Here is a 113,815-nt window from a genome sequence, read left to right as displayed (position 1 = left end):
TGATCTCCGGATCGAAGTTCGTCGCGAAATAGCGGCCATGGTCGCCGCCATTGACGTCGATGATGTCGATCGAGTCGATCTTGTCGAAATACTCGTCCTTGGCGAGGCGCGCATAGGCGTTGACCACGCCGGGGTCGAAGCCGGCGCCGAGGATGGCGGTGATGCCGGCCTTGGCGCATTCCTCGCGGCGCTTCCACTCGTAATTGCCGTACCAGGGCGGCGTCTCGCAGATCTTCAGCGGCTCCTCGTGGATCGCGGTGTCGATATAGGCGACGCCGGTCTGGATGCAGGCCGAAAGCACCGACATGTTCAGGAAGGCCGAGCCGACATTGATCACGATCCCGGCCCGGGTCTTGGCGATCAGCGCCTTGGTCGCCTCGATGTCGAGTGCGTCGAGCTGATGGGCCGCGATCTCGCCCTTGGTCTTGAGCGTGCCCTTCTGCTTGACCGAGGCGACGATCGCCTCGCATTTCGCCAGGGTGCGCGAGGCGATATGGATGTCGCCGAGCACGTCGTTGTTCTGGGCGCATTTATGGGCCACCACCTGGCCTACGCCGCCGCCGCCGATGATCAGGACATTCTTCTTCTGCATTTCGGGCCTGAGCCTCCTTTGTTCGTGTTGTCTGTGGCGTTGCGTGGCGGGCCTCAGGAGAGGCTCGCCTTGAAGTCGTCGAAGGTGAAGTCGCGAACCTTGCGGATGCTGCCGTCGAGCTCACGCACCGCGATCGCCGGCATCTGGACGCCGTTGAACCAGTTCTTCTTCACCATGGTGTAGCCGGCGGCATCCTGGATCGAGATCCGGTCGCCGGGCTTGAGCGCATGCTCGAAATGGAACTCGCCGAAAATGTCGCCGGCGAGGCAGGATTTGCCGCAGATCATGCTGCGATGCGGGCCGGCATCCGGCGCGATCTTGGCGGTCTGCCGGTAGATCAGCAGATCGAGCATATGCGCCTCGATCGAGCTGTCGACGATCGCGAGATGCTTGCCGTTGAAGAGCGTGTCGAGCACCGTGACCTCTAGGGTGGTGCTCTTGGTGACCGCCGCCTCGCCGGGCTCGAGATAGACCTGCACGCCATAGCGCTGCGAGAAGCTCTTCAGCCGGTCGCAGAAGGCGTCGAGCGCATAGCCCTCGGCGGTGAAGTGGATGCCGCCGCCCAGGCTCACCCAGTTGACCTGCTTGAGCAATCCGCCGAATTTCTCCTCGATCTGGGTCAGGATCGCGTCGAAGCGGGCGAAATCGGCATTCTCGCAGTTATTGTGGATCATGAAGCCGTCGAGCCGGCCGATGATCGCCGCGACCTTTTCGACGTCCCATTCGCCGAGGCGGCTGAACGGCCGGGCCGGGTCCGCGAGGTCGAAGCCCGAGGCGCTGATCTGCGGATTGAGCCGCAGGCCACGGCTCGTCGCGGCGGTCTTGTCGGCGAAGCGCTCGAACTGGCTGATCGAGTTGAAGATGATCTTGTCCGAGTTGGCGAGCACCTCGTCGATCTCGTGGTCGGCATAGGCGACGCTGTAGGCATGCGTCTCGCCGCCGAAGGTCTCGCGGCCGAGCCTGACCTCGTTGAGCGAGGACGAGGTGGTGCCGTCCATATATTCGCGCATCAGGTCGAACACTGACCAGGTCGCGAAGCACTTCAATGCCAGCAGCACCTTGGCGCCCGACTGCGTGCGGACGCGCTCGATCGTCCGCAGATTGCGCAGCAAGCCTGCCTTGTCGATCAGGTAGTAAGGGGTCTGGATCATCGATGCGTCGTGCCTGTCGAAAGCGGGGCGGCCGCCGGGCCGCCGTGATACGCGCCGTCGTTGCAGCGCCCGGCACGGCGCGGAGCGCCGGGGGAGATGCGATTGCGCAAAGGGTATGCGGTTCGTGGCCGCCTGCGGAAAAGGCGGCCGGGCGATAGCGGCTTCGTCTCTGCGAGCGCCGCTTCCGCGTGCTAGATCAGTGCTTTCGCGCTGTTGTTCCGGCTCTTCTTCTCGGCGTGGCGCCTTGCGGCGGCGTGCGCCGCGAGGCCGGCGCGACTACCGATACAGGTCGCCTCGGTCAGCGCCGTCAAGGCGCTTGCCGCAAAGGTTTCTTCCTTTTGGGAGGCGTTCAGTAAAACTGAGCCCATCCCCAATTGGAAGGGGGCGTCGTGAGACATTCCATCCTCTCCAACCAGCAGATGTAGCCTGCATCGGGCAAGGCACCATCTTATAGCGCCGTGTCCGGAAAAATCAACCGCGGCGCGGTTCTGGCCGTTTTCAGGCTGGCTCGCCGGGTATGCGGTCATGCCGAATGGTTCGGTATGACTGCATTCTGCCTTGTCGTTTCGTGCCGGGCGGATGTTCCTCGATAGACTTGAGGAAAGCTTGCCGGTTGCTGCTTTTCGGCCTCCGGGAGCGCTCCGGTCCCGGGAGTCCGCTTGGTTCAGCCTGCCGGTTTCGTGCCGCCGAGGCCGATGTGCGCCTGCGCCGCCAGGATGAGGGCCTTCAGCTCGGCTTCGTCGACCAGCCCGGCTGCGTCCTCGACGGAGAACCAGGAGCGCCGGCGCTGGCGCTTCTCCGGCCAACGCTGGAGTTCCGCCAGGACGTCGAGGGGGAACACATCGACCCGGCACAGCACGGATGTGCCGCGCCGCCGGCGCTTGCGGTAATGATAGGAGCCGAGGGCGGCGGCGTCGGCCTGCCCGATCAGCCCGGCTTCCTCATAAGCTTCACGCGCCGCTGCTTCGCGGGCCGTCTTGCCGCGCATCGGCCAGCCCTTTGGGAGGACCCAGCGGCCGGTATCGCGCGAGGTGATCAGCATGACATCGAGGCTTCCCGTCTGCGAGAGGCGATGGGGGAGCGCGGCATACTGGATGCGGATGGGTTCTCCGGGCCCTTGGCCGTCATTGTCGGCATAGGTCGCCTCGTGAGCGATCTTCCGTCCGAAAACGGTGCGATCGGCAATCCGCACGTCCTTGTCCTCCTGGGTTCGAAAAAATCCGCTGGTCGGTTGAATGGGGAAGCCGCCGCCGGCCGTGTCTCCGGCGGCGGGAGGTGTCAGGTGCTTACGCCGGTCCTGCTGTCAGGCGCGCGCCTTGTCGGGACCGGCGGTCTGCTCCGCCGTCAGGCGCAGGAGCTCGCTCGCTTCCTCGGGAGTGGCGACGTCGCGCAAGCCCTGAAGCAGGCGCGGCTCGCGCAGCATCTTGCAGAACTTGGAAAGCGTGCCCAGAAAGTCGTCCATCGCCTCGGCCGGCCAGATCACGGCAAGCACGAGGTCGACAGGGTCGCCATCGGCCGCGCCGAAATCGACCGATTGCTCCAGGCGCATCAGAGCGATCCTCGGCGCGGCCAGCGTGTTCGAGCGCGCATGCGGCAGCGCGACGCCGCGGCCCAGGCCGGTCGAGCCGAGCTGCTCACGCGCCAGGAGCGCCTGGAGCACCGCCTTGCGGCAAGCATCCTCGCCCGGGCAGAGCAGCTCCGATGCCGCCTCGATGGCGGCTTGCTTGTTCGCGGCGGACAGGTCGAGCGCGATGTCTTCTGCCCGGAGGAATGTTGCGATGTTCACTGCCGTTTCCATGGGGGCGACCCTCGCCCGTGAAGGGCGGACTATACGCATTCTCGCCGAAAAAGGCGCTGCGTGCTCGGATTGCTGTCGAAAAGCCTGACCGCCGGGCGAGGCCGTGATATTCGCCTCAGGGCTGGGCGCTTGCGGGACGATGTGTCGTCCCATGGATATCGTATAGCCGAAAATTGATCATGGCGCGTTATGATTAGTATGGTTGACTGGGAAGTCAAGCGTGGTGCTACATTTCGCCGAATTCGCGGATTTTCCTAAGGCCCGGGCGCACGCTGTCGGGAAGACATGAGCTTGTCGGGTGGTGGTCAGATCGGGCCACCTGAGCCGGTCCGTGATGCTTTCATCGGCAATGGAGCGTCTTCACGCAGCATTACGGATAAAGGGCGCGGTAGCGCCGGCTGCGCCGCGCTTCCGCCCGGCCGGTGCGGCGTCGTGGCCCGGACTGCGACGCCCTGTCGTGTTGGGAGAAACAATCATCTTTGATATATATTAAATGCCCTTGACGATTCCGGCCTGCCTGTGCGGCATTGTTGTCGGACCGGCGCGGATCGGGTTCGTGGACTCGATGTCGCAGATTGCATCGACATGCGTGTAGCGAGCCGAAGGACGATCGCCGATGATCTCCCAGTTGACGATTCCGGAAAGACGGCTGGCGCTCACCATACTGGTCGCGCTGGCGCTGGGCGGCCTCCTTCTCACCATTGCCGGTCAGGGCGACCCGATCGGTGTGCACGGCCTGATGTTCCTGATCGCCGGGGCCGGGGGCGCCTTCCTGGTCATAGCCGGCTATCTAGCGCCTGAACCGGGGCCCGAGCGGCTGCAGCATTATTATGACGAGCCGACCAAGTTCGGGATCATCATGGCGATGATCTGGGCCGTGATCGGCCTGTTCGTCGGCGACTGGGTCGCCTGGCTCCTGGTCTATCCCGAGCTGACCTTCGATGCCGGCTGGGCGAGCTTCGGCCGCATCCGGCCGATCCACACCACCGGCGTGATCTTCGGATTCGGCGGCAATGCGCTGATCGCGACCTCATTCTACGTGGTGCAACGGACTTCGCGGGCGCGCCTGCCTGACCAGCTAAGCCCCTGGTTCGTGCTGCTGGGCTATAATCTCTTCTGCCTGATCGCCGTCAGCGGCTACATGATGGGCATCACCCAGTCGAAGGAATATGCCGAGCCGGAATGGTATGCCGATATCTGGCTGGTGATCGTCTGGGTCACCTATTTCATCCTCTATGTCAGGACGCTCGCCCGCCGCAAGGAGCCGCATATCTACGTCTCCAACTGGTATTACATGGCGTTCATCCTGGTCGTGGCGATCCTCCATATCGTCAACAACCTCGCCATGCCGATCTCGCTCGGCCAGGCGAAGAGCTATTCCGCCTTCTCCGGCGTCCAGGATGCGATGACGCAATGGTGGTACGGCCACAACGCCGTCGCCTTCTTCCTGACGGCCGGCTTCCTCGGCATGATGTATTACTATCTGCCGAAGCGCGCCGACCGGCCGATCTACTCCTACCGGATGTCGATCATCAGCTTCTGGGGCATTACCTTCTTCTACATGTGGGCGGGTTCGCACCATCTGCACTACACAGCGCTGCCGCAATGGGTGCAGAGTCTGGGCGTGACCTTCTCGGTGATGTTGCTCGTCCCGTCCTGGGCTTCGGCGGGTAATGCGCTGCTGACCCTGAACGGCGCCTGGGACCGGGTGCGCGACGACGCGACCTTGCGTTTCATGATGGTCGCCGCCGTGTTCTACGGCCTCTCGACCTTCGAAGGCTCGTTCATGGCGATCCGCCAGGTCAACGCGCTCTCGCACTACACCGACTGGACGGTCGGCCACGTCCATGCCGGCGCGCTCGGCTGGGTCGCGATGATCACCTTCGGCGCGATCTACGCCACCGTGCCCTGGCTCTGGAAGCGCAAGGCGATGTATTCGGCCGGGCTGGTCGAGGTGCATTTCTGGCTCGCCCTCGCCGGCACCGTCATCTACGTCTTCTCGATGTGGAATTCCGGCATCATCCAGGGGTTGATGTGGCGGACCTATAATGAAAGCGGCACGCTGGCCTATTCCTTCCTCGATTCGCTCGTGGCGATGCGGCCCTATTACATCGCCCGCGCGATCGGCGGCCTGCTCTTCCTGATCGGCGCGCTCGTCGGCTGCTATAATATCTGGATGACGATCCGGGCGGCCCATCTGCATGATCCGGCCGCGGACAGTTCGGTGCCGGTTCCGGCCCCGGCCCTTCAGCCCGGGGAGTGAGGCGATGTTTGGTCTGCACTATCGTCTCGAACGCAAGACGCTCGGCTTCGTGCTGGCGGTGATCGGCGTCGCCAGCATTGGCGGCCTCGTCGAGATCGCGCCGCTCTTCACCATCAACCAGACGGTCGAGGACGCGCCCGACATGCGCGTCTACACGCCGCTGGAGGTGGCCGGCCGCAACATCTACATCCGCGAGGGCTGCTATGCCTGCCATTCGCAGATGATCCGGACCCTGCGCGACGAGGTCGAGCGCTACGGGCCCTATTCGCTCGCCGTCGAGTCCAAATACGACCATCCGATGCTCTGGGGCTCGAAGCGCACCGGACCGGACCTCGCCCGCAATGGCGGCAAGTATTCGGACGCCTGGCATGTCGCGCATCTCAACAATCCGCGCGATGTGGTCCCCGTCTCGATCATGCCGGCCTATTCATGGTTCCTGCGCACGCCGCTGCGGACCGACGATCTCGGCAAGCATCTGCGTTCGCTGCGCGCCGTCGGCGTGCCCTATACCGACGAGATGATCGCCAACGCCCCGGCCGACGCCTATGGCCAGGCCGCGCCGGACTCGCCTTTCGCCGAGGGCGTGACCAAGCGCTATGGCGAGGCGACCACGGTGCGTGCCTTCGATGGCAAGCCCAATGAGCTCACCGAGATGGACGCGATGGTCGCCTATCTCCAGATCCTCGGTCGCCTGACCGACGCAGCCCACAAGCCGGCCGTCGCGATGGAAGCCGAACCGGCAGCGGCCAAGTCGGCGGAAGCCAGGCCCTCAGGAGGCAAGCCATGAGCCTCGCCCATGAAACGACCGTCTGGTTCTCGAAATCCTACGGGTTGTTCTACCTGATCGGTCTCTCGATCGCCGTCCTGGTCTACACCTATTGGCCGTCGAACAAGCAGCATTTCGACAAGGCCGCCGATTCCATCCTGCGCGACGAGGACCGGCCATGGCGGTAGAGGAACGCGATCCTCACAGCGGCTTCATGACCACCGGTCATGAATGGAGCGGCATCAAGGAGCTGAACACGCCGGTCCCCCGGGCCGTGTACTTCTTCCTGATTGCGACCTTCGTCTTTTCGCTCGGCTATTGGCTCTTGATGCCGACCTGGCCGACCGGCGCAAGCTTCACCAAGGGCCTGCTCGGCGCCGATGATCGCAAGAGCATCGCGCGCTCGCTGGAGCAGGCCGAGCAGGCGCGCGCCTGGAGCAAGAAGATCGAGAGCGCCGACTTCGCCGCGATCCAGGCCGATCCGGCCCTGATGACGATCGTGCGCCAGAGCGGGCGCACCCTGTTCGGCGACAATTGCGCCGTCTGCCACGGCATCGACGCCAAGGGCAGCAAGGGCTTCCCCGATCTTACGGCCGCCTCGACCCTCTGGGGTGGCACGCCCGAGGCGCTGATGGAGACGATCCGGGTCGGGATCAATTCCGGTCATGGCGAGAGCCGCAGCGCCCAGATGCTCGCCTTCGGCCGCGACGGCATGATTCCGCGCGCCGATGTCGAGAACGTCACCGCCTTCGTCCAGTCGCTATCGGCGGCGCCGGGCAGCATCGACAAGGCCAGGGTCGAGGCCGGCAAGGCGATCTATGCCGTCAACTGTGCCGCCTGCCATGGCGATGAGGGCAAGGGCAATGCCGAGCTCGGCGCACCGGACCTGACCGACAAGGCCTGGATCTATGGCGGCGACACGCAGTCGATCTTCAACTCGGTCTGGCATGGCCGGCAGGGCCAGATGCCGGCCTGGGAGAACCGGCTGTCGCCGGTCGATCGCAAGATCCTGGCGCTCTACCTCGCCGACCTCAGGAAACCGAGGCCATGAGCGAGATCGCGACCAGCCAGCGGGTCCGGCGCGGCAGGCTCGCCATCGGCCTGGCGATTGGCGGCGGCCTGCTGCTGCTCGCCGGCGCCAACTGGCATCTCGTCCATGTCGCGATCTCGTCCCAGCCCGATTGCGTGCCCCATCTCCGGCAGGGCGAAGGCGAGGTCCGGCCGGGCGCCTACAGCGCCGCCCGCTCGGCCTGTCAGTCGAGGTGAGCGCAATGACGCCTGGAGCATTTTCGAGCGAAGTCGGCATCAGCCCGCAACGAGGCGAACCATGATCATCCCGGCAGTCGTCCCTCCGCTCCCGCGCGAGAACAAATGGAGCCGCGGCCTGCCGGCCTCTGCCGCCCTGGATTGGCTGCGGGCCGGCTGGCAGGACATCGTCGACAACCCGGTGCCGAGCTTGAGCTACGGGCTCCTGGTCTTCCTGGTCTCGCTCGCCGTCGTCGCCTGCTTCTTTTCCTTCGGCTGGGACTACATCCTGTTCCCGGCCCTGGCCGGGTTCATGGTCGTCGGCCCGCTCTTCGCCATCGGGCTCTATGAGAAGAGCCGCCGCCATGCGAAGGGCGAGCGCATCGGCCTCGGCCGCATGCTCTTCGTCAAGCCGGCCTCGGGCGGGCAGGTGCTGTTCACCGGTGTCCTGCTCTGCCTGCTGATGCTGCTCTGGATGCGGGCGGCGGTGCTGATCTATGCGCTGTTCTTCGGCCTGCGTCCGTTCCCCGGGCTCGACCATATCGCCGCGATGCTGTTCACGACACCGATCGGGCTCGCCATGCTGCTGGTCGGAGGCGCTGTGGGTGGCCTGTTCGCCGCCTTTTCCTTCGCGATCAGCGTCTTTTCCGTCCCGATGCAGCTCGACAAACGGGTCGACGCGCTGACGGCTATGGGCAAGAGCACCGCGCTGGTCTGGAACAATCTGCCGGTGATGCTGGCCTGGGGTGCGCTGGTGCTCGGCCTGTTCCTGCTCAGCCTGGCTACGGGCCTGCTCGGCCTGATCGTCGTGTTCCCGCTTCTGGGGCATGGCACCTGGTACGCCTATCGCGCCATCGCCACCGAGGCTGACGCGAGCTGACGGGATGGGGCGCGCCGCCTTTCGGCGGCCGGCCTGCCGTTTCGGAGTCGATGATGAGTTGCTGTGCGCCCGGCGCCGACAGCCCGACGGTGGATCACCGGCTGACCGCCGACGAGATCATGCTGGCCAGCCGCGAGGTCGGCGGCGGGGCGCGCCAGACCGATCTTTCCGTCCCCGGCATCCATTGCGGCGGCTGCATCGCCACGATCGAAAAGGCGCTTTCGGCGCTGCCGGGCGTCGAGCGGGCCAGGGTCAACCTCTCGACCAAGCGGGTCGCGATCCGCTGGCGCGGCGAGGTGCCGCCGGCCCTCGCCGAGACGCTGGCCGCCGTGGGCTATGACGCGCATCTCGCCGATTTCGCCGAGTCCGGCACGGATGCGGCGCTCTCCGAGCTGATCCGATCGCTCGCGGTCGCCGGCTTCGCCGCCAGCAACATCATGCTGCTCTCGGTCTCCGTCTGGTCCGGCGCCGAGCCGGCGACGCGCGACCTGTTCCACTGGATCTCGGCGCTGATCGCCCTGCCGGCGCTGGCCTATTCCGGCCGCGTCTTCTTCCGCTCCGCCTGGGGCGCCCTGCGCAAGGGCCGCACCAATATGGACGTGCCGATCTCGATCGGCGTCTCGCTCGCCTTCGCGCTCAGCCTCTATGAGACGGTGCATGGTGGCCCGCACGCCTATTTCGATGCCGCGATCTCGCTGCTCTTCTTCCTGCTGATCGGCCGCACGCTGGACCATGTCATGCGCGAGCGGGCTCGCACCGCGGTCAAGGGGCTCGCCCGGCTCGCGGCCCGCGGCGCCCTCGTCATCGGCGCGGACGGCAGCGGGACCTATCTGCCGGTCGCCGAGATCGAGCCCGGCATGACGATCCTGCTCGCCGCCGGCGAGCGTGTGCCGGTCGATGCCCGCGTGCTCGAAGGTGCTTCCGAACTCGACTGCTCGCTGGTTTCGGGCGAGAGCCTGCCGCAGCCCGCAAGAGTTGGACAGGCGCTGCAGGCCGGCACGCTCAATCTGACGCGCCCACTGACGATCACTGCGACCGCGGCGGCGCGCGATTCCTTCCTGGCCGAGATGATGCGAATGATGGAGGCGGCCGAGGAGGGGCGCTCGCTTTATCGGCGCATCGCCGATCGGGCGGCGCGGCTCTATGCGCCGGTGATCCATCTCACCGCCTTCCTGACCTTCCTCGGCTGGATGGCGGCGACCGGAGACGCCCATCGCGCAATCACTGTCGCCATCGCCGTGCTGATCGTCACCTGCCCCTGCGCGCTCGGCCTGGCCGTGCCGATGGTCCAGATCATGGCGGCGCGGCGGTTGTTCGAGAAAGGCATCATGGTCCGCGATGGTGCGGCTATGGAGCGCCTCGCCGAGATCGACCATGTCGTCTTCGACAAGACGGGCACGCTGACCGAGGGCAATCCGCGCCTGCTCGATGCGCAGGCCCACGACTCTAACATCCTGGCAATGGCGGCAGCGCTTGCTGCCCATTCCCGTCATCCCTATTCGCGCGCTCTGATCGCTGCAGCGGCCGGGCTCGGGCGCCCTGCCGATGGCATCGTCTTCTCCGAGGTTGCCGAGCAGCCGGGGGCTGGGCTCGAGGCGCAGGCCGGCGGCTCGCTCTATCGCCTCGGGCGGCCGGAATGGGCGCTCGGCTCCGCCGCCGCGCCGGAGGCTGTGGCGAGCGAAGCTCGCGTCGTGCTCAGCCGGGATGGAAAGGCACTGGCGAGCTTCGACTTCGACGACCGGCTCAGGGCCGATGCGCGCGAGGCGATAGCGGCGCTCTCGACCGCCGGGCTTGCGGTCGAGATCCTCTCCGGCGATCGCGAGGAGCCGGTGCGTCGGCTCGCTGCCGCCCTCGGTCTGCCGCATGGTGCAAGGGTCTCGCCCGGCGGCAAGCTGGCCCATATCGAGGCCGCCGCAGCCAGCGGGCACAAGGTGCTGATGGTCGGCGACGGGCTCAACGATGCGCCGGCGCTGGCCCGCGCCCATGCTTCGATGGCGCCGGCGACGGCGGCCGATATTGGCCGCAACGCCGCCGATTTCGTCTTCCTGCGCGAGAGCCTGCTCGCCGTGCCGCAGGCGCTCGCCGTGGCGCGCGAGGCGGGCAGGCTGGTGCGGCAGAACCTCTTCCTCGCGGTCGCCTATAATGCGATCGCGATTCCGATCGCGGTGCTCGGCTATGTCACGCCGCTGGTCGCGGCGGTGACGATGTCGCTGTCCTCGCTGCTGGTGATCGGAAACGCACTGCGCTTGGGACGGCACGCCGCCAGCGGGCTCGCCAAAGCGCCGCTGGCGCGGAAGCCGGCAGGAGCCCCCGCCATGGCCTTGCGATGATGGATTTCTTCTACCTGATCCCGATCGCCATCGCGCTCGGTGTCGTCGGGCTCGGTGCCTTCATGTGGTCGCTGCGCAGCGGTCAATACGAGGATCTGGACGGTGCGGCGGCACGGATCCTGCTCGAGGACGAGGCACTTCCACCGGCGGAAACGGTCTCCGGCGAGGGCAGCGCTGCGGATGGCGCTGCGCCGGAGACGGATTCTATCTCAGGCCCGCGCCGGCCCGAAGCGCCTCCTCGGCCTCGTTGAGGCGCAGGGCCAGCGGCATGGCCGCGGCGGCGGTGGTCGCAGGTTCGAGGGCGCGCAGGACGAGCGCGCCGACATGCTCGGAAAGTTCCGACAGGCTCGCGGCCGCGTGAAAGGGCAGGACCTCCAAGGTCGCTTCCATGAAGACCTCGCAGGCGTCCCGGACATGCTGCGGCTGCAGAGCCGGGAAGCTCTGATGCAGCGCGACGATGCCGCCGCCGTGGTCGCCGGTCTGTTCGAGCAGCGCGCCCAGGAAGTGAGCGAAATCCCGCTCGAACTCTTCCCAGCGATTGCCGATGACTATGTCGAGCCCGTTGCGAAGCCCGGCATGACGGCGCAGGCGCTCGCTCAGCGACTGGACGATCTCGTGCAGGATCTCGTCATCGACGAAGATCGACGGGTCCAGCACCAGCGCCGCCATGCCGCGTATCCTCTGCCTGCGAGTGGTCCTGACACCGCGAGTGGCAAATAAGATTTATTTATAATAGATCTTATTTGTCGTGGCTACCGCGTCTCTCGATTGGTCGGCACGGCTGCTATTCGCCTGAGGGAGCGATCCGGTTTGGTCAGGACGCGGCTTGTGCGGCCCGCCGCCGCGCCGGCTTGGCCGCCATGGGCTGCGCCGGTGCCGCGAGGCCGAAATCCTCGGGCTTCAGCACGAGGTCGGCCAGCGTATAGCGATCCAGCGTCGTGACGAAGGCGGCGAGCGCCTCGCCGAGCACGCCACGCAGCCGGCAGCGTGGCGTCACGAGACAGCGATTATCCGCGCCGAAACATTCGACCAGGGCGAAGTCCGGCTCGGTCACACGCAGCACTGCCCCTATGCCGATCTCGCCGGGTGGCCTCGCCAGCGTCAGGCCGCCGGTGCGCCCGCGGATCGATTTGAGGAAGCCGGCATGCACCAGAAGATTCGCGACCTTCATCAGATGCGCGCGGGAAATCCCATAGACGGCGGCGGTTTCCTCGATCGTCACCAGCGTCCCGTCCCGGGTCGCCGCATACATCAGGACGCGCAGGGAATAGTCGGAAAAATTTGTCAGGCGCATTGCGGCTTCCGGCGTTGTCGCGGGCGGCACTCGGATCTCGGCGGAAGATGTAGCGCTGTGGCATCTTTCGCAACCGCCTTGCGACACTCCGCCCGCTGGCCGCTGGGGCCCAACAGCGCGCGGTCAGGCTCGCCGGCCTCGCATTCTAGGCCGTCGCGGGCACGCCGGCCCGGGCTGGCAGGTGCAGCGCCTTGTCTCCGATGTTGAGCCCGATCTGCAGGCTGTCAGCGACGCGACGCGCCCGCCCGGTGAAGAGCGCGGCGGCAGGGCCGGCGCAATGCGTGTTGACGACCCTCTCGAACAGCGCGAGCCAGCGCTCGAAATGCTCCGTCCGCAATCCGAGGCCGAAATGCGCGGTGTGCGGCTTGCCGGCATAGCGCCCGCTCATCAGCGTCAGCGAGGACCAGAAATCGACCAGGGTTGCGAGATGCGCGTCCCAGCCATCACCGATGCGCTCCTCGAAGATCGGGCCGAGCATCGCGTCCTGCCTGACGAGGCCGTAGAAATCGTGCACGACCCGTTCGATCAGAGCCTCGGAGACTTGCTGCGGCAGGGGCGGGGCCAAGAAGGGGTCTCTTTTAAGATTCATTTGAGATGATGCTTATAGCTGTTTGGGGGCCGTCTGTAAATCCTATGGGCGCTTAGCCGGCCGGACCCGGCAGTTGCGACCTTGCGTCGAGGTGACAGCGGCGGCGTGCAACAATATACAGTCAATCATCCGTATTGCCTTACCCGTCATCCGAACCCGATGCGAAGCCGATGGTCGACTGGACGCCGGATCTGACGCGCAGTGACAAGCCGCGCTATCTCGCCATTGCCGAGGCGATCGCCGAGGATATCGGCAATGGCCGGCTTGCCGCCGGCGATCGCCTCCCGCCCCAGCGCCAGCTGGCGGCGCGTCTTGCGATGGATTTCACCACCGTGGCGCGTGGCTATGTCGAAGCCCAGCGCCGCGGCCTGGTGGCCTCGCGCGTCGGCCAGGGCACCTTCGTCAAGGCACCTGCCCAGGCACGCCGGGCGGTGCCGGAGCTGGTCGATCTCTCGATGAACCTGCCGCCGGAGCCCGAGGATCCGGCCCTGATCGCCCGGATGCGCGCAGCACTGGTCGAGGTCGGGGGCGATCTGGTCTCGCTGCTGCGCTATCAGGGTTTTGGCGGTTCGCGGTCCGACAAGGCGGCCGCCGCCCTCTGGCTCGCTCGGCGCGGACTCACCCCTGGGTTCGAGCGTCTGTTCGTCGTGCCGGGCGCCCATTCGGCCTTGCTCGGCATCCTCAATGTGGTGGCGCGGCCGGGCGATGTCGTGCTCACGGAAGCGCTGACCTATCCCGGAATCCGGGCGATCGCGGCCCAGCTCGGAATCCGCTTGCTCGGCCTCGCCATGGACGGCGACGGCATCGTGCCCGCCGCCTTCGCCGAAGCCTGCGAGAAATTCCGGGCGAAGGCGCTCTGTCTCAACCCTGTCCTGCACAATCCGACGACGCTGACGGTGCCGCAGGCACGCCGTGTCGAACTTGTTGCGATCGCCCGCCAGCATGGCGTCGCGATCATCGAGGACGATGCCTATGGCTTCGTTCCGGCCGCGCCGCCGCCGCCTTTCGCCGCGCTGGCGCCGGAACTGAGCTGGCATGTCGCGGGCCTGTCGAAATGCATCGGCGCGGGCTTGCGCATCGCCTATGTCGTGGCGCCCGATGCGCGCTCAGGCTGGCCCTTCGCAGCGGCCCTGCGCGCTGCCAGCGTCATGGCCTCGCCGCTGACGGCGGCGATCGCGACGCGCTGGGTCGAGGACGGTACCGCCGATGCGATCCTGCGCTTCGTCCGGACCGAAGCCAGCGCCCGCCAGCGGCTCGCCGCGCAGATCCTGGCTCCGGGCAGCTATCGGGCCGATCCGCTGAGCTTCAATCTCTGGCTTGAACTGCCCGCGCCCTGGACCCGCTCGGCCTTCGCCGGCCATATGCAGGCGACCGGGATCGGCATCGCCGCCAGCGACGTCTTCGCCGCCGACGGTCATCCGCCGGAGGCGGTGCGGATCTGTCTGGGCGGGCCGCAAAGTCGCGGCGCCATCCGCAGCGCCCTGGAATTCATGGCGCATGCCCTGGAGAAACCGCCGGAGCTGAGCACGAGTGTGTTGTGAGCGCTGAGGCATAGGGTCGCAATCCTGGCTGATGACAGGATTGAGTGCATACAATGATCGCAATGACTGCTATGAAGCGCTCATGACCGATCAGGACGACCGGAACGCCCCGGAGGCGAAGATGACATCCCGCGTTTGGCCCAAATTATCACCATACAAGACCGGCATGCGTGGGCGCTGCCCGCGCTGCGGCGAGGGCAAGCTGTTCGACGGCTTCCTGACGCTGAAGCCGCGCTGCGAGGCCTGCGGGCTGGACTACAGCTTCGCCGACCCGGCTGACGGACCGGCCTTCTTCGTCATGATGTTCGTCTGCATCCCGGCGCTGTCCTTCGCGCTCTGGCTCGAGCTCGCCTATGAGCCCCCCGGCTGGGTCCACCTGATCACGACACTGCCGATCGTCCTTTTGACCTGCATCCCGCCACTGCGGCCGCTGAAGGGCTGGCTCGTCGCCTCGCAATTCTTCTTCAAGGCCGAGGAGGGCCGGCTGGCCAAGCCGCGTCCCGCCAAGGCGCCTGCGCCCGAGACGGCACCGCACTAAAATCCGGGCGGCGCCTGCCTCATTTCCGCAGCGAGGCGATGATCTCGAGCGCGCGCTGCACGTCGTCGGCGCTGACGTCGAGATGGGTGATCATCCGGACCAGGCTCGGCCCGAAAGCGCCCGCGCCGAGCCCTTTTGTCTTGGCTGCCGTCACGAAATCGACCGCGCTGTAGCCGGCGCCGGCGACATCGAAGAAGACGATATTGGTCTCGATCCGGTCGTCGGCGAGCCGGATTCCCGGCAATTGCGCCAGCCCGGCCGCGAGCGCCCTGGCATTGGCGTGGTCCTCCGCCAGCCGTGCGACGTGATGGTCGAGGGCATGGAGCCCGGCGGCGGCGAGGAAGCCGGCTTGCCGCATCGCCCCGCCGAGCCGCTGCTTCAGGCGCCAGGCCTCCCGGATGAAGTCGCGCGGTCCGGCGAGGACGGCGCCGACCGGACCGCCGAGGCCCTTGGTCAGGTCGACCCAGGCGGAATCGAAGGTCTCGGCATAGTCGCGCGCACCGACGCCGGAGGCGACGACCGCGTTGAAGAGCCTCGCGCCGTCGAGATGGGTGGCGAGACCGCCGGTCCTCGCTGCCGCCGTGACCTGCCGCATGGTTTCGAGCGGCCAGATCGAGCCGCCGCCGAAATTCGAGGTCTGCTCGACGCAGAGCAGCCGCGGGCGCGGCCTGTAGCGGCTTTCGGGCTGGATTGCGCCGGTGACATCGGCGGCGCTGAAAATACCGCGCTTGCCGGGAAGTCCCCTGAGCATCACACCGGCCAGTGCGGCCGGGCCGCCGCCTTCCGAATTGATGATGTGGCTGGACTGGTCGCAGATCACCTCGTCGCCCGGCCGGCAATGCACGGCGAGCGCGATCTGGTTGCACATCGTGCCGGAGGGCAGCAGTACCGCATCCTCCTGCCCGAGCATGTCGGCGACGCGCTCGCAGAGCCGGGTCACAGTCGGGTCCTCACCTTTCTGTTCGTCGCCGACCTCGGCCGCCATCATCGCCGCGCGCATCGCCGGCGTCGGCCTGGTCTTGGTGTCGCTGAAGAAGTCGAGAAAGGCATCGGGCATGGCTTGGGTCTCTGTCGGGGGGCAGGGCGCACGGGCGGCGGCGGCTCGCCACGGCCGCCCGAGCCTCGATATGGCCGAAGGGATCAGCGCCGGTTCAGCAGGATCATCTTCTCCTGCGTCATGTCGCGCATGGTGTAGGGGATGCCGCCGGTGCCGTAGCCGGATTCGCGCCGTCCGGCGAAGGGCATCCAGTCGGTGCGGAAGGTGGTGGGGTCGTTGATCATCACCGCCGAGGCGTCGAGCCGCTCGGCGGCATGCAGGGCGATGTCGATGTCCTGCGCGAAGATGCTGGCCTGGAAAGCGACCGGCAGGCCGTTCGCCCGGGCGATGGCGTCGTCCAGTTTCGCATAGGGATAGATGCTGACCACCGGCCCGAAGATCTCGAGCTGCGAAACCTTCGCGTCGATGGCGGGGTCGAGCAGCACGGTCGGCTCCAGCGTCGTCTCCGACAGCCGCTTGCCGCCGGTCGCGAGCTTCGCGCCGCCCTTGACGGCTTCCTCGATCCAGGCGGCGACGCGGTCGGCCTCACGCGGCTGGATCAATGGGCCGACTTCGGTGTCCTTCAGCACGGGGTCGCCGGTGCGCAGCGCCTCGACGCGTGCGACCAGCCGCTCGCTGAAAGCATCGACGATCTCGCGATGGACGAAGATGCGCTGCGTCGACACGCAGACCTGTCCGGCATGGTAATAGCCGCCCTTCACCAGCGGCTCGATGATCTTGTCGAGATCGGCGCTGCGGTCGACGATCGCCGGCGCCGCGCCGCCATGCTCCAGCGCCGAGCGAGCGCCATGCGCCAGCTTCGCATGCAGATACCAGCCGACCTTGGCCGAGCCGATGAAGCTGAGGAAGGCGATGCGCCTGTCGGTGGCGAGCCTTTCCGCCAGCTCCGTGCTTTCCGGAATGAAGCTCTGGCACCAGGCTTCCGGCAGCCCGGCCTCGTGCACCAAAGCGACGAAGTCGCGGCAGCTGAGCGGCGTGGTTCCCGCCGGCTTGACGATCACCGGACAGCCGGTCGCGATCGCCGGGACGACCTGGTGGACGATCAGGTTGAGCGGGTGGTTGAAGGCCGAGATCGCCGCGACGATGCCGATCGGCTCCTTGGTGGTGAAGGCCCAGCGATTGGCCGCGGCAGGCGACAGCCCCATCGGGATTTCCCGGCCGGCGAAGTTGCGCAGCTCCTCGACGGCGTTGTGGATGCCGTCGATGGCGCGGGTCGTCTCGACGATGGCGTCAGTGAGCGGCTTGCCGCCTTCACGCGCGATCTGGCGGGCGAAATGCTCGCGCTTGCCCTCCAGCAGGCCGGCGAGCCGCCGCAGGATCGCCATTCGCTCATGCGGCTTCAGCCAGCCATCGCGATCTCGAAACACTTTTTCTGCAGCCTGGAGCTTGGCCTCGAGCGCCGCCGCATCGTCGGTGGCGATCTCCTCGATGGGTGCGCGATCATAGGCTTGAACAACCTGCAGCATGGCATGTCCCTTCCTTCCAACCAGGACCCTCATCCTGAGGAGCCGCGATAGCGGCGTTTCGAAGGGGAGGTCCAGAGAGCACTGGAGCATCCTTCGAGACGCCATTTCAGGTGAATTGGCTCCTCAGGATGAAGGCTGGAGATGTGGGCCTTCTCCGGTTCAAGCTAGCTCGACATCCGGCGAACGGTTGCGCAGCTCCTCGACCAGGACGCGCGTATTTTCCGAATAGTCGATCGGAACCTCGACGAGATGGACGCCGCCGCTGGCGAAGGCCGCCTCCAGTGTCGGCACGAGGTCTTCGACCGTTTCGACGCGCGAGCCCTTGGCGCCATAGGCCTGCGCATAGCGGACGAAATCCGGGTTGCCGAAGCTCATCCCATAATCCGGGAAGCCGTCGACCGCCTGCTTCCAGCGGATCATGCCATAGGCGCTGTCGTTCAGGATCACCACGACGAGGTTTAGGCCGAGCCTAACGGCAGTCTCCATCTCCTGCGAGTTCATCATGAAGCCGCCATCGCCACAGACTGCCATCACCCGGCGGCCGGGATTGAGCATCGCCGCCATCATCGCCGAGGGCAGGCCGGCGCCCATCGTCGCCAGCGCATTGTCGAGCAGCAGTGTATTCGCGACATGGGTCCGGTAGTTCCGCGCGAACCAGATCTTGTACATGCCATTGTCGAGGCAGACGATGCCGTCCTCCGGCATCACCTTGCGGACGTCGTGAACGATGCGCTGCGGCGTCGGCGGGAAACGGTCCTCCTCTGCGCGGTCGTTGATCCGTGCCAGGATCTTCTGGCGTAGCTCCAGCAGATGCGTATCGGCCTCGAGCTTGCCGCCCAGCCTGTCGGCGAGGGCGGTAACGGTCGCGCCGATATCGCCGATGACCTCGGCATCGGGATGATAGACCTGCTCGACCGTGGCCGACTGGTAGCCGATATGGATCACTTTCGAGCCGCCGGCGCTCTTCATCAGGAAGGGTGGCTTCTCGACCGTGTCATGGCCGATCGCGATGATCAGGTCGGCCTGCTCGACGGCGCGGTGGACATAGTCGCCCTCCGAGAGGGCCGCCGTGCCGATATAGAGATTGGAGCCGCCGGTCACGGCGCCCTTGCCCATCTGGGTGTTGAAGAAGGGCAGGCGGGCGCGGCGCACGAAGGCCGAGAGCGCCTCGACCAGGCGCGGGCGGTTGCCGGCGGCGCCGATCATCACGAGCGGGCGCCTGGCGGCGAGGATCAGCGCCGCGGCGCGGTCGAGCGCCGCAGGATCGGCCACCGGTCGTTCCAGCGGGTGCACCGGGATCAGCGGGATGTCTTCGATTTCTTCGGAGGCGATGTCCTCGGGCAGTTCGAGATGCACCGGCCCGGGCCGCTCCTCCATCGCGACGCGGAAGGCATCGCGCACCGCGGAGGGAATGCTCGCGGCACTGACGATTTGCCGGGTCATCTTGGTCAGCGGCTTCATCGAGGCGACGACATCGACGATCTGGAAGCGGGCCTGTTTGGCGGTCATGATCGCCTTCTGGCCGGTGATCAGGATCATCGGCATGGCCCCGAGATGGGCATAGGCCGCACCGGTCGAGAAGTTCAGTGCGCCGGGGCCGAGCGTCGCGATGCAGACGCCGGGCTTTCCGGTCAGCCTGCCATGTGTCGCCGCCATGAAGGCGGCGGCCTGCTCATGGCGGGTCAGCACCAATTCGATTTTCGAGGTCCGCAAGGATTCGACGACGTCGAGATTCTCCTCGCCCGGCACGCCGAAAATGCGGTCGACGCCCTCGTTTTCGAGCGCCGCAACCAGAAGATCCGATCCCTTCTTCATCGTCCGTCGCCTTTCCGCCTAGCCTCGTCATCGGGAGGCTAGGCGCTTGCCGGACACAGGGGAAGCATGCTTTCGGCTTGGTGTGCCGTCCGTTTTCCGGTTGGCGGTCACGGTGCCGTCGCTGCGAAAAGAACCTGGGGAGCACACATGCCTGCCGTGATAGCAGAGGCTGTCTGGGAGCACGTTGTGCCGGCGGCGCGGAAGGGCTTGGAGCCGAACGATTTCATGGCCGGCGACGTGACGGCCGGGCGCCATAATCGGGGCTCGTGAGAGGTACTCCGTTCGAGGGAGGCTAGAGGACAAAAATGGGGGGTAACGAGAAAAGAGCCTCACTGCTTGCGGGGCGAGCTGGATAGTGTCGACTATGAAGTTTTTTACAAAAAAATATCAATTCATTATAGCATGCAAAGGATCAATATTAATTTAAATGCCATTTTAGAGATGATCATATCTTTGCTAAATTTGATATATTATTCATTGTTCTTCAATTTTGTTTGTTATAATTTAATAGAATTGTGCGGCTCGTGTTTCATATTGAAATAACAGGGAATGATTAAAGGTTAATATTTTAATCAAAATTTCGTGTTCTGGCTAGGGATAGCTTGTCACGCCCCCTCCAGATGAGTATCTTGATGTAGTTATATAGTAGGGTAGATGGCTATCAATACTGCCGGAGACTAAAATGCTATAGATAAGGGGGCTTGTTATGAGTGGAGTGAGTACAGCATTTATCGATCGGTGCGCTCTCTTTTCAGAGGGTGTTCGCGAGATACTCGGAAATCGTGGTTTTGATATCGTAGCTTCAGCTAGTGATTTCGACGATTTTACGAATAAATGCCGAGATCTGAGAAGTTTGTCTCTAATTATTATATGCGTAAATGATGATATCGATTTGATGGAAAAAAGTATTCTAAGTTTTCGAAATTTGTTTTCGGATTCGAAGATCGTCATATTGTCGGATGATTACGATACGAGGCAGGTTCAGCTTGCTTTCAAACTATCTGTTTCAGCTTATCTTCTGAAGCGGATTAATTTCGTTACACTTGTGAAGTCTCTTGAGCTGGTCATGCTTGGCGAGAGCCTGTTTCCTGCGGATGTCCTGAAGGAGATCGGCAAGGAGCATGGCGTCGACATTCACGTCGAGAAGGAAGTCATTGCCTATTCGCCGCCGCCCTCCAATTCGGGCCGCGGCCTGTCCGCGCGAGAGATGCAGATCCTCAAATGCCTGATCCAGGGCGATTCCAACAAGGTCATAGCCCGGCGTCTGCAGATCGGCGAAGCGACGGTGAAGGTCCATATCAAGGCGATCTTGCGCAAGATCCGGGTCCAGAACCGGACTCAGGCAGCGATCTGGGCGGTCAGCCATCTGGAACCGGCGCCGGCCGCCGATCTCAGCGGCATCGGGTATGGCAGCGAGACGATCATCGCCGCGGCGTCTTGAGGCTCGTTCTCGAGCCGCGATGTGAGGCCTATCCGGCCAGGTAGAGCTTGCGAAGTTCCGCGACGATCGGCGTCCAGTCTCCGATTTCGGTCGCCATCGCATGTGCTTCCAGCATCATGTTCCGCCAGCCCTCCTCGGAGGACAGCGCCGCCTTGTGAAAAGCTTCCGCGACCGCGTCTGCCGTCAGATCGCGCATGACGAGGCCGGCATTGGCGCTCGCCACCTGTTCTGCGAGCCCGGTTTCCTGCGAAACCACCAGTGGAAGCCCCGCGAGTGCGGCCTCCAGCGCCGCGATCGGCACGCCGTCGAAGCGCGAAGGCTGTACGAAGAAGTGCCAGCCCGACATCTTCCTGTGCTTCTCCTCGCCGAAGCATGGGCCCTGGATATCGATCGCATCGGTGATGCCGAGCGTGGCGGCCATCGCGGCCAGAATGTCTCGCGCCGGCCCGGTGCCGATCAGAACCAGGCGCCCGCCGCCGCCCTGCCTGCGATAAATCGCGAAACCTTCGACCAGGAGATCGAGGCCCTTGTGCACGATCTCGTAGCGGCCGCAGAAACCGAAGATCGGGAACTCCGCAAAGCTGACATGACGGCTGGGACGCCGCGGAACGCCGTCGAAGACGCTGGAATAGGCCGCGTTCGGGACGATCTGGACATTTGCATCGGGGGCGAGCCGGCTGATGATGCGCGCCTCGGCGACGGAGACCGCCTGGACGAAACGCGCCAGCTCCAGCGCCCGGCACTCGAAGAGGCGCAGATAGGCCGCGGTTCGCCAGCTCGCGACACGGCCTCGCGGGGCGAAGACATGCGAATACCGGCCATGCACGGTGACGCCGAAGGGGAGACCGCGCCGGGTGAGCGCCCGTGCCAGCGACAGCAGCAGCAATTGTCGGGCGGTGTGGATATGGAACACCGTGTTCGGCCCGGCTCCCGCCGTCATCGCCGCGATGATCGGTTCGGCGAGATCGTAGACCCTTCCGGCCAGCTGCCTGCCGTCGAGCGGCAGGATCAGGGTCGGCAGGTCGACGGCCTCTCCGCTGCCATCCTGGTCATGGCTGCGCAGGAACAGGATCCTGGCATCGTCGCCGGCGGCGATCTGCTCGCGCGCCATCCTGCGGACGACATGGTGGACGCCGTTGGCGGCGGAAGGGTGCGGGCCGGCATCGTCGATCACGACATGGCGGATGTCGAGGCTGGTGCGCGGGGGCGCGGAGCGAACGGTCTCAGGCAGCAGAAGGTCGACCATGGGCAATCATCCTCGTCAGGAACCAGTGCGCGCTCAGCAGCCGGACCAGATTCGAGCCGCCGAGCGCGATGCAGGCGCCGATCAGCCCGTAGGGCTGCACCAGCGGCAGGAACAGCGCCGCGGCCGCCAGCGTGCCGGCGGCGCTGACGAGCAGGGCAAGCCGAGCGGCGTCGACGCCATGCATGAAGGAGCAGATCATGTCGGCGGAGTAGCCGAGCAGCCAGCTGATCGCGAGAATCCGGATCAGCAGGGCGAGCCCGAGATAGCTGGAATCCGCGCCATACAGCAGCAGGAGCACAAGGTCCGGTGCCGCGAGCAGCACCGCATAGCAGGGCAGCAAGGGTAATGTGCCGATCAGGGCATAGTCCCGCGCTGCCTTCCAGGCGGCCCGGTAGCCTTCGCGGGACTTGCGCGCCGCCGCCTGCGGGATGACGTTGCACAGGCCGAGCAGGATCGGGTTGGCCAGGTTCACGACATTGAGCGCCGCCTGGAAGGCCGCGGTCGCCGCGGCGCCGAACATCGCGGTCAGCCCCCAAAGCAGGATCTGGATCCGCAGAGCGCCGACGAAGTTGTTGGCGAGCGACCAGCGCCCGAGCGACCAGAACTCGCTGAAGGTCGGGCGCAGCGTCCCGGCGGCTGGCCGCTCGGCATGCACGAGGCGGGAGGAGACCAGGAGCGCCACGCCCGATGCGGCCGCCATGCAGAAGAAGACGCCTGGCAGCGTCAGCGTACCCCGTTGCAGCAGGATCAGCACGGCGAGCGGCGCGCCAAGATAGGCGATGCTGTCGCCGACGAGCGCGTCGCGATGGCGGAACTCGGCGAACAGGATGCGCCGCAGCGCTTCCTGCCCCTGCCAGACGGTGAGATGGAGCGCCACGGGCAAGGCGAGGTCGGACCGTGCCATGACGACGAGCCCAAGGGCGAGCAGCGTCGCCGCCGGCAGCAGGAGCAGCGGCAGCAAGGCAAGACTGCGCCCGGCGAGCGCCGGGCGCTCCTCCTCGGGCAGTCGCGCGATCCGGATCGACATCGGATAGAAGATCACCGAGCTGATCGAGAGCTGGATCATCAGCAGGATGCCGAAGATCAGCGCGAAGATGCCGTATTCGACCGGCGCCATATGGCGCGCCAGCACGATGTTGAGCAGGAAGGCGCCGAGGCTGACGACGCCCTGATCGATCAAGGTCCAGGAGGCATGGCGCAGCAAGGCTCAACTCGCTTTGGCTAGCGTTGCGGGAGCTTCCGGCGCGGCATGGGTCGAGGCCCGGGCGGCCTCGCCCGCCCGGCAAAGATCGCCATAGGCCCAGCGCAGATAGGCGCCGGTGACCGCCATGCCTTCGGCAAAACCATGACGCGGTCGGTAGCCTAGCAGGCGCGCCGCCTTGTCGTTGCTGGCATAGGCCTGGGATTCATAGAGGGCGAGCGCGCGCGGATCGGGCAGGTGACGGAGCCCGAAGCGTCGGCCGCCGCCGCCGCCGAAATAGGCCTTGGTCACCAGCTTGTGCAGGCCGGGCGGCAAGGCATCGTAGCCGGCCTGCAGCGCCTGGCGCGCCGGTGGCCAGCGGACGATGATCTGGACCAGGCGCTTCGGGTTGGCGAGCACGGCCTTAATGTCGCGCATGAGGCCGCTGTTCTCGCCGCGAATCCGGGCGCTGGGCCAATAGACCGGCGGTGGCACCTGGATGGCCTGCGCGATGGCGCTGAAGAACTTACCCCAGCTCACCGGTTCCGGGCCGGAGATGATGAAGCGCTCGCCGACCGCCGCGGGGCGCAGCGCGGCGAGCAGCATCGCGTCGATCAGGTCCTCGATGAAGACGGCATTGCAGACGCCGTCCCCGGCATCGGGCAGGATGACGTCGCCGGTGATCAGCATCTGGGCCGGGGCGTCCGCCCAGGGCTTGGAGAATGGGCCATAGACCACGGCCGGCTGGATGATCGAGGCCGGCACGCCCTCCTCGCGGGCGGCCTTCAACGTGCGGGCCTCGAGGTCGAGCTTGTTGCGGGCATAGGGCCAGGAGACGTCGCCATTGCGGGTCTCCTCGGTCAGCTTGCCGTCCGGAAACGGCTCATAGACCGAGAAGCTGCTGAGATAGACGAAGCCCTTGACCTTCTGCCTGGCGGCGCCTGCCAGCAGCTGTTCGAGCCCGTCGAGATTGGCCTTGCGGGAGCGGTGGTCATAGGCGCAGTGAAAGACGTAATCGACCCCGTCGAAGGCGCGGGCCGCAGGGCCGGCTTCGCCGAGCCTGCCGTTGACGATCTCGACCGGCAGCCTGGCGAGGCGTGTCGCCTGGCCGAAGCTGCGCACGAGGCAGCGCACCTTGACGCCCTGCTCGACCAGCCGCTCGGCGAGCCTGCCACCGATGAAGCCGGCCGCGCCGGTGAGCAGCGCCGTGCTGCCGGCGGGCAGGCGGGGCGTGTCGTCCGCGTCGCCATCGACCGCGTCGCTGCGCCAGCCGAGCGTCAGCGGTTCGCGATTGGCGTAGCAGCGCTCGATCAGCGCGACGGAGCGGGCGCCTTCGCTGCCGGGAATGCCGGCAGTGACCTCGCCCGCGACGCTCCGGGCGAAATCGCGCAGCTCGGAATCGAACAGTTCGGGGAAAAGCTGCAGCGGCAGGTCGGCCGCCGCCCGCCCCTCATGGCGGAAGGCGAGCGCGTTTGGCGAGCCGTCGAGGACGATGTTCTTGGAGAGATGAACCTCGACGAAGCCGGCGCTGCCCTGGATCTGAATCGTGTCGCGCAGATCGCGGGTGCGGCTGAGCTCGACCGTTCCCGTCGCACCCGAAGCCATCCTGCATTCGAGCAGGCAGTCGGCCTCCACCCCTTGTGCGGCATCGTCGCGGTAGCGCAGCGAGGCGACGTCGCCGAGCCACCAGAGCAGCAGATCGAGCGTGTGTGCGCCGGTATCCATCAGCACGCCGCCGGCGGCGAGCTCGCGCCGCAGCAGCGCATCGGAGCTGGTCGCCCAGTTGAAGACGAAGCCCTCGCGAATGCTGAAGCTGCGGATCGTGCCGAGCGTGCCGGATTCGATCAGCGCCTTGAGCCAGCGCGCGCCGAGCAGATAGCGCCGCAGCAGACCAACCCTGAGGCTGAGCCCGCGGGTCTCGGCCTCGCCGATCATCGTCTGGCACTGCTCCGAGGTCACGGCCAGCGGCTTCTCCATGAACAGATGCTTGCCGGCCTTGAGCAGCTCGGTCCCGATCGGGCCATGGAAGACGTGCGGCACGGCGACGATTGCGGCATCGAACTTGTCGGCGGCCTCACGCCAGTCGGCGGCGCGGACGACATCGCGGCCGTGCCGGCCGAGCTTGCCGGCAAGCAGGGCCACGCGCTCGGGCGAGCGGTCGATCAGCACCGAGGGCAGCCAGCCGAGCCGACGCAGTGCAGGCAGGATGTGATGGTCGACGACCGCTCCGCAGCCGATGATCGCGAGACGCTTGGGGGTGGCGGAGCTCATGCTCGTGTTCCTCGCTGAACCGTATGGGGTAGGCAGTGGGCGGAGACGGCAGAGGCGCGGGCCTGCGAGGGCGCTGCGAGCGCCTTTTCATATTCGGCGAAGGCCCGCTCGGCCGCATTGTCCCAGGTGAAGTGCCGGGCGACACGCGCCTTGGCCTGCTGCCCCATGCTCCGCAGCCGCTCAGGCTGCGCCGCCAGCGCGCTGATCGTCTCGCGCAGCCCGCCGACATCGCCCGGCTCGACCAATTGGCCGCTGCCCTGGTCGAGCTGGTGCGGGATGCCGCCGACGCGGGAGGCCAGAACAGGCAGCCCATGGGACATCGCTTCCAGGACGACGAGCGGGAAGGTGTCGGCCAGGGTCGGGAAGACGAAGAGATCGGAATGGCGGAACAGGGCCTCGACTTCGCGATCCGAGACGCGTCCGGTGACGATGATGCGCTGATCGGAGCGTCGCCTGCGGTTGGCGAGGCTGTAGTCGATCTCGGGGCGCGTCTCGCCGCCGACGATCAGGGTGTACGGGCAATTCAGTCCACTGAAGGCTTCGAGCAGGATCGGAAGGCCCTTGTTCGGCGTGTGGTTCGCCAGGAACATGGCGGTGAGCTCGCCAGGGCGCCGGGCCGGCACGCCGAGCCTGCGGCAGATGGCGGTGTCTTCGCCGTTATCGGCCGGCCCGGACAGAGGCACGCCGTTGGGAACCAGGGCGAAGCTGCCGGAAAAGCCCATAGCCGCAACGATTTCGCGATCCGCAGGCGACAGGCCGAGGACGGAAGCGGCTCCGCGCACCGTCTGCTGCACCGGGCCTGTCACCAGGGCCCGCCAGGCCAGACGGCGCAGCGGGCCGAAGCCGTAGATCCGCGTTCCGTTGGCGATCTCGTTGAAGCCATGCGTCGATACGACATAGGGCACGCCGGCCGCCCGGCACGCCCGGGCGATCCGGGCCATTTCCAGCGCCGGCATCGGATTGTGCAGATGCACCAGGTCGAAGCCGCCCGCGCGCAGCATCTCCGGGATGTCGGAGCGATAGAACAAGGTGCGGTAGCGGTTCGGGACCCGGTTCCAGGGTAGCGGCAGAGGCAACCCGACTTTGACCGGCGCGCGCCGCAGGCCACCGGCATCCGCTTCGCGCAGCTGCGCCCCCATCATGCTGGCGACGGTGATGTCGCAATGCCGCGAAAGCGCGGCGCTGAGCTGCTCGGCGGCCCGGCCGGCGCCGCTGACGCTGAGATGCGGCGGAGCCACGATCGCGGCGAGGACCTTCATCATTGATATTTCTCCACCAGCGCACGGGCGAGGTCCGGTGCGCGCCAGAGGTCGCGCAGCGCGTCGTCGATGGTGAAGGCCGGGACCCAGCCGAAGCGTCGGCGGATCTGGGTGGTGTCGGCGGCCAGGAAGGGGCGGTCGACCGGCCTGATCCGGCTGCCATCCTGCTCCAGCTCGAACTCGATGTCGGCGATGGCGCGCAGCTTGTGCAGGACCTCCTCGACCGAATAGGGCTGCGAGGAGCCGAGATTCACCGTGACCGTGCTTTCCGTTTGCAGCCGCCTGGCGGTCGCGATCGTGGCGAAGCCGCGCGCCGCATCCTCGACATGGATGTAGTCGCGCTTCGGCCAGAGATTGCCGAGCCGGACCACGCGATGGCCGGCCTTCAGCTGCGCGACGATCTCGGGCAGGAGATGCGGATTGGTCTCGCCGGGGCCGACCACGTTGAACAGGCGGACGATGACCGCGGAGAGCGAGCGCTGCTGCGCGAGATAGCGGACATATTGCTCGCCATGCAGTTTGCTCATGCCATAGATGTCGTTCGGCTCGAGCGCCGCCGACATCTCGCAATGTGGGGCGAGGTCGGGCTTGTAGACCGCGCCGCTGCTCGCGAAGACGAAGCGCGTGCCGCTTTGTGCCGCGAGCAGGACGCTGACCAAGCCGAGCAGGTTGGTCCGCAGCGCCAGTGCCGGATCGTTCTCGCATTCGGGGATGTAGTGGATCGCGGCCAGATGGACGATGACATCCGGCCGGAACTCCCGGACGAGCCGCGCCATCGCCAACTCGTCGGTGATGTCGAGGCGCTCGAAGCGGATGCGTTCGAGATCGGCCGGCGTGAAGCGGAGCTCGCCATAGCGGAGATTGTCGACGACGCAGACATCGTGCTGCTCGTAGAGCTGGCGGGTCAGCTGGCGGCCGACATAGCCGTTCCCGCCCGTGATGATGATGCGATCGCGCAGGCCCAAGGTCACCTCCCCGGCATTCAGTCGAAATCGGCGTAATATTTGCGAATCTTGTAGGCGGAGGACGGGGCGCGGAAGCTCTGGAAGCTCGCATAGCGCTCGACGTCCACCTGGGTCAGAAGCACGCCGTGCACCCGCATGCCGCCGTCGCAGAGCCGTTTCACCGCTGCGGCGATGGTGGCTTTCGGCGTGTCCTGCCAGCGCGCCGCGTGCAGGACGATGTCGGCGAAATGGGCGAGGATCAGCGCATCCGCGGCCAGCAAGACCGGAGGTGCTTCGATCAGCACGACGTCGAAGGATGAGCGCGCCTCCATGACCAGGTCCGCGAGCGTCGCCGGCGTGAAGGCGGAAGCGCTGTCGGAAAGGCCGCCGCGACGGTGCACCACCGAGAGCTGGCGCGCTTCGCTGGCCGCCAGCGGCGCCCTTCGCCGCAGCAGCGGATTGCGCAGGGGCATGTCCGTCGGGCTCCATTGCCGGCCGCTTTCGAGTGCCCGCTTGCGCGCGGCGCTGCCGGCGACGATGTCCTCGAGCGCCGCCTTCCCGGTGCCGTCGAGCTCGCTGCGTGGAGAAGCGTCGACGACGAGAACGCGGCGTCCCATCTCGACGAGGCAATGGGCGAGAGCCTCGAGCGCCTGCGACTTGCCCTGCTCGGGAAGGGCCGAGGTCATCAGCAGCACTTTGGCCGGCCCGGATTCCGCGAGACGGTGGGTGGCGATGATCGCGCGCAGGATTTCGCGCTGGGTGGCGGCGTTGACCCGGGCATCGCCTGGCTGCAGCGCCGGCAGCAAGCCGATGCAGGGGCTGCCGGTGGCGGCCAGAACCTCCTCTTCCTTGCGGAAGCCGACATCCCGGCGTTCGAGCAGGAAGGTGAGGAGCCCGCCGAACACGGCGGCGCCGAGCCCGGAGAGCGCCAGGGTCAGCCCCTTCTTCGGGCCGGCCGGGGTCCGGCTTGGTTCCGCCGCCGCCATGATCTGCGCCACGACCGGCTTCAGCTCGGACAGGGCGCGGGCCTGCATATGACCCTCGTTCAAGACCTTGAGGCGCTCGCGCAGTGCATCGGCCCGGCTCTGCAGGGTCCGCAGCTCCGCTTCTCTCGCCCGCGCATCGATCAGGCTCGATTTCGCCTTGCCGACGCCGGTTTCCAACTCTTCCTCGACACGGCGTGCGCTCTTCACGTCCTCGGTGATCGCAGCCAGCGCATTCGCGACCTCGTTCTGCAGGCGCGCCTCCGCCTCTTGCTGCAGAGCGCGGGCCTGGATCACCGAAGGATGGCGCTCGCCGGTCGCGGCGGCCTGCGTGCTGGCTTGCCGGCGCGCCGTGTCCCGGCTTTCGATCAGCCTCTGGATCTGAGGCAGCGCCGCGATGTCGGGCGGGATGTTGCCTTCGGCGGCCGCCAGCCTGGCGCGCTCGAGCCGCGATTCCTCGTTCACCCGCGCGAGCGTGGCGGCGCTGGCCTGGCTCGAAATCTCGCGCAGCCGCTGCTGCAGCAGCACCGCGCCTTCCGCAGTGGTCTCGACGATGCCGGAGCTGCGGCGGTAGTCGGCGGCAGCGCGTTCGGCCTGTTCGAGGCTCTTGCGCGTGACCTCGATCTGGTCGGCATACCATTCGGCGGCCCGGCGGGCCGAAGCGGAACTCGTTTCGCCGCGATTGGCGAGATAGGTATCGGCGAAGCGGTTGGCGATCTCGGCGGCCTTGGCCGGCGTATTGGCAGTGTAGCCGATCTCGATCAGATAGGAGCGGCTGTCGTTCCGGACCGTGAGATTGCGCGCCAGCTGCTCGATCTGTGATTCGAGTTGCTCCGGATCGGGGACGGGCGCCCCCAGCCGTGCAGCGGGCTTGGCGGCGGCCTCGGCGGCGAGCTGTTCGGCGACCTGGCGGGTAATCGTGCGGGAGCGGACGAAGCGAGATTCGGTCTCAACGAGGGCGCTCGCATCGAGCGGCAGGCCGGCGGTGCGACGGCCGGTCGGATCATCGCGGCTGAAATCGATCTGGACGAGGGAGGTCGCGGCATAGCGCTTCTCGCTCGTCAAAAGGAAGACCGTGGCGGCGAGCAGTGCCAGCGCGATCAGCCCGATGATCATCCGGCGGCGGCGCCACAGCGCGAGGCCGGCCTCGTAGCCGACATGCTCGAAATGCCGTGGAGCGCCTTCTTCCAGCCGGATCGGATTCTGGAACGCCCAGTTCATGACCTTCACGCGGCCTTCTGTGGCGAAGCGCTGGGCTTGCCGGGGTTGCTCGGGGCGGGGATCGTCGAAAGCGGCGTGCTCCCGGCCGGGATGGTGCGGACCGGGCCGAAGGCCCAGGGCCCGCACCGTGGCGATGGGTTGCCGGCAAAGGGGCGCGGCGAGCCCATCGTCAGACTCGCTGATAAATGTCCTCGATGCGGACGATGTCGTCCTCACCGAGGTAGTCGCCGCACTGCACCTCGACGAGCTCGACCGGTGTGTTGCCGGGGTTCTCGAGCCGGTGGACGGCGCCGAGCGGGATATGGGCGTGCTGGTTCGGCGTCAGCAGCCGGACCTCTTCGCCGACCGTGACCTGGGCGGTGCCGCGGACCACCACCCAGTGTTCGGCGCGATGCCCATGCCTCTGCAGCGAGAGCCGGCCCTTCGGATGGACGACGATACGCTTGACCTGAAAATCGTCGCCGCAATCGGTGACCTGGTACCAGCCCCAGGGGCGATAGACCTTGCAATGGGTGTCGGCCTCCTGCCGCCCGGTCTGGCGCAGGCCTTCGACGATCTGCTTGACCTCGCCGCTGCGGTGGCGGTCGGTCACGAGGATCGCGTCCTTGTTGACGATGACGATCAGATCCTCGACGCCGTGCACCGAGGTCAGCGGCCCGTCACTCGAGACATAGCAGCCATGGGCGTCGGAGAGGACGACTTCGCCCCGGCTGACATTGCCGGCCCCGTCCTGGTCACTGACGGCCCAGAGCAGGTCCCAATTGCCGACATCCGACCAGCCGCAGGCGAGCGGCACCACGACCGCGCGCGCCGTCCGCTCCATCACCGCATAGTCGATCGAGAGCTGTTCGGCTTCGCCATAGGATTTTGCCTCGAGCGCGAAGACGCCGGGCGAGACGGTGGCCTGCTCGGCGGCCCGTGCCACGGCGGCAGCGCTGGCGGGCTGGTGCAGCGCATACTCCTCGATCAGGGTGCGCGCGCTGGCCATGAAGTTGCCGGAGTTCCACAGCATCCCGTCGAGGACATAGCTCCTGGCCCGCTCGGCATCGGGCTTCTCGATGAAGCGCCTGACGGTTCGAGCGCCGCTGGGCAGCGTCTCGCCGGGCTCGATATAGCCATAGCCCGTAGCGGGATCGGTCGGCAGGATCCCGAAGGTCACCAGCCAGCCGGCCGCCAGCGCCGGCAGGCCGGCGAGAACGGCGGTGCGGAAGGCCTCGCCGTCGCGGACCTGATGATCCGAGGCGAGTATCAACAGCGGCACATCGGGGTCGCTTTGCCCAGCCAGGGTCGCAGCGGCGATGATCGCCGGCGCCGTGTCGCGGCGGGCGGGCTCGAGCACGAAGTCGGCCAGAACATCGATTTCGGCGAGCTGCTGCTCGGCGATGAAGCGATAGGTCTGGTTGGTGATGATCACGGGCCGGCCGAATTCCGGCCCCGTGACCCGCAGCACCGTCTGCTGGAAGATCGAATAGCCACCGACGCGCAGCGCGAACTGCTTCGGGAAGGATTCGCGCGACATCGGCCAAAGCCGCGTCCCTGCGCCACCACACATGATCAGGGGCCGGATTGGGCAGCTCATGTCTCGCTCCAGTTTCAAGGGCGGGGGAAGGGCCGGGTCAGCGCATGGCGGCGGCGGTCGGGGGCAGGTCGGGCTCGGGCGGGCGCTGCCGCTCGACGCGCAGGATGTCCCCGGGTTCGAGCAGGGCGCCTTCGACGACCGGGAAAGTCTCGCTGCGTTGCTCGGTCTGGCGTGTCACGAACAGGGAGCGCTTCGGCGGCCCGGCGGTTTCTTCGGCGAGACCGACCTGGCGCAGCCTGAGCTCCCGGGTCAGCCGCGCGGCGGGCAGTGCCGCATCGGTCTCGGTGAGGCGCTGCACGACGTCCTGCATCTCGCTCCAGACACGGCGCTGGAAGGCCTCGCGCGCTTCCCGGATCCGCAGGCTGAGTTCGCCGAGGGCCAATCCGTTCGACGAGATGTCGGCATTGAAACGGGCGATGTTGCCGCGATTGCGCGCTTCCTCGCGCTGCAATTCGATCCCGGTATAACGCCGCGCCAGACCCGAGCTGAGCAGGGCGTTGTAGTCGACGAGATGCTGCTGGATCAGTTCGAGCTGGCGCTTCTCGGCATTGAGCTGGTCTTGCACGAAGCGCTTATTGTCCTGGAGCTTCGGCTCCTGCTGCTGCAGCATCTCGATCTGCTGCTGCAGGGCAGAGGTCTGGAAATTGTGCAGCTCGGTCTCACTGGCCTTGAGCTGCGTCACGAATTCTTCGGAGCCGCGCCCGGCCGCGAGGCTGCTGAAATCGGGGCTGCGTCCGTCACGCTGCGCCTCGAGCCGGATGCGCCGGGCCGTCAGCGTCAGCCTGGTCGTCTCCAGGGCGCGGACCCGTTCATCGGCCTGGACGAAGTCGGTGCGCAGCGCGGCGCGCACCTGTTCCTCGGGAACGCCGAACCCCCCGGCCAGCGCGACCGCGCCGAGCACAGAAACGCCGTGGCGGTAGGGATAAACGCCGGCTGTGCGGACATCGCCGACGACATAGATCGGGCGCGGCTCGGTGAGCCGCACGGATACGACCGGATTCTGCAGATAGCCGTCCGCGAGGCTCTTGGCGACGCGCTGTTCGATCTCCCTGAGGGTGAGCCCGCGCACCGATACGGACCCGACCAGCGGCACGGCTATGCTGTAGCTGGAATCGATCATCGTATCGCCGGACATGTCGGCCTGGCCGAAGACGGTGATGCCGATGCGGTCGCCCGGGGCGACGCGATAGGCGTTCTGCTCGGCCGCCCCGGCTGGGAGGAGCGGGAGAGCGAGCACGCAGAGCCCGGCCAGCCAGGACAATCTCACCGTTGCGGCCGGGGCCCGCACTGCCCGCGCCGGAGACGGCGTCAGGGCCTGCGGTTCGGATGTCTGGCGAGCGGGCATTGCGTGGAACCTTCCTGGATGTCTCCGAACCCGGCCTCCGGGCCATCCGTCATCGGTCTCGCGAGGCGGATTTGTGAGGACACGCTAGAGCACCACGCCGGTTTCGATCGGGCGCATTAGGGCGAAGAGCCGGGCGCGAAAGGGCTACCCCTCGACAGGATGGCTCCAAGGTTTTGGGAATATTGCGTTATTTGGCGGTGTCCGTGGTCTTTCCATGTCGCATGGTCAGGGCATCGGCGGGACCGGGATGCCGGAACCCGGCGACGGCGCCTCCCTCCAAAGGGCTGCCGCGTGAGGGGCGGTGCGACGGAGTACCTCTGCAAGATGGGCGTGGCTGGTCGAGCATGCCCCGAAATAGCAATTGTCTGATTTCGAAATTATAAATACTTAACAATTGGTTATGCGAAGTAAAAACAAATTTTAAATGCGAGCCAGAGATGGCCTATTTCTAAAATAAACAGAGAGATACTAGCAATTTTATATTTCTTTGGATGGATATCCTGCCAACATAGATAATCCGGAGAGTGGAATGAAACGGGTTATGGTTTCTGGAGGGGCTGGTTTCCTGGGCTCTCATCTTTGCAGGAAATTGCTTGCCCAAGGAAATGAGGTTGTCTGTGTTGATAATTATTTCACCGGCAATCGTGGGAATATCGCAGATATTCTTTCTGACAAGAATTTTGATGTTCATCGTCATGACATAACGTTTCCGCTCTATGTCGAAGTTGACGAGATTTACAATCTCGCCTGTCCCGCTTCGCCGATCCACTACCAGCACGACCCCGTGCAGACGACGAAGACGAGTGTCATGGGCGCGATCAACATGCTCGGCCTCGCCAAGCGTCTGCGTTGCCGCATTCTCCAGGCTTCGACCAGCGAGGTCTATGGCGATCCCGAGGTCCATCCGCAGCGCGAGGACTATCGTGGCCTGGTCAACATCAACGGCCCGCGCGCCTGCTATGATGAAGGCAAGCGCTGCGCCGAGACCTTGTTCTACGATTATCAGCGCCAGCACGGCCTAGGCATCCGGGTGGCCCGGATCTTCAACACCTATGGCCCGCGCATGCATCCGAAGGATGGTCGGGTCGTCTCGAACTTCATCGTGCAGGCGCTGCGCAACGAGCCGATCACGCTCTATGGCGACGGCAGCCAGACGCGCTCCTTCTGCTATGTCGACGACCTCGTCGACGGGCTGATCCGGCTCATGAACGTCGATGGCGACGTGATCGGACCGGTCAATCTCGGCAATCCGCATGAGATCAGCGTGCGCGAACTCGCCGAAACCATCATCGAACTGATCGGCTCGCGCTCGGCGCTCGATTTCCGCCCGCTGCCGGCCGATGATCCCCGGCAGCGTTGCCCCGATATCGGGCGCGCCTCCGAGTTGCTGCATTGGAAGCCGCGGGTCGAGCTGCGGGAAGGCCTGTCCCGCACCATCGCCTATTTCGACGAGCTCCTGGCCAAGGCCCCGGCTCCCCCGCAATCGCTGGAGCTGAAGGTGGTGGCATGAACACGCCGATCTCCCGCCCGCCGCTGCCACGCGTCGAGATTCTCGGTGTCCGTGTCGCCGCCATCGACCTGCCCAGGGCGCTCGACACGATCGAGTCCTGGATCGCGGCCGGCAAGCACCATTATGTCTGCATCACCGGCGCGCATGGCGTCATGGAGAGCCGACGCGACCCGGTCCTGCGGGCGATCCACAACCAGGCCGGCATGGCGACGCCGGACGGCATGCCCCTGGTCTGGGTCTCGCGCCTGCTCGGTCATGCCGATACCCGGCGGGTTTATGGGCCGGATCTGATGCGGGCGCTCAGCGCCCTTTCGGCCCAGCGGGGCTACCGGCAATTCTATTATGGCGGCGACAAGGGCGTCGCCGATCAGCTCGCCGCGGCGCTCAAGCGCGATTGCCCCGGCCTCGTCGTCGCCGGGACGCTGTGCCCGCCCTTCCGCCCGCTGACCAGCGACGAGGACGACGATGTCGTGGCCCAGATCAATGCGGCCAAGCCCGACATCGTCTGGGTCGGCCTCAGCACGCCGAAGCAGGAATACTGGATGGCGAGCCATGGCGCGCGCCTCGACGCACCGGTGCTGATCGGCGTCGGCGCCGCCTTCGATTTCCTGGCCGGTCGCAAGGCCCAGGCCCCGCTCTGGATGCAGCGCAACGGACTCGAATGGCTGTTCCGACTCTGCCAGGAGCCGCGCCGCCTCGGCCGCCGCTATCTGCGCATCGTGCCGGGCTTTCTCGCGGCGGTCGGCGGAGACCTCGTCCGGCGTTCGGCGACGACCTTCTGGCTGGGCACGCGGCGGCGCCTGCGCCGCCTGATCACCGGCTGAACCCGTATCCAATCCTCCAATGCAGAGCTGGAGAGCGACATGCCTGACAAGATCGCACTGGTCACCGGCGCCGGCGGCTTCATCGGCCATCATCTCGTCTCGTATCTGGTGGCTCACGGCCACAAGGTACGCGGGGTCGACATCAAGGCGCCGGAATACGAGGCGAGCAAGGCACATGAGTTCGCGCTGCTCGATCTGCGGCTTCCCGGCAATTGCGAGAAGGCGGTCGCAGGGGTCGACGAGGTCTATCATCTCGCCGCCGATATGGGCGGGATCGGCTACATCACCTCGTCCCATGCCGCGATCACGCTGCACAACACGCTGATCAACGTGAACATGGTGAAATCGGCGCGGGAAGCCGAGGTGAAGCGCTTCCTGTTCTCCTCCTCGGCCTGCATCTATCCGCAATATCTGCAGCACAAGCCCGATGTGACGCCACTGCGCGAGGACGATGCCTTCCCGGCCGATCCGGAGGAGGGCTACGGGCTCGAGAAGCTCTATATGGAGAAAATGTGCCAGTACTTTACGGAGGACTGGGGCTTCCCGACCCGCACTGTCCGCTTCCACAATGTCTACGGGCCGCTCGGTACCTATGATGGTGGTCGCGAAAAGGCGCCGGCGGCGATCTGCCGGAAGGTTGCGCTCGCGGCCGATGGCGCCGCAATCGAGATCTGGGGCGACGGCCAGCAGACGCGTTCCTTCATGCATGTCGACGACTGCGTCGAGGGCATCTTCCGCATCATGCGCTCGGACTACGACCGGCCGCTGAATCTCGGCACCGATGAACTGGTCTCCGTCGACCAGCTCGTCGACATGGTGGCCGGGATCGCCGGCAAGCGCATCGTCAAGCAGCATGACCGCTCGCGCCCGCAGGGTGTCCGCGGGCGCAACAGCGACAATTCCCGCCTGCGCGAGGTGCTCGGCTGGGAACCCGGCATCCTGCTGAAGGACGGGCTGAAGCCCACCTATCGCTGGATCGCCGAGATGCTGGCCCGGAAGGCCGAAGCCCCGCAGGTGCAGGCGGCCGAATAGCGCCGCAACGGCGCGTCATTGCTGGGAAGGGGGAGGGTGCGCGTCATGCCTCTGGCCATATCCTCGGTTGCCTCGCCGAAACTGAGCGCCACGCGCGTTCCGTCGGTCCCGCGATCGGTGCGGCGGGGCGGTGCCTGGTCGCGCCGCCGTATCGCCGTGGTGACGGCGCTCGTGACCGGCGATCTCCTGGCCGCCGGGCTTGCGGTCGCGCTGACGATGCAGATCGCGCCGGCAGCGCTTCATGATGCCCTCGAAGCCGGTCTGGCCGGGATCGCGCTCGTGGTGCCTTTGCATGCCTCGTTCGGGATCTATGGTTGCTGGGGGCCCTGTCCGATAGACCGCCTGCGGTTGCGTGCGCAGGCGGCGCTGATGCTCTCGGTGATGGCGGCGCTGGCCTTCGCCGCCTGGCAGGGGCCGGAGAGCCTGGCGGCGATCCTCCTGCTTGGGAGCGCGCTGTTCGTCATCGGCCATTACACGGAAGGGCTGGTCCGGTATCTGCTGACGCGGGCCGGGATCTGGGGCGCACCGACCATCCTTGTCGGCCCGCCCGAGCTCTGCAACGCGATGGCAAGGCGGCTGCTGCGCGATCCGAAGCTGGGGCTGCGCCCGATCGGCCTGATCGGCGACCGGCCGGATCTCGAAAGCGCCGAGGCCGGGCCGGTTCCGATGCTGGGCGGCTCGGCAGATCTGGCCCGGCTCTCGGAACAGGCCGAGGTCGTCATCGTCGCGGCGGCGGCCCTGCTGCCGGGCGAGGGCTGGCCGGGGATCACGCTGTCGGATGTCCGGGCGCCGCATGTCGTCGTCGCCGAGAATGCCGATGGGTTGCCGAATGTCGGCATGCACACGCGCAATCTCGGCGGGGCGCTCGGCCTCGAGGTGCGCTTCGACCTGTTCCAGCCGGGGCATCTCGCGATCAAGCGCTGGATCGATCTCATGGTCACCGTGCCCCTGCTGCTGCTGGCCTCCCCCTTGATCCTGATGCTCGCTCTGGCGGTGAAGATCGCCGATCCCGGCCATGCCTTCTATCGGCAGCGCCGCGTCGGGCGCGACGGTCGTGAGCTCAACGTCCTCAAGCTGCGCACCATGTATGCCGACGCCGAAAGCCGGCTCCAGGAGCATCTGGAACGCAATCCACAGGCGCGCGCCGAATGGGAGCGCTTCTTCAAGCTCAAGGACGATCCGCGGATCCTGCCGGTGATCGGCCATTTTCTGCGCCGTTCCAGCCTCGATGAGCTGCCGCAGCTCTGGAACATCGTCTGCGGCGGCATGAGCCTGGTCGGCCCGCGACCGTTCCCGGAATACCACATGGCGAGCTTCGACCCCGGCTTCCAGTCGATACGGGTCAGCGTCCCGCCCGGCCTGACCGGCCTGTGGCAGGTTAGCTCGCGCAGCGGCGGCGACCTTGAGGTGCAGCAGGAGGAGGATCTCTTCTACATCCGCAACTGGTCGCTCTGGCTCGACATCTACATCCTGCTCGAGACCTTCCCGGCGGTGCTGACGTCGCGTGGGGCGCGCTAGAGCCCTCGGCAGAGGACCGAGCCGGGCAGGCTCGCCGGAAGCGGAGAGAAAGGCGATGCGGAGAACCGATCGAGATGACCGCTCGGAAGGCAGGGCCGGGACGTCGGCTTCGATGCGCCGCGTTTCCGAAAGGCGATGGAAGCCGGGGCCTCCGGCCGCGGCCAGGCTGAGCCGGTGAGGGGCGGAACGGTGCAAGCGTCTCGACGTCTGGAGCTGCAGTGGTTGCGCGCCTTCGCCGCCGGCGAGGTCGTGCTCTGTCATTCCGACCTGCTGACCAAGCATTTCTCGAATCTGGCGATCGCCCGGTCCTGGTATCAGCCCTTCTCGGCGCTCGGCGTCGAGCTCTTCTTCATCGTCTCCGGCTATGTCATCGCCATGCGGGTCGGTGAGAAGGACACCGGCGGCGCCTTTTTCGCGGCGCGCGTCCTGCGGCTGATACCGATGTACTGGTTCTTCACCAGCCTCGTGGTCCTCGTCTATCTGATCAAGCCGGCCTGGCATCTGATGGGTTTCAGCCCCGATCCGATCAGCATGGCGAAGTCCTTCCTGATCTTGCCGCAGCAGGGCTTTCCGATCCTCGGCGTCGGCTGGACGCTCGAGCACGAAATCCTGTTCTATCTCGGCGTGGCGCTGATGCTGGCGACCGTCGGCTCGGGGCGTGGTGCGCGGATCGGCCTTGCCTGGCTGCTGACGGCGCTCGGTGCCGTCGGTCTGGCGCTCGGCTCGCCGGCCGGGCCTGTCCCCGGTGCGAGCACGCTCGGCGCCGCTTTCCTGACGCATGTCTTCAATCCCTTCATGCTGGCCTTCGCCCTTGGTTGGCTGGTGCGCGAACTGGAGGGACGCCGGGCCGCCGACATCGCCCTGCAAGTGCTGCCGCCGGCTCTAATCCTGCTCTGGGCCGTCTGGGAGGCGCCTTCGGGCAAGCTGATGCCGCTCTGGCGCATCGCCGCCGCCGGCCTCGTTTTCGCCGGCTTCATCCTGTGCCGGCAGGCACTGCAGAAGGACAGCCGGCTCGGGCGCAGCATGGTGCTGCTCGGCGAAGCCTCCTTCAGCATCTATCTCTCGCACTGGTTCGTGCTCTCGGCCGGCGGCAAGCTGCTCGGCGGCCTCGGCGTGCCGGCGAGCTATGATGTTGTCGTGCGGCTGGTCGGGGTGGCGCTGGCGCTCGCGATCGGCGTGGCCTTCTACCTTGCGCTCGAGAAGCCGCTGGATCGCTGGCTGCGGCCGGGCGGGCGCCTGCGCAGTTTCCGGATCCTGCCGCACGGCGCGGCCGCCGCGCCGGCGCCGATCCCCAAGAAGCCGGGCTGAAGCGAAGAAGGGGTCAGTGCGGCACGCTGGCACCGGCCGTCAGGCTACCCTGCTTTTCCTGGCCGCGGGCGCGGAAGTTCGCAAAATCCATCTCCACCGTTCCCCAGACGAAGCGCGGTGCCGGTGCGCCGGTGATGGTCCGGTAGCGGTTGCCGTCGAACAGGTTGCCGCCGCGTTCGATGATCGCGAAATTCTCCGCGCTCGGGTCGGAGACCGAGACGCCGCCGGCCGAGCCGCGGCCCATGAAGGTGATCTCGTTGTCGGTGACGCGGTTGTCGCGTGTCTTGTAGAAGCCGCCGCCCACCTTCCAGCGGTTCTGGTCGATCAGCATGATCGCGCGACCGGATTCGCGCACGACCAGGACATTGTCGTGGACCAGCGCCTGTTCCGAGGCCGCGATCTGGATTTCGGCGCCCCAGTACCAGGATGCGCCGGCCTGATTGTTCTGCCAGAGCACATTGTTGCGGATGACGGCCTTCGACGAGAGCTCGAAGAAGATCCCGGCTGAGCTGTTATAGGCGACGCGATTGCCCTCGAAGGTGGTGTTCACGCAGCTTTCGTCGCACCACAGACCCGGCCCGTCATTATGGTGCACGTTGTTGTTCCGGAAGATGACGTTCTGGCTGACCGTGACCTTGATGCCGCCCGCATCCCAGCTCGGATCGAAGCCGGAACGGTTGTTGCCGAAGATCTCGTTGCCTTCGAACAGGATGTCGGTGCCGTCGGCCGTGGCGCCGATCTGGCCGTTGTCGTGGATCCTGCTGCGCAGGACCTGTCCGTTAGGGCCGACCGAGACGCCGGCCCCGCTGTTCAGCCTGAAGTCGCAATCCTCGATCCGCCAGTTCGGGCCGTCGCCACGGACTGCGCCTTCCTGGGGCGGGTTGGCGTATTTCTCGAAGACCAGCCCCTGGACCGTGACGTCGGCGGCGGCGCCGAACAGGGCATAGCGGGCGCGCGCGATCTCAACCAGGCGCCCTTCGGGAGCTTCGGCAATCAGGAATTCGTTGCGCAGCCGGTCATGGAAGAAGCGGCCGGGCCGCAATTGCGCGCGGTCGGCGACCGCCTGCAATGGCTTGCCGTCGAGAAAAAGGGCTTCCGGCCACTGGCAGGCTTCGTAGCCGGTCTTGCAGACCCCGTTGGCCGGGCCGGGGGCAGCGATCCCGGCGGCGACCCAGACGTCGGCAACGGCGCGAAAGCCAGCGAGGATCGCGGCACCGCTGAGAATGGCGCCCGGTTCGCCGAAGAAGCGCTGGCCGCGCTTCGGCTGGGCCGATTGCAGCCGGTGCAGCCCGGCCTCGATGCAGAAGGCGGTGCCGTTCGGTGCCGTCGCGACGGCCTGCGAGAGCGAGTGCTCGCTCGTGATGCGAGTTGCGCCGGCCGGGCAGGCGGAGGCGGGCCGCGGTTCAGGGGCCGCCGGAACCGCCGCGCTTGCCGGGCCGGTGGCGAGCAGCAGCATGCCTGCTGCCGCGGCCTTCAGGTGCTCGGCGGCCATGCCGGCCTCCGGCGCTGTGCGAAATCCTGCAGCATCGAACTGCCGATGCCGAGCCCGATGATCGACCAGAACCAGATTCCCAGCATCGGTCCTTCGAGTGCGACGTCGAAGGAGGCGTTGATCAGCATCGACAGGCCGTAGCAGCCGATCCATATGAACAGTTTGGCAGCTCGCTCGTCGCCATGGCGCAACGCGACGAGATGGCTGCGCACGAGCATGCCGAACCAGCACAGCAGCAGCACGATCCAGAGGCCGAGGCCGGGCACTCCGGCCCTTGCCAGAATGCCGAGATGAACGTTGTGCGGGGCCCGGACCGGAGCACCGCCCCCCTCCGCTCCGACGACATAGCCGTCATCCTCGGCGAGATTCACGCCGAAGCCCTTGCCCGTCCAGAAATATGGGCCGCGCAGCGTGTAGTCCTGGATCGCCTGCCACCAGCGCAGGCGCCAGGTCTTGGTGCCGTCGAGATTGGAGGCCTCGCTGCGCCCGATGATGCTCTCGACATTGTTGATCAGCTGGGTCGGGCCGATCACCCGCCCGCTTTCGAGCTCCACCTGCAGGCCGAACATCAGGACGATCGCGAACACCGCGCCGCCTCCTGCCGCGATCGGTATGAGCTTTCGCACCTGACCGCCGAGTACGGCCGCGAGAAGCACCGGTAGCAGGAAGGCGAGCATCGCCCCGCGGCTGATCGCGATCATCAGGAAGCCGACGAGCACGGCAACGAGCCAGGGCCAGGGAACGCGACGTAAGCCCAGCAGCACGAAAACGGTCGCGCCGCACAGATGTACCGCCGCCTCGCCCATGCGGACATAGACCACCGGCACGCCGGAGAACGGCCAGGCCAGCAGATGCGAGAGCGAGCTGGTGGTATAGGCGAGGGCCGCGCCGGAAAGCCCGTAAAGCAAGGCGAACCGGCTATAGGTGCCGAGCAGCCGGCCGAGCCGTGCCGGCTTCTGCAGCAGCAGTGCGACGATGATGAAGGCGAAGGTGCCATAGAGCGCGATGACGCTGTCGCGCAGCGCATCGAAGCCGTGGACCGGGATGCCCGGCACGGTCCGCACCGCGACCCATCCCATGAAGGCGAGGAGCGCGAGGCTTGGCACCGTCATCAGCATGGCGATCCAGCTGCGCGATGCCATCAAGGCGAGCACGCCGAGCACGAGCGTGATCTCGCCGATGAACAGCGGGGGCACGCCGACATAGGCGAAGCCCTTGCCGAAGATCGCGTAGCCCGCCAGCACGAAGCAGAGCAGCCCGAGATAGCGATCGCCCCAATCCGGCCGCGCCTGTGCTCGCGGTGCCGCGGCGAAGCTGGCCGGCATCTCGACAGAGAGGTGTAGCGGCATGCTCGGCGCCTCTCATTTGCTCGTCGCCGGGGCGTTTCCGTTTTTTGTTGAATCGGGGAAACGCTCCAATCCTCTATTTTATCGCGCTTTCTTCATGCGAATCGGTGCCCGCTTCGCTCGAAACTGCTCCAGGCCATTGAAGACGTGTCGGGGGCAGGCCGTCGAGCGGGCGGCGGAGGTACCCCGGCTGGCGCAGCAATGCGGCCGACATGGCCTTCAGCCCAACCGGTGCAGCAGCTTTCCGGCGTGCTGGCGCAGTCCGGAGGGCAAGAGGTGGTAGCATTCACGCAGCACCGGACGGATACGCCCGAGATAGGTGGCGGCGAGGCGGCCGCGGCGCGAGACCGGGATGAGATAGTCCGCGATCGGGACCTCCCTGTTCGCCCATTCGAGCTTGTGTCGATGCGCCGGCGCCAGGAAGTCGAAGACGTCGATCGAGAGTTCCGGGCAGCATTCCAGCAGATGCCAGAACAGCAGCCGGCCGGGAGCATGTTTCGCGAAGCGCAGGTCGTAGCTCTGGACCAGGGACCAGTAGCGTCCCTGGCTGACGGCGCCGATCTCGATGGCGGCGATCTCGTCGCCGGTACGCAGATAGGCCGCCAGAAGCCAGCCCTCCCTGGCGAGGCGTAGCAGGCAGCCCAGGCTCGCACCATGGGCGTAGCCGGCGCTGACGGCCCCCTTCTCCTGTTGCCAGACCCGCTTCAGCGCGAATGCGTGCTCGATCAGCAGGCATTGCTCCTCCGGCCGCTGTGCCAGCACGAAGCTGACCGGCCCATGTTCCGCGAGCTGGCGCTGATGCCGCCGCAGCGCCTGCCGCGTGCGGCCGGTGCGCTGGCCGTCGGCGCTGCCGCCGTCGAGGCTGCGGAAATCGAGCATCGGCGCGCTCGCCTGCGAGCCTGCCACCCGATGTCGGGCGAGCTGGCTGGCGAGCGCCGTCTCGTCGCGGACGCGGCGCAGCTCGATGGTGTCGACATCATGCCAGTTGCGGACCATGTCCCAGGCGATGCCGAACAGCAGGTCGCGATCTTCCCGCTTGTCGATCAGCACGTCGCCATATTGGGTCGCGGGCTCGCCGAGATGATGCAGGATCCGGCAGAAAGAGAGCTGCCGGACGGAGAGAGGCCAGAGCAATACCAGCGTTCGGCCGCGCCAGATGGTCGCGATCCGGGGCGTTTCCGGCTGACCGCAGGCCTGTGCCGCCTCGACCCATGCCTCGCACCAGTCGGCGCTCTGGAAGAAGCTGGTGCTGGAGCTGCGTCTTTCGAGGTCGCGCCAGGGGCCGAGCAGTTCCGCGTCCCAGGCGGCCTCCTCGCAGCGCAGCGTCGTCTCCGGCCAGTCGACCGCGGACAGGAAATGAATCGAAGGCACGGACTCGTTCATGCTGCCGCCTCCCGCAGATCAAGAGATTTCATCGGCCAGCCTGTGCCGGGCCGCGCCTCCAGGAGAGTCTACCCGCCTGCTGCGACAGGCTGCGCAGGCGCGCGAGCCCGCGGCGCGCGAATCCCTTGGCCAGGCGGCCGACATAGCGTGCGTAGCCGGCTGCGTGTCCGAGGAGGCCATCGGCGAGGGAACGGGCCTTCAGCGCATAGGCCGCGCGGCGCGAGGACAGGTCGGTCGCACGCTTTTCGGGGTCGGCGTAGAAGGAGGCGATCTTGCTCGCTTCCATGCCGGGCGTCGCCAGCCAGCGTGGCACATGCACCGAGCAGAGCCGCTCGACATCGCACAGCACCTTGTTCGTGCCGGTTCCAGCCGCCGGACAGGAGGTGCCGAAGGCATCGCCCACCAGCACCACGCCCGGCTGTTCGATATTGGTCGAGACATAAAGATCGGCCGGTCGCACGCGTACCGTGCCCTGGATCGCGAAGGGGCCGATCAGCGCGGCCAGCCGCGGCATCACGCTCGTCAGCGCGGCTTCCGGCGTTTCGCGGATCGCTTTGAGCCAGGGATCGTCGAGGCCGCGATAGGTCATCAGGTTGGCGCGCATCACCGTGCCGAGACGGAACAGGGTGAGATAGGCGATCCGATCCTGTGGCCGCTCGCCGTAATAGGTCAGGGAGTCGAAGGGCAAGCGCGCGCTCGCGGTCGGCACGACATCGAAGCCGACCGTGACCGAATGAGTCTGGCTGAGCGTCTGGCAGCCTATTCCCAGCGAGCCCCGCAGGGCGCGATTCAGTCCGTTGGCGAGCACGACAAGCCGGGCCGTCACGACCTCGCCATCCGTGAGCGTGACTGTTTGCTCATCGTCGCTCAGGCTGATCGCCGCCACGGTCCCGTTCAGGAAGCGCACCTGCGGCGGGATGCCCCGTCTAACTGCCCGCACCAGTGGCTGGTAGAGGATGCCGTATTGTTCGACGGCGAGCTTGTCGGCGAGGCGCCCGAGCCGTGCGACCCAGAGCTCGCGATTCTGCGTCGCCGCCGGCAGGACCAGCCCGTCCAGGCCCATGCGCCGCAGCAGGCGGATCTGCGAGGGGTCGAATTTCTCACAGCGGAAATCCGGCCGCGGCGGGTCATGGGGGTCGATCAGGAGGACCTCATGGTCCGTGCGGCCGAGCATCACGGCGGCGCTTGCTCCGGCAAGCCCGCCTCCGACGATGACGATGTCTGCCGAGCGCGCCATGGCGTCCTCACTCTTGCGGGTCTTTGGCAGCCTCGCCACGCAGCCGGCGCCGGAACTGGGCGAGGATGGGGCGCAGACGGTGGTAGAGCTGTCGCGCCGCCTCGCGGCCACGTCGATAGGCCTTCTCGCGGCTCGCCAGGAAGAGCAGGCGCAGCTTTCGGCCGGGCGCGACATCGATCAGCAGATCGCGCACTTCGTGGCGCTCGGGCCAGCGTTCGGCCTGCTGGCCGGTGTCGCGGTGATTGCAGGAATCAGTGAAGCTGATCGTCGGATCGGCCAGCAAGCGCATCGTCGTATGCTCGAGCAGCAGAACGCCGGGCGAGAAGCGGCTATAGGTTTCGTCATAGGCGGTGCGCCAGGTGAAGGCTGCGTTTCCGCACAGCAGCACCACCCACATCGCGATCGGCTTCCCGTCCAGCCGCAGCGCCTCGATCCTGACCAGCCGACGCTCAGCCAAGCCGAGAACCAGCTCGCAGGCAAAACGCCGGGTGTCCGGATTGGATGCGAGCGCGCTGTGGCGCGCGGCTTTCCAGCCCGAGGCCTCGAGCCGGAGAAATTCCTCCAGCGCGGTGGTGACCGCGGCCGGCTCGTCGACGAAGCTCAGCGTCAGCTCGCCCTCCTTGCTCAGCTGGCGTCGCTTGCGGGCGAAGCCCTGCAGCCGACGCGGCGACATCGAGGCGGCCCAAAAGGCCTTCGGGTCGTCGGAAGAGGTCAGGCCAGCCCGAATCCGCGTCTCCAGCAGCCGCGAGCTGCCGGCTCCGCTGTCCAGCAAGGTCTCCAGAGCGTCCGTCACCGCGGAGCCCCCCGACATGTCGCCGGCCTGGATCAGCTTGGGCAGCTCCGGCATCCGGCGGACCGCCGCCAGCATCGCCGCAAGGACTGTCGTGACCTGTCTGCCGTCGATGACCGGCGTTCCGAGATAGGCGACCGGCCCCGGCGGGCAGACCAGGGCCTTCCAGGGCCAGCTCAGCCGGGTGTGACGCTCCACCAGCAGCCAGGCGCCGAGAAGCCGCGGCGGGACTTCCGCCTCTTGATCGTCGGTCCAGGCCAACAGGACCCGCACCCGATCCGGCCAGGCGCAGGCGAATGCCGTCGCTACGGCTGGATCCATGAAGACGTTCGGGATTGCTGCGCGGCTGACCAGATCGGCCCAATCGTCCCGCAGGTCGGCAAAGTCGTGGGCGCTCGCCAGCTGTATCCGTGGCGTCTGCGCCGGCCGCGACGGGCTTGCTGCTTGATCATCTGCGAAACGGAGCGGTTCACCCGCTGGCGAGACCCGGCTGAAGCGCGGCAGGGCAGCGCTTTCGCTCACGGCTGCACCTTGCCGGCCTTGCCCGCCGGTACAGCCGGAGCGGCGTGGTGCTGCCTTGCCGCCTGCAGCAGCGCACGCATGCGCCGAGCCATAGCGCGCAGGCGGCGATGGGCGATCTCCACCGTGCTGACCAGTCCGAAGGCCAGGCTTCGCTGCGGCCGCACCGTGATGATCAGATCCGAGACCTCACGCCGGCCGGCCCAGAATTCGGCCATGTGACCGGTATCGTGATGATTGCAGGAATCGATCGCATGCAAGGCGGGGTCGGCGAGAAAGCGGTTGGTGACCTCCTGGTGCAGCAGCAGCCCGGGGGCGCAGGCGCGATGGGCTTCGTCATAGGCGGACTTCCAGGTGAAGGCCGTTTCGCCGGATTGGACGGTGACCTGCATGGCGATGGCCCGCCCGTCGAGGCGCAGGGCGATGATCTGGGCCTGATGGCGGTTCGCCAGCGCGACGATCGTCCGTTTGAAGAAGCTCGCCAGCGCCGGCGTGCGCAGGATCGCCTGCCCACGGCTGCTCTTGCGCCCCTTCCAGCCCGAAGCCTCGAGCGTGAGGAATTCTTCGATGGCCGGCGCGATCTCGCTGTCGCCCGCATGCCGCGTGCAGCTGACGAGGCCTTGGCGCCCGAGTCGCTGCTGTTTCTTGCGCAGCGCCTTGGCGCGGCTGGGCGCGACCGGGCTGGCCCCGCTGCCTGCGACCGATTTAAGCAGCGCGGGACGAAGCCGGGTTTCGAGCCGGGTGCTGGATGAGCCGCGCCGCGCCAGGACGTCAGCGACGACAGCGGCGACGGGCCCGCTCGCATCGAGGCTTCCGATGCTCAGAGTATCCGGCAGCGAGCGCTCTGTGGCGATCGCGTCCAGCATGCCCGAAAAAGCCGCGGCGGCGTTGTCGCGGTCGAGCACGGGGGTGCCGAGAAAGGCGTGGTCGAGCACCGGCGTCTTGAGCATCGGCACCGGCAGAAACGGAAATGCGTGCTGGCGCGCCAGCGCCCAGAGACCGACCAGTCGACTGGGTGTATCGGGCTGCGGCGCGCTCCAGGCCAGCAGTACCGCGATCTCGGCCGCGCGCGCATCGGCTGCCGCTACGATGAGCGACGGCTCCAGAAAGGCGTTGTCGGCCAGAGCGCGGCCTGAAAGGTCGCGCCATTCCCGCTCGATCGTTGCCAGACGCTCCGGCGTGGTGATTTCGACCGAGATGGTGGCCTCGCCGAGGTCATCCATCACCTGCCGCGCAACGTGACGGCGTGACTCGTCCACAAGATCGACGGGACCCTGTTGCACCAGCGCTCTCCCCGAGGGTTGGCGCCATTATACGGTTCCGCCCTCCGAGGGCGCTTCTGGCAAACGGGTTAACCCCATTTTGACGCGGTACTCCGACCGGAGCGCGCGCCGTGGATCGATCCAGGCGGCAACACCGCACGCCGTGCCGACTGCCGCGGAAATGTCGGGGGTGCGGTCAGCGCTTCGCATTGGTCGCGGCCCGGCAGGCGACGGAGTGCTTCCGTCGTCCGATCCGCAGCAGCGCCTGCAACTGAACAGCCTAAAGCCGGGCCGTCGGATCCCCAGGGGCCGTTGCATCGAGAAAAGCTGGGAGGTTTGGAAGTGGACGGCGAAAGAAGCGAAGACCGGCGTTCAGCACACTGATCCTATGGAACGAAAAATTGTGCGTTGAAGCCGAATTCTCGGAGATGGATAAGAATAAATTCTAGGTTATGAAATTTTGATCGCGTCGAAAACGCCTCTCTAAGCTACAAATTCCCCTAGGTTCGACATATCCCGATTGGGGTGGGGTGCCCGCGTCGCCAGTTGATGAGGGCTGCTTCGCATGTCGTGTGCGGGTATCGAGGACAAGCCATGGGCGAGAAGGACAACGGCCTCGATCTCGAGAAGCTCTACAATGTCGTGGTCGCCCCGGAGACCTGGCCGGATGTCCTGAACGACATTGCTCGCTCGGCCAATGCTGTCGGGGCGTGCCTGGCGACCGATGTCGGCAGCAAGACGTTGATCGCGAGGCCGGTTTCGCCCGAACTGGTCGCTCCAATCGACGACTTTCTCGACAGCGGTTGGTACAAGCGCGACTTGCGGGGTTACCGCGCCTGGCCGCTTCTCCGCCAAGGGCGGAAAGTGCTGATCGAGCACGACGTCTCCACCGAGCAGGAGCGGCGCAACAGCGCCTACCATAACGAATGGCTCCGTCCTTGGGACCTGCCGTGGTGGGGTACGCTGGGGTTCTCGCGAGATGGCCAGCATTACGGCCTAGTCATGCTCAGGAACTCCAGGCAAGACGCTTTCACATATGAGGAGTTGCGACCTCTGTCGGGTCTTCGGCACCATCTGGCTCGCGTGCTGACCTTGATCGAAACGCTGTCGACCCAGCGCGCCGAAGCTGTGCTCGATACGATGGAGCTGATTGAAAGGCCTGCGTTCCTCCTCAATGCGGCCGGGCGGGTCATCCGCCTCAATACCGATGCGAAAGCTTTGCTCGGGTCGGACTTCACCCTGTCGCACGGGGTGCTGCGCACGACGCATGCGGAAAACAGCGAACGCCTGCAGGCACTCATCGCCACGGTCCTGGCACCGGGCATCTCCGTTACCCGGACGGAGCCGCATTGGATGGTGCTTCGTCGACTGGGACGCCGGCCGCTCATCGTCAAGGCCATGCCGATCATCGCCGGCCTTTCGGATATCCTCACCGGCGCCAGGGCCCTGCTGACCGTCAATGACCTCGAGAGCAGCAAGCTTCCGACGCCGGAGAAACTGCGCGAAGCATTCGGCCTGACGCCAGCCGAGGCGCGCACGGCGCTCCTCCTCGCTGCCGGGGAGGACCCCGTTTCCGCCGCGCAGACGCTCGGGATCACCTCAGGAACGGTGCGCGACCATTTGAAGATGATCTTCTCGAAAACACACACCCGTCGTCAGAGCGAGCTGCTCCAGCTCATCGAGCGCATGCGCGGATCATAGCATTGCTTTGACTGAGCTGGGGGTTCGGGGCGGATGGAGTTGACCCGACTTCGTGGACGGCCTCGAGGTCATTTCCTGGAGCGGACGCTGCCGTGCTTTCGAGCTGCGCATCCCCCGGTCCGGATGTCGGGAATCCTCGCGATACAGAGCCCCCTGTTCCGGGGATGGAGCGGTGACTGCTGGCTCCCTAGGCTGTCCGCGAAGATCCGCGAGGTTTCGATGCGCGCCCGCCTTGCCTGTCTGGCCGTCCTGACGCCTGCCATGATACCCGGTGCCCTTGCCGCCGGGCCCTGTCCGGCGGAATCCGCGCGCTACGTCCAGCGGGGCGACAAGGGGACAGAGCTGGCCTTGCTGGCGGCAGGATCGTTCGGCACTGCCGCCTCCAATCTGTTTCTGCGCGTTCGCACGGCCCGGCAGAGCTACTGGTTCCGCATTCAGGCCGCCAATGGCTATGGTGGCCTGACGCTTGAAGCGATCCGCGACCCGTCGAGCGTCGCTCCCGCCGAGCGCGGCCAGCCCATCGCGGCCGCGTCGGACACAGCCGAGCCGGCCACGCCATTGCGCCTCATTCCCCTGCGTCGCGACCTGTCCGAGATCGCGGACGCTCCCCGGGCCGGATCAGCCGCGCCGGCCATCCTTTTCCTGCCCGATTTCGGCCCGACGCTCTGGTACGATTCCGCTGAGCTCGGCGGCAGCGGCGAGCGTGAGATCGTCAGTCGTTCGGCCTTCGTGCTGGCCTCATGCGGGCGACGTTAACAGCCTTGCCCGGCATCTGGCCCGGGCGATCCCTGTGGGCCCTGCTGGTCGGGCTGGTCGGCGGTCTGCTGGCCGCCGCGATCGTGCTCTCGGTCTCGACCGGCGGCCTGTTCTTCCCCATGCTGCTTTTCCTCAGCATCGCCAGCCATGGCTTTGCTCCCCTCGCCGCCGCGCTGCTCCATCTTCTGGCCATTGTCGCGCCGGCCGCCCTGATCGCCCTGCCGGTCTCGGACCGTCTTGTCCTGCGCTGGCGGCGCGGCCGTCGCCTCCTGCTGGTCGTCGTCGGGACGCTCGCCGGCAATTGGTGGGGGGCCGCTTACGCCGGCTATCTGTTCGAGGACGAAGGCGCCATCGGTCTGGCCGTGTTCGTGGCGGGGATCGGCGGCTTCCTTTCGGCACTCGCCTATCGGCTGGATCGCCCGGCCGCGCCCGGCTGATCGTTCCTCAGACGATTCCGCGCCGGACCGCCTCTATCGCCGCCTCCGCCCGCGACGAGACGTTGAGCTTGCGATAGACGCTCTTCACATAGCCGGCGACGGTATGAGAGGTGAGGCCCAGGACCTGGGCGGCCTCGGGGATACGCAGCCCTTTTCCGATCAGGGCGAGCACCTCCTGTTCGCGCGGCGTCAGCATCACCGGCTCGGCGGCGGGCTCGGGCTGCCGGCGCGCGAAATGCGTCATAATCCGCCGGGCGACGGAGGGGGACAGGGGCGGCTCGCCGGCGTCGATCCGGTGCAGGTAGCGCACCATCGTATCCTCGTGCTGGTCCTTCAGCAGATAGCCCTGGGCCCCGGCCGCGATGGCCTCGAACAGATGCTGGTCATCGTCATAGATCGTGGTCACGATCGGGCTGAAGCGCGCATGCTGCGCCGCGATCTCGCGGATGAGGTCAATGCCGGAACCGTCCGGCAGGCCGATATCGACGAGCGCGATGTCCTGCGGGCCCTCGGCGCGGTCGCGCCCCCGCTCGTCGCGCAGCCGTGCCCGCGCGCTCGCCATGGATGTCGCCTCGCGTACGGTGATGCCGGGAAAGGCGGCCTTCAGCATCGCCACGAGCCAGCGCCTGGTGTCGGGCCTGTCCTCGATGACGAGGCCGGTGCGGTCGGCGCGGTGCTGCGGCTCTGTTCTGTCCGTCATGCAGGTTGCGTCATTACCGGGAAGGGGCACGGATCGTGACGATAGGCTCTGCCTGATCCGCTCGCGACCCCGTGATCGCGGGGATCATGGCTGCGCCGTCCTGGCCGGCTCACCGCCATGCGCGATGCGGCGCAGCGGCAGCGAGATCGCGATGCTGGTGCCGCGCTCGACAGGCTCGAAGGCGATCTCCCCGCCGAGTTCGGCGATGCGTCGCCGGATGCCGAGAAGCCCGTGGCCGGTCCGTGCCTCCTCCGTCGACGGCGGTATGCCGTCGCCGTCGTCGCGGATGCGCATCGACAGCATGCCCTCCGACAGGCGCAGCCTGACCTCGACCGCACTGGCATGGGCATGGCGAATGACGTTGGTGATGATCTCGCGGTGAAGCGAGATCAGTCCGCGATAGACGGGGTAGTCGAGCAGGCAGTCGCTCTCCTCCTCGCCTTCGAGCAGCCAGCTCAGCTCGATGCCGGCCATGTCGAGCCTGTCTCCGGTCTCGTGCCGCAAGGCGGCGAGAACCTGCGAGAGCGGCAGGCAGTCGGCGGACAGTCCGCCGACGATCGAGCGGATGTCGGCGAGCGCGTCGCGCAGGACCCGCTGCACGTCGTCGACCCCGCTCTTGTGCAGGCCCGAGAGCAGGCGTGCTCCGACATCGTCATGCAGGTCGCGGGCGATGCGGTGGCGCTCTTCCGTCCGGCCACGCTCGTACTCGCTGCGGCTCGCTTCGGAATAGCGCATCATCCTGACGAGCTGCTCGGCGAGCTTTGCGTCCCGCGAGCCGAACAGGCGCCGTCCGGCCCAGCCATAGCGCAGGGTGAGCGCCGGCGTATCGGCGACTGCGGGAACCGCGAGGTCGAGCCCGTCCCGCAGGATTGCGGCCTGGGTGACGGCCTCGCTCGTCACGACCTGATCGACCGGCTCGAACAGGCGGCCGAGCAGCGAGCGCCAGAGCCGCGAGCGTTCCGTGGCTGAACCCGTGAAGGAGATGTCGATGACCGCCTGGAACAGTTCGTGCCGCTCGACGCTGCGCCGCTCGACCAGCCGTTCCCAGAGCAGGCTTCGCAGCGGCAGATAGGCGAAGCCGACCAGCAGCAGCGACAGGCCGAACGAGGCGGTCGGCTGCAGATGGAGCAGCATGATCAGCAGGCCGTCGGCCGCCAGAAGCAGCAGCAGGCCGCCGGCATAGAAGAGAATCCGGAACGCCCATTCGTCGAGGTCGAACAGCCGGTATCGCGAAACCCCGAGCGCGAGGCCGGCATAGATCAGCAGGAAGAAGCCGAAGGCGTGCCCCTGCTGGACGGCGGGGGCGGTGTCGAACAGCACGGGGCTGCTGATCAGCATTATGAAGGGCAGGGCGCCGATGATCACCGAAAGCCCGATCCAGCGCAGCATTGCGCGGCCGCGCGCATCGCGGCGCACGGCGAAGCGCTGGACGATGATCAGGCCGATAATGGCGAGCATCTCGAGAAGGGTCGGCAATTGCGCGCCCATTTGCGGGCTCGGCAGGGCATGGGCGAGGTTGAGCAGGATCCAGAGCGCCACCGTGCCGCTGAGAAGGCCCAGCACCCAATTGGGGACGAGCCGGCGCGGATAGACCAGGAACAGGCAGATGACCACGATGCCGAAGCCGACCGCGCCGATATTGTTGAGCGCGGCGAGGAAGCGGAACAGGCTGCCGTCGATGGCGAGCTCGCGCGAGGAGTAGATCGCCGCCGCGAAGGCCGAGAGCATGATCATCGCGCCCGACAGGGCGAAGAGCCGGGTCGACAGGTCCCGGGGGCGCAAGGCTAGTACCCAGGCGCCGATGAGCAGTGAGCCCAGGCCGGTGACGATCTGCACCCAGAACGCCGAAGGCAGCGTCGTCAGCGGCCGTTGTGATGGGGCTATCGTCAGGATCGACGGCGCGCCGTCCGGCGTCGCGACATGCAGCGCGACCTCGCCTGAAGCGAGGACCGAGGCCAGGAGCGACTGCCTGGCGAAGAAGGCCCTGATCAGCTCGTAGCTGTCGATGACATCGGGTTCTTCAATGACGTCGGTCGCGATCAGGCTGATGGCGGTCTCAGGAGTAGCGGCGCGGGCTATCGCCATGAATTGTCCCGGTTCGACCTTGCCTTGCGCCGGGCCACCGGCATGGACAGCGGTGATCAGAATCTTGTCGCCGGATGGCTCGCCGACAAGCGTCAGGCCGAGCCAAGGCTGGCGCAGAACGGTCACGAGCACCCCGAGCGTTGCTGCAAGGCAAATGACGACGGCAATCTGCAATATGCGGCTCGGAAGCCAGAACACCATCGTCCAACGCCAGCCGCCACATTCCGGAGCTGGGCATCGCTCCCGTGACGGTCCCCACTGCAAGCCGCAGGACAGCATCGCAGCGATCCCTGACCTTGTCGACCGCGTATTCGGCGAGTTCCTGTGGAACCTAACCCTTATGACTTCTGCGTCATCCGGCGCGTATCCTCGTTAGCCTCGCCGGTCGATCTCGTTTCGACTGTCCTGCTGCGAACCGCTGGGTCAACGGCAACGGCGATGGCGGATCGCATTGTTCCAATCCGCCCGTCCGGCGACGAGACCGGCAAGCAGGAAGCCGCCATCATCGAGCTTGCGGGCGACGAGACCCGGCCCCGTAGGCTCCGGCCACCAGGGGAAATCGCGGCCGAAGCGCTTCACGGAGAAGCGGGCCATGGGCCGGCTGCCGTCACGGCGCGGAACGGAGCGCACGATGCTGCCTGGGCTCGGCGAGACGATCTCGACGGGGCGTTCGCAATCGGCTCCTCGGGCGATGATCGTCTCGAAGCCGGGGCGTTCGGCAGGTTCGGTAGCCCAGCGGCCAAGAAAATAGGTCAGCTCGGCCTCGTCGGCTGCGGCCGGTTCTGCCCGAGGCCCATCGGGCAGGCCGAAGAACAGAAGCCCCGACGCGATGACGGCCGGCAGCAGTCGGCGCTGGACACCGGCCGTCCTCACGCCGCTTGCCCTTCGACGACCGGTTCATCGTCCAGCCGCAGGATACGGTCCATCCTTGCCGCGACGCTGTCGCGGTGGGTGATGGCGAGCACCGCCGCGCCGGCATGGCGTTGCAGGAGCGTGTCGAGCACGCGCCTTTCCGTCGCCGGGTCGAGCGCGGACGTGCTCTCGTCGAGGATCAACACATCGGGCGTGAAGAACATCGCCCGGGCCAGGCCGAGCCGCTGCTTCTGCCCGGCGGAAAGTTCCACCCCGTCCTGTCCCAGCCTGGTGTCGTAGCCATCAGGCAGGCCGGCGATGTCGTCGGCGAGGCCGGCGAGCGTCGCCGCCATCGCGATCTCCTCGCGCCCGGCATCGGGTTTCGGCAGGGCGATGTTCTCCGCAACGCTGCCGGTGAAGATGTCGATCTCGTGCGGGACCACGACGATCCGGCGCCGCCATGCCCCCAAGGGCACTTTGGCCGAACGCCTGTCACCGAGCCGGATCTCGCCCTCGCCCTGCCGGGCGCGGATCAACAGGTTGGCCAGCGTGCTCTTGCCGACGCCGCTGCGGCCCAGCAGCGCCAGCGTCTCGCCCGGCGCCAGCGTGAACGACAGGCGGTCGATCACCGGCTGTTCCTGCGGACCATAGGAGAAGGTGAGGTCGCAGATGGCGAGAGCCTCGGCTGCTGCCTCTCGGGATGTCGACGTCCAATCCACAGCCTCATGCGGCGGCGTCGCGAGCCGGCGCAGACAGGCGGTCGCCACGATCATCGCCTGAAGATCGTCGACGACCTTCAGCGCCGACAGTGCCGGGGCGGTCAGGGCGCCGCCGAGCGAGAGCAGCAGGACGAAGCCGCCGACGCTCGCCTGCCCCGACATCACGCTCCAGCCGGCCAGCAAGATTACCGCGGCGATGATCGCACCGCCTGCAAAACGGCCGGCGGCGTCGAGCCCCGCCGACAGCCTGACAACGGAAAGATGGGACGTGCTGTCCTGGTCGAGCCGCTCGCGGAAACGCCGCTCGGCGAAGGCGTGAGCGCTGTTGCGGCGCAAGGTCTCGATATAGGCGACCGCCTCGATCAGATGTCCCCAATATCGGCTGCGGGCCTCGAACCAGCTTGCCTCTCGCTGGCGCAGGCTCGCAGCGGCGGCCAGATGAAGTCCGGCCAGAGCCGCAACAAGAGCGCCGGCGGCAAGGCCGATCCGCCAGTCGACCGCCAGCATGGCGCCGAGCAGAATGATGACGGTACCGCCCCCCAGCGCGAACTCGGTCAGCCGATCGCCTGCCCCCTGGGCGAGGCGATCGACCTCCTCGAAAGCTCGCCCGAGCACGCCCTGGTCGCGTGCAAGCCCACTATCGGCAGGCAGGCGCAGCATCGTCCCGAAGGCCGGCAGCAGTAATTCCCGGCGAAGCGCGAGCGTCGCCTGCGCGGCAAGCAGGCGACGGATATAGGCCAGACCGCCATCGACGGCGCCGAGAACGAAAATCAGGCTCGCGATCCCCGCTACCAGCCCGGCCTCGCGGCCGATGAAGCCCTCGTCGATCAGGCCGGCGACCAGCCAGGGCGGCAGGAAGGCGAGGATGCTGAGTGCCGCGGCCGCTGCCAGTGCCGGGAGCGTCCGCCGCCGCTGCCGCCAGAGCATGCCGCCGAGGAGGCGTCCCAGGCGGGGCTCGCCGGACGCCGGCAAGCCTCCGAGGAGGGCTGCGAGCCGGGCCGGGGCGGGCGGCGGCGTCATGGCGCCTCGAGCAGGTCCGCCATCGCCTCGGCCATCGGGGCCTTCGTGGCGAGCTCGACCCAGTACCATTGGCCGTTGGGGTTGAGTTCGAGGAAGACGTGCTCGCCTTCCGGCGTCACGATCAGGTCGAAGGCGCCGAAGCGCAGGCCGCAATGCCCGAGATAGGCGCGCAGTGCGGCGTCGACCTTGGGCTCGAGCGGCTCGATGCGATGCGGCAGCTTGATCGTGTCGACCGCGCGCCAGTCCTGCTCGGCCCCCTCGACGCCCTGGCTGTCGATCCGGCAATTGAACAGGCGGTCGCCGATGATGGTGACGCGTAGCTCGTGATCCTTTTCGATCGCTTCCTGCAGATAGGTCGGGCAGAGCGCGATCGAGGCCTTCAGGCTGGCGAATTCGTCGGGCGCGACGCGGCGCGTATAGGCGACGTGATGGGCACCCTCGATATAATGGCTGCCCATCAGCATAGGCTTGCAGATGACGCCGTGCGGGCAGCCGGCAAAGAACGCTTCCGCCTCCTCCGGATCATTGGTGATGATCGAGCGCGGGACGCGCAGGCCGAGGCTCTGCGCCAGCCGAAGCTGCGGGAATTTGCGCTGGTGGCGGCGGTTCTCGTCGGGATTGTTGATCCAGGGAACGCGCCCGTCCATCGGCAGGAAGCCCATGAACTCGCGCATCTCGTCCTTGATGTAGCCGATGACGCCCTCATCCTCGATTCCGGGCGGCGGCAGCGAAGGTTCCGGCTTGCGCATCCAGACCGAGCGCAGGCCGTGCGGGAACAGGCAGTTCCGGCCCCAGATGTCGGAGATGCGGATCGCGCCTTCGATGCCATCGCTCATCGTCACGCGGTACTCCTCGTGAAAATGATCGGTGTTGAGCCGGAAACAGGGCACGCCGCGTTGCTCCAGGATGGCGAGCACCGCATCGACATGCGGGTCCAGCTTCGTGGAGATCATCAGGACGGCCGGGCGGGCATTCGTGGCAGGCATCGGCGAGATTCAGCATTGTGGGAGGACAGGAAGCGGTGGCGAGCGAGCCGGTTCGCCAGATCGCCATGCACCCTGCCGGGCGCGGAGAGGCGATCTGTCTGCTTGTCGGGGCAACGGCCGAAAGCCGGAGCCGGTCAGTTGCCGAGCACGTCCGAAGCCAGGTCGGAATCCGAGGTGCGGCCGGAGGTCGAGCTGACGTTCCGCGAAGTCGACGACTTGTGGAAGAGCACGGTGCCGCGCCAGGTCTGCGTCTCCGAATCGTAATAGCCGAGCTCGCCGTCCTCGTACTGCTCGAGGGCATAGGGTTTGGAGTTGGCGAGAACGAAGGGAAGCGGCGTCTTCGTCGGATGAGCTTGGATTTGCATGAGCGCTCCTTTGCGGCAGGCGCGATCGAGATCGAACGCCCACAGACTATGTCGCTGCTTTTCTCGGCGGCCATCCCCCCGTTCATGGGGCCTGCGACGGAAAAGCGACTGGCTTCGGGCTGGCGAGCCGGTTTCTTCGCGCCGCGCCGTCCCTGCTCAGGCCGCCGAGTGGAGGACGAGGCGGACAAGGCTCGCGACGAGCAGCCAGAGCAGGAGAAGCAGGCACAGCAGGCTCAACGCGAGCGATCCCCAGAACCAGATCGGTTCCTCCCGTCGCCGGATGGCGCCGGGCAGCCGCGGCAGGATTCCGGTCCGGAGCGCGCCCGCGATCTCCTGCGCCAGCAGAATTGCGACGCAGGTCGAGCCGAAGATGCCGAGCATGGGGACGGTGAACGTGGGAAACTGTGCCAGCTCGGTCAGGCCGAGATAGAGCAGCAGGCCGAGGGCGCCGCAGAGCAACGCTGTCCTCGCGATCTGGAGCAGATGCTCCTTCACGGCCCCGGCCGCGAAGGGCAGGCGGCGCGGCCGGCCAGAAGCCGCTCGACCGGCGCACGGTCATCGGTCAGGAGCATCGCGCATTGCCCCATGGTCGCGCGCAGTCCCGTTTCGCCGTCGAGGCGACGCCAGCTCACATCGCGCGACGCGGGCGGCTCGCCGGCAGCCATGATGCTCACTGGCACCGTGATCCGCCCGGCGTCCGGAACGGAAGCCACACTTTTCCAGGCGGCCACGACGACATTGGTCGAGCCCGGCGTCCCGGCTTCCTCCGCCCGCCAGATCTCGACCGCCGCATAGTCGAGAGCGAGCGTCTTCGCGAGGCTGCGCGCCAGCAGCAGCGTGTCGGCGCGATCGATCACGTTCGACAGGAAGACGCCGGTCTCGCGCAGCCGGGCATGGACCAGCGCGCCGAATTCCCGCGTCACGAGATGCGGCGGCGCCGTGCGCGTGCGATAGGCGTCCATCAGCACGACGTCGTAGCTCGGCCGGGCAGGCTGGCTCCGCAGGACGGCGCGGCCATCGCCGGTCACCGTATGCAGGGCCGGGCCGGTCGCGGCCATCGCCGTCGCGGCCTCGGCTGCGACGACAGGATCGAGCTCCGCGACGAGCACCGAAACCGGCGGGCTTCGGTTAGCCCAGGCCCGCGGCAGGGTCGCGCCGCCGCCGCCGATGACCATCGCCTGCCGGTCGGCGGAACGGGCGAAGGCCATGGCCGCGAGGCGGTCCGCCAGCGCGGCATAGCCGAGATGGAGGGCGCGCGGGTCGTCGAGATCGGAAGCGCTGTGCACGCCCTCGTCGAGGATCATGAAGCGCAGCCGCGTATCCTGCGGCGAGGTCGTGTCGAGATAGCGCACGCAGGTATAGCGCGACTCGATCGCGCAGGCGCTGCTCCAGCCGAGGAATGCGATGCTGAGCCCGGGCGCGAGCAGGCCGATCGCGCGCAGCATGGCGGCGGCCGGGCGTCCCCGCCAGGGCAGCAGCGCCAGACCGACCGTCGCCCAGGTCGCGGCTGCGGCGAAGGTTAGCCCGGCCGCGCCGACCTGCTCGAGCAGCCAGAAGCCGGCTGCGACCGTCCCGGCAACGCTGCCGGCGGCCGATGCGGCATAGATCGCCGCCACCTGCCTGGCCTGTCCGGGGAGGCGCAGCGCCAATTGCAGGCGCAGCGCCAGAGGCGTCACGAAGCCGGCGGCGATGCTGGGCGGCAGGCACAGGGCTGCGAGTCCGATGGTCGAGGCGATGCCGGCGCCGTCTTCCGTCGCCAGGGCATTCGCGACTGGTGCAGCCAGGGCCGGCATCGCGATCGCGGCGCCGCTCGCGCTGAGGCAGGCCGTCGCCATCAGCCAGAGCAGGCGTGCGGGGGGCGGCTGCGGCCCTCCGGCCCTGCCGCCGAGCACATGGCCCAGGGTGAGGCCGAGCAGCACGGCGATGATCGCAGCGGTCCAGGGCAGCAGCGATTGGCCGACATGCGGCGCGCCCAGCCGCACGATCGCGAGCTCGACGGACAGGCAGGCCGCCGCGGAGAGGAAGACGGCCAGCGGCAGCAGCGCAACGATCATGCGGGGTGCCGCGTGTCGGCCCGAAACGCCGTGGCCATCAGGAGGGCGGCTGTCACGAGGCCGAGCGCGGCGATGGCGAGGCAGGTGCCGCGCGTGCCGAGCCAGTCGAGCCCGAGCCACAGCACCGCCACGGCGCCGGCTGCGCTGCCGACGGCACCGGCCGCATTGGCGATGCCGACGAACGCCCCGTGCCCGCCGCTGTGGCGGATGATCGCCAACATCACCAGCGGCGGTGCGATTCCGAACAGGAAGCCGGGGCCGAGCGTCGGCAGGGCGGCGAAGAGCGCAAGCCGCCAGCGCGCGACCGGATCGGACGCGACGAGCCAGCTATCGAGCACCGGCAGCAGCAGCGGTGTGGCCGCGACCATTGCCGCAGCCCCCGCGACGGCGGCTGCCGCCCGGCATAGCGAGCGCTGGGCTCCGCCGGCGGAGCAGCGGCCACCGACCTGGTTCCCAAGCGCCCAGGACAGCAGGAAACCAGCGATGATCGCGGTCCAGCTGTCGGTCGACATCCCCGCATAAGGCGCGACCAGCCGCGCCGCCGCAGTTTCGAAAGCGAGTGCGCAGGATGCGATCAGCGCTTCCGCCAGAAGCAGGGCATGAATCATGAGATGCCGCAGGGGATGTCGAAGCGCGTCGTCATCCCCGCAGTTGCGTGCGGATCAATCCGTTGTGGTAGCCCCCATCTCGGGGGGGGGCGATCAGATGCCGGCGCCACCGCGTGATCGATGCCGTTGCGTTCTACCTAACGCTGCTCGCCATGCGGCAGGGCAGTACAAGGCGCACCGGCAGCCGAGCCTAAGGCCGCTCTCCGGTTGCGATCGCGCTCAGGAATTTCGCGATCGTCAGCGCCCCGAGATAGGAGGTGACGCCGGTCCCGACGTCGAGAGGCGGATTGACCTCGACGAAATCGAAGCCGACGACGGCGAAGCGGCGGGCGACCATGTCGAGAATGCCGGTAAGCTCGTCGAAGCGCATGCCATCCGGCTCGGCCGAGACGCAGCCCGGGACCAGTGCCATGTCGTAGGCGTCGACATCGATGCTGACATAGACGCTGGCGCCGTCCGGGATATGGGCGAGGGCTCCGGTAGCGCCGACCTCCCGTAGCTTCGGCATGGTGACGATGGTGCTGCCATTTGCGCGGGCGTCGCGCACATCGCTGGCGCGCGTCCTGAAGCTGCGAATGCCGATCTGGGTCAGGCTCTCGACATGCGGCAGAGCGTGCAGTTGCCGGAAGGCCTGCCCGTTGGTGTGCCGGAGATCCTCGGTGACCGCCCCGTAATCCATATGGGCATCGAGTTGCACGACATGGACCGGCCGGTCATAGCCCTGCAGGATCGGGAAGGTGATCGAATGGTCGCCGCCGATGATCACGGGCTTGCCGCCGCGCGCCAGCACCGCACGCACCGCCTGCGTCAGATTCTGAAAGGTGCGCGCCGGGTTGGTCGGCCAGATGTCGACGTCGCCGCAATCGACGAGGCGGCCCGAGGTGACAAGGTCGGGCGCCAGGACGCTGTCGCTGTCGATATCATAGAGCCCGCCGGTGCCGAAGCGGAGCGAATGCTCGCGGATGACGCGTGGCGCGAAGCGCGCGCCCGGCGCGAAAGGCGAGCCCTCGTCGAAGGGGACTCCGATCACGGCGAACTCGGCCGCGAGGGCCGCCATGTCCGCGCAGTAGTTTGCGCGCAGGAAAGTCGGCACGCCGACGAAGCCGCGGTTCAGGCGGTCTGCGGCACCACGCATCTCGGTCACGTCTTGCTCCATGGAAATGGCGAGCGGGTCGCGGCCAGCGTCAGGCGCTGGCCGCAGGAACTCATTTGTCGAAATAGCCGGCGCGCACGGCCGCGCCGATCAGGTTGAGGAACAGCCTGCCGGCCGTGATCGCCGAGATCCGGTTGACGTCGCGCGACGGGGTGATCTCGACGATGTCCATGCCGACCACCCGGCCCTTGCCGACCAGTCCGTGGATCAGCTTGCGGGCCTGATGGAAGGTGACGCCGCCGGGCGCGGGCCCCTCGACGGCGGGCATGATCGAAGGATCGAGCCCATCGGCGTCGATCGTGATGTAGTAGCGGGCATTGTCGGGAATGCGCGCGAGGATCGCGTCCATGCCGACATCGTGCAACTCGTAGGCAGTGACGATGTTGGCGCCATAGGCCTGTGCCGCCTCGACATCGGCGCGCCTTGCACTGCCCTGCGAACGGATGCCGATCTGGAAGATGTCCGTGACATGCGCCATTTCCGAGGCGCGCCGGATCGGGCTGGACAATCCTTCTCGCACGCCCCCGACATCGTCACGCCAGTCGATATGCGCGTCGATCTGGACGAGGACGAGCGGGCCTTCGCCGTCGAGGGCCTTGAGCACCGGGATCGGGATCGCATGGTCGCCGCCGATCACCAGCGGCATCGCGCCCGAGGCGACGATCTTGCGCATCGCCTCTTCGGCCCGCCGCGCATGCGAGGCCGGATTGTGCATCTCGCCGACTACGTCGCCACAATCGACCATCCGTATCGGCCTGTCGTCGAAGAGCGGTCCGCCAATGTCGAAATCATAGCGCTCGAGCGAGCGCGAAACCCGGTCCGAGGCCTGGCGTACCGCCGTCGGCCCGTTCGACTGGTCGTTGCTGACATTCCTGATCGTGTAGGGATAGCCGTAGGGAATGCCGAGGAAGGCGATGTCTGCCTTCAGATTGTCGAGATCGAGCGCGAGCTCGGAGAACAGGAAGGTGGCGTGGCCATGCTCCGGCGCGCTGGTCAGGGTTTCGGTCATCTTGCCCTCGATGGTGTCTTGGAAGAGGGTCGCCGCGGCGACCTACTGGAAGTGCGAGAGGAACAGGCGCAGGCGTTCCGAACGCGGTCTGTCGATGAGTTCGTCCGGCGGTCCCATCTCGGCGATGCGGCCGGCGTCGAAGAAGACGATGCGGTCGGCGACCTTGCGCGCAAAGCCGAGTTCGTGGGTCACGACGACCATGGTCATGCCCTCCTCCGCGAGCTCCTTCATCAGGCGCAGCACGTCGCCGACGACCTCCGGATCGAGCGCCGAGGTCGGCTCGTCGAACAGCATGAGTTCCGGCTTCATGGCGAGCGCGCGGGCGATCGCGACGCGCTGCTTCTCGCCGCCCGACAGGTCGGCGGGCATGCGCCCGGCCTTGGCCGCGAGGCCGAAGCGGGCCAGCAGCGCCCGCGCCTGCGCCTCAGCCTCGCTGCGATCGACGCCGCGCAGCCTGATCGGTGCGCGCGCGACGTTCTCGAGCGCGGAAAGATGCGGCCAGAGATGGAATTGCTGGAAGACGAGGCCGACGCGCGGGCGCATCCGGTCGAGCTGGCGGGCGGACTGCAGGCGCGTCCCGCCGGCTGCGGCGGGCTCGCGGCCGATATAGTCCCCGGCGATCCGCACCGTGCCTTCGTCCGGCCGCTCCAGATAGTTGATGCAGCGCAGGAAGGTGCTCTTCCCGCAGCCGCTTGGGCCGATGATGCAGACGATCTCGCCGGCTTCGACATCGAGATCGACGCCGGCGACCGCCGTCATGGCACCGAAGCTCTTGCGCAGGCCGCGCACGCTGAGCACGGGAGGCGCTGTCATGAGCGGGGCTCCGGCTCGAGCGAGAGATAGCGTGCCGCGAGGCGATGGCGCGAGGAGAAGCCGCGCTGCGCCTGGCCGCCCAGGCGCCGTTCCGAAGTCCGGAAACCCGCCGCCAGCAGCGCGGTCAGGCCCCAGTAGATCGTGGCCGTCGCCAGGAAGACCTCGAAGGGCGCGAAGGTCTGGCCCTGCACGATCAGTCCCTGATAGGTCAGTTCGGCGACGGAGAGCGTCGCCAGCACCGCGCTTTCCTTGACGAGCGAGATCGAGGTGTTGGTCGCCGCCGGAATGAAGAAGCGCAGCATCTGCGGGAAGATGATCTCGCGCAGTGCCCTGAGATAGGACATGCCGATGGCACGGGCCGATTCCATCTGGCCGCGCGGCACGGAGAGGATGGCGCCGCGGACGATCTCGGCGAAATAGGCACTGCCGAACAAGGCGAGCGCGACGATACCGGTCGTCATCGGCTGCAACCTGAGGCCGAAGAAGGGCAGCCCGTAGAAGAACAGCGACAGCATCACGATGAACGGGATGTTGCGGAAGAGCTCGACATAGGCAACCGCCGGCCAGCTCATCACGCGGCGCGGCGAAAGCCTCAGCAGCGCGACCGGGAAGGCGATGAGCAATCCCGAGATGATGGCGGCAACCGAGATATAGACGGTCGCGACCGCGCCCTGGGCGAACAGCCCGGCATTGTCGGTGATGATCGAGAGGTCGAGCGTCATCCTAACCCCTCCTTACCGCCAGCCGGCGCTCGAGCATGCCGCCGAACTGGCTGACCAGGACATTGAGCACGAGGATGATCGCCGCCGCGGCGAGCATGGTCTCGAACGGCCGGAACGTCGTCGCCGAGATCTGCTGGGCGGCACGGAACAGCTCGACCACGGTGATGACAGAGAGCAAGGCCGTGCCCTTGAGGATGATGGTCGCCTCGTTGACCAGCGGCGGCAGGATGCGCAGCAGCAGCTGTGGGATCACCACCTTGCCCCAGATGGCACGGGCCTTGAGGCCGAGCGCGATCGCCGCCTCCACGGGGCCGGGGTCCATGTCGGCGAGGCCGCCGCGCATGATCTCGCTGATGAAGATCGTGCTGTTGAAGGCGATGGCGCAGATGCCCGCCGTCAGCGGATCGAGCTGCAGGCCGAGGGCCGGCAGCCCGTAATAGAACAGGAAGATCTGGATCAGAACCGGCGTGCCGCGAATGAAGCTGATCACGACGCCGATCACCAGGTTGAGCGGCGCTATCTTCAGCGAACGCAGGATGGTCAGCAGTATGCCACCGGCGAGGGCGAGAGCCATTGCGGCGGCCGCGATGGCGATGTTCGTCCCCGTTGCCCGCAACAGCGCGGGCAAGGCGGCGAGCGCGGCCTCGACACTGAAGTCCATTGCGGGAGCGCCTGCCCGTTCGCGCCTAGAGCGCGCCGGCCGGCAGGTAGCCGGTGTCGGGCAGGTCGAGCTTGATGCCGAGCCATTTCTCCTGCAGCTCGCCCATCTTTCCGCTGGCGCGCAGCTCCCTGAAGACGCCGTTGACGAAGTCGCGGAGCTCGGCATCCTCCGGACGGGTCGCCCAGGCGAGGTAGGTCTTGCGCTCGGTCGCCGGTCCGACGATCTCGAAGACCCCCGGCCGGTCGCGCATCAGCAGCAACATGAGCGGAAGATTGGCGATCGCGGCATCGACGACGCCGCTGCCCACGGCCAGGAAGGTGTCGGAGAAGGCGGGGAACAGCTTGAGCTCGGCAAAACCCTTGCCGCCCTCGGCCTTCAGCTTCTCGTCCAGAGCCTTGGCCGTCGGCTCGACCGAGGAGGCGAGCTGCGTCGCGACCACCTTGCCGTTGAGATCGGCCAACGAGGAGATCGCCGCATTGCCCTTGCGCTTGAGCACATGCGCCTGGCTGATGCCGGTCGGCATGGTAAAGGCGTAGCGTCTGGCGCGCTCCTCGGTCAGCCCCAGCGAGGTTGCGACCAGATCGAATTTCTTGGCGATCAGGCCGGGCAGGATACCCTGGAATGGCAGGTCGAGCTGCTTCAGCTTGACGCCGAGCTTGCCGGTAACCTCCTCGAGCAGGTCACGGCCGAGGCCTACCAGCTTGCCGTCGCGTACGAATTCGAAGGGCGGGTACTGCCCTTCGGTGGCGACAACCAGCTCCCCGGCCTTCTTGATGCGTTCAAGGGTGGTCTCGGCGCTGGCGCTACGGCCGGAAACTCCGAGCAGGCCGGCCCCCAGGATGCCGCGGTTCAATGCACGACGTGTCAAAAGCATGGACAGTTCCCCTTACCGCCAAGTGCCCGCCCGATCATTGTCATGCGGGCGTCTTCGTAGAGCGGAAGAAGGCTTAGGCGCTCGCCCGGAACCGGGCAATCGAAGCCATGCCCAAGAAATGGACAGCGGCAAACCCGGCGCTGAAGCAGAGCTGATTAAACTGTCATATTACAATGGCTTATAAGTTGCCCTCCGTGAGGCAACGGCAGTTATTGTGCGAGAAGCTCATAATTAAAGTGACCAGATCGCAATGAAAAGAGCTATGCTGAGCTGATGGAACGGGCTTTTCTCAACCTTCACCTGCGCGAGCTCGCGATCTTCGCCGCAATCTGCGAGCGCGGCAGCCTGTCTCTCGCGGCCCGCGATGTCGGGATCACGCCGTCCGGCGTGTCGCACGCGCTGACCCAGCTCGAGCGCCATTTCGGCGCGCCGCTGCTTGATCGCTCCCGCCGGCCGACGATGCCGACCATGCTCGGCAGCATCGTCAGGCGTCATGCGGAGCTGATGATCACGCAGGCCAAGGTGCTCGATGCCGACGTCCGCCTCGGCTTCGGCGCACTGCTGCCGAGCATCCGGATCGGCCTGATCGACTCGCTGGCGATCCATTTCCTTCCCCACTTCATCCGGGGCGCGAAGCAGCAGATCCGGGCGTTCTCGATCTCGACCGACTTCAATAACGGGCTGCGCGCGCGCCTGCTGGACCGCAGCCTCGACCTGCTGGTCGCAGCCGGCCGCTTCGACGATGCGGCTGGGCTCGAACGCCATGACGTGATGGATGAGCCGATCGTGCTGCTCGTGCCGAAGGGCGCGCCCGATCTGTCCGATCTTGCCGCCTTCAAGACCTATGCGATGCAGAACACCTTCGTGCGCAACAGCCTGAGCAGTGCGCTCGGCCGGCTGATCGACCGCCATCTGAGGCGGATGAAGCTGGAGCCGGAGTTCGCCTTCGCCTTCGACAGCGTCGACTCGGTCGCAGCGATGGTCGCGGGCGGCTTCGGCTGGGCCCTGCTGCCGGCGACCTCGATCGCGCGCAGCATAAGCCATCTCTCGGCGATCGAGCTGCGCCGCTTTCCCGGCCCGGCCTTCAGCCGGCCGGTTTCGATCGTGGCCCGGGCTGGCGAGCTCGGCCCATTGCCCGCCAAGGTCGCCGATGTCGCGCGGGCGATCTTCCGCGATGTCTATCTGCCCATGTTCCGCGAGTTGATGCCCTGGGTGACGCAGGAGGTGAGGCTGCACCCCCCCACAGCATTCTGACGTCGCAAATCCTACCAAGTGCGGGTCCGAAGCGCTCCCGGATTTGTCGATGTCTTCGCCCCGAAGCTCGAGGTTGGGACGCCAGGATCGAGCCTGGCTACTCCAGCGACGATCTTGGACATGTCTGCAGTGCAGGATGCGGTTCTGGCCGGAGCCGGCGCTATCGGCGCCGGCTCCGGCATGCATGGTGGTCGCCGCCGATCAGGGTCGACAGCGCCTGATGTGACAAGTTCGATGCCGACGCACAGGATAAGGCGCGGGCTGAGAAATGCTGGCTCGACCGCGCCGCACAAGCTACTTTTCGCTGGCCCGGCTTGTGACAGCGCGCCTTGGCGAGACGACAGCGTGCTCGCTTCGATCCGCGACGGGTTGCGATGCCATGAGCCGGTCGCCCAGGCGCTGCTCGCCTATCTTGCGATCAGCCGCCAGCGCCAGGCGTCCAGATGCGTCCAGAAGTCATCCGCGATCGGTTGAGGCGCAAAAAGCCAATTGCGGTCTTCCCCAGCTTCGGCAACGTCGACCGCCCGCCGGAGCCGCCAGGTCGCCTTTGAGGTAATGTGATAGGCGACATAGCCGCTATCGCGCAGAAAATCGTTCATGAACGCGGCCGATTCGCCAGACGGCAGCACTTCGACGACGATCATCGGCCGCAGCCTCGCGATCGTCTTGGCCGCTCCGCGGATGACGTCGGGCTCTGTCGTCTCGGTATCGATTTTGAGCACGCCGATTTCAGCCGGCGCCAGATTATCGAGTGTGTCGCACTCGACATTGATCTCGCCCGAATGGGCTCGAAATTCGGGGTTCAGGCTGTTGGACGCATCGGAGCGGGCAGACAGATAGAATTTTACGGCCCCCGACTTGGAGGAAAGGGCCACGCGCCTCAAATCGATCGGCAGGTAATGCCGCCGCGCGGCATCCTCCAGAGCATCAGCCAGTTCGGGCGTGGGCTCGAAAGATACGCAAGGGCGGCGCAAAGTTGCGGCAACAAGGAGCGAGAAGACGCCGACGTTCGCTCCGACATCGTAGAACGGCCCCTTGGTCACCTGCATTGCTGCGAGGCAAGTCGCGATCGCATGCGGCTCATGCGCTCCCAGCCCGTGCTTCTCGATGACGCGCGGGACGTGGCAATGCGCTGGCGCAGTGAGGCTGATCGGCGGATAGGAGCCTGCGGCGAGAGTGACGGTCCGCATTTCCGGGACTTTAGTCGGTGCTGACGCAAATTCAGTGGCTGTCATCGAAACCCTCAGAAACGCATATCTCAATCATGCTGCAGGTTTGGCCGCGTCAAACTCGGCCAATGCAATTTTATACTCGTCACCATGTTAATCGCGACAGCACAGATTGACTACCCGTTCTCGGACGACCCGCAGTTACACGGGTAAAGCCTCGATAGATGTCTCGCTTGCCCCTGTTGCCGGTCACCATTGTGTCACGGCGCGGCATAATAAGGCTTTGCCCACCCCAGTCAAACCTGTGACGTCGATCGGACGGGCAATGATCTGAGGCCCTGCTTCTCCTCAAGATTTGAGTAGAGGTCGTCGCAGTATCCACATCATGCTGGACCGCAGGGCGTCGCGACGAGCCTGAGGAAATCAACGAGAATCTATCGCAAGGAGTGGCCGCGGGCGCGCCGGTTGCCGCGCAATCCGTTCTCGACCGGGCGCGTCAACCGGCATTCTCCTGCATTTTCATCCGGCTCCTTTGAGGCTCTGAAGCTTCGCAACCTCAGCTTCCGCGGGCGGGACCGGATGGGCAGCCTATCGAAAGCTCACAGCTGGAGCATCGCCCGAAAAGTGGAATCCACCTTCCGGGCCGATGCTTTCACAAAGAGACAGATCGGCAACCCACCTCGGGCAGGGCGCTCGGCGCTCTAGCCCTGCGCAGTCCAGCCGGAGATCGCCTTGGGCTCGAGGAATTCCTCGATTCCCCAGACGCCGCCCTCCCGCGCCCGCCCCGACGCCTTGACCCCGCCGAAAGGGGCGCCGGGCGCGCGCGGATTGCCATTCATCTCGACCATGCCGGACTTCAGGCGCGAAGCGACACGGTTGCGCTTCTCGCCATCGCTGGACTGGACATAGTTCGTCAGCCCATAGGGCGTGTCGTTGGCGATCTCGATCGCCTGCTCTTCGCCGTCGAAGGGGATGATCGACAATACGGGGCCGAAGATTTCCTCGCGGGCGATGGTCATCTGGTTGTTGACGTCGGCGAACACGGTCGGGCGGACGAAATAGCCCCTGTTCTGCCCATCCGGTCGGCCGACTCCTCCCGTGACCAGCCGAGCGCCCTCGTCGATGCCCTTCTGGATCAGGTCCTGGACCTTGCGGAACTGGGCCTCCGAGGAGAGCGGGCCGATATGCTTGCCCGGCTTGTGCGAGGAATCGACCGCAACGCCTTCGGCAACCGTCTTGGCCTCCTCGACGACGCGATCATAGATCGAACGCTCGACCAGCATGCGGGTGGGCGCATTGCAGCTCTGCCCGGTATTGTTGAAGCAGTGCAGCACGCCGCGCTTGACCGCGCTCGGATCGGCATCGGCGAAGACGATGTTGGCGCCCTTGCCGCCGAGCTCGAGCACCACACGCTTGAGGCTTTCGGCCGCGACCTTGGAGATCGCGATGCCGGCCCGGGTCGAGCCGGTGAAGCTGATCATCTCGATATCGGGATGCGAGGACAGATGCGTGCCGACGCCGGCGCCATCGCCATTGACCAAGTTGAACACGCCCTTGGGGAAGCCGGCCTCGTCGATGTACTCGGCGAACAGCATCGAGGAGAGCGGGGCGACCTCGGAGGGCTTGAGCACCATGGTGCAGCCGGCCAGCAAAGCGGGCACGACCTTCAGCGTCACCTGATTCATCGGCCAGTTCCACGGCGTGATCAGGCCGACGACGCCGATCGCGTCCATCTGGATCCGATCATTCGGCGCGTGCGGGCCGAGCGGCCGCAAGAACTGGAAATCCTTGAAGGCCGTGATGAAATTGGCGATGTGGTAGGCGCCGGCGCCGACCTGGCTGGCGAGGGCCATGTCGATCGGAGCCCCCATCTCCTGGCTGATCGCCTGGGCCATCTCCGGAGCCCGGCGCTTGTAGATCTCCAGCAGGCGCTCGACATATGCCAGCCGCGAAGCCGGCTCGGTCCTCGACCAGGTCGGGAAGGCCCGTTTCGCTGCGGCCACCGCGGCATTCGCATCCGCCTCGTCGCCGAGCAGGATCACGGCGCAAGCCTCCTCGGTCGAGGGGTCGATCACCGCAAGCTCTTGCCCGCCGGATGGCGTGACCCATTCACCATCGATGTAGAAGCGCTTCTTCTCGAGCATGCCGTTCCTCCGGGAGTTCGATCGTTCTCGTTCCCCAGACTATCAGCTCGATCGGCAAGCGGGCCTGCAGCTTCCGACCCCGGCGCATGAGCCGGGCGCATCGCTAGCTCGATTCAGTTCGCGGCTTGATCGAGCGCCCTTCTTCTGCGGAGGTGATGCTACGCCTAGCTTCGACCCGCCTCGACCTGGCGCATGGCCTCGACCAGGGACTGAACTGTCGCGGGACGGGCCAGATGTTTCATGTGCGGAGCTGCCAAGGTCGGGCCGGCAATGGTGCGGTAGTCGTCGTCCCCGGGGTTCTCGATGCCGAGATCCTTGAGACTGACGGGCAGGCCGCATTCCCGGGTGAAACCGGCGACGTCTTCGCAGAACTCCGCGCCACGGCCCTCATAGACGATCTGCACCATCGTGCCGTAGGCGACGAGTTCGCCATGCAAGGCGCCGGCGAGCGTCGGATGGGCCGTCAGTCCTCTTGTGAGCGAATGGGCGAGCGACAGCCCACCGGATTCAAAGCCCAGGCCGGACATCAGGACGCAGGCCTCGACCACGTCCTCGAGGGCCGCATCGGGTGTCCGGCGATCGACGGCCGCAAGGGCCGCTTCGCCATGGCGTCTGATCGTCGCGTAGCAGGCATCGGCGAGCGCGAGCGCCGCGCGCGGTGGGGTGGCTCCGTAGAAGTTGCGACCCTGCGCCGCGAAACAGGCATTGGCCTCGAAGGTCTTCGAGAGGGCATCGCCGATCCCGGCCGCCAGCAGGCGGCGCGGGGCGCGCGCCACGATCGCGGTGTCGACGACGACTATGTCGGGATTGGACGGCAGGAACTCGACTTCGGCGATGGCGTGCTGCTCGTCATAGATGACGATCAACCGGCTCGTCGGGGCGTCGTTCGAGGCCACGGTCGGCACGACGGCGAGGGGTACGCCAAGGCGCCGCGCCACGCCTTTGCCGGTGTCGATCGCCTTGCCGCCCCCCATTGCGACGACCACGTCGGCACCCGCGCGCCGCGCCGCATCCGCCTGCCGCTCGATTTCGGCATGGGTGATCTCGCCGCCGAAGACGAGCGCCGGGGCGCCCGGCAGGGGGGAACCTTCGCGTTCGAGCGCGATCGGGTCCGCGAGGAGAACTGGCCGTTGCCCGAGCGGGGCGACATGCTCGCCGAGGGAGGCGGCCACGCCGGGGCCCTGGATATAGCGGCGCGGCGCGCCGAGGATGCGTAAGCTCATCTTCGCCTCGGTTCGGGTTAGCCCTTGGTCGCGCCGGCCGCCAGGCCCTGGATGAAATAGCGCGAGAGCAGGGTGAATATCAGGAACAGGGGGAGGGCGATCAAGGTCGCGCCGGCCATGACCTCGCCCCAGCGCAACTCGAACGAGCCGACCATCGAAGCCAGACCGACAGGCAGCGTCTTCTGCGTATCCGACGAGATCATTACCAGCGCATAGGTGTAGTCGGTCCAGGAGAGCAGGAAGGCGAAGATCGCGACGGTCACGATGCCCGGTAGCGAGAGCGGCAGCACGACCCGCACGAAGCTGCCGAGCCTCGTGCAGCCGTCGACCATGGCCGCCTCCTCGAGCTCGAAGGGCATGGATTTGAAGAAGCCCCAGAGCAGCCAGACGCCGAGCGGCAATGTCAGCGTGCAGTGGGCGATCACGAGGGCGAGCAGGCTGTCGGCGATGCCGAGCGAGACGAAGATGCCGTAGAGCGGGATCGCGAGCAGCATCGGCGGAAACATGTAGGCGTAGAGCATCGAGCCGACGATCATCAGCTTGAAGGGCACGCGGAAGCGCGTCACCGCATAGGCGATGATGATCGAGGCGACGAGCGTGATCGCCACCACGGCGAGTGCGACGACGATCGAATTGCGGAATTGCTGCGGATAGTCCGTGACCTCCAGCAGCTGCTGGTAGCTCTCAAGGGAGAACGAACTCGGCAGCAGGGTCGGCCGGGTGAACAGCTCCTGCTGCGAGCGCAGGCTGGAGACGATCATCCAGTAGATCGGGAAGAACGACCAGGCGGAGATGGCGAAGGCTGCGAAGCCGATACCGATCCGGGCAGAGGCGGAGCGACGCATCAGCGCTTCTCCTCGAGCGGGAAGAGCCTGAGATAGATCGTGACGACGATCGACAGCATCAGGAAGGAGAGCGTCGCCACGGCGGCGCCGCCGCCGACGTCGAACAGCGAGAAGGCACGCTTATAGGCCATGATCGGCAGATGCTCGGTGGCGCCCAGGGGACCGCCCTTGGTGAGCAGCCAGATGATGTCGAACTTGTTGAACATCCAGATCCCGCGCAGCAGGACCACGACGGTCAGGACCGGTTTGAGCTGCGGCAGCGTGACATGCCAGAACAGCGCGACCGGCCCGGCTCCGTCGACACGCGCCGCTTCGTACAATGCCGGCGGGATCGTCTGCAGCCCGGCGAGCACGCAGATCGTGACGAAGGGCGTCCAGAGCCAGACGGAGGCGAGGACCACCGACATGCGGGCGGTCCAGGGCTGCTCGAACCAGGGAATGGTGCCGAAGCCGAGATCGCGCATCAACACCGTGACGAGCCCGACCGAGCCATCCGACAGCCACTGGAAGGTCAGCGCCACGACGACGGTCGGCAGGAGATAGGGCAATGTCGCCAGTCCGCGCACGAGCCGCTGCGCCGGGAAGGTCTGGTTCAGCACGAGCGCGAAGGCGATTCCGAGCACGACCTGCAGCCCGATCGAGGTCAGCGCATAGAACAGCCCGTTGCCCATAGCCCGCCAGAACTCCGGGTCGACGACGACGCGCCCGTAATTGGCGAGGCCGACGAAGCGGGGCTCGGCGATGAAGGATGAAGCCTGGTGCAGGGACAGCCAGAGCGCGTCGAGCACGGGGCCGCCGACGAACAGCGCCGTCAGCGCGAGCCCGCTCCAGAAGACGGTCCAGATCACCCAGTCATAGCGTGAAGGCATGGGCGGTGGCAGGCCCCGAAGGGCCCGCCCTCCTTTGCGTTGTGGTGCGCGGCTCAGCCGGCAATGGCGCGGTTCATCTTCTCGACGGCCTGCGAGACGCAGTCCTGCGACGACAGGTTCTTCAGCACCTTGTTCTGGAGCATCTCCGGGAACACCCAGGATTCGAAGATCTTCGCAGGGCGCAGATCCGGTGCCGGTCCCTCGGTGTCGACCGAGCGGATGACGATGTTGGGGTCATCGAGGAAGCCCTGCATCGTCTTCACCGCACCGGCATGCTTTTCGATCAACGGATGCGCCCGCCAGCGTGCATCCTCGTAGATGTCGAGGCGTGGCGGCTGGAAATGCAGCGGCGCCGAGTGCAGGAAGTTGATGTAGTGCGCGTCCGAGAACCATTCGAGGAAGCGCACCGCCTCCTCGGCCATCGGCGTCTTGCCGACGACCCAGCCGTCATAACCGTGGTTGACCGCGGCCTGTTTGCCGGCGCTGTCGGGGTACGGCATCATGCCGTACTTGTCCGCGAGCTGGGGCGCGCGCTGTTCGAGAATCTCGATCAGGCGCCCGGCGTAAGGCGCGTGCGCTGCCTGCCCGGAGGAGTAGGCGGCGGTGATGGTGCCGAACCCCGCCTGCGTCATGCCGGGCGGCATCGTCTTGTACATTTCGCCGAAGAAATCGAGATAGGCCGCAGCGCGCTTGCGGTTCTCCTCGCTGGCGAAGGTGTTCGTCCATTTGTCGTCGAACAGCGAGATGCCGTCGGCCCACATATAGGCCAGGCTCATCCAATTGGTCGCGTCGTTGTTGCCGATCGGCGTCGCCATGCCGAAGCGCTGGCTGCCGCCCTCGGTTCCTGAGGTCTTACGGCAGTTTTCGAGCAATTGCGCCCAGGTCTTGGGCGGCTCGAGCTTGGCGGAATCGTAGAGGTCCTTGCGGTAGAACAGCCAGCACAGATTGTAGTCGTACATGTACCAGTAGTGCTGCCCGTTCACCGGGAACAGGATCCGCTTGCCCCATTTGTGCCGGTTCACGAGCTCGGTGATCGGCGTGAGCTGGCCTTCATTGGCGAGGGTCAGCACATGGGCGACAAAGATCAGCGTCGAGATGTCGTAGGGCCGCCCGCCCTTGATGGCTGAGACGGTGCGCGTATAGGCGTCGCCGGAGGGCACGGTGTCGATCGTGACCTTGATCCGGCGTTCCTTCTCATACTGCGCGGCTGCGACACGCAGGGCTCGCACCGAGTCGACGGCGGGTTCGCCGTTGAGAAAGCGCAGCTCATGCACTTGCGAGTGCACGGCCGGCATGTAGATCGTGGCTGCTGCAGCCCCGGCGCCCGCTGTCAGCAGCGAGCGGCGGGAGAGCCCGCCGGTCTTCCTGGTCGTCATCGCGTCTCCTCCTCGTTTCATTGTCGGTTGAACCGGTCTTGCGCCGGTTTCAGATCCGCAGGGTCTTTCCTTCCTTGTCGAACAGGTGCAGCCGGTGCGGCGGGGCCGCAAAGCGCAGCGTGTCGCCCTCGGCGACGTCGTCGTCGCGATCGATCAGGACGCGCAGGGCTACGCCGGCATCGAGCGTGAGCACGCTCTCATCGCCCATGCGCTCGATATGGACGACACGTGCGGCGAAGCCGGATGGATCGCGTTCGAGATGCTCCGGCCTGATGCCGAGCGTGACCTTGCCGGTGCCTGCCATCGCCGGGGCGAGCGGTATCGTGAACTCGCCGGCAGCGAAGACGAGACGCCCGTCGCGCTGCTCGATCGCGCCTTCGACGAAGTTCATCTCGGGCGAGCCGATGAAGCCGGCGACAAAGCGGTTGGCGGGCCGGTCGTAGACCTCCAGCGGGCGGCCGACCTGCTGCACGACGCCGTCGCGCATCACGCAGATCCGGTCGCCGAGCGTCATCGCCTCGACCTGGTCGTGGGTGACGTAGATCATCGCGGTGCCGACGGCCCGATGCAGACGGGCGATCTCGTCGCGCATATGGACCCGCATCTTGGCGTCGAGGTTGGAGAGTGGCTCGTCGAACAGGAAGACGTCGGGCTCGCGCACCAGCGCCCGGCCGAGGGCGACGCGCTGCATCTGGCCGCCGGAGAGCTGGCGGGGCTTGCGCGCCAGCAGGTTCTCGATCTTCAGCATCTGCGCCGCGCGGGTGACGCGCTGTTCGATCTCGGCCTTGCCGGTACCGCGCATCTTCAGGCCGAAGGCGAGGTTCTCGCGTACGCTCTTGTGCGGGTAGAGCGCATAGTTCTGGAAGACCATGGCGATGTTCCGTTCGCGCGGCTCCAGCCGCGTCACGTCGCGCCCCCCGATGCGGATCGTGCCGCCAGTGCTCTCTTCGAGCCCCGCAATCATGCGCAGCGTCGTCGACTTGCCGCAGCCCGAGGGGCCGACGAGCACCATGAACTCGCCCTCGTCGATCGACAGGTCGACCGCATCGACGACCGCCATGCTGCCGAACGACTTGCTGACGCCTTGGAGCGTGACGGAGGCCATGATCAGCTCGCTCCGTACTGGGCGCGGATGCGGTGATTGAGCGGGGCGAGCGCCGCCTGGATGTCTCGGTAGAGCGCAAATCCGCGCTCGTAGAGCTCGACCCGGCTCGGATCGGGCTCGTGGGTGGCGACGACGCGGATCGCCTGTTCGGCGGCTGTCGCACTGGAATAGGCCCCGATCCCGACGCCTGCCAGCAGCGCCGCGCCGAAGCTGGCATCGGCGACGGCCGGCAATTCCACTTTGACGGCCAGCACATCGGCGAGGATCTGGCGCCAGAGCGGGCTGCGTGCCCCGCCGCCGGTCAGGCGCGCGGTCTCGAAGCCGAGCCCGTTCGCGCGCAGCACTTCGAGGCAGTCGCGCAGCGAGTAGGAAATGCCTTCGTAGAGCGCGCGCACGAAATGCCCCGGCCCATGGTTGAAGCCGATGCCGACGAAATCGGCGCGCAGCATCGGGTCCCAATAGGGGCTGCGTTCGCCGTTCAGATAGGGATGGAAGAACAGCCCTTCGCTGCCGGCCCGGACGGTGTTCGCGGCGTGCTCCATCGCGTCGAACGCTGCCTGTCCGTCTTCGCCTTCGCGACGGAAGAAGGTGTCGCGCAGCCATTTGTGCGCGGAGGCGCAGGAGTTCGTCGCGGTGATGACATACCAGTGGTCGGGTATAACGTGCGGATAGTTGATCAGCTCCTTGTGCGGCACGGCGTGCGGGGAGAGCACGCTGACCGTCGCGGCCGTGGCGAGCTTGGCGACGCCGAGGCCCGGGCGCATCATCCCGGCGCCGTAAGTCTCGACCGCCGTATCGGAGGTGCCGCAGATCACGGGCGTGCCGGCGAGGAGCCCCGTCTGGCGCGCGGCGTCCGCGGTCACGCTGCCGCAGCGGCTGGTCGCCGCGACGATCGGCGGCAGGGTTGCCATGTTCCAGCCGATCAGGCCGCAGAGCTCCTGCGACCATTGCAGCGTGCGCGCATCGGCCATCAAGGCGCCGACGGCGTCGATCGTGTCGGTCTCGAAGCCGCCGGTGAAGCGGCTGCGCAGCCAGTCCTTGGCGAGATAGAGCCGGTGCACGCGCTGGAAGGCTTCCGGCTCATGCTCCTTCAGCCAGAGCATCTGCGGCAGCGTCCAGGTCGGGTTCGCCCGGTTGAAGCCGAGCTCCAGGATGCGGTCGTCGGCGCGCTCGCGCAGGGCCCGGGTCTGCGGGCCCGAGCGCTGGTCGTTCCAGAGGATCGCTGGGCGGATGATGCGCCCAGCGCGATCTTCGAGCACCTGCGTATGGGCTCCGGCCGAGAAGGAGAGCGCAGCGATGCTGGCCGGGCTGCGGCCGGTCTTCGCCAGCGCAGCCGGCACCGCCGCACAGACTGCGCGCCACCACTCGGCCGGGTCCTGCTCGCTCCAGCCCGGTTGCGGGGCAAGCGTCGAGACCGGGTGGCTGGCCTCTCCTTCGAGCGACCCGTCCAGGCGGATGAGGCTCGCCTTCAGCGAGCCGGCGCCGAGGTCGATGCCGAGCAACAGCGTATCGGCCGCGCTCATGTCAGGCTCCACCACATCAGGGGCATCCCTCAGCGATGACCGACGGCAACGGTGCCGGGCGCCGGGCGCAGGCCGAGCTTGCCGGGGTTGAGGCGGTTGTCCGGGTCGAGCGCGTCCTTGATCGCCTGGAGCACGTCGAGGCCCGTGCCCAGTTCATCACGCATCCAGGGATTGCGGAAGACGCCGGCGCCGTGATGGTGCGCGATGCTGCCGCCGCAGGCGAGCGTGACCGACTGGATCGCGTCCCAGAGCTTGCCATGCAGGACGAGACCTTCGGCATCGGGCATCGGCGGCAGGCGGATGGTCATGTACTGGCAGGCACCCTCGGCATAGACATGGGACCAGTGCGCGCCGAAATGCATGTCGGCCCGGATGGCGAGCGCGGCAGCGCGCGCCTTCTCGTAGAGATCGGGCAGGGTGCTCCACGGACAGCACACCTCGATCGTGTCCATGAAATAGCCGGCCGCCTGCCATTTGGCCGAGTAGGATTCGTAGCGGACCTCGCGCCAATGCCGCAGCGGGGCGTCATCGGCGATCGTGCCGCCTTCCTGCTCGGCGATGGCGAGCGCATCGCGTTCCTCGGCCTCAGCGGTGTTCCTGCTGCCGCTGAAGACCAGGATCGCGAGGATCGGCTTCTCGCTGAACAGGGCGATGCCCTTGGTGCGATCGCGGCTTTCGATTTCGTCATAGATGCGCACGACCTGTGGGCGCAGTTCCGCCTGCATGACCCTTCGCGCCATGCTCAGGGCTGCCTCGACCGTCGGGAAGGCGAGCACGACACCCTGCTCGACCTCGGGCTTGCGGAAAATCCGCAGCGTCAGCTCGGTGATCACGCCGAGCGTGCCTTCCGAGCCGACGAAGAGGTCGATGAGGGACGGGCCGACCGAGCGGCGGGCGACCGGGCGCACTTCGAGCTTGCGCCCGTCGGGCAGCACGGCCTTGAGGCCGACGACGATGTCCTCGATCTTGCCATAGCGGGAGCTGGCCTGGCCGCCGCCGCGGCAGGCGGCCCAGCCGCCGACGGTCGAGATCTTGATCGACTGGGGCAGGTGCCCGCTGGTCCATCCCGCTGCATTGAGCGCGGTTTCGAAGTCCCAGCCGTTCATGCCGGCCTGGACGGTGGCGAGGCCGTTGACCTCGTCGATCGAGACGAGCTTGTCGAGGCGCGTCAGGTCGAGCATCACCTCGCCGCCGAGCGGGATCGTGCCGCCGAGCACGCCCGAGCCCAGGCCGAAGGGAATGACCCGGAAGCCTTCGGCCGCGGAGGCTTCGAGCAATGCGGCGACTTCATCTTCGCTGGCGGGGCGCGCGACGGCGACCGGCGTGGTTCCCGGCAGGCCGCCGGACCGGTGCTTGAAGATGCCGAAAGGAAGCCGATCACGCGCATACTGGCGCAGGGTTGCTTCGTCGATCAGGAGATTCTGCGCGCCGACGATGTCGGCGATACGGGACAGCGGCTTCGCGGCCCCCTGCGATGCTGGCACGGAACTCATGCGGGCGGGCTCCGCGGGGTGAGAGCGGCACACAGCATCGAAAAACCCTCCCAAGCGATCTGAACAATCGTTTGCGCAAGTAGAATGTCGAATTTACGCGCTGTCAAGTGGGGGAGGGGCGGTGGATTTGCGGATGGAGAGACCGCTGGGCGGCAGAAGGCGTACGGCCTCGGGCGTCCCGCCCTCGATGAGGTCGATCAGGAGTTCGGCGGCCGATGCGCCCATCGCTTCCAATGGGGTCCGGACGGTCGTGAGCGCGGGGTAGACCATGGCCGCGATCGGGGCGTCGTGGATTGCGATCACCGAGATTTGCCGCGGTACGCTGATCCCCGCTTCATGCAATGCCGCGATCGCTCCCGTCGCCGAAACGAGGGTGGCCGCCAGCACCGCGGTTGGCAGGGGCGCGCATCGGGTGAGAAGGCGACGCATGGCCTCGGCGCCGCCTTCGACGCTGTAGCCGGCCGGCTCGACGAGCGAGGGATCGGCCGGCAAGCCTGCCGCCTGTAGAGCCCCGTAATAGCCCGCCAACCTGGCCTGGCCGTTGAAGCCCTCGAGGCGTCCGGCGATATGCGCGACGCGCCGATGCCCGAGGGCGAGCAGGTGCTCGACGCCGATGCGTGCTGCGCTCTCGGTATCGAGCGCGACCGATGGTGAGGTGCCGACGCTGCGGTTCATCAGCACGAACGGAATTTGTGCGGCTTTGAGATCCTCGATCAGGTTGCGGTCGTCGTCGAGGCTGGCCGCAAGCAGGCCATCGACGCGATGGGTTCCGGCAAGACGTTCATAGGTGCCGGCATCGATGTGGTCGGGGTCGCGATGGGCGATCAGGATCGAATATCCCCGCCGCGCGGCAGCGGCCTCGGCTCCCCGGATCGCAAGCGAGAACACCGGGTTGTCGAACTGCGGCACGACCAGGCCGAGCGTGAATGTCCGTGCGGTCCGCAGAGCCCTCGCCAGCGCATTCGGCTGATATTGCAAGCTCTTGGCCGCTTCCAGGATTCTGGCGCGCGCTTCTTCGGAGATGCGCTGTCCGGGCTTGCCGCCGAGGATGCGCGATGCCGTCGAGACGTCGACGCCTGCCAGCTTGGCGACATCCTTGAGACTCACCCGATGATCGCGCGACACTCTGCGTCTCCCAATAGGCGCGCCACCTATCCCCGTTATGAAGGCTGCAAGAGCAAGATGCCGAGAGGCGCGCTGTCGCGGTTTAGCACGTCACCGGCAGCCGGTTCGGGAATTCTTGGAAGACGGACAGGTTTCCGGGGGGGGGGGGGGGCGATCGGCCATATTCCGGGCGAACGACGGGGCAGAGAAACCAAGACGGGAGCAGCTCGAAATCCGCACCGAGTTTGGCCAGCTTCAACCAGCCGCAAGGCGCAGCCTTCGGCGTGGTGATGGCTGCGCGGCAGATGAGCGAGGGCGATTTGCGCTTTCGTGATATCCGTATTTCTGAAGAATAAATTCATCTATAGCTAAGTTGGCAAAAATATATTCGGCTGACGAGCGGTTGAAATAGTATAATAATAGTATATATATCTTATATGCTCAAAATGATTCAGAAATTCAAAGTGGATTCGATCCCGGAGACGCATGTCGTTACCCGGAGCGGCTTCGCGGCGACCTGACGCTGCCGCCATCGCCCTCCGGGCCCCCGACCGAGAGCAGATCGAGGGTTTTCGCGCCGCCTTGCCGGCGCGCAGGGGAGTTGGATCGATGACTATTCGTTTCAGGCTGGTCTGCGCACGCTGCACTCGCAGTGTCCCGCGGACCGCGATGCGTTGCCCGTGGTGTTCAAGTCGCCTCGAGCAGGGCGGCTTTGCCGAGGCGCGCCCCTCCGGCGAAACCGGTGGCTTGCGGCCGTCCGCCGCGGCGCCGGGCAGAGGGCGGCCAGAGCGCTCATGAGTCGGCACGAGATCGTTCGCCACCGCTTGTTCTGGCCTGCTGCGGCCATGTTGACGAGCATCGGCATCTACCTCGCGCATCAGTCGATCCTGGACGCGACCAGGCCCGATATCGAAGCTGATGCCATTCGGATGCTCTCGGGTGCGTTGAGCTATTTCACGGCGGCCTGGCTCGGTGGCCGCCTTATCGGCATCGCGCTGGAGCGCGTCGGCCCGAACCGTCGGCGTGTGCCCAGGCTGCTTCAGGAACTCGTCTCGGTCGCGCTGTTCATCGCTGCGGCCATCGCAACCATCATCCTGGTCTTCGGGCAGTCGGTCAGCGGCGCCCTTGCCGGCTCGGGGCTCGTTCTGGCGATCCTCGGCTTCGCCGTTCGCAACGCACTCGCCGATGTGCTCTCCGGAATCGCGCTGGGATTGGAGGCTCCCTACCGCATCGGCGACTGGGTCGAGATCGACAGCACGGTCCGTGGCCGGATCGTCGAGATTGGATGGCGCACGACCCGGCTTCTGACGCGCGACGACACTTACACGATCCTGCCCAACAGCCAGATCGCACGCCAGCGGCTCACGAACTACAGCGCGCCGCGGCGGCGCTACCGGACCAAGGTCCAGATTCTGCTCGGTCACGATGTGCCGGTCGCGATGGCCAAGGGTCTGCTGGCGCAAGCCTCTGCCGAGCCGACGATCATCCTGGCGAAGCCTGCTCCGGACGTAAGGGTCATATCCTATGAGCGCGACGGCATCCGCTATGCCGTTCGCTTCTGGGTCCCGAGCTTCGCGGAGGAGATCGATTGCCGTGACGCTGTGTTCTCGGCAATCGACGTCGCGATCAGGGCGCGAGGCCTCCGGCCGCCGGGCAGCAGGCCTTGTCTGGCGAAGGACCTTGCGCATGCGGTGGCCGAGGGCTGATTTGCACCATCGGGCGGGACGGTGCCGGGCGACAGCAGGCGCCGTGTCGCCGCAGAGATCTCTGCGCAACGGATGAAGTGGCGGCGATCGCAAATCGTCACGGGGCTCGACGACGCGGCCCTGATCGATGCCGCGCTCCGCAAGGTCGGCTCAGGATGTTTGACGTGTACAAAGCATGGCTGTATACAGCTTCACAGCTATAAGCCAATCATAAGCTCGAGGGGATCTAGATGGCTTTTCCGGTGCTCCGCGCGACTCTGGCCGCTGCAACGCTGTTCGTTCTCGCGCCGGCAGCCCAGGCCGGGCCGGTGCTCGACAAGATCAAGCAGGACGGCAAGATCATCTGCCTGGTGAACCCGAACTCGCCGGGCTTCTCCGTCCCCGACAGCCAGGGCACGTTCCGCGGCTTCAATGTCGAGTTCTGCCGCATGGCCTCCGCCGCGATCTTCGGCGACGCCGCCAAGGCCGAGCTGCGCGGCATCGGCTTTTCCGACAGCCTGAAGGCGATCATCAGCGGCAGCGCCCATATCGCCTCGCGCGGCATCACCGCGACCGGCACCCGCGATGCCGATCCCGGCGTGTCATTCGTCACGACCACCTTCTTCGACGGCCAGGGCTTCATGGTGCCCAAGAGCCTGGGCATGACCAAGCTCGCGGACCTTTCGGGGGCAACCGTCTGTGCCGAGGAAGGCTCGACCACGCTGCTCTACCTCGCCGACTGGTTCGGCGCCGCCAAGCTGCCCTACAAGGTCGAGAACATCGCCGACAAGACGGCGCGCCTGCAGGCCTTCTTCTCCGGCAAATGCGATGCGGTCGCGAGCTCGATCTCGGCATTGGCTGCCGACCGGCTGCTTGCGCCGAAGCCGGACGATTATGTGATCGTCCCGCAGCGCTCCGCCACCGAGCCGCTCGCCCTCGTCTCGCGGCCCGATACGGAGCTCGAGAAGACCCTGTTCTGGGGCGTCCAGGTGATGATCGCCGCCGAGGAATTCGGCGTCACTTCGGCCAATATCGACGCCAAGATGGCGACGCTCAAGGACCTGCCCATCGATGAGCAGCGCCTGATCTCGCCAACCGGCCCGACCGCCGACATGGCCAAGAAGCTCGGGCTGCATCCGGAGTGGAGCTCGCGCCTGATCAAGCAGGTCGGCAATTACGGTGAGGTCTTCGAGAAGCACATCGGCAAGGGCTCGCCGCTCGCCATGGATCGCGCCGCCTCGCTCAATCGGCTGACCAGGGATGGCGGCCTGATGTTCAGCTTCCCGATCCGCTAGGGCCGATTGGACGCTCGACAGCCGGGGGGCTGCTCCGCTCTAATGGATGCAAAGGCGCACGCGACCGGAAGGCCGCGTGCGCCGCGCCATAGAGAGTAAGGCATGGACGACGATATCGCGTGGGTCTCCCCGCGCGGGTTCAGCGGCGCCGTCGGCATGCTGCCCTTTCCAGGGCTGGTCATCCTGCGTCGCGGCGAACGAAGCATCGACGATGATCGCCAGGAGCGCGTCCTCGACAGGCTGGCCGAAAATGGCGTGACGCTGCTGGTCAGCCTGCTCGACACCGGCGAATGCGAGCCTGGAGATATCGAGCACCTGCAGGGTGCGGCGGGCAGGCGCGGCATCGAGGTCACGCTTGCACCGATCGCCGATTTCTGTGCCCCCGATAGGAGCTCCTACTGGCCGGAGCTGGCCGGCAGGGTGCTGCCGGAGCTCGATCTCGGTGCCAGCGTCGGGTTCTGCTGCCTCGCCGGCGCCGGCCGCAGCGGCATGATGGCCGCCCGCGTTCTGATCGCGGCGGGAAGCCAGCCTCAAGCGGCGATCGATGCAGTGCGCGCGGCCCGTCCGGATGCGATCGAAAGCAACGACCAGGTCGCCTATCTGCTGGCGTCCGCGCCATAGCGCGCCAGCAGGAGCTCCAGATGCGCCGCATGCAGGCGAAACAGCTCCGGAGCCGATAGGCTGCCGGCCTTCTCTGCCGTCGCGACGATCTCCGCGGTCAGCAATTCACGCATCAGGCGCGGATCGCGCTTCAGCCAAGCGACCCAGCTGCGCGCGATGCGGAAGAAGATCATGTCATCCATCTGGCGCAGCGCCTCGTCGCCGATCAAGGCGTTGCGCACCTCGTGATGGGAGCGCCAGACGGTCCAGACCTCCTTGATCGCGGAATTGTCGCGCAGTTGCTCGGCCAGCGAGAGCAGGCGCGCATAATCCGATCTGAGGCCGGCCGGCATTTGCAGCGGTACGAGATCGGCGATCAGACCGGTCAGGCCAATGCGGAAGCGCAGCATGTCGACGGCATGGTGGTCGACATAGGAGACGATGGTACCGACGCCGTTGCGCGTTTCCGCGAGCTGCTCGTAGACGAGGCGCTGCAAGACCTGCCTGATCGGCGTCCGGCTGACCCGGAACTCGGTCGCCAGCGCGGCCTCGTGGATGACGTGGCCTTCGTCATATTCGCGCAGGCAGATGCGGTCGCGCACGATCTCGAAGATCACATCATTGCGCGATCGGACCAACTGGCGCAGCTGCTGCGCCTCCGGCATCGTGGTCTCGGTCATCCTTGCCCTCTCCGGTCTTCCAAGGCCGTCACGAGCCGGCCTTTCCGGTGCCGTGCCCGAGTCGCCGGCCGCGCTCGGAGATCATCCAGCAACAGAGGAAATAGAACAGCCCGATCGCTACATTGGCCTCAAGTGCATAGGCCTGCCAAAGCGGATCGGCATATGCCATGCGCGAGGTCGAGAGCAAATCATGCATGCCGACGATGGCGACGAGCGACGTATCCTTGAAGCTGCCGATGATCGAGTTCGTCAGGCCGGGCACCGCCGTCCGCAGGGCTTGCGGCAGGACGATCAGATGGATGCGCTGAAAGCCCGACAATCCCAGGCTGGCGCCGGCCTCGACCTGGCCCTTGGGTAGCGCCTGCAGGCCGCCGCGGACGTCCTCGGCAAAATAGGCGGCGTAGAACAGCGTCAGCACGATCAGGATGGCGATCACGGGCTCGATCGTGGCGCCGCGCGTCAGCAGCAGCGGCAGCACGAAGATGCCGGCGAACAGCACCGCGACCATCGGGATGGCGCGCACCGTCTCGATATACCCGACGGCCGCGAGATTGAGGGCCCGATGCCGCGACCAGCGTGCCAGCGCGAGCACGACGCCCAGGGGAAAGGCCACCGCCATGGTGAAGGTGGAGAGGAACAGGACCAGAGGCAGGCCGTTCCAGCGGTGGGATTCGACCAGCGGCAGGCCAGCGATCCCGCCGCGCAGCAGCAGATAGGAGGCGGCCGCCGCCAGACTGGTCATGCCGACGCGCATATAGAGCCCGATCGGGACCAGCGCGAAGACGAGGATCGTCGCGATGATCAGTGCGCTCGCGAGATAGGCGCGCCAGCGCTCGGCCGCCGGATAGGTGCCGGTCAGCATGAGATCGGCCTTTTCGCTGAGGAATGCCCAGCACGCGCCCGCCGCCTTCAGGCAATCGGTCCGGCTGCCCGATAATGGCACCGCATCGAGCACCGCCCAGTTCAGCACCGCCGTCGCGAAGCGATAGAGCAGTATCAGCGTCACGATGGTCAGCAGCGAGTTCCACCAGCCCGAAAACAGGTTTGCGTGCAGCCAGGCCAACAGCGCCTTGGGCCGGTGCGTACGCGGGGCGCCCGAGAGCGGCAGTGGAACGGAGACCATGGCCATGATCAGCGTCCCTTCAGGCGGTAGGTGTGGCTGAACCAGTTCACCAGCGCCGAGATCAGCATGTTGACCACCAGGAAGAAGCCCGCCACGAGCAGCATCAGCTCGATCGGCCGGAAGGTCTGGTTCACCGAGGTGCTGACCACGCTGAGCAGGTCGGAATAGCCGACGGCCAGGGCGATCGAGGTGTTCTTGAGCAGGTTCGAGTACTGGTTGCCGAGCGGCGGCGTGATCACGCGCAGCGCCTGCGGCAGCACGATCAGTCGCATGGTCTTGAACCAGTCGAGCCCGAGCGCCTGCGCCGCCTCGCGCTGCCCGGACGAGGTCGCGATGATGCCGCCGCGGACGATCGCGCCGATCTGGCCGCCGTGATAGACGCCCAGCGCCACGACGAGCGCGGTGAACTGCAGCGAAAGGCTCATGCCGCCGGCGACGTTGAAGCCCTTCAGCTCCGGCACGGACCAGCCGATCCTGATCGCGTCGAGCAGGGCGAGCGTGGCCAGGAGCAGCCCACCGGCCGCGATGGCCGGCAGGGCGACGGGGTAGCGCTGGCCGGTGCGATCCTGTCTGCGCCGGGCAAGCCGCGCCCACAGAACCCAGCCCGCCAGCCAGAGCCCGCTCGCCAGGGCCAGCAGCCTGCCGCCATGCTCGATGACTGGCCAGGGCAGGAACAGCCCGCGATTGCTGAGCATGGCGCCGAACGGTCCGGTCCAGGCCAGGCGGACATGGGGCAGATAGCGCACCATCATCACATAGAGCGCGATCAGGATCAGCAGCTTCGGCAGGTTGCGCAGCAGCTCGACATAGCCATGGGCCAAGGTTCGGACGAGCCAGTTCGAGCTCGTCATCGCGACCCCGACGACCAGCCCGAGGCTGCTCGCCAGGACGAGCACGACGGCTGCGGCCAGGAGCGTGTTCAGAATGCCGACGAGCAGCACGCGCGCATAGGTGTCGCGCGGCGAATAGGCGATCAGGCTCTCGCTGACGTCGAAGCCTGCCTCCAGCCAGAGGAAAGAGAAGTCGATCTCCATTCCCGAGGCCGCGAGATTGGCGGAGACATTGCGCGCGGCCAGAGCGACGAGCAGCCCAAGGCCCAGCAGCATCACGGCCGGCCAGACGCAGGCGGAAAGACGATCCCGCCAGTCCGGTGTCGGTGGCGACGACGAACTCGTCTCTGCGGGGCGCGGAGAGCTGGACATCATGATTGGATAGCTGTACACAGCTATGTCATAGTGTCAATTGCCGAACGCGACCGATCATCGGTGTCCGGCGCGACATCGTCCCGAGCCGCAGTATCCTGCGCACAGCATTTTGGGCCTCGCATCTTGCGCAGCTTGACCGCCCCCCCTGTCTCGACCATCGCGCTGCCCGGTATCGCCGGCCGGCTTCTGCTCTCCCCGTGCCCCGGCCGCTGGGCGGCGTCCGCGGCTTCGGACCGGGAGGCGAGCGCGGCCGTCATCGACGATCTCGCACATATCGCGCTGCTCGGCGCCGACGGCGTGCTCACTCTCGTCGAAGCGCAGGAACTGCCCGGCGGGCCTGCGCACTTCGCGGCCGCCGTCGACCGGGCAGGGCTGCGCTGGGCTCATCTTCCCATTCGCGATTTCGGCGTTCCCGATGACGGCTTCGCGCTCTCCTGGCAACAGCTGGACCTGCTCGCCCGCCTCCGGGCCGGAGAGATCTGGGCCATCCATTGCCGCGCCGGCCTGGGACGCACCGGCACGATCGCGGCGCAGCTATTGGTCGAAGCGGGTCAGTCCCCCGCCGACGCGATCGCGACGATTCGCCGGCAGCACGCCGCCGCAGCGGTCGAAACCGCGGCGCAGACCGATTATCTGATGAAATTCCCGCTGAAACTGGCGCGCTGATCGGGCACCCGACTTCGTCGAAGGGCCGCCCGCCTTCACCGGCACCGAGAGCCGGCGCCTCAAGAGCGCGCTTTGCAGGCGCCGACCGCATGGCGGGGCCGGCACGTCGGCTGTCATCACGACCGATGCAGCCGAACAAGCGGTGCCGAGACGTCAGAGTGTGATCCAGCGTACTTCGTCGAAGCTGCGCGCGGCCGCTTCGACGATGCGCTCGATGCGCAGCCCGGCTGCGAAATCGACCAGATGAGCCGGCTCGCCAGCGATGGCGCGCAGGAGTTCTCGGCATTCGATGATCTTGAGCTCGTTGAAGCCGAGTCCGTGCCCAGGTGCCGGGATGAAGCGGTCGTAAGGCGGGTGCGTCGGGCCGCTCAAGATGCGCCGAAACCCCTGACGATCCGTTGGCCCTTCGGCGAGATAGAGCTCGATCTCGTTCAGGCGCTCCTGATCGAAGCTGATCGTGCCGCGCGCTCCGAAGACCTGCAGCGCGATGCGGCCCTTGCGACCCAGGCCGAGCGGTTGAGCGCGACCAGACCGGAAGCCCCCGAGGCGAAACGCAGCAGCAGGCTCGCCACGTCATGTGTTTCGACGGCACGCGTGCCTCCCTCGGCCAGCGGTCTCTCATGGTAAGGCTTCGCCATATCGGCCATGACGGCCCGGGTCTCGCCGAGCAGCAGCGTCAGCAGAGAAAAGGCGTGAACGCCGAAATCGTCCAGCGCACCATGGCCTGAGGCCGCTTGGCTCTTCCAGGAGAATGGAGCGGCCGGGTCGGCCATGAAATCCTCGTCCATCTCGATGCGGGCATGGCTGACCCGGCCTATCGCCCCTTCGGCAATGAGCTTCGCAGCGAGCCTGATCGCCGGGTTCTGGATGTAGTTGTAGCCAAGCGCTGCGACCGATCGCGTCGTTGCGGCAGCCTTGGCCATTGCCTGCGCGTCGGCGAGCGAGGTGGCCATCGGCTTTTCGCACCAGACATGCTTGCCGGCCTCCAGGGCCGCCAGGGCCATCTCGGCATGGAAGGCGTTGGGCGTCGTGATCGAGACGACATCGATTTCGGGATCGGCGACGAGAGCCCGCCAGTCAGCGGTCGCCCGCGCGAAGCCGAACTCGCCGGCGCGTCGCGTCGCCAGCGCAAGATCGACCTCACAGAGCATGGCGAGCCGCGGGCGCGGCACGTCGCCGAATACCGGCGCGACCGCGTTCCAGGCCAATGCATGACATTTGCCCATATAGCCGGTGCCGATCAGGCCAACGCCGAGTGCGCGCATCAGGGCGCTCGTTCGAAGCAGGAGTGGATCGAGGCAAGCGCGGCGCCCGGTCGGGCTCGCGAGCCCGTCCGAAAGCGCCTGCAACCCCTTGCCGTGATCGAACGCCGGAAGAACGGAATCAGCAACGCTGACTTTGATACGGCGCGCCCTTGTTCACGCTCGTCGCCGTGACTGCTGCGTTCGCAGGCCGCGCCTCGATCCGGCCCCTATATTCGGCGGCGTCGCATCGCCGTGTGATTGCGGGGCTTCGACGGGGGCGCGCCTTCTGCTCCGTCAGTGCCGGTCTCTTGGCCGCCAGCCCCAGCCTGCGAGCATGTCATGGCTCTTGCGGATATCGGCGTCGGGCTCCGGGGAGATGATCTCGAGCGAGGTCGGCCCGGTGAACCCGATCCGGTCGAGCGCTGCGCCGATGTCCTGAACCGGCACGACGCCGGTGCCGATCGTCGCATGCGCCCAGGTCTTGGTGCCCGTGTCGGAGAGGTGGACGAAGCGCAGTCGGGAGGCGACCTCTTCGAGTCCCTGCGAAGGATCCTCCCCGAAGAAGACGGCGTTCGCGACGTCATAGGTGATGCCGATCCGGTCGCTGCCGATCCGGGCGAGCCGGGACATCAGGTCCTCCGCGCGCGGCAGAAATGAGTTCGGGACGTTCTCGAGCGTGATCTCGACGCCTTCGGCGGCGGCGCAGCGTTCGAGCTCGACCAGGGCGTCGTCGAACCAGCGGTCCCGATAATGGTCCGGCAGCGGCAGCAGCGGATGGGTCTTGCCGGGAACGACCACGACCCAGGGCACGTCCCACTCCCCGGCGAGACGAATGACGTCGATATAGTGGTCGATCGTGTATCGGCGCATTTCCGGCGCCGGACTGACCAGGTTGAGGTCCAGCATCGGCGGGGCCAGGGAGATGATCCGTGCGCCGTTTCGTTCGAGAGCCTGCCGGGTCCGGCGCCGGGCCTGCGGCCCCAGCGCGGAGGGCCACAGATGCGGCCAGTTGACCATGAATTCGAGCTCGCGATAGCCGAGCCCGGCCAGATGGTCGATGGCCTCGTCCGCGGCCATCTTCCAGATGTAGGAATAGCAGTTGATCGCGACTTCACGCATCGTGTCCTCCGGCGTCTCTCGAGCTTTCCCGCGCCCTCGCGCAGCGCGGGCGTCTCTGGATGCTGGCTTCGCACCGTCCCAGCCATGTCGTCCGGTGCTGCCAGAAAGCTGCTTCAGCGCATCATTTCGACGCCGCCGCAGACGCTGATCGCCTGACCGGTGATCGAGGCGGCATAGGGCGAGGCCAGGAAGATCTGCGTATTGGCGATGTCCTCGGCACTGACCGTTCGACCCAGTGCGGTCCGGTCGAACAGTTCCTTGAACACCACTTCGGGTTCGAGCCCGGCCTCCCGCGCGCGCTGGGTCCAGATGTTGCGGAAGCGGTCGCCCTCGACATGGCCCGGAAGTACGGCGTTGACGCGGATATTGTCGCGTCCTACCTCCATGGCGAGGCTCTTGGTGAAGCCGATCACGCCCCATTTGGCCGCGGCATAGGGCGTGCGGTTGGGGAAGGCGAGGCGGCCGGCGACAGAACTCATATTGATGATCGCGCCGCCGCCATTGGCGCGCATCGCCTTGACGGCCTCGGCGCTGCAATGGAACTGCGACTTGACGTTGACGGCGAGCGTCTGCTCGACCTGCTCGGGCGTGATCTGTTCGATGCCCGATGTCGGGCCGCCGACGCCGGCATTGTTGATGAGGACGTCTAGTCCGCCGAGCCTGTCGAGCGCTTCTGCGAACATCCGGCGCACCGGCTCGGGCTCGGCTACGTCGGCGACGCTGCCGTCGAGGCCCGCGGTGCTGGCGATGGTCGACAGCAATGGCTCGGGCTGGATGTCGCTGACATAGACGCGGGCACCGCAGGCGAGAAAAGCCTCGGCGGAAACCTTGCCGATTCCACTGCCGGCCGCCGTGATCAGGACCCGATAGCCGCTGAGGTCCATGGGAAGGATTTGATCTGCCATTCGGGCCTCCCGCGCCAATCGGCTATTCCCCGCGGATGCGGGATGTTCTGGATAGAAAGCTGCTTAGGAGCGGCACTACGATGCGTAGAGCTTGAACAGGCTCGAAACGTCGTCCTGTCCATGGCCGTCCTGAATGCGTTTGCGGATCATCTCCGCGACGAGTGCGTTGAGCGGCATCGGTGCCGCCCGCTCCTGCGCGATCCCCCGGACCATGCCGAGATCCTTCATCAGCGTGTCGAGCGTTCCCGTGACGGTGAAGTCGCGGGCCAGCATCTTCGGCCAGATCTGCTGGAGCAGGTTGGAATCGCCATGGCCGCCGCGGAGTGCTTCCGGAACTGCGGCGGCATCGACACCCATGCGCTCGGCGAAATTCAGGACTTCCGCGACCATCAGATAGGTGGTCGACACCAGCGTTTGATTGAGCATCTTCACATACTGACCGGCTCCGCTGTCTCCGACCCGCGTCACCGCGCGCGCAAGGTGCGCCAGCATCGGCCGGACCTTGTCGATCGCCTCGGCCGGACCGCCTGCCATCACCGCCAGGGTCCCGTTGACGGCTCCGACCTGGCCGCCGGAGACTGGCGCGTCGATCCAGATCATGCCGGTCTCCGCATGGAGCCTGCTGGCCATCTCGATGGTCCGCTGGGGCGAGATGGTCGACATGTCGACCAGTATCTTCGGCGAAGCGGCGCCCTCGGCCAGGCCGTCCCGATCGAAGACGACCGAGCGCATGGCCTGCGTATCGGAAACGCAGGTGATGACGACATCGGCCTGTCGGCACAGTTCGGCCGGGCTGGCAGCCAGTTTGGCACCTGCCTCGACGAGATCACGGATCTTTTCGGGTGTGCGGGCCCACAGCCGCACATCCGTTCCCGCCGCCAGGAGACGGCGCACCATCGGTGCCCCCATCAGTCCAGCACCGATATAGCCACAGGCAAGTGTCATGATGGCCTCAGTTCGTTCATGTCAGTGCGGATGGGGCGTAGGGCGTCGAGCCGGCAGGCGCTCTCGGCGAAGCGGGCCGCGAGCCCTTCGCCCGAACCGACGATTTCCAGAACGAGCGGATCACTCCAGCCGATCGCGGCGAGCTCGGACAGCACCGCGGCGAAGTCGATCTCGCCGAGGCCGACAGGGGCATGGCGATAGGAGAGCCGGCCTGTGTCGGACAGATGCACCAGAGCAAGCCGCTCGCCGCAGCGCAGCAGGGCGCCCTTGAGCTCCTCTCCGATGAAGAAGCCGTTGGCGACATCGTAGACGATGCCGATATCGGGACTGCCATGGCTCTCGACCGCCTGCAACAGGCCGTTCGCATCGCAAAACAGGCCGAAGGGCATGTTCTCGACGACCAGCCGCGTTCCGGCGCGGCTGGCTATGGGCAGGAGCCTGTCGAGCGCGCGGTGGAAATGGCTGGTCGCCTGCTCTTTGGGCATTGGCACGAGGCCATTGAGCTTGCCCGGCCCGATCAGCACGAAAGGCGCCTCGAGCTCGCCGGCGAACTCGATCGTGCGTGTTAGCGAGGCGAGCGAGTATTCGCGCATTTCGCTGGTCGCGGCCGCGATGTTCAGGTCGAGATTCGGCTGGTTGACCGTGCGGACCTCGAGCGAGCGCTCGTTGAGGAAGCGTTTGAACCTGGCGCGGGCGCCGGCGTCCATCTCCGCCGCCCAGGCATGGCCGGGATACATCAGCAGTTCGAACAGGCGAAATCCCTGCTCGGCCAGCAGACTCATGGCATCTTCCGCCGAATGGTCGATGCTGTGTGAGTAGGTCGTGATGACGTAGTCGCAGACAGCCATGTCTTCGCTCCTCGTCGTGATTGCAATGCGGGCGATACGCGCCGGGCCGGCTCAACCAGCCTCCGCCGGCTCCTCCCAGAACCACCACTGCCGATCGACCACCCAGTCCTGCACATCGGCGCGGAAGGCGAGATAATGCTCACTCTCCCGGTGGATCTGCAGAGCCTCGCCGTCCTCATAGATCTCGATGAGCAGGAACAGCGCCGGATCGCGGCGCTCCTGCCGGATTTCGAAGCGGTGGCAGCCTTCCTCGCGCTCGAGGCTCGTGGCGGCATGCCGGAGCAGGCGGGCCCGGAAGGGCTCGATCGCCTCCTCCCGGACTCGCAGATGGGCGGTGTGGAGCAGGGCCATCGCCGGCTTCACAGATTGAGCAGCATGAGCCGCTCTTCGGTCATGTCGCGAATGGCGTAGCGCGGGCCCTCGCGGCCGATGCCGCTATCCTTGACGCCGCCATAGGCGAGCTGGTCGGTGCGCCAGGTCGAGCTGCCATTGATGATCACGCCGCCGGTGCGGATGCTGCGCACCGCCTGGATCGCAAGATGGATCGATTTGGTGAAGACGCCGCATTGCAGGCCGAAGCGGCTGTCGCTGACGGTTGCGCAGGCCGCGTCGAAATCATCATAGGGCAGCACGCTGACGACCGGGCCGAAGACCTCGTCGCAGACGACCTTCATCGAGGGCGTGACGTCGACCAGTACGGTCGGCTCGAGCTGTGCACCCTTGCGCTTGCCACCCGTCAGGATGCGTGCGCCGCCGGCTTCCGCCTCCCGGACCCAGCTTTCGATGCGCTGTGCCGTGCGCTCGTCGATCAGCGTGCCGACATCGGTCTGGGGATCGGCGGGGTCGCCGAGCTTGAGCGTGCGGACTTCGGCGACGAGCTTCTCGACGAAGGCGTCGTAGACCGCGCGGTGGACATAGACGGTCTGTACCGAGATGCAGCTCTGGCCGGCGAGCCGCATCGAATTGCGGGCGCAGGTCGTGGCCGCCTCGCCGATATCGGCGTCGTCATGGACGATGGTCTGGCCGGCGCCGCCGAGTTCGAGCGCGACGCGGCGCAGGCCGGTCGCCGCCTTGATCTCGGCGCCGACGCGGGTCGAGCCGGTGAAGGTGACGAAGTCGACCCTGGGGTCGCGCACCAGCTCCGGGCCGACATCGGGGCCGTAGAGCGTGTTGAGCACGCCGGGCGGCGTGCCGGCATCGACGAAGAGCCTGGTCAGCTCGTGCACGACGCCCGGCGCCTGCGGTGGCCCTTTGAGAATGACCGCATTGCCCGAGGCGATCGCCGGGGCGACCTTGTGGGCAGCGAGGTTGAAGGGCGCGTTGAACGGCGTGATTCCGGCGATGACGCCGACGGGGAAGCGCAGCATGAGCGCGATCTTGCCGGCGCCCATCGCACTGCCGTCGAGCGGGATATGCTCGCCCTCGATGCGGATCGCCTCCTCGGCCGAGAGGTTGATCGTGTCCTGCGAGCGGACGACCTCGCCGCGTGCATCCTTGATCGCCTTGCCGGTCTCGCGTGACATCACCTCTGCGATCATGTCGGCGCGCTCGAGAAGCAGCGCGCTGACGCGGCGCAGCAGCGCGGCGCGCTCGAAGCCCGGCATCGCCGCGATCACGGATTTGGCGGCGACGGCAGCGTTCAGCGCCGCGTCGAGATCGGCCCGGGTCGAGCGCGGCTGATAGGAGACGATCTCGTTGCGATAGGGATCGTTGACGGGATCCATGGTGGCGCCCTCGCGCCATTCGCCGCCGATCAGCATCGGAATCCGCTTGATGGCCTGGTTGGAGCTGTCCATCTGCCTGTTCCCTTTCAAGCGTCTCGCGCCGTCGGCATCAGCCGTGCGGCTCGGTACTGGGTGAATTGCCGCGCGAACATCTCGGCGGAATCGATCGATCCGGCGAAGCCGGTGCGGCGCAGCCGCGTCAGGTTGGAAAGCACGTCCCAGTCCTGCCGGAAGACGAAGTCGCCGAAGGCCCAGAGCGCGGTGGCTTCGAGCGGCTGGGGCACCAGCCCTTCGCGGCTGACGATCCGCTCCCAGACCGGGCCCTTGTCCTTCATCCAGTCGGCCAGCCGGATGTCGCGCGGCTCGCCGCAGGCGAGACCTAGCATCGTCGCCAGGCGCGGCCACATGTGCCGCCAGCGAAAGGCATCGCCATTGGTGATGTTGAAGGCCTGATTGGTGCCGCTCTCGCGGGTCGAAAGCCAGAGGATCGCGTCGGCGAGATGGCCGGCATCGGTCACCTCGTTCAGGCTTTCATAGCCGGCCCGGGTGCCGGGAAAGTCGAGTGGCGCGCCGAATTCGCGGCAGATCGCAGCATAGGCGGCGAGAATGGCGGTCAGATTGCGCGCGCGGGAGGGATCGAATTCACAGACCACGGTAGGCCGGCAGGCCGACCAGCTCCAGCGCTGGCCGCGGGCGAGCGCGATCAGCGCGTCTTCCTGGTCGTAGTAGAAATTCGGCGGCAGATGGCGCGGGTCGTCCTCGCTCGATGGCGTGCGATGCGGGCCGAGATGGACACCATACCATTTCGTGCCTTCGACGAGATGGACATGTCGCAGCTCCGAGGAGCGCGCCGCAGCCGCCTCGACGACATTGGCGAGCATCGCGACATTGCTCGCCACATCCTCGATGCCGCCCTCGCCATGGGCGGCGCGGGCGGCGTAGAAGAGATGCGTGACCGGTTCGGCGCCTGCGAGCGCCGCCGCGACGCTGTCGCGGTCCATCAGATCCGCGGCGAGATGATCGAACTGCGTCCCGGAAGGCGGGGCCCCCCGGGACAGGCCATAGACGGTCCAGCCGCCGGCCCGCCGCATCGCTGCGACGAGCGCCTTGCCGATGGCGCCCGTCGGGCCGACGACCAGAGCACGGCGGACCGCGTTGCTCATGCCTGGCCGTATCCGACCGCGGCGAGACGCGTCGCGCTGTCGAGCGTGTCGGTATCGGCATTGCGCGAGATCACTTCGAGCACCGGCAGCTCGGCATAGCCGATTTCCTTCAGCACCGGCGGGAAGGCGGCGAAGGGCACGTCGCCAAGGCCGATCGTGTCGTGGCGGTAGACCTTGCGACCGGTATCGGAGAAATGGACGAGGCCGAGGCGCTTCGACACCTTGCGCAGGCCCTCGCACGGGTCCTCGCCGATGAAATGGCCATTCGCGACGTCGTAGATGATGCCGACATCGGGATTGCCGTAGTCGTCCAGCGCCTTCATCAGCGAGTCCGCGTCCGGCAGGAAGGCGAAGGGCATGTTCTCGACCAGCAGGCGCACGCCGGCCTGCTTGGCGATCGGGGCGAGCGTGTCGAGCGCCTTGTGGAAATGGCCGAGCAGCAGCGCGTGCCCCGGCGAGAACAGCGGATTGGCCTTGCCGGGGCCGATCACGATCGCCGGCACTTCGAGCTCACCGGCGAGCCGGATGAAGTTGGAGAGCAGGCCGAGCGAATAGGCGCGCACCTCTGGCGAGGCGCCGGCGATGTTGAGGTCGATATTCGGCATGTTGAAGGAAACGAGCCGCGTGCCGGTGCTCGAAACGGCGCTGCGGATATCGCGCTTCGCGGCTTCGTCGACCTCGCCCGGCCAGAAGTGGCCGGTATACATCATCAGCTCGAAGCCGGGATAACCCTGGCCGCCGAGATGGCGGATGGTTTCGGCGGCGCTGTAGTCGAGGGTGTAGGAATAGGTATTGATGGCGAAAATGCTCTTGGGATCGGTCATCGAGCCGGGTTCCTGAAATGTGCTTGAGGAAGATCAGCGGGCGCCGAAATCGCGCCAGGTGAATTGCGGCTCGTAGCCCAGCACCTCGCGCGCATGGCCGATGCCGAAGACACCGGCATTCGGGTTGCTCTCGAAGACATCGCCGCGGACCTCCGGAAGGTAGCCCAGACGCTCCTTCATGATTTCGAGGGTCGGACGCTCATTGAGCCCGTCGGCGGCACCGAGGAAGAAGCAGTCATAGCGACCGTCCGGGTGCTCGAGGGCGAGCTGGATGCCCTGCGCCACGTCCTGGGGGGCGACATAGCCCCAGAGATGATAATTGTTGACGTCGGAGCCACGCGTGCCGAGCTCCGGATATTCCGGGGCGAAGACGATGTGGCCGGGGCGGATGACGAGAACCTCGACCTTGCCGCGCACCGAATAGCAGCGCGCGATCGACTCGGTGACTTCCTTGGAGAGCGAATAGACTTCGCTCGGCCGGATCGGGTGCTTCTCGTCGACGGGCAGGTATTGCGGCGCCCAGTCCTTGGGATTGTAGTGCAGGCCGGTGGCTGAATCGCTCGAAATGACGATGACGCGCTTCACCCCGGCATCCTCTGCGGCCTGGAGCGCCACCCAGGTGCCCTGCGTGTTGACGCGGAAGCACTTCTCCGGCGAGCTGGTGCGAGGATTGGGCACTGCCGCCAGATGGACGACCGCGTCGGCACCCTTGAAGGCCGCGGTCAGCGCTTCGAGATCGGTGACGTCGACATCCGCGCTCTGCACGCCCGGCACGTCGGACGGATGGATGTCGATGACGGAGACGTCGTAACGCTGTTTCAGGCGCTCGACCACGAACCGTCCCAGGCGACCGGCGCCACCGGTCACCACGATCTTGTTGTAAGCCATTATTTTCCTCCCGGACGATCTCTTATTGATTCAGGTCGATCCAGCGCCGCGTCTCATGCGACCGGTAGATCGCCTCCTCGACACGCAGCGCCTCGAGATACTCGCTGGCGGTATTCTCGATCGGCATGCCATCGCGCAGATGGTCGACGACATGGCTCTGCAGGGCGTGCACGGAATCGCCGGCATAGCCCCGCTTTTCCCAGTGATAGGCGTGCTCGGCTTCCGTGGTTCCGCGGGCGCGGCGCCAGATTCGGCCATAGCCGTCGACGCGCAGCGCGCCTTCCGAGCCTTCCACCAGGAGTTCGCCCATGGTCAGGCGGGTGTTCTCGGCCTGGAAATCTGCGAGGCGGTTGCCGTCGTAGATGCCGGCGGCACCGGATGCAAAGGCGAAGGTGACGTATCCGGCATCCTCTCCGGCGATGACCGGGTTGATCCGGCGCAGATGGGCGAACACCCCGGTGATCCGGCCCATCAGGAAGCGCAGCACGTCGATGGTGTGAATGCCGGTCTCATGGATGAGGAAGCGCGGCATCTGCTGGAAATAGGGCTGGCGATCGAGATAGGCGCCCGGCCCCTGGCCGTCGCCTGGCCGCATGCGGAAGGTGACGTTGTAGGGCTCGCCGATGGCCCCGTCGCGCAGCAGGCGTCCGATCTCGCGGTTCCACGGGCGGAAGCGCCAGTTCTCATGTGCGACGATCAGCGTGCCGGAGCGCGTGCCGAGATCGGCGATGGCCTGCGCCTCGGTGAAGCTGGGCGCCAGCGGCTTCTGGCAGATCACCGGGATGCCGCGGGCCACGGCGAGGCCGACGAGGTCGGAATGGCTTTCCGGCGTGGTGATGACGTCGACGAGATCGGGCTTCGCCTCATCCAGCATCCGCGCCGGATCGGTGTAGACGCGGCTGGCGCCGTAGCGCGCTGCGAACTCCTCGCCGCGCGCGACATTGGAATTCACGCAGATGCCGGCCAGTTCGATCCCCGGAATCCGGGACCAGCTGTCGTAATGATAGGTGCTGAAAAAGCCCGTGCCAAAGGCTGCGACGCGCATGGTCGTCTCCGTCAGTGCTCAGATTTTCTATTATATGAAATGCTATTTTACAATAGCAAAATTGCTCGCCGAAAATGCCAGCCGATAGGTGCCGGTCAGGGTGGTGCCCTGTGGCTCCATGGCCAGGGCCGGGCTCATGATCGCGAGGCAGGCCGCGGCTTCTTCGGTACCGCGTGTGTGCAGGACCAGTATCGTCGCGGCATAGCGGTCCTCGCCTCCGCGCAATTGCTTTTCGCGTGTCGGGATGGTCGAGCGCTGCAGGTCTGCGGCCCAGCGTTCCCAGCCGAGTGCGCCCGGCAATTCGCAGGCGCGGCCGATGGCCTGCCGCAATTCGGCGGACATCGGCCCGGCCAGTCTGATCGTAACGGCGCAGCCGCCCTCGGCGCCGCCATGGCTCTCTATTCGCTCGCAGACCGTGCGGGAATTGCCGCGAAACTGCGGCTGGCAGCGCAGGGTCCAGGGGGTCGGCTGGTTCAGGCGCTCGAGATAGGCTGGCGCAGAGAGCGTGGCGGTACTCTCCGTTTCATAGCGGATGAAGAGCTGGGGCGAGGTTCCCGGCTCGGCCTGATAGCGGCGGACGCTGCGAAAGCCGGGAACGGCGAGCCGCTCGAAATGGTGCTCCCTGTCGTACCAGGACAGCACGTCTGTCTGATGCTCCGGCACGATGTCGTGCCAGATCGCCAATATGCCGCAACCCATCGCGTCTCACCCATGTTTTTCTCAATGCAGAATATCATCTTACATTGAGAAAAACAACGACGTGATAGGCCTAATCGTCAGGCCGGGCTGTAGCCGAGTTCCTGCGAGAGTTCGGCCGCGATCTCGCGGACCCGCTGTGTGACCTGCTCCATGCGCTGCAGGTTCATCCGCCAGATCGGGCCGGACAAGCCGATCGCGCCGGCGACCTGGCCGGTGTGATCATAGACGGGCGCGGCGACGCAACGGACCTCCTCGTCGAACTCGGCGTCGTCGAAGGCGACCTTGGCCGAGCGGACTCGTTCGATCTCGGTGCGCAGCATGGCCTTGTCGGTGATCGATTTCGAGGTCGAGGGTGTGAGCTCGACGCGGCCGAGGAAGGCCTCGAACTGGGCGTCCGGCAGCGCGGCGAACAGGATTTTTCCGAGAGCCGTGCAATGCGGCGGCCGGAAGGCGCCGACGCGCTCGACGAGCTGGAACGCGCCGGAGCCGGCGACGCGCGCCGCGAGCACGACCTTGTCGCCGGAGCGCAGCCCGAAATGCGAGCTTTCTCCGGTTTCCTGCGCCAGTCTCTCGATGAACGGTGTCGCCGTCGCGACGAGATCGACTTCGCGGGAGGAGCTCGCGGCGAGACCGAAGATCATCCTTCCGAGATGGTAGCGCTTGGTCGCGCGATCCTGTCTGACGGCGCCGAGATCGGTCATCGTCCTGACGATATGAAAGGTCGTGCTGGTGTGGAGGCCTACGCTTTTCGAGAGATCGGCGAGGCTGATCCCGTCCGGATTCTGGGCGATCTGGGTGAGGATGGAGAATGCACGCTCGATCGACTGGACGCCGCTGCGTTCGCGTGTCTGATCCGTGCCGTTCTTGTCCGTATCCTCAGCCTGGGCGAGCTGGGCCATATTGAGACTCCGCATTTAGCCTTGCCGCGCCCTGAGCGGGCGCGGCGTCGTTGCGCGCTAGCAAGTATCGGTAGCGGGCAGTCTATCTACTATCCTCATGGTGGAAATCCCATATCGCTGAAGCTGATTTCGCAGGACAGGGCCTCCGCCTGCAAAACCCGTCTGCGGCTTTGGTCACGCCGCCTCTCCGTCCTGGAGCAGCGAGACGGCGCGGGCGTCGAACTCGGCGTCGAAGCCCAGGATCTCGCGGCTGCGGCTGAGATCATAGAGCGGTGCGAAGGGGTTTTGCGCGTAGATCTCGGGCTTCGCGAGGCGCGGCAGATAGCCGAGGACGCTTTCCAGGCGCTGGAGCGTCGGCTGGGGATGCAAGGTGACGTTGCCGCAGACGAAGAAGCGATCGAAGCCCTGATAGCGCATCTCCAGCGCCAGCCTGAAGGCGCGCGCGGCATCGCGCGGATCGACATGGTGCCAGCAGGGGCCGCCACCGGCGGAAGAGGGGCCGCCGGCCGGTGTACCCTTGTAGCTCTGCGGCGAACGGGAGCGGGCGCGGATCTCGCCGTACATTTCCGGATAGGCGACGAAGACCGGGCGCATCGCGATGATCTCGAGCTTGCCGCGCAGCGTGAAGCTGCGGCACATCTCCTCGCCGAGCAGCTTGCTGAGGGCGTAGGGGTCGGTCGGGTTCAGCGGGTGCGTGAGGTCGATCGGCAGCTGCTCCGGTGGCCGCAACGCGCCCTCATGCACGGTGAAGCCGACGACGGAATCGCTGGAGCAGAAGATCACCCGCTTCACGCCGGCTTCCTCCGCCGCGGAAAGCAGATTGTACAGGCCGACCAGATTGACCTGCATCAGGGCTTCGCCGCTGCCGGACCAGATGTTCGGGATCGCGCCGACCTGGAGAATCGCGTCCTGGCCCTTGACCGCATCGGCGACGGCGGCGGCATCGGTCAGCGTGCCGGTGCGCCAGTCGATGTCGCCGGCGCCGGCATGCAGGTCGAAGCCGGTGAGCCGAGCCTTGCCGGCCATGTCGCGCAGGATTGCCTGGCCGAGCTTGCCGGCGGCGCCGGTCACAAGCACTCGTTCGTAGTTCATCTTGTCCTCCCTGTCGGCGCTCGCGCCCGGTCGTTCTGCTTGATCCATTGCGCGAAGGCGGCAACGCCGTCCTCGAGCGGCAGGCGCGGTACAAAGCCGGTATCGTCGGCGAGGCGACGGCCGGCCAGTGGCCCGCGCATGCGATTGAAGGTGGTCCAGGGCGCAGTGCCCGGGCCGATCTCGATCACGGCGCCGGGAACGGCGGCCCTGACGGCCTCGGCGACCTCGAAAGTGTCCCAGTTCCGGCCATGGCCGAGATGGTAGACGTCGTGGTTCAGGCGCTCGGTGCGGTAGGCGGCCAGCAAGCCCTCGGCGACGTCGTCGACATGGGTGAAGCTCGCCCGGAAATCCCCTCCTGCCGGTTCGCGGATCGCGATGCCGCGCAGAGCCTCGCTCAGAAAGGCGACGACGGGGCCGCGCGGCAGGTCGCGCTCGGCGGGCACCAGCGGCGGCCCGTAGACGAAGGAGATGCGGACCGTGGCGGCGGAGAGCCCGTATTGCTTGCGATACATCCCGACGAAGAGCTCGCCCGCCGCCTTGGTCGAGCCATAGAGCGTCGCCGGTGAAAGCGGGGTGTCTTCGGTCAGGGGCTGTGCCAGGTCCATCTCCTTCTGGAAGACGGAGCCGGAGCTGACATAGATGAAGCGGCGCCAGTTCTGGATGCGCGCCAGTTCGAGCAGGGCGGCGGTCGCGGTGGCGTTGGTCTGCACCGTTTCCCACGGAATCGCGGCGGCGACGCGGTCGTTCGGCACGGCGGCGGTATGGATCGCGCCGTCGATCCCGTATTCGGCCGCGAGCGCCGCCAACGAGAAATGATCGTCGAGCGCTGCACGCACCCAGCGCACCCGGGGGCCGGCGCGGTCCTTCTGCGCCTGCGATACCGGCGAGCGGTGCTGCGCGACGACGTCGAACCCGGCATGGCCAGCGAGCGTCGCCAGCGTCAGCCCGACATGCCCCGTCGCGCCGGTGATCAACAGCGCCATGATCTATTCGTCCCGGATCGGCGAGGTGATGACCAGGAAGACGAGGTTCTCGAGACCGGTATTGTAGAAGGCGTGCTCGATCCCCGGAGGAATGAAGACGACGTCGTGGCTGCGTACGACGCGCTTCTCGTCGCCGTACTCGAACAGGCCCTCACCGGAGAGGACGTGATAGATCTGCTCCTGCACCGCATGCTTGTGACGGGCGACATAGGCCATCGGCTCATAGGACGAGATGCGGTGGTCGATCTGCCTGGCGCCCAGCCCTTCCTCATCGACGAGCGGCTTCGACAGCGCGCCGCCGAAGTGATTGGGGAATTGCTTCCACGGCACTTCCGCGATGTTCCGGATCACGGCTTTACGGCTGCTCAACTCATCCTCCTTGGGTTGTTGTGTATATTTCTCAATGTGAGATATTTTTTGTCAATGCGGAATATGCCATGCTCTCTCCGTGAGGCGGCCCGAGACAGGAGCCGCGGATGGAGGAAGAGAATTGGCACCACGTCGCTGGAAGATCCTGCTGCTGCAGGGCGCGAACATGAATTATCTCGGCAAGCGGGAGCCCGCGCTCTACGGCACGACCACCGCTGCCGATCTCGACCGCATGATGCTGGATTACGCCGAGGAGCGCGGCGTCGATCTCGAGATTTTCTATACGAATATCGAGGGCGAGGCGCTCAACCGTATTTATGCCGCCGCTGACGAGGGCTTCGACGGTCTGCTGATGAACCCGGCCGGGCTGCAATATGCCGGCTTCGCATTGCGTGACTGCCTCGCTGCGGTGAAGCCGACGCTGCCCTATATCGAGGTCCACATCACCCATAAGACGATCGCGGGCGGCTTCCATTCCCTGACCGCCGAGCATTGCCAGGGCTTCGTGCTCGGCTTCGGGATCGATTCCTACTATCTCGGATTCGACGGGCTGCTGCGCCTGCTCAACCGGCGGGCTCGCGTCGCCTAGAAGCTCAAAGGGCCGCGGCATCGCGACCTGCCAGATAGCCGAAGGTCAGGGCCGGTCCCAGCGTGATGCCGGGGCCGGGATAGAAGCCGGCCATGACCGAGTTCATGTCGTTGCCGCAGGCATAGAGGCCGGGCACGGGCGTGCCCGGGCCATCCAGCACGCGGCCCCGCGCATCGGTACGCAGGCCGGCTGCGGTGCCGAGATCGGCCGGCTGGACCGCGATCGCGTAGAAGGGCGCGCGTCGGATCGGGGCGATGCATGGATTGGGGCGGTGCGCGCCGTCGCCGAGATGGCGCTGATAGGCGTCGCCGCCGCGCCCGAAGGCCGGGTCGGCCCCTTGCTCGGCGCCGGCGTTATAGTCCGCAACGGTCGCTTCCAGGGCGCCGATATCGAGGCCGAGGCGCTGCGCCAGTTCGCCGATCGTGCCGGCCTGGATGAGATAGCCGCTGCGGCGCTCGCTGCGCGTCGACAGGCGGAAGGGGCGCAGGCGCCCGAGCCCGTACTTCCAGAGGAAATCGGCATCGCAGATCAGATAGGCCGGCGTCCTCGTCGGCGCGTCCTCCAGCATTGCCATGACGAAGTGATGATAGGAGCGGGCTTCGTTGACGAAGCGCCGTCCGTTCGCGTCGACGGCGATCAGCCCCGGCTTGCCGCGGTCGGTTACGGTATGGGGGAAGACCCCCGGCGTGCCGTCTGCGCGGGAGAAGGTCGAGCCCGGCACCCAGAAGGCCCGGTTCTCGTGCCCCGCCTCGATGCGCGCGCCGAATGGTTCGGCGAGGCGCGCGCCCGTCGGGCCAGGCGATGCGACGTTCGCCGTCACCTTCTGGGCCGCGCCGGGCAAATGAAGGCGCCGCAATTCGGCATCGTGCGAGAAGCCGCCGCTCGCCAGGATGACCGCCTTGCCCGCGACGGTCCTTGTCTTGGCGCTGCCTCCGGCGATCTCGACGCCGGCGACGCCGCCATTGCCGGGCAGCAGGGCGGAGACGATCGCGCCGGTCTCGATCGTGACGCCGAGGTCCAGCGCCGATTTGAGCAGGCGCCCGGCCAGTGCATTGCCGAGAAAGAGCGTGGTGCCGCGGCGATGCCTCAGGCGCTGGAACGCGTAGCGCGCGACCAGGCTCGCGACGCGGGCGGCCGAGCGCGGGCTGCGCAGGACGTTCTGGAAATGCGGCAGGTCGGCACGCCCAACCATCATGCCGCCCATCAGCATGAATTCCGGCAGCGGCGGCCGCAGCCGGGGGAACCAGGCTCCGAGCTCGGCCCCGTCGAAGGGCAGGGCGGCGAAGCAGCGCCCGCGCAATGTGCCGCCGGGCAGGTCCGGATCATAGTCGGGATAGCTCGGAACGGCGGCGAGCTTGGTGCTGGTGCGGGCATCGAGCCAGCGCCGCGCTACATCGGCATGATCAAGGAAGGCGTCGCGGGCCGGGCTCGGCGGGCAGGGGGCGGCGGCGTCGAGGTAGCGGCTTGCCGCTGCGCGGTCGTCGCCATGTTCGGCGGCGCCCGGCAGCCAGGCCATGCCGCCGGAGACGGCCGTGGTGCCGCCGATGAGGTCGGACCCCTCCAGCAGCAGGACGCGCGCGCCGCCATCGGCGGCGGCGCAGGCCGCGGTCAGCCCGGCGGCGCCGGAGCCGATGACGATGACGTCATAGCCTTGCGCTGAACGCTCCGCCGCAGGTGCCATTTCAGCCGCGCCTCAGCGCATCGACATAGGCAGCAAGTCCTTCCCGCAGGGGATAGCGTGGCCGATAGCCGAAGGCGTCCGCCGCACGGCTGCAATCGAGCGCCCCCTTGCGGACGGCCGTCTCGCCGGCGACCTCGTAGGCGCCGTCGCCGATCGACAGCTGCGCGCCCGGAATGAGCTCGCGGATGATCTCGACCATCTCGGCGAGGCTGTGCGCTTCGCCGCTGGTGATGTGGTAGACGTCATGCTGGTGGCCGGGATGGTCGAGCGCCCCGAGAAGCCCGGCGACGAGGTCGTCGATATAGACCTGATCGACCCGGTAGCCGGCTCCGTTGGGAATATGGAAGGCGCGGCCGGCCAGTCCCGCCTCGATCGGCGTTTTGGGGACGCGAGGCCGCGGCAGGCCGGGGCCATAGACCCAGCAGGTGCGGATATGGATCGCCTCCAGCCCGTTGGCCCGGGCAAAGTCGCGCGCGAGCTGCTCGACGGCGAATTTCGATATGCCGTAGGGCTGGGTCGGGAAGCAGGCATGGGTTTCGTCGATGACCTCCCGTGTGAAGGGGCCGTAAACCTCCTCGGAAGACAGATTGATCAGCCGCTTCACCTCGAGAAGCCGCATTGCCGAGAGCACGTTGAGCGAGCCCTCGACATTGACGCGCATGGTATAGAGCGGGCTTGCCAGCGAGTTCACGATGCCGACGACCGCGGCGCAGTGAATCACCGCATCGGGGCGGGCCTGCTTCATCGCCTCGGCGAGCTGCGGCCATTCGGTCAGTTCGCCCGGCACGAAGGAGACATTGGCGGCGCGGGCCCGCAGCGCCTTCAAGGCCGGGCTCTCGCCGATGTCGAAGGCCGTCACCTCATCCCCTCGCGCCGCGAGGGCGGAGGCGACGGCACATCCGATGAAACCGCCGCCGCCGGTCAGAAAAATACGCGCCATGTCCAGTCCCGTTCGCTCAGGCGTCGATGCCCTGCAGGATACGCTTGCCGAACACCGGCTCCTTGTAGGGGATGGGCGGCAGCTCCCACGCGCCGGTGGCCGGCGGGCGGATATCGGCATCGACATGCACGTCGAGCAGATAGGGCTTATTGGCCTTCACCGCATGCTCGAGAGCGGCTGCGAAATCCTCCGAACGGGTGACCGTGACGGCCTCGACGCCGGCGGCGCGCGCCCAGGCCGCGAAGTCGGGATTGTAGGGCTCGCCATTGGGACCGGCATAGAAGGCGGTGCCGATCTCGCGTCCGTCGAACAGCCCGTACTGGATGTCGCGGATCGCGCCCCAGGCGAAGTTGTTCCAGACCACCCAGACCACCGGGATGTTGTACTCGACCGCGGTGCAGAGCACATGCGGGACCATGGCGAAACCGCCATCGCCGGCAATCGAGATCACCGGCCGATCCGGTGCGGCGAGCTTGGCGCCGAGCGCGCTCGACGGGCCGAAGCCCATCCCCGAAAAGCCCCAGCTGTTGAGCATGGTCTGCGGCTTGCGTGCCTTCCAGAACTGCATGAACCAATTGTGGTGGATGCCGGCGTCGAAGGTCAGGATCGCGTCGTCGTCCAGGACGGCGCGGCAATCGGCGACGATCCGTTCCGGGCGGATCGGCTTGGCATGGATCGAGAAGTTCGGCGAGATGAAAGTCTGCCATTCCTTCTGCCATTCCGCGATCATGGCGAGCCATTCGGCGCGGTGGGCGGTGATGTCGGGCCGGCGCCGTTCCAGCTCCGCCAGGATCTGACGCAGGAAGCTGCGCGCATCGGCCAGGATCGGCAGGTCGGGTGCGTAGTTGCGGCCGAGCTCGGCATGGTCGACATCGACATGGATCAGCTTGGTCGCCGGGAAATTCCAGGAATAGCCCGGCATCCAGGAGGAGGAGGAGCGATCGTCGAAGCGGGCGCCGATCGCCAGGACGAGATCGGCGAGCCGGCCGGCCTGATTGGCCGGGTAGGCGCCGTTGCGGCCGATGAAGCCCAGCGAAAGCGGATCCTCCATGTCGAAGCAGCCCATGCCGTTGGGCGAGCTGATGACCGGGATCGAGAGGAGATGGGCGAGCGCGGTCAGCTCTTCCGAGGCTTCGGAAATGGTCACGCCATGGCCGATGAAGAGCGCCGGCCGGGCCGAGGCCAGGAGCATGTCGACCGCCTCGGAAACCTGTTCGGGCGAAGCCGCGCTGCGGCGCTCGTTGACGATGGCGCGCGCACCGCTTTCGAGCCGGACATCGTCCTCTTCCTGGAAGAGGTTGAAGGGAACGTCGAGATTGACCGGGCCGGGACGCCCGGAGAGCATGGTCGACATCGACTGGCGCAGGGCCAGCGGCAGCATGTCGACCCGCGTCGGCTGGAAGCTGCGCTTCACGATCGGCCGCATGACATTGGCGAAGTCCGCCTGGTTGTGGCGGTTGATCTCCTGGAACGGCCCGCGGTTGAACTGCGAGGTCGGCACATTGGCGGTGATCGCCAGGAAGGCCGAGGAATCGGTCATCGCCAGCGCCGTGCCCATGACCATGTTGGCCGAGCCCGGTCCGCAGGAGGTCAGGGTCGCGACCGCCTCATGCTTGATGCGGAAATAGCCGTCCGCCATGTGCGCCGCGACCTGCTCATGTCGCGGCGAGATCAGCTTGATGTCGTCGCGCGCCGAGTAGAGCGCGTCGAGCATGCCGACATTGCCGTGTCCGCAGATGCCGAAGATGTAGGGGACCTTCTCCTTGACGAGGAACTCGGTGATCAGCTCGGCGCCCTTGGCCATGGTCTCGATCCTTATGCTTGTCCGCCCGATGGCGGGATTAATTTCCGATATTATAGCAATGTATCTCACATTGCGAAATTTCTTTTCAGAGCGCACTGCACCGCCCTCGGGAGAGGCGGTGCAGTGGATCGTGGTGGTCAGGCTGCCTGGCGCTCGCGGCGGCCGAAGATCTTCGTCCAAAGCCTGGCGAAGCCGCGCTTGAATGCCTCGCTCTGCAGGCAGAGCGAGATGACGATCAGCGCGAGCAGGATCAGCGCGACGGGCCGCATCAGGAATGGCTCGAAGCTGCCATTGGAGCCGAGCAGCGCGCGGCGCAGGCTGACATCCGCCATCTGGCCGAGCAGCACGCCGATCACCAGCGGGGCGACAGGATAGCCCATCTCCTCGAGGAAATAGACGATCACGCCGAAGCCCAGCATCAGGTAGATGTTGAACATGTTGAGCCCGAGCGCCCAGGAGCCGAGCACGGCCAGGAAGGCGACGCAGGGCATCAGAATGGCAACCGGCAGGCGCAGCACCTGCAGCGAGATCTTCGCCATCGACAGGCCGATGACGAAGATGCCGATCGCGGCCCAGAACAGCATTGCGCCCATCTGCGCGATGAAGTTCGGGAACTCGAAGGTCAGCATCGGCCCCGGCCGGATGCCATGCAGGTTGAGCGCGCCGAGCAGCATGGCCGCGGGCGGCGAGCCGGGCACGCCAAGGGTGAGCACGGGGATGATCGCGCCGCCGATGCAGGCATTGTTCGCCACTTCCGGTGCGATCACGCCATTGACATTGCCATGGCCGAAGGTCTCGGGCTCCTTGTCCGCCTTCTTGGCTGCGTCATAGGCGGCCCAGGCGGCGATGTCCTCGCCGACGCCCGGGATCACGCCGATGCCGACGCCAAGCGAGGCCGAGCGGGCGATGCCGAACTTGGCGCGCCAGAGCGTGCCCCAGCGTGGCCAGAGCTTGTTGACGCCGCTGACGCTGCCGCGGTGGCTGTCGAGATCGCGCAGGACACGGATGATCTGCGGAATGGCGAAGCCGCCTAGGATCACCGGAACCAGATCGATCCCGCCCGCCAGTTCGGGAATGCCGAAGGTGAAGCGGGCATAGCCCTGGATCGTCTCCATACCGACCGAGGCGATCAGCAGTCCCAGCAGGCCGGCGACCCAGCCCTTGGCCGGCATGTCTTCGGAGGTCAGCGAGCCGCAGATCAGCACGCCGAACAGCGCGAGCAGGAAGAACTCGGCCGAGGTGAACTGCAAGGCGAGTTTGACCAGGATCGGCGAGAGCGCGATCAGTGCGAACAGGCCGATCACAGTGCCGATGACCGATGCCGTGGTTGCCAGAGAGATCGCTTCGCCGGCCCGGCCCTGGAGGGCAAGCTTGTGACCATCGAGCGCTGTCGCGGCGCCGGCGGCACTTCCGGGGATGCCGAGCAGGATCGAGGCATGGCTCGGGCCGTAGATCGCGCCGACATAGGCGCCGATCAACGCGACCATGGCGAGCTCGACCGGCAGGGTGAAGGTGACGGTGCTCAAGAGCGCGACCGCCAGCGTCGCAGTGAGCCCGGGAAGTGCGCCGAAGACGATGCCGAGCGTCACCGAGCCGGCCATCACGACCATGTTCAGCGGGGTGACGAGGGCGTAGATCTCGTAGAGAAAGGAACCGAGCATTTTCGCCTCCTCAGCCGGCCGGTTGAGGCATCGGGACGTAGAGGAATGTGGTGAAAAGCGTCGACAGGAGCAGGGGAACGCCGATTGCGATCGCGGCCGTGATCAGCGCCGTACGCAGCAGCCCGCCCTCGGCATCGCGCCACCAGAACAGCGCGATCGCGACGAACAGGAAGATGCCGCTTGCCGCCAGGAACGGCACCCGGCCAATGCCGAGGAAGATGTAGGCCGCCATCAATCCCACGGCGAGCGCGGCTCGGTGCAGCCGGTGATTGCCGCCGATGCCGCGCAGCCAGGCGATTGTCGCGGGGACAAGCTCTTCGGTGCCGCCCTCCTTGATCGCGATAATGAGCACGCGCAGGCTGAAGGCGATCAGCAGGGCGCCGACCACGGTGGGGAACAGACCCGGCGAGAGATACCATTGAGCCGAGCCGCCGGTCAGCGTGCTCTGCCAGGGCATGCCGGACGCGGCATAGATGACGCTCATGCCGAGAAGGATCATGCCTGTCGACATGGCGACATCGGCGCGGCGGAGGGATTTGCGAGGGAGCATGGCAGATTCCTGACCTAGCGGCGGGACGCCGGAGCGCCCCGCCTCGACGGCTTAGGGCTTGGCGATGCCGAGCCTGTCCGGCGAGGTCTTCGCCACACCCAGCTCGAACAGCTTCCAGCTCATCGCGTTTTCCATGGCCTGGAGGCTCTTCTCAGCCTCGTCTCCATACTCGCCGGAAAGGACGAACATGCGCTCCGAAGCGAGGGACTTGACCTTCGGGTCTTCCATCGCCTTGACGAAGGCCGCGTCGATCTTGGCGATGATCGGCTTGGGCGTGTCCTTGGGGATGGCCATGCCGAGCCACTGGCGGGCCGGAATCTTCTGGATGTCGGGATATTTGACGCCGGCGGCCGGGATCGTCCCGACCTTCGGGAACTCGAACGGCTTCATCTCGATCATCGCCAGCGGGCGCAGCTTGCCGGCGCGGATGAATTCGGTCTGCTCGGCGACGCCCGAGACGACGGCGTCGGCCTCGCCGGTCAGGGCGGCGACATGGGCCGGGCTGGAGCCGTCATAGGGAATGTAGTTGAACTCGGTTTTCGAGGCCTGGCCGAGCGCGAGGGCCCGCATGTGCCAGACGCAGCCGATGGGGCAGTGACCGACCTTGACGGATTTCGGCGATTTTTGCGCGGCGGCAATCAGATCGTCGAGGGTCTTGTAGGGGGATTCCGCCCGCACGGAGATCACGCCCGGCGCGCCCGCGACCATGTACCAGCGCCAGTCGGCGGTTCCGGTCTTGTGGAATTCCATCACCTTGGTGATCTGCATGGCTTCGGAGGCTCCGAGCCAGGTGTAGCCGTCACGGGGCTGGTTCCAGACATGGGTCATCGCGACGCCGCCGCCGCCGCCGGTCCGGTTGGAAACGTTGATCTTGCCGCCAAGCGCCTTCTCCATCGCCTGGGCAAGGAAGCGGTTGGTGGCGTCGGTGCCGCCGCCGGCCGCAGCCCATACCGACAGATCGATCGGCTTCGTCGGGTAGTTCTGGGCGCTGGCGGCATTCGACACCGCCAACAGGCCGAGCGCCGCTACCGAACCACGCAGAAAATGCCACGCCTTCATCATATCCTCCCATGCGCTTCGCGGTTTGTCGGGACTGAGCGCCCCTTTTTGTAAACCGGCATGCATCTGCCGCCGGGCCGCCTTCATTCGCCCATCCGAAATGGCCGCATTGCGTTGCGAGAGGTCTCTCGCGGCCGCAGCCGTTTTTTCATCTCGGCAGGCAACGTGGCGACCGTAATTTTCTCAAGTTGGGATTGTCAACCTCATCGTGAAAATTGGTTTGTTCTGTTTTCTGCGGCGCCGGGCGTGGGGCCTGTCGCCGGAGAATGCGTGTAATATATTGATATATATAAGAATGCCGATTATCTTTAGAGGTTCTTATGTGGTCGCGCGGCGCGTTGTCGCCACATTGATGGTGTCGTGTTTTTATATTATCGGATGATATCCGACATAGAAACAAGGAGGCGGCGATGCCGGTCGCGAGCAGTGGGAATGTCTGGTTGATCACGGGGTGCTCGACCGGAATCGGGCGCGCATTGGCGCGTGCCCTGCTGGCGCGGGGTGAAGCGGTTGTCGCGACGGCGCGTGACCGGGCGACCCTGGCCGACCTTGATCCGGCCAACAGTGGGCGTCTGCTCGCGCTCGACCTCGATGTCACGCGGCCGGAGACGATCGAGCGGGCGCGAGACGCGGCGCTTGGCTGGCGCGGCGGGGTCGATGTCCTCGTCAACAATGCCGGTTACGGGCTGGTCGGGGCTGCCGAGGAGATCTCGGACGAGCAGGCACTGGCGGCGTTCGAGACCAATGTCTTCGGCGTGCATCGCATGGTGCGCGCCTTCCTGCCCGCAATGCGCGAGCGCGGGCGCGGGCATATCGTCAATGTCTCGTCGATGCTCGGCCATGTCGGCGCGGCCGGCTTCAGCTTCTATGCCGCGGTCAAGTTCGCCGTGGAGGGATTTTCGGAATCGCTGGCTCCGGAGCTCGCGCCGTTCGGCATCGGGGTGACGCTGGTCGCGCCCGGTCCGTTTCTTACCGCCTTCCGCAGCAAGGGGTTGCAGATGGCGGCGCCGCAGCCGCCCTATGATCAAAGCCTGGCGGAGTTCAGGCGCAATCTCCTGGCCTCCGACGGCAAACAGCCGGGCGATCCGGAGCGTGCGGCGGAACTGATCGTCGATGCCGTCACCGCCCCGGAGCCGCCGCTGCGGCTCGTGCTCGGCGAGGTCGCCATGGCCCAGGTCGAGACCAAGCTGGCGAAGGTGGCTGCCGATATCGCGCGCTGGCGCGAGCGTTCGGCGGCAACCGCCTTCGTGCAACTGGCCGCGGAGTAAGGCCCGGGTCATCAGCTCTCGATGCCGAACATCATGCGCAGGCGCGTGGCGCCGGCCAGTTCGATGTGGCGCCGCGCCAGCGCCTCGGCTTCGTCCGGGGCGCGCCGCTCCAGGGCCCGCAAAATGGCGAGGTGCTCGTCATGCGCTTCGCGAGCCCGGTTCGGTGCGGCGAAGGTGGTCCCGGGCAGCAGCGCCAGCGCGTCGGACATCTGGGCGAGCGCCTGGGCGAGATAGCGGTTATGCGCGGCTTCGTGGATAGCGCTGTGGAAGCGCGCATTCATGCGCATCATCTCCGCGGGCGCCTCCAGCGCTGCGACGCTGCGTTCCAGGATCTCGTGCATCAGCGCGATCTCGGCCGGGGAGGCATGACGGGTGGCGAGCCCCGCGGCGGCGCCTTCCAGCGCGGCGCGCAGGGCATAGAGCTCGCGCACCTGCTGCTTGTCGTATTCGGTGACCACGAGACCGCGGCCGGGAGAATTCTGGGCGAGCCCCTCCGAGCCGATCCGGCGCAGTGCCTCGCGCACCGGGGTGCGGCTGACGCCGAGCTGCTCGGCAAGTTCGACCTCGCGCAGCCGCTGGCCGCCCCGCAGCTCGCCGGAGCGGATCATCGCCATGAGCCGCGTATAGGCGAATTCGGACCGGGACAGGTTTTCCGACCCGGTGTCATCCTTCCTGATCGGCATCCGCTTTCCTTCCGTCGCCGCCATTACGGTGCGCGCACCTCCACGCCTGGCGGCTGGCGCCAAGGCGCCCGCCACTGATAGCGCAGATCACAATTGCATTCCAATGTATACATAGATATGCAAATGGGCGCGGCCCGCTTGAGACGGCCGTCAATCGCGTTCTCTCCAGCCGTGACAAAGGCAATGACAGCAGCGAGCCAGCACGAAGAATATGACGTGATCGTCGTCGGCGGCGGCAATGCGGCGCTGTGCGCGGCCATTTCGGCGCGGCGCGAGGGAGCGCGCGTCCTGGTGCTCGAAGCGGCGGACGCCTTCTGGCGCGGCGGCAATACGCGCCATACCAGGAATATGCGCTGCGCCCATGACGCGGCCACTGCCAGCCTTTCCGGCCCCTATGGCGAGGAGGAGTTCTTCGACGATCTCCTGCGGGTGACCAAGGGCAAGACCGACGAGCCGCTCGCCCGTTTCATGATCCGCGAATCGAAATCGATGCTGGGCTGGATCGAGGAGCAGGGGGTGCGCTGGCAGCCCTCGCTTGGCGGTACGCTCTCGCTCGGGCGCACCAATTCCTTCTTCCTGGGCGGCGGCCGGGCCATGCTGAATGCGCTGTATCAGACCGCCGAGGATCTCGGCGTCGAGATCCGCTACGAGGCCGAGGTCACCGATATCGAGATCGACGATGGCCGGTTCCGCTCGGTCACGGTCGCGGGCGAGCGATTGCCGGCGCGGGCGCTGGTCGCGGCGGCCGGCGGCTTCGAATCCAATATCGACTGGCTGAAGCGCTATTGGGGCGAGGCGGCCGAGAATTTTCTGATCCGCGGCACCCGCAACAACAAGGGCACGATCCTGCGCCTGCTGCTCGACAAGGGCGTGCAGGAGGTCGGCGATCCCACCCAGTGCCATGCCGTCGCCATCGACGCGCGCGCGCCGAAATATGACGGCGGCATCATCACCCGGCTCGATTGCGTCGTCTTCGGTATCGTCGTGAACCGGCGGGCCGAGCGCTTCTATGACGAGGGCGAGGATATCTGGCCGAAGCGCTACGCGATCTGGGGCAGGCTCGTCGCGGCCCAGCCCGACCAGATCGCCTACATCATTTTCGACGCTTCCTCGCTCGAGCTCTTCATGCCCTCCCTCTATCCGCCGATCAGCGCGCCGAGCATTCGCGAGCTCGCCGAAAGGCTCGAACTCGATCCGGATGCGCTCGTGCACACCGTGACGAGCTTCAATGCGGCAGTGCAGCCCGGAACCTTCGACGACCGCATCCTCGACGACTGCCGGACCGAGGGACTGGCGCCGCCGAAGACGCATTGGGCGAGGCGGATCGAGAAGGCGCCGTTCTACGCCTATCCGGTCCGGCCGGGCATCACCTTCACCTATCTCGGCGTGCGGGTGAACCAGGAGGCGCGCATGACGATGGCCGATGGCCGCGGCGCGCCCAACATGTTCGCCGCCGGCGAGATCATGGCCGGAAATGTCCTCGGCGAAGGCTATGCCGCTGGCATCGGCATGACCATCGGCGCCGTCTTCGGGCGCATTGCCGGCCGCGAAGCAGCCAGGAGCGTATTGTCATGACGGATTTCGCCTTCCTGCGCGACATGGTCGGCGCGGGCCCGGCCGGCACCGCCGGCTCCACCCCGCACCATGCCACCGCGGCGCTGGCCGAGGCCGACCGGCTGATGACCGTCTGCAATTCCTGCCGCTATTGCGAAGGGCTGTGCGCGGTCTTCCCGGCGATGGAGATGCGGCGCTCCTTCTCGGATGGCGACCTGAACTACCTTGCCAATCTCTGCCATAATTGCGGCGCCTGCTATCACGACTGCCAGTTCTCGCCGCCGCATGAATATGCGGTGCATGTCCCGGCGACCCTGGCGCAGGTCCGCACCGAGTCTTACGCTCAATATGCTTGGCCGAGGGCGTTCGCCGGCCTGTTCGCGCGCAACGGCCTCGTCATCGCGGTCGCGCTGGCGCTGGCTGTCACGATCTTCATCGCCGGCTTCGTCGCCTGGACCGATCCTTTCGTGCTTTTCGGCGTGCATGTCGGGCCGGGCGCCTTCTACCGGCTGATGCCGCACAACACCATGGTCGCGATCTTCGGCCTCGCCATGCTCTACGCGGTCTTCGCGATCGGCATGGGGGTGCGCGCCTTCTGGCGCGATATCGGCGAGCCCGAGGCGACGCTGCGCGATCCCGGTTCGCTCTGGCAGGCGTTGAAGGACGCCGGCAGCCTGCGCCATCTCGATGGCGGGGGCGCCGGCTGCATGAACGAAAACGAGCGGCCGAGCGACCGGCGCCGGCTCCATCACCATCTGACCTTCTATGGCTTCATGCTCTGCTTCGCCGCGACCTCGACGGCGACGCTCTATCACTATCTTTTGGGCATGCAGGCGCCCTATCCCTGGTACGACCTGCCGGTGCTGCTCGGCACGGCCGGCGGCATCGGGATGGTGATCGGCCCGATCGGGCTGCTGCGCGAGAAATGGCGCCGCGATCCTGGTCTGCGCCAGGGCACGCCGGTCGGCATGGACGTCGCCTTCCTGCTGATGCTGCTGCTGACCAGCCTGACCGGGCTCGCGCTGCTCGTGCTGCGCGCCACGCCTGTCATGGGGCTGCTGCTCGCCCTGCATCTCGGCGTCGTCTTCGCGCTCTTCGTCACCATGCCCTATGGCAAATTCGTGCACGGCATCTACCGCTTCCTCGCGCTGGTGCGGGCCGCCAAGGAAAGGCATCGCGAATTGGCCCCGGGCGACAGGTAGGGCTCGGAGGGGCTGGCCGCAGGTTGTGGCTCGCCCGCGAGCTTGGCCTGCTGCCGGTTTCGTGGACACCGAGATTGGGTGTTTCATGAAGCGGGAGGTGGCATATGCAGCGAAGACAGTTTGGGCGTGAGTTCAAGATCGAGGCGGTCCGCCTGATCAAGGACCGCGGAGTGAGCGTGGCGCAGGCA

At 66.6% G+C, this 113,815-nt stretch carries 103 protein-coding genes and 1 pseudogene (1 of these 104 cut by a window edge); 28 read left to right on the top strand and 76 right to left on the bottom strand.

Going from position 1 to position 113,815, the window contains the following annotated elements; all coding sequences use genetic code 11:
• The 5 genes from J0J10_RS17065 to J0J10_RS17045 form a co-directional block, all read right to left on the bottom strand.
• On the bottom strand, window positions 1–592 hold the beginning of the coding sequence (locus J0J10_RS17065; protein WP_291635162.1) for a saccharopine dehydrogenase family protein. Its footprint begins 701 nt before the window's first position; only the first 592 of its 1,293 coding nucleotides appear in the window; its start codon is at window positions 590–592; the stop codon falls past the left edge of the window.
• A 53-nt stretch (window positions 593–645) separates the two neighbouring features.
• A complete protein-coding gene (locus tag J0J10_RS17060) occupies window positions 646–1,743 on the bottom strand; it encodes a carboxynorspermidine decarboxylase (RefSeq protein WP_291647670.1) in 1,098 nt (365 codons plus the stop codon).
• A gap of 191 nt (window positions 1,744–1,934) precedes the next feature.
• Window positions 1,935–2,270: a hypothetical protein gene (locus tag J0J10_RS17055; protein WP_291635165.1), complete on the bottom strand. Its 336-nt coding sequence runs from the start codon at window positions 2,268–2,270 to the stop codon at window positions 1,935–1,937.
• 137 nt (window positions 2,271–2,407) lie between these two features.
• A complete protein-coding gene (locus J0J10_RS17050) occupies window positions 2,408–2,935 on the bottom strand; it encodes an NUDIX hydrolase (RefSeq protein WP_291647668.1) in 528 nt (175 codons plus the stop codon).
• Window positions 2,936–3,046: 111 nt separating this feature from the next.
• The gene (locus J0J10_RS17045) at window positions 3,047–3,529 is read right to left on the bottom strand and encodes a PTS sugar transporter subunit IIA (RefSeq protein ID WP_291647666.1); all 483 of its coding nucleotides are present in this window, start codon (window positions 3,527–3,529) and stop codon (window positions 3,047–3,049) included.
• Window positions 3,530–4,157: 628 nt separating this feature from the next.
• On the opposite strand from J0J10_RS17045, the gene ccoN reads away from it, so the two are divergent.
• The 8 genes from ccoN (at window position 4,158) to ccoS (ending at window position 11,276) form a co-directional block, all read left to right on the top strand.
• Window positions 4,158–5,804, top strand: coding sequence for a cytochrome-c oxidase, cbb3-type subunit I (ccoN, locus tag J0J10_RS17040; RefSeq protein ID WP_291647664.1), 1,647 nt, complete (start codon window positions 4,158–4,160; stop codon window positions 5,802–5,804).
• A gap of 4 nt (window positions 5,805–5,808) precedes the next feature.
• Window positions 5,809–6,591 (top strand): cytochrome-c oxidase, cbb3-type subunit II, encoded by a 783-nt coding sequence (ccoO, locus tag J0J10_RS17035; RefSeq protein ID WP_291635170.1) that lies wholly within the window; start codon window positions 5,809–5,811, stop codon window positions 6,589–6,591.
• Window positions 6,588–6,758, top strand: a complete 171-nt coding sequence (locus tag J0J10_RS17030) for a cbb3-type cytochrome c oxidase subunit 3 (RefSeq protein ID WP_291635172.1) — start codon at window positions 6,588–6,590, stop codon at window positions 6,756–6,758. Before ccoO ends, J0J10_RS17030 begins: the two co-directional genes overlap by 4 nt.
• Window positions 6,749–7,621, top strand: coding sequence for a cytochrome-c oxidase, cbb3-type subunit III (ccoP, locus tag J0J10_RS17025; RefSeq protein ID WP_291647662.1), 873 nt, complete (start codon window positions 6,749–6,751; stop codon window positions 7,619–7,621). The genes J0J10_RS17030 and ccoP overlap by 10 nt, the downstream gene beginning before the upstream one ends.
• Window positions 7,618–7,836 (top strand): hypothetical protein, encoded by a 219-nt coding sequence (locus J0J10_RS17020; protein WP_291647660.1) that lies wholly within the window; start codon window positions 7,618–7,620, stop codon window positions 7,834–7,836. The genes ccoP and J0J10_RS17020 overlap by 4 nt, the downstream gene beginning before the upstream one ends.
• Before the next feature lie 61 nt (window positions 7,837–7,897).
• Window positions 7,898–8,695 carry a DUF2189 domain-containing protein gene (locus tag J0J10_RS17015; protein WP_291647658.1) on the top strand — a complete coding sequence of 266 codons (798 nt, stop codon included), beginning with the start codon at window positions 7,898–7,900 and terminating at the stop codon, window positions 8,693–8,695.
• Window positions 8,696–8,748: 53 nt separating this feature from the next.
• Complete coding sequence (locus J0J10_RS17010) at window positions 8,749–11,025, top strand: heavy metal translocating P-type ATPase (RefSeq protein ID WP_291647656.1); 2,277 nt, start codon at window positions 8,749–8,751, stop codon at window positions 11,023–11,025.
• Complete coding sequence (gene ccoS, locus J0J10_RS27030) at window positions 11,022–11,276, top strand: cbb3-type cytochrome oxidase assembly protein CcoS (RefSeq protein ID WP_366825677.1); 255 nt, start codon at window positions 11,022–11,024, stop codon at window positions 11,274–11,276. The genes J0J10_RS17010 and ccoS overlap by 4 nt, the downstream gene beginning before the upstream one ends.
• Here ccoS and J0J10_RS17000 read toward each other — a convergent pair.
• From J0J10_RS17000 to J0J10_RS16990, 3 genes are all read right to left on the bottom strand, one after another.
• Window positions 11,230–11,694 (bottom strand): hypothetical protein, encoded by a 465-nt coding sequence (locus tag J0J10_RS17000; protein WP_291647654.1) that lies wholly within the window; start codon window positions 11,692–11,694, stop codon window positions 11,230–11,232. The genes ccoS and J0J10_RS17000 overlap by 47 nt on opposite strands.
• Before the next feature lie 145 nt (window positions 11,695–11,839).
• Entirely contained in the window at window positions 11,840–12,319 is a 480-nt protein-coding gene (locus J0J10_RS16995) for an RrF2 family transcriptional regulator (RefSeq protein ID WP_291647653.1), read from the bottom strand.
• 145 nt (window positions 12,320–12,464) lie between these two features.
• Window positions 12,465–12,884: a group III truncated hemoglobin gene (locus tag J0J10_RS16990; RefSeq protein WP_291647652.1), complete on the bottom strand. Its 420-nt coding sequence runs from the start codon at window positions 12,882–12,884 to the stop codon at window positions 12,465–12,467.
• Between the two features lie 194 nt (window positions 12,885–13,078).
• On the opposite strand from J0J10_RS16990, the gene J0J10_RS16985 reads away from it, so the two are divergent.
• Window positions 13,079–14,449: an aminotransferase-like domain-containing protein gene (locus J0J10_RS16985; protein ID WP_291647651.1), complete on the top strand. Its 1,371-nt coding sequence runs from the start codon at window positions 13,079–13,081 to the stop codon at window positions 14,447–14,449.
• A gap of 121 nt (window positions 14,450–14,570) precedes the next feature.
• On the top strand, window positions 14,571–14,987 hold the full coding sequence (locus J0J10_RS16980; protein WP_291647650.1) for a DUF983 domain-containing protein: 417 nt from the start codon (window positions 14,571–14,573) through the stop codon (window positions 14,985–14,987).
• A 19-nt stretch (window positions 14,988–15,006) separates the two neighbouring features.
• Here the strand turns inward: J0J10_RS16980 and J0J10_RS16975 are convergent, their stop codons facing one another.
• The 3 genes from J0J10_RS16975 to J0J10_RS16965 all read right to left on the bottom strand — a co-directional run bounded on the left by J0J10_RS16975 (window position 15,007) and on the right by J0J10_RS16965 (window position 19,325).
• Window positions 15,007–16,044, bottom strand: a complete 1,038-nt coding sequence (locus J0J10_RS16975) for a threonine aldolase family protein (protein ID WP_291647647.1) — start codon at window positions 16,042–16,044, stop codon at window positions 15,007–15,009.
• A gap of 83 nt (window positions 16,045–16,127) precedes the next feature.
• The gene (locus J0J10_RS16970; RefSeq protein ID WP_291647645.1) at window positions 16,128–17,510 is read right to left on the bottom strand and encodes an aldehyde dehydrogenase family protein; all 1,383 of its coding nucleotides are present in this window, start codon (window positions 17,508–17,510) and stop codon (window positions 16,128–16,130) included.
• Window positions 17,511–17,669: 159 nt separating this feature from the next.
• Window positions 17,670–19,325 (bottom strand): acetolactate synthase large subunit, encoded by a 1,656-nt coding sequence (locus J0J10_RS16965; protein WP_291647643.1) that lies wholly within the window; start codon window positions 19,323–19,325, stop codon window positions 17,670–17,672.
• 895 nt (window positions 19,326–20,220) lie between these two features.
• On the opposite strand from J0J10_RS16965, the gene J0J10_RS16960 reads away from it, so the two are divergent.
• Window positions 20,221–20,766: a LuxR C-terminal-related transcriptional regulator gene (locus tag J0J10_RS16960; RefSeq protein ID WP_291647641.1), complete on the top strand. Its 546-nt coding sequence runs from the start codon at window positions 20,221–20,223 to the stop codon at window positions 20,764–20,766.
• 28 nt (window positions 20,767–20,794) lie between these two features.
• On the opposite strand, the gene J0J10_RS16955 is transcribed toward J0J10_RS16960, so the two are convergent.
• From J0J10_RS16955 to J0J10_RS16920, 8 genes are all read right to left on the bottom strand, one after another.
• Entirely contained in the window at window positions 20,795–22,012 is a 1,218-nt protein-coding gene (locus J0J10_RS16955) for a glycosyltransferase (protein ID WP_291647639.1), read from the bottom strand.
• Complete coding sequence (locus tag J0J10_RS16950) at window positions 21,990–23,216, bottom strand: MATE family efflux transporter (RefSeq protein ID WP_291647637.1); 1,227 nt, start codon at window positions 23,214–23,216, stop codon at window positions 21,990–21,992. Before J0J10_RS16950 ends, J0J10_RS16955 begins: the two co-directional genes overlap by 23 nt.
• Before the next feature lie 3 nt (window positions 23,217–23,219).
• Entirely contained in the window at window positions 23,220–25,463 is a 2,244-nt protein-coding gene (locus J0J10_RS16945) for an NAD-dependent epimerase/dehydratase family protein (protein WP_291647635.1), read from the bottom strand.
• Entirely contained in the window at window positions 25,460–26,725 is a 1,266-nt protein-coding gene (locus J0J10_RS16940; protein WP_291647633.1) for a glycosyltransferase family 4 protein, read from the bottom strand. Before J0J10_RS16940 ends, J0J10_RS16945 begins: the two co-directional genes overlap by 4 nt.
• On the bottom strand, window positions 26,722–27,687 hold the full coding sequence (locus J0J10_RS16935; RefSeq protein ID WP_291647631.1) for an NAD-dependent epimerase/dehydratase family protein: 966 nt from the start codon (window positions 27,685–27,687) through the stop codon (window positions 26,722–26,724). Before J0J10_RS16935 ends, J0J10_RS16940 begins: the two co-directional genes overlap by 4 nt.
• Window positions 27,688–27,704: 17 nt before the next feature.
• Window positions 27,705–29,870, bottom strand: a complete 2,166-nt coding sequence (locus J0J10_RS16930; protein WP_291647749.1) for a GumC family protein — start codon at window positions 29,868–29,870, stop codon at window positions 27,705–27,707.
• Window positions 29,871–30,039: 169 nt separating this feature from the next.
• Window positions 30,040–31,449: a mannose-1-phosphate guanylyltransferase/mannose-6-phosphate isomerase gene (locus tag J0J10_RS16925; protein ID WP_291647629.1), complete on the bottom strand. Its 1,410-nt coding sequence runs from the start codon at window positions 31,447–31,449 to the stop codon at window positions 30,040–30,042.
• 37 nt (window positions 31,450–31,486) lie between these two features.
• Window positions 31,487–32,794: a polysaccharide biosynthesis/export family protein gene (locus J0J10_RS16920; protein WP_291647626.1), complete on the bottom strand. Its 1,308-nt coding sequence runs from the start codon at window positions 32,792–32,794 to the stop codon at window positions 31,487–31,489.
• A 529-nt stretch (window positions 32,795–33,323) separates the two neighbouring features.
• On the opposite strand from J0J10_RS16920, the gene J0J10_RS16915 reads away from it, so the two are divergent.
• The 5 genes from J0J10_RS16915 to J0J10_RS16895 all read left to right on the top strand — a co-directional run bounded on the left by J0J10_RS16915 (window position 33,324) and on the right by J0J10_RS16895 (window position 38,986).
• Window positions 33,324–34,304, top strand: coding sequence for a UDP-glucuronic acid decarboxylase family protein (locus tag J0J10_RS16915; protein WP_291647747.1), 981 nt, complete (start codon window positions 33,324–33,326; stop codon window positions 34,302–34,304).
• Window positions 34,301–35,128 carry a WecB/TagA/CpsF family glycosyltransferase gene (locus J0J10_RS16910; protein ID WP_291638142.1) on the top strand — a complete coding sequence of 276 codons (828 nt, stop codon included), beginning with the start codon at window positions 34,301–34,303 and terminating at the stop codon, window positions 35,126–35,128. Before J0J10_RS16915 ends, J0J10_RS16910 begins: the two co-directional genes overlap by 4 nt.
• 39 nt (window positions 35,129–35,167) lie before the next feature.
• On the top strand, window positions 35,168–36,160 hold the full coding sequence (locus J0J10_RS16905) for an NAD-dependent epimerase/dehydratase family protein (protein WP_291638143.1): 993 nt from the start codon (window positions 35,168–35,170) through the stop codon (window positions 36,158–36,160).
• A gap of 45 nt (window positions 36,161–36,205) precedes the next feature.
• Window positions 36,206–37,678, top strand: coding sequence for an exopolysaccharide biosynthesis polyprenyl glycosylphosphotransferase (locus J0J10_RS16900; RefSeq protein WP_291638144.1), 1,473 nt, complete (start codon window positions 36,206–36,208; stop codon window positions 37,676–37,678).
• Window positions 37,679–37,900: 222 nt separating this feature from the next.
• Entirely contained in the window at window positions 37,901–38,986 is a 1,086-nt protein-coding gene (locus tag J0J10_RS16895) for an acyltransferase family protein (protein ID WP_291647625.1), read from the top strand.
• Between the two features lie 13 nt (window positions 38,987–38,999).
• On the opposite strand, the gene J0J10_RS16890 is transcribed toward J0J10_RS16895, so the two are convergent.
• The 6 genes from J0J10_RS16890 to J0J10_RS16865 form a co-directional block, all read right to left on the bottom strand.
• Window positions 39,000–40,478 (bottom strand): right-handed parallel beta-helix repeat-containing protein, encoded by a 1,479-nt coding sequence (locus J0J10_RS16890; protein ID WP_291647623.1) that lies wholly within the window; start codon window positions 40,476–40,478, stop codon window positions 39,000–39,002.
• Entirely contained in the window at window positions 40,460–41,827 is a 1,368-nt protein-coding gene (locus J0J10_RS16885; RefSeq protein WP_291647621.1) for an O-antigen ligase family protein, read from the bottom strand. Before J0J10_RS16885 ends, J0J10_RS16890 begins: the two co-directional genes overlap by 19 nt.
• A gap of 216 nt (window positions 41,828–42,043) precedes the next feature.
• The gene (locus tag J0J10_RS16880; RefSeq protein ID WP_291647619.1) at window positions 42,044–43,207 is read right to left on the bottom strand and encodes a GNAT family N-acetyltransferase; all 1,164 of its coding nucleotides are present in this window, start codon (window positions 43,205–43,207) and stop codon (window positions 42,044–42,046) included.
• Window positions 43,208–43,235: 28 nt separating this feature from the next.
• Window positions 43,236–44,444 (bottom strand): FAD-dependent oxidoreductase, encoded by a 1,209-nt coding sequence (locus J0J10_RS16875; protein ID WP_291647617.1) that lies wholly within the window; start codon window positions 44,442–44,444, stop codon window positions 43,236–43,238.
• A 7-nt stretch (window positions 44,445–44,451) separates the two neighbouring features.
• On the bottom strand, window positions 44,452–45,555 hold the full coding sequence (locus J0J10_RS16870) for a GNAT family N-acetyltransferase (protein WP_291647615.1): 1,104 nt from the start codon (window positions 45,553–45,555) through the stop codon (window positions 44,452–44,454).
• Window positions 45,556–45,752: 197 nt separating this feature from the next.
• Entirely contained in the window at window positions 45,753–47,036 is a 1,284-nt protein-coding gene (locus J0J10_RS16865) for a GNAT family N-acetyltransferase (RefSeq protein WP_291647613.1), read from the bottom strand.
• Window positions 47,037–47,609: 573 nt separating this feature from the next.
• On the opposite strand from J0J10_RS16865, the gene J0J10_RS16860 reads away from it, so the two are divergent.
• From J0J10_RS16860 to J0J10_RS16850, 3 genes are all read left to right on the top strand, one after another.
• Window positions 47,610–48,716 (top strand): helix-turn-helix transcriptional regulator, encoded by a 1,107-nt coding sequence (locus J0J10_RS16860; protein WP_291638152.1) that lies wholly within the window; start codon window positions 47,610–47,612, stop codon window positions 48,714–48,716.
• 219 nt (window positions 48,717–48,935) lie between these two features.
• Complete coding sequence (locus J0J10_RS16855; RefSeq protein WP_291647612.1) at window positions 48,936–49,472, top strand: hypothetical protein; 537 nt, start codon at window positions 48,936–48,938, stop codon at window positions 49,470–49,472.
• Window positions 49,473–49,477: 5 nt separating this feature from the next.
• On the top strand, window positions 49,478–49,909 hold the full coding sequence (locus tag J0J10_RS16850; RefSeq protein WP_291647611.1) for a hypothetical protein: 432 nt from the start codon (window positions 49,478–49,480) through the stop codon (window positions 49,907–49,909).
• Between the two features lie 7 nt (window positions 49,910–49,916).
• Here the strand turns inward: J0J10_RS16850 and J0J10_RS16845 are convergent, their stop codons facing one another.
• From J0J10_RS16845 to J0J10_RS16775, 15 genes are all read right to left on the bottom strand, one after another.
• Window positions 49,917–50,609, bottom strand: a complete 693-nt coding sequence (locus J0J10_RS16845) for a response regulator (RefSeq protein WP_291638155.1) — start codon at window positions 50,607–50,609, stop codon at window positions 49,917–49,919.
• Between the two features lie 84 nt (window positions 50,610–50,693).
• The gene (locus tag J0J10_RS16840) at window positions 50,694–52,826 is read right to left on the bottom strand and encodes a sensor histidine kinase (RefSeq protein ID WP_291647606.1); all 2,133 of its coding nucleotides are present in this window, start codon (window positions 52,824–52,826) and stop codon (window positions 50,694–50,696) included.
• A 291-nt stretch (window positions 52,827–53,117) separates the two neighbouring features.
• Window positions 53,118–53,567, bottom strand: a complete 450-nt coding sequence (locus J0J10_RS16835; RefSeq protein ID WP_291647605.1) for a hypothetical protein — start codon at window positions 53,565–53,567, stop codon at window positions 53,118–53,120.
• Window positions 53,564–55,285: an ABC transporter ATP-binding protein gene (locus tag J0J10_RS16830; RefSeq protein WP_291647604.1), complete on the bottom strand. Its 1,722-nt coding sequence runs from the start codon at window positions 55,283–55,285 to the stop codon at window positions 53,564–53,566. Before J0J10_RS16830 ends, J0J10_RS16835 begins: the two co-directional genes overlap by 4 nt.
• Window positions 55,282–56,271, bottom strand: coding sequence for an MvdC/MvdD family ATP grasp protein (locus tag J0J10_RS16825; RefSeq protein WP_291647603.1), 990 nt, complete (start codon window positions 56,269–56,271; stop codon window positions 55,282–55,284). Before J0J10_RS16825 ends, J0J10_RS16830 begins: the two co-directional genes overlap by 4 nt.
• Before the next feature lie 134 nt (window positions 56,272–56,405).
• A complete protein-coding gene (locus J0J10_RS16820) occupies window positions 56,406–56,636 on the bottom strand; it encodes a hypothetical protein (protein WP_291638160.1) in 231 nt (76 codons plus the stop codon).
• 156 nt (window positions 56,637–56,792) lie between these two features.
• On the bottom strand, window positions 56,793–57,131 hold the full coding sequence (locus tag J0J10_RS16815) for a hypothetical protein (RefSeq protein WP_291647602.1): 339 nt from the start codon (window positions 57,129–57,131) through the stop codon (window positions 56,793–56,795).
• Entirely contained in the window at window positions 57,128–58,690 is a 1,563-nt protein-coding gene (locus J0J10_RS16810; RefSeq protein WP_291647601.1) for a fused MFS/spermidine synthase, read from the bottom strand. The genes J0J10_RS16815 and J0J10_RS16810 overlap by 4 nt, the downstream gene beginning before the upstream one ends.
• On the bottom strand, window positions 58,687–59,298 hold the full coding sequence (locus J0J10_RS16805) for a fused MFS/spermidine synthase (protein ID WP_291647600.1): 612 nt from the start codon (window positions 59,296–59,298) through the stop codon (window positions 58,687–58,689). The genes J0J10_RS16810 and J0J10_RS16805 overlap by 4 nt, the downstream gene beginning before the upstream one ends.
• A gap of 190 nt (window positions 59,299–59,488) precedes the next feature.
• Window positions 59,489–60,433, bottom strand: a complete 945-nt coding sequence (locus tag J0J10_RS16800; protein WP_291647745.1) for an arginase family protein — start codon at window positions 60,431–60,433, stop codon at window positions 59,489–59,491.
• Window positions 60,434–60,503: 70 nt separating this feature from the next.
• On the bottom strand, window positions 60,504–61,460 hold the full coding sequence (locus tag J0J10_RS16795) for an agmatinase (RefSeq protein ID WP_291647599.1): 957 nt from the start codon (window positions 61,458–61,460) through the stop codon (window positions 60,504–60,506).
• Between the two features lie 42 nt (window positions 61,461–61,502).
• Complete coding sequence (locus tag J0J10_RS16790) at window positions 61,503–62,273, bottom strand: amino acid ABC transporter ATP-binding protein (RefSeq protein WP_291647598.1); 771 nt, start codon at window positions 62,271–62,273, stop codon at window positions 61,503–61,505.
• Window positions 62,270–62,995: an amino acid ABC transporter permease gene (locus J0J10_RS16785; protein WP_291647597.1), complete on the bottom strand. Its 726-nt coding sequence runs from the start codon at window positions 62,993–62,995 to the stop codon at window positions 62,270–62,272. Before J0J10_RS16785 ends, J0J10_RS16790 begins: the two co-directional genes overlap by 4 nt.
• Window position 62,996: 1 nt before the next feature.
• Window positions 62,997–63,656, bottom strand: a complete 660-nt coding sequence (locus J0J10_RS16780; protein ID WP_291638167.1) for an amino acid ABC transporter permease — start codon at window positions 63,654–63,656, stop codon at window positions 62,997–62,999.
• A gap of 25 nt (window positions 63,657–63,681) precedes the next feature.
• Window positions 63,682–64,530 (bottom strand): transporter substrate-binding domain-containing protein, encoded by an 849-nt coding sequence (locus J0J10_RS16775; RefSeq protein WP_291647596.1) that lies wholly within the window; start codon window positions 64,528–64,530, stop codon window positions 63,682–63,684.
• A gap of 273 nt (window positions 64,531–64,803) precedes the next feature.
• On the opposite strand from J0J10_RS16775, the gene J0J10_RS16770 reads away from it, so the two are divergent.
• Entirely contained in the window at window positions 64,804–65,784 is a 981-nt protein-coding gene (locus J0J10_RS16770) for a LysR family transcriptional regulator (RefSeq protein WP_291647595.1), read from the top strand.
• 407 nt (window positions 65,785–66,191) lie between these two features.
• Here J0J10_RS16770 and J0J10_RS16765 read toward each other — a convergent pair whose 3' ends face one another.
• From J0J10_RS16765 to J0J10_RS16720, 10 genes are all read right to left on the bottom strand, one after another.
• On the bottom strand, window positions 66,192–67,019 hold the full coding sequence (locus J0J10_RS16765) for an FkbM family methyltransferase (protein WP_291647593.1): 828 nt from the start codon (window positions 67,017–67,019) through the stop codon (window positions 66,192–66,194).
• Between the two features lie 635 nt (window positions 67,020–67,654).
• The gene (locus J0J10_RS16760) at window positions 67,655–69,097 is read right to left on the bottom strand and encodes an aldehyde dehydrogenase family protein (protein WP_291647590.1); all 1,443 of its coding nucleotides are present in this window, start codon (window positions 69,095–69,097) and stop codon (window positions 67,655–67,657) included.
• 164 nt (window positions 69,098–69,261) lie between these two features.
• Entirely contained in the window at window positions 69,262–70,320 is a 1,059-nt protein-coding gene (locus J0J10_RS16755) for a glycerol dehydrogenase (RefSeq protein WP_291647587.1), read from the bottom strand.
• A 17-nt stretch (window positions 70,321–70,337) separates the two neighbouring features.
• On the bottom strand, window positions 70,338–71,165 hold the full coding sequence (locus J0J10_RS16750) for a carbohydrate ABC transporter permease (protein WP_291647585.1): 828 nt from the start codon (window positions 71,163–71,165) through the stop codon (window positions 70,338–70,340).
• Entirely contained in the window at window positions 71,165–72,034 is an 870-nt protein-coding gene (locus J0J10_RS16745) for a carbohydrate ABC transporter permease (protein WP_291638174.1), read from the bottom strand. The genes J0J10_RS16750 and J0J10_RS16745 overlap by 1 nt, the downstream gene beginning before the upstream one ends.
• A gap of 53 nt (window positions 72,035–72,087) precedes the next feature.
• Window positions 72,088–73,410, bottom strand: a complete 1,323-nt coding sequence (locus tag J0J10_RS16740) for an ABC transporter substrate-binding protein (RefSeq protein WP_291647582.1) — start codon at window positions 73,408–73,410, stop codon at window positions 72,088–72,090.
• 49 nt (window positions 73,411–73,459) lie between these two features.
• On the bottom strand, window positions 73,460–74,515 hold the full coding sequence (locus J0J10_RS16735; protein WP_291647580.1) for an ABC transporter ATP-binding protein: 1,056 nt from the start codon (window positions 74,513–74,515) through the stop codon (window positions 73,460–73,462).
• 2 nt (window positions 74,516–74,517) lie between these two features.
• Complete coding sequence (locus J0J10_RS16730; protein ID WP_291647578.1) at window positions 74,518–76,038, bottom strand: xylulokinase; 1,521 nt, start codon at window positions 76,036–76,038, stop codon at window positions 74,518–74,520.
• Window positions 76,039–76,067: 29 nt separating this feature from the next.
• On the bottom strand, window positions 76,068–77,531 hold the full coding sequence (locus tag J0J10_RS16725) for an FAD-binding oxidoreductase (RefSeq protein WP_291647577.1): 1,464 nt from the start codon (window positions 77,529–77,531) through the stop codon (window positions 76,068–76,070).
• A gap of 93 nt (window positions 77,532–77,624) precedes the next feature.
• Window positions 77,625–78,656, bottom strand: a complete 1,032-nt coding sequence (locus J0J10_RS16720; protein ID WP_291638179.1) for a LacI family DNA-binding transcriptional regulator — start codon at window positions 78,654–78,656, stop codon at window positions 77,625–77,627.
• 824 nt (window positions 78,657–79,480) lie between these two features.
• Here J0J10_RS16720 and J0J10_RS16715 point away from each other — a divergent pair.
• From J0J10_RS16715 to J0J10_RS16705, 3 genes are all read left to right on the top strand, one after another.
• Complete coding sequence (locus J0J10_RS16715) at window positions 79,481–80,341, top strand: mechanosensitive ion channel family protein (protein ID WP_291647571.1); 861 nt, start codon at window positions 79,481–79,483, stop codon at window positions 80,339–80,341.
• 230 nt (window positions 80,342–80,571) lie between these two features.
• Window positions 80,572–81,615, top strand: coding sequence for a transporter substrate-binding domain-containing protein (locus J0J10_RS16710; protein ID WP_291647570.1), 1,044 nt, complete (start codon window positions 80,572–80,574; stop codon window positions 81,613–81,615).
• 102 nt (window positions 81,616–81,717) lie between these two features.
• Window positions 81,718–82,236 carry a protein-tyrosine phosphatase family protein gene (locus J0J10_RS16705; RefSeq protein WP_291638182.1) on the top strand — a complete coding sequence of 173 codons (519 nt, stop codon included), beginning with the start codon at window positions 81,718–81,720 and terminating at the stop codon, window positions 82,234–82,236.
• On the opposite strand, the gene J0J10_RS16700 is transcribed toward J0J10_RS16705, so the two are convergent.
• Genes J0J10_RS16700 through J0J10_RS16690 form a run of 3 tightly spaced genes read right to left on the bottom strand, consistent with a single transcriptional unit; the run spans window position 82,212 to window position 85,124 of the window.
• A complete protein-coding gene (locus J0J10_RS16700; protein ID WP_291647568.1) occupies window positions 82,212–82,895 on the bottom strand; it encodes a GntR family transcriptional regulator in 684 nt (227 codons plus the stop codon). The genes J0J10_RS16705 and J0J10_RS16700 overlap by 25 nt on opposite strands.
• 28 nt (window positions 82,896–82,923) lie before the next feature.
• Window positions 82,924–84,024, bottom strand: coding sequence for an amino acid ABC transporter permease (locus tag J0J10_RS16695; RefSeq protein WP_291647566.1), 1,101 nt, complete (start codon window positions 84,022–84,024; stop codon window positions 82,924–82,926).
• A gap of 2 nt (window positions 84,025–84,026) precedes the next feature.
• Complete coding sequence (locus J0J10_RS16690; protein ID WP_291647564.1) at window positions 84,027–85,124, bottom strand: amino acid ABC transporter permease; 1,098 nt, start codon at window positions 85,122–85,124, stop codon at window positions 84,027–84,029.
• A gap of 222 nt (window positions 85,125–85,346) precedes the next feature.
• Here J0J10_RS16690 and J0J10_RS16685 point away from each other — a divergent pair, with 222 nt between their 5' ends.
• Window positions 85,347–85,889 (top strand): phosphatase domain-containing protein, encoded by a 543-nt coding sequence (locus J0J10_RS16685; RefSeq protein ID WP_291647562.1) that lies wholly within the window; start codon window positions 85,347–85,349, stop codon window positions 85,887–85,889.
• Window positions 85,890–86,042: 153 nt separating this feature from the next.
• Here the strand turns inward: J0J10_RS16685 and J0J10_RS16680 are convergent.
• From J0J10_RS16680 to J0J10_RS16605, 16 genes and pseudogenes are all read right to left on the bottom strand, one after another.
• Window positions 86,043–87,154: pseudogene (locus J0J10_RS16680) on the bottom strand (Gfo/Idh/MocA family protein).
• A gap of 273 nt (window positions 87,155–87,427) precedes the next feature.
• The gene (locus J0J10_RS16675) at window positions 87,428–88,252 is read right to left on the bottom strand and encodes a sugar phosphate isomerase/epimerase family protein (RefSeq protein ID WP_291647560.1); all 825 of its coding nucleotides are present in this window, start codon (window positions 88,250–88,252) and stop codon (window positions 87,428–87,430) included.
• Between the two features lie 113 nt (window positions 88,253–88,365).
• Entirely contained in the window at window positions 88,366–89,157 is a 792-nt protein-coding gene (locus J0J10_RS16670; protein WP_291638926.1) for an SDR family oxidoreductase, read from the bottom strand.
• A 75-nt stretch (window positions 89,158–89,232) separates the two neighbouring features.
• Window positions 89,233–90,102 (bottom strand): NAD(P)-dependent oxidoreductase, encoded by an 870-nt coding sequence (locus J0J10_RS16665; RefSeq protein ID WP_291647558.1) that lies wholly within the window; start codon window positions 90,100–90,102, stop codon window positions 89,233–89,235.
• Window positions 90,099–90,950 carry a sugar phosphate isomerase/epimerase family protein gene (locus tag J0J10_RS16660; RefSeq protein WP_291647556.1) on the bottom strand — a complete coding sequence of 284 codons (852 nt, stop codon included), beginning with the start codon at window positions 90,948–90,950 and terminating at the stop codon, window positions 90,099–90,101. The genes J0J10_RS16665 and J0J10_RS16660 overlap by 4 nt, the downstream gene beginning before the upstream one ends.
• A 51-nt stretch (window positions 90,951–91,001) precedes the next feature.
• A complete protein-coding gene (locus J0J10_RS16655) occupies window positions 91,002–91,301 on the bottom strand; it encodes a putative quinol monooxygenase (RefSeq protein ID WP_291647554.1) in 300 nt (99 codons plus the stop codon).
• A gap of 8 nt (window positions 91,302–91,309) precedes the next feature.
• Window positions 91,310–92,746, bottom strand: coding sequence for an aldehyde dehydrogenase family protein (locus J0J10_RS16650; protein WP_291647552.1), 1,437 nt, complete (start codon window positions 92,744–92,746; stop codon window positions 91,310–91,312).
• 14 nt (window positions 92,747–92,760) lie between these two features.
• The gene (locus J0J10_RS16645; RefSeq protein ID WP_291647548.1) at window positions 92,761–93,837 is read right to left on the bottom strand and encodes an SDR family oxidoreductase; all 1,077 of its coding nucleotides are present in this window, start codon (window positions 93,835–93,837) and stop codon (window positions 92,761–92,763) included.
• Window positions 93,834–94,661, bottom strand: coding sequence for a sugar phosphate isomerase/epimerase family protein (locus J0J10_RS16640; RefSeq protein WP_291647546.1), 828 nt, complete (start codon window positions 94,659–94,661; stop codon window positions 93,834–93,836). Before J0J10_RS16640 ends, J0J10_RS16645 begins: the two co-directional genes overlap by 4 nt.
• Before the next feature lie 33 nt (window positions 94,662–94,694).
• On the bottom strand, window positions 94,695–95,549 hold the full coding sequence (locus tag J0J10_RS16635; RefSeq protein WP_291647543.1) for an NAD-dependent epimerase/dehydratase family protein: 855 nt from the start codon (window positions 95,547–95,549) through the stop codon (window positions 94,695–94,697).
• 22 nt (window positions 95,550–95,571) lie between these two features.
• Window positions 95,572–96,594: a Gfo/Idh/MocA family protein gene (locus tag J0J10_RS16630; protein WP_291647542.1), complete on the bottom strand. Its 1,023-nt coding sequence runs from the start codon at window positions 96,592–96,594 to the stop codon at window positions 95,572–95,574.
• A 42-nt stretch (window positions 96,595–96,636) separates the two neighbouring features.
• Window positions 96,637–97,293, bottom strand: coding sequence for a DUF4286 family protein (locus J0J10_RS16625; RefSeq protein WP_291638935.1), 657 nt, complete (start codon window positions 97,291–97,293; stop codon window positions 96,637–96,639).
• Window positions 97,294–97,370: 77 nt separating this feature from the next.
• The gene (locus J0J10_RS16620) at window positions 97,371–98,192 is read right to left on the bottom strand and encodes an IclR family transcriptional regulator (protein ID WP_291638936.1); all 822 of its coding nucleotides are present in this window, start codon (window positions 98,190–98,192) and stop codon (window positions 97,371–97,373) included.
• 174 nt (window positions 98,193–98,366) lie between these two features.
• Window positions 98,367–99,284 carry an NAD-dependent epimerase/dehydratase family protein gene (locus J0J10_RS16615; protein WP_291647541.1) on the bottom strand — a complete coding sequence of 306 codons (918 nt, stop codon included), beginning with the start codon at window positions 99,282–99,284 and terminating at the stop codon, window positions 98,367–98,369.
• Window positions 99,281–100,267, bottom strand: a complete 987-nt coding sequence (locus J0J10_RS16610) for an NAD-dependent epimerase/dehydratase family protein (RefSeq protein WP_291647540.1) — start codon at window positions 100,265–100,267, stop codon at window positions 99,281–99,283. The genes J0J10_RS16615 and J0J10_RS16610 overlap by 4 nt, the downstream gene beginning before the upstream one ends.
• A 3-nt stretch (window positions 100,268–100,270) precedes the next feature.
• Entirely contained in the window at window positions 100,271–100,636 is a 366-nt protein-coding gene (locus tag J0J10_RS16605; RefSeq protein WP_291647538.1) for a cupin domain-containing protein, read from the bottom strand.
• Between the two features lie 121 nt (window positions 100,637–100,757).
• On the opposite strand from J0J10_RS16605, the gene J0J10_RS16600 reads away from it, so the two are divergent.
• Complete coding sequence (locus tag J0J10_RS16600; RefSeq protein WP_291638940.1) at window positions 100,758–101,225, top strand: type II 3-dehydroquinate dehydratase; 468 nt, start codon at window positions 100,758–100,760, stop codon at window positions 101,223–101,225.
• Between the two features lie 4 nt (window positions 101,226–101,229).
• On the opposite strand, the gene J0J10_RS16595 is transcribed toward J0J10_RS16600, so the two are convergent.
• The 6 genes from J0J10_RS16595 to J0J10_RS16570 form a co-directional block, all read right to left on the bottom strand.
• Window positions 101,230–102,906: an FAD-dependent oxidoreductase gene (locus J0J10_RS16595; RefSeq protein WP_291647536.1), complete on the bottom strand. Its 1,677-nt coding sequence runs from the start codon at window positions 102,904–102,906 to the stop codon at window positions 101,230–101,232.
• A 1-nt stretch (window position 102,907) separates the two neighbouring features.
• On the bottom strand, window positions 102,908–103,846 hold the full coding sequence (locus tag J0J10_RS16590; protein ID WP_291638942.1) for an NAD-dependent epimerase/dehydratase family protein: 939 nt from the start codon (window positions 103,844–103,846) through the stop codon (window positions 102,908–102,910).
• A gap of 16 nt (window positions 103,847–103,862) precedes the next feature.
• A complete protein-coding gene (locus J0J10_RS16585) occupies window positions 103,863–105,650 on the bottom strand; it encodes a thiamine pyrophosphate-binding protein (protein WP_291647534.1) in 1,788 nt (595 codons plus the stop codon).
• 137 nt (window positions 105,651–105,787) lie between these two features.
• Entirely contained in the window at window positions 105,788–107,311 is a 1,524-nt protein-coding gene (locus J0J10_RS16580; protein ID WP_291647532.1) for a tripartite tricarboxylate transporter permease, read from the bottom strand.
• 10 nt (window positions 107,312–107,321) lie between these two features.
• Window positions 107,322–107,861, bottom strand: a complete 540-nt coding sequence (locus tag J0J10_RS16575) for a tripartite tricarboxylate transporter TctB family protein (RefSeq protein ID WP_291647529.1) — start codon at window positions 107,859–107,861, stop codon at window positions 107,322–107,324.
• 51 nt (window positions 107,862–107,912) lie between these two features.
• The gene (locus tag J0J10_RS16570; RefSeq protein ID WP_291647527.1) at window positions 107,913–108,920 is read right to left on the bottom strand and encodes a Bug family tripartite tricarboxylate transporter substrate binding protein; all 1,008 of its coding nucleotides are present in this window, start codon (window positions 108,918–108,920) and stop codon (window positions 107,913–107,915) included.
• A gap of 410 nt (window positions 108,921–109,330) precedes the next feature.
• Here J0J10_RS16570 and J0J10_RS16565 point away from each other — a divergent pair, with 410 nt between their 5' ends.
• Complete coding sequence (locus J0J10_RS16565) at window positions 109,331–110,188, top strand: SDR family NAD(P)-dependent oxidoreductase (protein WP_291647525.1); 858 nt, start codon at window positions 109,331–109,333, stop codon at window positions 110,186–110,188.
• An 11-nt stretch (window positions 110,189–110,199) separates the two neighbouring features.
• Here J0J10_RS16565 and J0J10_RS16560 read toward each other — a convergent pair whose 3' ends face one another.
• Window positions 110,200–110,871, bottom strand: coding sequence for a GntR family transcriptional regulator (locus J0J10_RS16560; protein WP_291647522.1), 672 nt, complete (start codon window positions 110,869–110,871; stop codon window positions 110,200–110,202).
• Window positions 110,872–111,054: 183 nt separating this feature from the next.
• Between J0J10_RS16560 and tcuA the strand changes: the two genes are divergently transcribed.
• Complete coding sequence (gene tcuA, locus J0J10_RS16555) at window positions 111,055–112,446, top strand: FAD-dependent tricarballylate dehydrogenase TcuA (protein ID WP_291647520.1); 1,392 nt, start codon at window positions 111,055–111,057, stop codon at window positions 112,444–112,446.
• Between the two features lie 23 nt (window positions 112,447–112,469).
• Window positions 112,470–113,627 carry a tricarballylate utilization 4Fe-4S protein TcuB gene (gene tcuB / locus J0J10_RS16550; RefSeq protein WP_291647744.1) on the top strand — a complete coding sequence of 386 codons (1,158 nt, stop codon included), beginning with the start codon at window positions 112,470–112,472 and terminating at the stop codon, window positions 113,625–113,627.
• Window positions 113,628–113,815: the final 188 nt, after the last annotated feature.

Source organism: Allobosea sp. (assembly GCF_017308075.1).
Lineage (GTDB): Bacteria > Pseudomonadota > Alphaproteobacteria > Rhizobiales > Beijerinckiaceae > Allobosea.
This window is presented reverse-complemented; position numbering and strand designations above follow the sequence as displayed.

Coding starts and splice junctions, on each gene's coding strand:
- J0J10_RS16780 (WP_291638167.1), bottom strand. CDS start 63,656: ATGGACTTCAGTGTCGAGGCCGCGCTCGCCGCCTTGCCCGCGCTGTTG.
- J0J10_RS16830 (WP_291647604.1), bottom strand. CDS start 55,285: ATGACGCCGCCGCCCGCCCCGGCCCGGCTCGCAGCCCTCCTCGGAGGC.
- J0J10_RS16770 (WP_291647595.1), top strand. CDS start 64,804: ATGGAACGGGCTTTTCTCAACCTTCACCTGCGCGAGCTCGCGATCTTC.
- J0J10_RS16735 (WP_291647580.1), bottom strand. CDS start 74,515: ATGGCCTCCGTCACGCTCCAAGGCGTCAGCAAGTCGTTCGGCAGCATG.
- J0J10_RS16640 (WP_291647546.1), bottom strand. CDS start 94,661: ATGACCGATCCCAAGAGCATTTTCGCCATCAATACCTATTCCTACACC.
- J0J10_RS16645 (WP_291647548.1), bottom strand. CDS start 93,837: ATGAGCAACGCGGTCCGCCGTGCTCTGGTCGTCGGCCCGACGGGCGCC.
- J0J10_RS16700 (WP_291647568.1), bottom strand. CDS start 82,895: ATGACCGAGACCACGATGCCGGAGGCGCAGCAGCTGCGCCAGTTGGTC.
- J0J10_RS16765 (WP_291647593.1), bottom strand. CDS start 67,019: ATGACAGCCACTGAATTTGCGTCAGCACCGACTAAAGTCCCGGAAATG.
- J0J10_RS16560 (WP_291647522.1), bottom strand. CDS start 110,871: ATGCCGATCAGGAAGGATGACACCGGGTCGGAAAACCTGTCCCGGTCC.
- J0J10_RS16845 (WP_291638155.1), bottom strand. CDS start 50,609: ATGACGGACAGAACAGAGCCGCAGCACCGCGCCGACCGCACCGGCCTC.
- ccoS (WP_366825677.1), top strand. CDS start 11,022: ATGATGGATTTCTTCTACCTGATCCCGATCGCCATCGCGCTCGGTGTC.
- J0J10_RS16740 (WP_291647582.1), bottom strand. CDS start 73,410: ATGACGACCAGGAAGACCGGCGGGCTCTCCCGCCGCTCGCTGCTGACA.
- J0J10_RS16615 (WP_291647541.1), bottom strand. CDS start 99,284: ATGAACTACGAACGAGTGCTTGTGACCGGCGCCGCCGGCAAGCTCGGC.
- J0J10_RS16750 (WP_291647585.1), bottom strand. CDS start 71,165: ATGCGTCGCTCCGCCTCTGCCCGGATCGGTATCGGCTTCGCAGCCTTC.
- tcuA (WP_291647520.1), top strand. CDS start 111,055: ATGACAGCAGCGAGCCAGCACGAAGAATATGACGTGATCGTCGTCGGC.
- J0J10_RS16885 (WP_291647621.1), bottom strand. CDS start 41,827: ATGCCGCTACACCTCTCTGTCGAGATGCCGGCCAGCTTCGCCGCGGCA.
- J0J10_RS16805 (WP_291647600.1), bottom strand. CDS start 59,298: ATGATTCATGCCCTGCTTCTGGCGGAAGCGCTGATCGCATCCTGCGCA.
- J0J10_RS16965 (WP_291647643.1), bottom strand. CDS start 19,325: ATGAAGAAGGGATCGGATCTTCTGGTTGCGGCGCTCGAAAACGAGGGC.
- J0J10_RS16800 (WP_291647745.1), bottom strand. CDS start 60,433: ATGCGTGGTGCCGCAGACCGCCTGAACCGCGGCTTCGTCGGCGTGCCG.
- J0J10_RS17010 (WP_291647656.1), top strand. CDS start 8,749: ATGAGTTGCTGTGCGCCCGGCGCCGACAGCCCGACGGTGGATCACCGG.
- J0J10_RS16660 (WP_291647556.1), bottom strand. CDS start 90,950: ATGGCTGTCTGCGACTACGTCATCACGACCTACTCACACAGCATCGAC.
- J0J10_RS16790 (WP_291647598.1), bottom strand. CDS start 62,273: ATGACAGCGCCTCCCGTGCTCAGCGTGCGCGGCCTGCGCAAGAGCTTC.
- J0J10_RS16580 (WP_291647532.1), bottom strand. CDS start 107,311: ATGCTCGGTTCCTTTCTCTACGAGATCTACGCCCTCGTCACCCCGCTG.
- J0J10_RS16760 (WP_291647590.1), bottom strand. CDS start 69,097: ATGCTCGAGAAGAAGCGCTTCTACATCGATGGTGAATGGGTCACGCCA.
- J0J10_RS16880 (WP_291647619.1), bottom strand. CDS start 43,207: ATGAACGAGTCCGTGCCTTCGATTCATTTCCTGTCCGCGGTCGACTGG.
- ccoO (WP_291635170.1), top strand. CDS start 5,809: ATGTTTGGTCTGCACTATCGTCTCGAACGCAAGACGCTCGGCTTCGTG.
- J0J10_RS16785 (WP_291647597.1), bottom strand. CDS start 62,995: ATGACGCTCGACCTCTCGATCATCACCGACAATGCCGGGCTGTTCGCC.
- J0J10_RS16980 (WP_291647650.1), top strand. CDS start 14,571: ATGACATCCCGCGTTTGGCCCAAATTATCACCATACAAGACCGGCATG.
- J0J10_RS16705 (WP_291638182.1), top strand. CDS start 81,718: ATGGACGACGATATCGCGTGGGTCTCCCCGCGCGGGTTCAGCGGCGCC.
- J0J10_RS16635 (WP_291647543.1), bottom strand. CDS start 95,549: ATGGCTTACAACAAGATCGTGGTGACCGGTGGCGCCGGTCGCCTGGGA.
- J0J10_RS16860 (WP_291638152.1), top strand. CDS start 47,610: ATGGGCGAGAAGGACAACGGCCTCGATCTCGAGAAGCTCTACAATGTC.
- J0J10_RS16890 (WP_291647623.1), bottom strand. CDS start 40,478: ATGGCCGCCGAGCACCTGAAGGCCGCGGCAGCAGGCATGCTGCTGCTC.
- J0J10_RS16745 (WP_291638174.1), bottom strand. CDS start 72,034: ATGCCTTCACGCTATGACTGGGTGATCTGGACCGTCTTCTGGAGCGGG.
- J0J10_RS16820 (WP_291638160.1), bottom strand. CDS start 56,636: ATGCAAATCCAAGCTCATCCGACGAAGACGCCGCTTCCCTTCGTTCTC.
- J0J10_RS16595 (WP_291647536.1), bottom strand. CDS start 102,906: ATGGCACCTGCGGCGGAGCGTTCAGCGCAAGGCTATGACGTCATCGTC.
- J0J10_RS16960 (WP_291647641.1), top strand. CDS start 20,221: ATGGAAAAAAGTATTCTAAGTTTTCGAAATTTGTTTTCGGATTCGAAG.
- J0J10_RS16690 (WP_291647564.1), bottom strand. CDS start 85,124: ATGCTGCTGGGCCTTGGGCTGCTCGTCGCTCTGGCCGCGCGCAATGTC.
- J0J10_RS16725 (WP_291647577.1), bottom strand. CDS start 77,531: ATGAGTTCCGTGCCAGCATCGCAGGGGGCCGCGAAGCCGCTGTCCCGT.
- J0J10_RS16575 (WP_291647529.1), bottom strand. CDS start 107,861: ATGCTCCCTCGCAAATCCCTCCGCCGCGCCGATGTCGCCATGTCGACA.
- J0J10_RS16625 (WP_291638935.1), bottom strand. CDS start 97,293: ATGGGTTGCGGCATATTGGCGATCTGGCACGACATCGTGCCGGAGCAT.
- J0J10_RS17055 (WP_291635165.1), bottom strand. CDS start 2,270: ATGACCGCATACCCGGCGAGCCAGCCTGAAAACGGCCAGAACCGCGCC.
- J0J10_RS17015 (WP_291647658.1), top strand. CDS start 7,898: ATGATCATCCCGGCAGTCGTCCCTCCGCTCCCGCGCGAGAACAAATGG.
- J0J10_RS16715 (WP_291647571.1), top strand. CDS start 79,481: ATGTTGACGAGCATCGGCATCTACCTCGCGCATCAGTCGATCCTGGAC.
- J0J10_RS16620 (WP_291638936.1), bottom strand. CDS start 98,192: ATGGCCCAGCTCGCCCAGGCTGAGGATACGGACAAGAACGGCACGGAT.
- J0J10_RS16710 (WP_291647570.1), top strand. CDS start 80,572: ATGGCTTTTCCGGTGCTCCGCGCGACTCTGGCCGCTGCAACGCTGTTC.
- J0J10_RS16730 (WP_291647578.1), bottom strand. CDS start 76,038: ATGAGCGCGGCCGATACGCTGTTGCTCGGCATCGACCTCGGCGCCGGC.
- J0J10_RS16585 (WP_291647534.1), bottom strand. CDS start 105,650: ATGGCCAAGGGCGCCGAGCTGATCACCGAGTTCCTCGTCAAGGAGAAG.
- ccoN (WP_291647664.1), top strand. CDS start 4,158: ATGATCTCCCAGTTGACGATTCCGGAAAGACGGCTGGCGCTCACCATA.
- J0J10_RS17000 (WP_291647654.1), bottom strand. CDS start 11,694: ATGGCGGCGCTGGTGCTGGACCCGTCGATCTTCGTCGATGACGAGATC.
- J0J10_RS16775 (WP_291647596.1), bottom strand. CDS start 64,530: ATGCTTTTGACACGTCGTGCATTGAACCGCGGCATCCTGGGGGCCGGC.
- J0J10_RS16900 (WP_291638144.1), top strand. CDS start 36,206: ATGCCTCTGGCCATATCCTCGGTTGCCTCGCCGAAACTGAGCGCCACG.
- J0J10_RS16590 (WP_291638942.1), bottom strand. CDS start 103,846: ATGGCGCGTATTTTTCTGACCGGCGGCGGCGGTTTCATCGGATGTGCC.
- tcuB (WP_291647744.1), top strand. CDS start 112,470: ATGGTCGGCGCGGGCCCGGCCGGCACCGCCGGCTCCACCCCGCACCAT.
- J0J10_RS16875 (WP_291647617.1), bottom strand. CDS start 44,444: ATGGCGCGCTCGGCAGACATCGTCATCGTCGGAGGCGGGCTTGCCGGA.
- J0J10_RS16665 (WP_291647558.1), bottom strand. CDS start 90,102: ATGACACTTGCCTGTGGCTATATCGGTGCTGGACTGATGGGGGCACCG.
- J0J10_RS16925 (WP_291647629.1), bottom strand. CDS start 31,449: ATGAGCTGCCCAATCCGGCCCCTGATCATGTGTGGTGGCGCAGGGACG.
- J0J10_RS16930 (WP_291647749.1), bottom strand. CDS start 29,870: ATGAACTGGGCGTTCCAGAATCCGATCCGGCTGGAAGAAGGCGCTCCA.
- J0J10_RS16810 (WP_291647601.1), bottom strand. CDS start 58,690: ATGATCGTTGCGCTGCTGCCGCTGGCCGTCTTCCTCTCCGCGGCGGCC.
- J0J10_RS16905 (WP_291638143.1), top strand. CDS start 35,168: ATGCCTGACAAGATCGCACTGGTCACCGGCGCCGGCGGCTTCATCGGC.
- J0J10_RS16695 (WP_291647566.1), bottom strand. CDS start 84,024: ATGGCCATGGTCTCCGTTCCACTGCCGCTCTCGGGCGCCCCGCGTACG.
- J0J10_RS16755 (WP_291647587.1), bottom strand. CDS start 70,320: ATGAGCTTACGCATCCTCGGCGCGCCGCGCCGCTATATCCAGGGCCCC.
- J0J10_RS16870 (WP_291647615.1), bottom strand. CDS start 45,555: ATGGATCCAGCCGTAGCGACGGCATTCGCCTGCGCCTGGCCGGATCGG.
- ccoP (WP_291647662.1), top strand. CDS start 6,749: ATGGCGGTAGAGGAACGCGATCCTCACAGCGGCTTCATGACCACCGGT.
- J0J10_RS16915 (WP_291647747.1), top strand. CDS start 33,324: ATGAAACGGGTTATGGTTTCTGGAGGGGCTGGTTTCCTGGGCTCTCAT.
- J0J10_RS17020 (WP_291647660.1), top strand. CDS start 7,618: ATGAGCGAGATCGCGACCAGCCAGCGGGTCCGGCGCGGCAGGCTCGCC.
- J0J10_RS16675 (WP_291647560.1), bottom strand. CDS start 88,252: ATGCGTGAAGTCGCGATCAACTGCTATTCCTACATCTGGAAGATGGCC.
- J0J10_RS16945 (WP_291647635.1), bottom strand. CDS start 25,463: ATGAGCTCCGCCACCCCCAAGCGTCTCGCGATCATCGGCTGCGGAGCG.
- J0J10_RS16655 (WP_291647554.1), bottom strand. CDS start 91,301: ATGGCCCTGCTCCACACCGCCCATCTGCGAGTCCGGGAGGAGGCGATC.
- J0J10_RS16610 (WP_291647540.1), bottom strand. CDS start 100,267: ATGGCGCTGTTGATCACCGGCGCGACGGGGCATGTCGGGCTGACGCTG.
- J0J10_RS16795 (WP_291647599.1), bottom strand. CDS start 61,460: ATGACCGAAACCCTGACCAGCGCGCCGGAGCATGGCCACGCCACCTTC.
- J0J10_RS16910 (WP_291638142.1), top strand. CDS start 34,301: ATGAACACGCCGATCTCCCGCCCGCCGCTGCCACGCGTCGAGATTCTC.
- J0J10_RS16955 (WP_291647639.1), bottom strand. CDS start 22,012: ATGGTCGACCTTCTGCTGCCTGAGACCGTTCGCTCCGCGCCCCCGCGC.
- J0J10_RS16940 (WP_291647633.1), bottom strand. CDS start 26,725: ATGATGAAGGTCCTCGCCGCGATCGTGGCTCCGCCGCATCTCAGCGTC.
- J0J10_RS16570 (WP_291647527.1), bottom strand. CDS start 108,920: ATGAAGGCGTGGCATTTTCTGCGTGGTTCGGTAGCGGCGCTCGGCCTG.
- J0J10_RS16650 (WP_291647552.1), bottom strand. CDS start 92,746: ATGGACAGCTCCAACCAGGCCATCAAGCGGATTCCGATGCTGATCGGC.
- J0J10_RS16995 (WP_291647653.1), bottom strand. CDS start 12,319: ATGCGCCTGACAAATTTTTCCGACTATTCCCTGCGCGTCCTGATGTAT.
- J0J10_RS17030 (WP_291635172.1), top strand. CDS start 6,588: ATGAGCCTCGCCCATGAAACGACCGTCTGGTTCTCGAAATCCTACGGG.
- J0J10_RS16630 (WP_291647542.1), bottom strand. CDS start 96,594: ATGCGCGTCGCAGCCTTTGGCACGGGCTTTTTCAGCACCTATCATTAC.
- J0J10_RS16970 (WP_291647645.1), bottom strand. CDS start 17,510: ATGCTGCAGGTTGTTCAAGCCTATGATCGCGCACCCATCGAGGAGATC.
- J0J10_RS16975 (WP_291647647.1), bottom strand. CDS start 16,044: ATGCCCGATGCCTTTCTCGACTTCTTCAGCGACACCAAGACCAGGCCG.
- J0J10_RS16855 (WP_291647612.1), top strand. CDS start 48,936: ATGCGCGCCCGCCTTGCCTGTCTGGCCGTCCTGACGCCTGCCATGATA.
- J0J10_RS16670 (WP_291638926.1), bottom strand. CDS start 89,157: ATGGCAGATCAAATCCTTCCCATGGACCTCAGCGGCTATCGGGTCCTG.
- J0J10_RS16565 (WP_291647525.1), top strand. CDS start 109,331: ATGCCGGTCGCGAGCAGTGGGAATGTCTGGTTGATCACGGGGTGCTCG.
- J0J10_RS17060 (WP_291647670.1), bottom strand. CDS start 1,743: ATGATCCAGACCCCTTACTACCTGATCGACAAGGCAGGCTTGCTGCGC.
- J0J10_RS16825 (WP_291647603.1), bottom strand. CDS start 56,271: ATGCCTGCCACGAATGCCCGCCCGGCCGTCCTGATGATCTCCACGAAG.
- J0J10_RS16985 (WP_291647651.1), top strand. CDS start 13,079: ATGGTCGACTGGACGCCGGATCTGACGCGCAGTGACAAGCCGCGCTAT.
- J0J10_RS16920 (WP_291647626.1), bottom strand. CDS start 32,794: ATGCCCGCTCGCCAGACATCCGAACCGCAGGCCCTGACGCCGTCTCCG.